This is a genomic window from Vicinamibacteria bacterium, from assembly GCA_035570235.1.
Lineage (GTDB): Bacteria > Acidobacteriota > Vicinamibacteria > Fen-336 > Fen-336 > DATMML01.
The window spans coordinates 114,881-200,415 of the sequence record DATMML010000042.1; the positions used below are offsets into that span (position 1 = coordinate 114,881).

Annotated in this window: 74 protein-coding genes and 2 tRNA genes (1 of these 76 cut by a window edge); 25 read left to right on the forward strand and 51 right to left on the reverse strand. The window is 69.9% G+C overall.

What is annotated here, in order from left to right; translation table 11 throughout:
- A protein-coding gene (locus VN461_07685; GenBank protein ID HXB54647.1) for a histidine kinase crosses the window boundary here: on the reverse strand, nucleotides 1–218 show its start. Its footprint begins 946 nt before the window's first position; the window shows 218 of its 1,164 coding nt (coding positions 1–218); its start codon is at nucleotides 216–218; the stop codon falls past the left edge of the window.
- Nucleotides 215–1,321, reverse strand: a complete 1,107-nt coding sequence (locus VN461_07690; protein ID HXB54648.1) for a universal stress protein — start codon at nucleotides 1,319–1,321, stop codon at nucleotides 215–217. The genes VN461_07685 and VN461_07690 overlap by 4 nt, the downstream gene beginning before the upstream one ends.
- A 178-nt stretch (nucleotides 1,322–1,499) precedes the next feature.
- Here VN461_07690 and VN461_07695 point away from each other — a divergent pair, with 178 nt between their 5' ends.
- Nucleotides 1,500–4,088: a protein kinase gene (locus VN461_07695; GenBank protein HXB54649.1), complete on the forward strand. Its 2,589-nt coding sequence runs from the start codon at nucleotides 1,500–1,502 to the stop codon at nucleotides 4,086–4,088.
- 142 nt (nucleotides 4,089–4,230) lie between these two features.
- Here VN461_07695 and VN461_07700 read toward each other — a convergent pair whose 3' ends face one another.
- Nucleotides 4,231–6,312, reverse strand: coding sequence for a RiPP maturation radical SAM C-methyltransferase (locus VN461_07700; protein ID HXB54650.1), 2,082 nt, complete (start codon nucleotides 6,310–6,312; stop codon nucleotides 4,231–4,233).
- A gap of 235 nt (nucleotides 6,313–6,547) precedes the next feature.
- Here VN461_07700 and VN461_07705 point away from each other — a divergent pair, with 235 nt between their 5' ends.
- The 3 genes from VN461_07705 to VN461_07715 are packed head-to-tail and all read left to right on the forward strand — an operon-like array spanning nucleotide 6,548 to nucleotide 11,933.
- Nucleotides 6,548–7,897 (forward strand): TolC family protein, encoded by a 1,350-nt coding sequence (locus tag VN461_07705; GenBank protein ID HXB54651.1) that lies wholly within the window; start codon nucleotides 6,548–6,550, stop codon nucleotides 7,895–7,897.
- Nucleotides 7,894–8,877, forward strand: a complete 984-nt coding sequence (locus tag VN461_07710) for an HlyD family efflux transporter periplasmic adaptor subunit (GenBank protein ID HXB54652.1) — start codon at nucleotides 7,894–7,896, stop codon at nucleotides 8,875–8,877. Before VN461_07705 ends, VN461_07710 begins: the two co-directional genes overlap by 4 nt.
- On the forward strand, nucleotides 8,874–11,933 hold the full coding sequence (locus tag VN461_07715) for an efflux RND transporter permease subunit (protein ID HXB54653.1): 3,060 nt from the start codon (nucleotides 8,874–8,876) through the stop codon (nucleotides 11,931–11,933). Before VN461_07710 ends, VN461_07715 begins: the two co-directional genes overlap by 4 nt.
- A 40-nt stretch (nucleotides 11,934–11,973) precedes the next feature.
- On the opposite strand, the gene VN461_07720 is transcribed toward VN461_07715, so the two are convergent.
- From VN461_07720 to radC, 4 genes are all read right to left on the reverse strand, one after another.
- Nucleotides 11,974–14,301: a sulfatase gene (locus VN461_07720; GenBank protein ID HXB54654.1), complete on the reverse strand. Its 2,328-nt coding sequence runs from the start codon at nucleotides 14,299–14,301 to the stop codon at nucleotides 11,974–11,976.
- The gene (gene metG / locus VN461_07725; GenBank protein HXB54655.1) at nucleotides 14,298–16,313 is read right to left on the reverse strand and encodes a methionine--tRNA ligase; all 2,016 of its coding nucleotides are present in this window, start codon (nucleotides 16,311–16,313) and stop codon (nucleotides 14,298–14,300) included. Before metG ends, VN461_07720 begins: the two co-directional genes overlap by 4 nt.
- Nucleotides 16,310–17,497 (reverse strand): nickel pincer cofactor biosynthesis protein LarC, encoded by a 1,188-nt coding sequence (larC, locus tag VN461_07730; GenBank protein ID HXB54656.1) that lies wholly within the window; start codon nucleotides 17,495–17,497, stop codon nucleotides 16,310–16,312. Before larC ends, metG begins: the two co-directional genes overlap by 4 nt.
- A gap of 63 nt (nucleotides 17,498–17,560) precedes the next feature.
- Nucleotides 17,561–18,262, reverse strand: a complete 702-nt coding sequence (gene radC, locus VN461_07735) for a DNA repair protein RadC (GenBank protein HXB54657.1) — start codon at nucleotides 18,260–18,262, stop codon at nucleotides 17,561–17,563.
- Between the two features lie 140 nt (nucleotides 18,263–18,402).
- On the opposite strand from radC, the gene VN461_07740 reads away from it, so the two are divergent.
- From VN461_07740 to VN461_07750, 3 genes are read left to right on the forward strand one after another with little or no spacing between them, the layout of a single operon-like run.
- Nucleotides 18,403–19,227 (forward strand): type II CAAX endopeptidase family protein, encoded by an 825-nt coding sequence (locus tag VN461_07740; protein HXB54658.1) that lies wholly within the window; start codon nucleotides 18,403–18,405, stop codon nucleotides 19,225–19,227.
- A complete protein-coding gene (locus VN461_07745; GenBank protein ID HXB54659.1) occupies nucleotides 19,224–20,663 on the forward strand; it encodes a S8 family serine peptidase in 1,440 nt (479 codons plus the stop codon). Before VN461_07740 ends, VN461_07745 begins: the two co-directional genes overlap by 4 nt.
- Nucleotides 20,664–20,681: 18 nt before the next feature.
- Nucleotides 20,682–21,329, forward strand: a complete 648-nt coding sequence (locus VN461_07750) for a hypothetical protein (protein HXB54660.1) — start codon at nucleotides 20,682–20,684, stop codon at nucleotides 21,327–21,329.
- A 4-nt stretch (nucleotides 21,330–21,333) separates the two neighbouring features.
- Here the strand turns inward: VN461_07750 and era are convergent, their stop codons facing one another.
- The 7 genes from era to VN461_07785 all read right to left on the reverse strand — a co-directional run bounded on the left by era (nucleotide 21,334) and on the right by VN461_07785 (nucleotide 28,563).
- Nucleotides 21,334–22,248 (reverse strand): GTPase Era, encoded by a 915-nt coding sequence (gene era / locus VN461_07755; protein ID HXB54661.1) that lies wholly within the window; start codon nucleotides 22,246–22,248, stop codon nucleotides 21,334–21,336.
- The gene (locus VN461_07760; protein ID HXB54662.1) at nucleotides 22,245–23,459 is read right to left on the reverse strand and encodes a hemolysin family protein; all 1,215 of its coding nucleotides are present in this window, start codon (nucleotides 23,457–23,459) and stop codon (nucleotides 22,245–22,247) included. Before VN461_07760 ends, era begins: the two co-directional genes overlap by 4 nt.
- Nucleotides 23,456–23,893: an rRNA maturation RNase YbeY gene (gene ybeY / locus VN461_07765; GenBank protein HXB54663.1), complete on the reverse strand. Its 438-nt coding sequence runs from the start codon at nucleotides 23,891–23,893 to the stop codon at nucleotides 23,456–23,458. Before ybeY ends, VN461_07760 begins: the two co-directional genes overlap by 4 nt.
- An 8-nt stretch (nucleotides 23,894–23,901) precedes the next feature.
- Nucleotides 23,902–24,858 carry a PhoH family protein gene (locus VN461_07770; protein HXB54664.1) on the reverse strand — a complete coding sequence of 319 codons (957 nt, stop codon included), beginning with the start codon at nucleotides 24,856–24,858 and terminating at the stop codon, nucleotides 23,902–23,904.
- 105 nt (nucleotides 24,859–24,963) lie between these two features.
- Nucleotides 24,964–26,772, reverse strand: a complete 1,809-nt coding sequence (gene aspS / locus VN461_07775; protein ID HXB54665.1) for an aspartate--tRNA ligase — start codon at nucleotides 26,770–26,772, stop codon at nucleotides 24,964–24,966.
- Nucleotides 26,765–28,018: a histidine--tRNA ligase gene (gene hisS, locus VN461_07780; protein ID HXB54666.1), complete on the reverse strand. Its 1,254-nt coding sequence runs from the start codon at nucleotides 28,016–28,018 to the stop codon at nucleotides 26,765–26,767. The genes aspS and hisS overlap by 8 nt, the downstream gene beginning before the upstream one ends.
- Nucleotides 28,015–28,563, reverse strand: a complete 549-nt coding sequence (locus VN461_07785; protein ID HXB54667.1) for a gamma carbonic anhydrase family protein — start codon at nucleotides 28,561–28,563, stop codon at nucleotides 28,015–28,017. Before VN461_07785 ends, hisS begins: the two co-directional genes overlap by 4 nt.
- Nucleotides 28,564–28,661: 98 nt before the next feature.
- Between VN461_07785 and VN461_07790 the strand changes: the two genes are divergently transcribed.
- Complete coding sequence (locus VN461_07790; protein HXB54668.1) at nucleotides 28,662–30,125, forward strand: hypothetical protein; 1,464 nt, start codon at nucleotides 28,662–28,664, stop codon at nucleotides 30,123–30,125.
- A 36-nt stretch (nucleotides 30,126–30,161) separates the two neighbouring features.
- On the opposite strand, the gene VN461_07795 is transcribed toward VN461_07790, so the two are convergent.
- Complete coding sequence (locus tag VN461_07795) at nucleotides 30,162–31,250, reverse strand: SGNH/GDSL hydrolase family protein (GenBank protein ID HXB54669.1); 1,089 nt, start codon at nucleotides 31,248–31,250, stop codon at nucleotides 30,162–30,164.
- Between the two features lie 105 nt (nucleotides 31,251–31,355).
- Here VN461_07795 and pruA point away from each other — a divergent pair, with 105 nt between their 5' ends.
- Nucleotides 31,356–33,020 carry an L-glutamate gamma-semialdehyde dehydrogenase gene (gene pruA / locus VN461_07800; protein ID HXB54670.1) on the forward strand — a complete coding sequence of 555 codons (1,665 nt, stop codon included), beginning with the start codon at nucleotides 31,356–31,358 and terminating at the stop codon, nucleotides 33,018–33,020.
- Here pruA and VN461_07805 read toward each other — a convergent pair.
- Nucleotides 33,004–34,410, reverse strand: a complete 1,407-nt coding sequence (locus tag VN461_07805) for a hypothetical protein (GenBank protein ID HXB54671.1) — start codon at nucleotides 34,408–34,410, stop codon at nucleotides 33,004–33,006. The two genes, pruA and VN461_07805, sit on opposite strands and share 17 nt — an antisense overlap.
- Nucleotides 34,411–34,413: 3 nt before the next feature.
- The gene (locus VN461_07810; protein HXB54672.1) at nucleotides 34,414–34,911 is read right to left on the reverse strand and encodes a YetF domain-containing protein; all 498 of its coding nucleotides are present in this window, start codon (nucleotides 34,909–34,911) and stop codon (nucleotides 34,414–34,416) included.
- 317 nt (nucleotides 34,912–35,228) lie between these two features.
- Here VN461_07810 and VN461_07815 point away from each other — a divergent pair, with 317 nt between their 5' ends.
- The gene (locus VN461_07815; GenBank protein HXB54673.1) at nucleotides 35,229–35,777 is read left to right on the forward strand and encodes a hypothetical protein; all 549 of its coding nucleotides are present in this window, start codon (nucleotides 35,229–35,231) and stop codon (nucleotides 35,775–35,777) included.
- Nucleotides 35,778–35,787: 10 nt separating this feature from the next.
- Here the strand turns inward: VN461_07815 and VN461_07820 are convergent, their stop codons facing one another.
- From VN461_07820 to VN461_07850, 7 genes are all read right to left on the reverse strand, one after another.
- Entirely contained in the window at nucleotides 35,788–37,008 is a 1,221-nt protein-coding gene (locus VN461_07820; protein HXB54674.1) for a TIGR00300 family protein, read from the reverse strand.
- A 135-nt stretch (nucleotides 37,009–37,143) separates the two neighbouring features.
- Nucleotides 37,144–37,698, reverse strand: a complete 555-nt coding sequence (dcd, locus tag VN461_07825; protein ID HXB54675.1) for a dCTP deaminase — start codon at nucleotides 37,696–37,698, stop codon at nucleotides 37,144–37,146.
- Between the two features lie 10 nt (nucleotides 37,699–37,708).
- Complete coding sequence (locus tag VN461_07830) at nucleotides 37,709–37,930, reverse strand: DUF2905 domain-containing protein (protein HXB54676.1); 222 nt, start codon at nucleotides 37,928–37,930, stop codon at nucleotides 37,709–37,711.
- A gap of 69 nt (nucleotides 37,931–37,999) precedes the next feature.
- Nucleotides 38,000–38,428 (reverse strand): nucleoside-diphosphate kinase, encoded by a 429-nt coding sequence (ndk, locus tag VN461_07835; protein HXB54677.1) that lies wholly within the window; start codon nucleotides 38,426–38,428, stop codon nucleotides 38,000–38,002.
- 11 nt (nucleotides 38,429–38,439) lie between these two features.
- Complete coding sequence (gene sucD, locus VN461_07840; GenBank protein ID HXB54678.1) at nucleotides 38,440–39,315, reverse strand: succinate--CoA ligase subunit alpha; 876 nt, start codon at nucleotides 39,313–39,315, stop codon at nucleotides 38,440–38,442.
- Complete coding sequence (gene sucC, locus VN461_07845; protein HXB54679.1) at nucleotides 39,312–40,487, reverse strand: ADP-forming succinate--CoA ligase subunit beta; 1,176 nt, start codon at nucleotides 40,485–40,487, stop codon at nucleotides 39,312–39,314. The genes sucD and sucC overlap by 4 nt, the downstream gene beginning before the upstream one ends.
- Nucleotides 40,488–40,625: 138 nt before the next feature.
- Nucleotides 40,626–41,345: an FKBP-type peptidyl-prolyl cis-trans isomerase gene (locus tag VN461_07850; protein HXB54680.1), complete on the reverse strand. Its 720-nt coding sequence runs from the start codon at nucleotides 41,343–41,345 to the stop codon at nucleotides 40,626–40,628.
- Between the two features lie 144 nt (nucleotides 41,346–41,489).
- On the opposite strand from VN461_07850, the gene VN461_07855 reads away from it, so the two are divergent.
- The 5 genes from VN461_07855 to VN461_07875 all read left to right on the forward strand — a co-directional run bounded on the left by VN461_07855 (nucleotide 41,490) and on the right by VN461_07875 (nucleotide 47,607).
- Nucleotides 41,490–42,866: a hypothetical protein gene (locus tag VN461_07855; protein HXB54681.1), complete on the forward strand. Its 1,377-nt coding sequence runs from the start codon at nucleotides 41,490–41,492 to the stop codon at nucleotides 42,864–42,866.
- A 149-nt stretch (nucleotides 42,867–43,015) separates the two neighbouring features.
- Complete coding sequence (locus VN461_07860; protein ID HXB54682.1) at nucleotides 43,016–43,732, forward strand: succinate dehydrogenase cytochrome b subunit; 717 nt, start codon at nucleotides 43,016–43,018, stop codon at nucleotides 43,730–43,732.
- A gap of 3 nt (nucleotides 43,733–43,735) precedes the next feature.
- Nucleotides 43,736–45,649 (forward strand): fumarate reductase/succinate dehydrogenase flavoprotein subunit, encoded by a 1,914-nt coding sequence (locus VN461_07865; GenBank protein HXB54683.1) that lies wholly within the window; start codon nucleotides 43,736–43,738, stop codon nucleotides 45,647–45,649.
- Nucleotides 45,650–45,774: 125 nt separating this feature from the next.
- On the forward strand, nucleotides 45,775–46,551 hold the full coding sequence (locus VN461_07870; GenBank protein ID HXB54684.1) for a succinate dehydrogenase/fumarate reductase iron-sulfur subunit: 777 nt from the start codon (nucleotides 45,775–45,777) through the stop codon (nucleotides 46,549–46,551).
- A gap of 12 nt (nucleotides 46,552–46,563) precedes the next feature.
- The gene (locus VN461_07875; GenBank protein ID HXB54685.1) at nucleotides 46,564–47,607 is read left to right on the forward strand and encodes a diguanylate cyclase; all 1,044 of its coding nucleotides are present in this window, start codon (nucleotides 46,564–46,566) and stop codon (nucleotides 47,605–47,607) included.
- A 23-nt stretch (nucleotides 47,608–47,630) separates the two neighbouring features.
- Here the strand turns inward: VN461_07875 and mdh are convergent, their stop codons facing one another.
- On the reverse strand, nucleotides 47,631–48,557 hold the full coding sequence (gene mdh, locus VN461_07880; protein HXB54686.1) for a malate dehydrogenase: 927 nt from the start codon (nucleotides 48,555–48,557) through the stop codon (nucleotides 47,631–47,633).
- 110 nt (nucleotides 48,558–48,667) lie between these two features.
- On the opposite strand from mdh, the gene icd reads away from it, so the two are divergent.
- Nucleotides 48,668–49,966, forward strand: a complete 1,299-nt coding sequence (gene icd, locus VN461_07885) for an NADP-dependent isocitrate dehydrogenase (protein ID HXB54687.1) — start codon at nucleotides 48,668–48,670, stop codon at nucleotides 49,964–49,966.
- A 16-nt stretch (nucleotides 49,967–49,982) separates the two neighbouring features.
- Here icd and hemG read toward each other — a convergent pair whose 3' ends face one another.
- The 13 genes from hemG to VN461_07950 form a co-directional block, all read right to left on the reverse strand.
- Nucleotides 49,983–51,371 carry a protoporphyrinogen oxidase gene (hemG, locus tag VN461_07890; GenBank protein HXB54688.1) on the reverse strand — a complete coding sequence of 463 codons (1,389 nt, stop codon included), beginning with the start codon at nucleotides 51,369–51,371 and terminating at the stop codon, nucleotides 49,983–49,985.
- The gene (gene hemH, locus VN461_07895) at nucleotides 51,368–52,378 is read right to left on the reverse strand and encodes a ferrochelatase (protein HXB54689.1); all 1,011 of its coding nucleotides are present in this window, start codon (nucleotides 52,376–52,378) and stop codon (nucleotides 51,368–51,370) included. The genes hemG and hemH overlap by 4 nt, the downstream gene beginning before the upstream one ends.
- Before the next feature lie 2 nt (nucleotides 52,379–52,380).
- On the reverse strand, nucleotides 52,381–53,820 hold the full coding sequence (gene hemN / locus VN461_07900) for an oxygen-independent coproporphyrinogen III oxidase (GenBank protein HXB54690.1): 1,440 nt from the start codon (nucleotides 53,818–53,820) through the stop codon (nucleotides 52,381–52,383).
- A complete protein-coding gene (gene hemE, locus VN461_07905) occupies nucleotides 53,817–54,965 on the reverse strand; it encodes a uroporphyrinogen decarboxylase (protein HXB54691.1) in 1,149 nt (382 codons plus the stop codon). Before hemE ends, hemN begins: the two co-directional genes overlap by 4 nt.
- Complete coding sequence (hemL, locus tag VN461_07910) at nucleotides 54,958–56,277, reverse strand: glutamate-1-semialdehyde 2,1-aminomutase (GenBank protein HXB54692.1); 1,320 nt, start codon at nucleotides 56,275–56,277, stop codon at nucleotides 54,958–54,960. Before hemL ends, hemE begins: the two co-directional genes overlap by 8 nt.
- A gap of 20 nt (nucleotides 56,278–56,297) precedes the next feature.
- Nucleotides 56,298–57,284, reverse strand: a complete 987-nt coding sequence (hemB, locus tag VN461_07915; protein HXB54693.1) for a porphobilinogen synthase — start codon at nucleotides 57,282–57,284, stop codon at nucleotides 56,298–56,300.
- Nucleotides 57,281–58,075, reverse strand: coding sequence for a uroporphyrinogen-III synthase (locus tag VN461_07920; GenBank protein ID HXB54694.1), 795 nt, complete (start codon nucleotides 58,073–58,075; stop codon nucleotides 57,281–57,283). Before VN461_07920 ends, hemB begins: the two co-directional genes overlap by 4 nt.
- Nucleotides 58,075–59,052, reverse strand: coding sequence for a hydroxymethylbilane synthase (gene hemC, locus VN461_07925; protein HXB54695.1), 978 nt, complete (start codon nucleotides 59,050–59,052; stop codon nucleotides 58,075–58,077). Before hemC ends, VN461_07920 begins: the two co-directional genes overlap by 1 nt.
- On the reverse strand, nucleotides 59,039–60,331 hold the full coding sequence (gene hemA, locus VN461_07930; GenBank protein ID HXB54696.1) for a glutamyl-tRNA reductase: 1,293 nt from the start codon (nucleotides 60,329–60,331) through the stop codon (nucleotides 59,039–59,041). The genes hemC and hemA overlap by 14 nt, the downstream gene beginning before the upstream one ends.
- Before the next feature lie 6 nt (nucleotides 60,332–60,337).
- The gene (gene ccsA / locus VN461_07935; GenBank protein HXB54697.1) at nucleotides 60,338–61,150 is read right to left on the reverse strand and encodes a cytochrome c biogenesis protein CcsA; all 813 of its coding nucleotides are present in this window, start codon (nucleotides 61,148–61,150) and stop codon (nucleotides 60,338–60,340) included.
- 157 nt (nucleotides 61,151–61,307) lie between these two features.
- The gene (locus VN461_07940) at nucleotides 61,308–61,850 is read right to left on the reverse strand and encodes a hypothetical protein (GenBank protein HXB54698.1); all 543 of its coding nucleotides are present in this window, start codon (nucleotides 61,848–61,850) and stop codon (nucleotides 61,308–61,310) included.
- A gap of 97 nt (nucleotides 61,851–61,947) precedes the next feature.
- The gene (gene serA / locus VN461_07945; protein HXB54699.1) at nucleotides 61,948–63,534 is read right to left on the reverse strand and encodes a phosphoglycerate dehydrogenase; all 1,587 of its coding nucleotides are present in this window, start codon (nucleotides 63,532–63,534) and stop codon (nucleotides 61,948–61,950) included.
- A gap of 377 nt (nucleotides 63,535–63,911) precedes the next feature.
- Entirely contained in the window at nucleotides 63,912–65,084 is a 1,173-nt protein-coding gene (locus tag VN461_07950; protein HXB54700.1) for a cysteine desulfurase family protein, read from the reverse strand.
- A gap of 129 nt (nucleotides 65,085–65,213) precedes the next feature.
- Between VN461_07950 and VN461_07955 the strand changes: the two genes are divergently transcribed.
- Nucleotides 65,214–65,648, forward strand: coding sequence for a hypothetical protein (locus VN461_07955; GenBank protein HXB54701.1), 435 nt, complete (start codon nucleotides 65,214–65,216; stop codon nucleotides 65,646–65,648).
- 1 nt (nucleotide 65,649) lies between these two features.
- Here VN461_07955 and VN461_07960 read toward each other — a convergent pair whose 3' ends face one another.
- From VN461_07960 to VN461_08000, 9 genes are read right to left on the reverse strand one after another with little or no spacing between them, the layout of a single operon-like run.
- Nucleotides 65,650–65,973, reverse strand: coding sequence for a hypothetical protein (locus VN461_07960; GenBank protein ID HXB54702.1), 324 nt, complete (start codon nucleotides 65,971–65,973; stop codon nucleotides 65,650–65,652).
- Complete coding sequence (locus tag VN461_07965) at nucleotides 65,970–67,190, reverse strand: pyridoxal phosphate-dependent aminotransferase (protein ID HXB54703.1); 1,221 nt, start codon at nucleotides 67,188–67,190, stop codon at nucleotides 65,970–65,972. Before VN461_07965 ends, VN461_07960 begins: the two co-directional genes overlap by 4 nt.
- Nucleotides 67,187–67,726 (reverse strand): pantetheine-phosphate adenylyltransferase, encoded by a 540-nt coding sequence (coaD, locus tag VN461_07970; protein HXB54704.1) that lies wholly within the window; start codon nucleotides 67,724–67,726, stop codon nucleotides 67,187–67,189. Before coaD ends, VN461_07965 begins: the two co-directional genes overlap by 4 nt.
- A complete protein-coding gene (rsmD, locus tag VN461_07975) occupies nucleotides 67,723–68,298 on the reverse strand; it encodes a 16S rRNA (guanine(966)-N(2))-methyltransferase RsmD (protein ID HXB54705.1) in 576 nt (191 codons plus the stop codon). Before rsmD ends, coaD begins: the two co-directional genes overlap by 4 nt.
- Nucleotides 68,299–68,353: 55 nt before the next feature.
- A complete protein-coding gene (gene recG / locus VN461_07980) occupies nucleotides 68,354–70,438 on the reverse strand; it encodes an ATP-dependent DNA helicase RecG (protein ID HXB54706.1) in 2,085 nt (694 codons plus the stop codon).
- Nucleotides 70,439–70,489: 51 nt separating this feature from the next.
- Nucleotides 70,490–71,092, reverse strand: a complete 603-nt coding sequence (locus VN461_07985) for a hypothetical protein (GenBank protein HXB54707.1) — start codon at nucleotides 71,090–71,092, stop codon at nucleotides 70,490–70,492.
- Nucleotides 71,093–71,135: 43 nt separating this feature from the next.
- On the reverse strand, nucleotides 71,136–72,665 hold the full coding sequence (locus VN461_07990) for a tetratricopeptide repeat protein (protein HXB54708.1): 1,530 nt from the start codon (nucleotides 72,663–72,665) through the stop codon (nucleotides 71,136–71,138).
- On the reverse strand, nucleotides 72,662–73,609 hold the full coding sequence (locus VN461_07995) for a GNAT family N-acetyltransferase (GenBank protein ID HXB54709.1): 948 nt from the start codon (nucleotides 73,607–73,609) through the stop codon (nucleotides 72,662–72,664). The genes VN461_07990 and VN461_07995 overlap by 4 nt, the downstream gene beginning before the upstream one ends.
- Nucleotides 73,587–73,988 (reverse strand): PilZ domain-containing protein, encoded by a 402-nt coding sequence (locus VN461_08000; GenBank protein ID HXB54710.1) that lies wholly within the window; start codon nucleotides 73,986–73,988, stop codon nucleotides 73,587–73,589. The genes VN461_07995 and VN461_08000 overlap by 23 nt, the downstream gene beginning before the upstream one ends.
- Nucleotides 73,989–74,332: 344 nt before the next feature.
- Here VN461_08000 and VN461_08005 point away from each other — a divergent pair, with 344 nt between their 5' ends.
- From VN461_08005 to VN461_08025, 5 genes are all read left to right on the forward strand, one after another.
- The gene (locus VN461_08005) at nucleotides 74,333–74,695 is read left to right on the forward strand and encodes a hypothetical protein (protein HXB54711.1); all 363 of its coding nucleotides are present in this window, start codon (nucleotides 74,333–74,335) and stop codon (nucleotides 74,693–74,695) included.
- Between the two features lie 64 nt (nucleotides 74,696–74,759).
- Entirely contained in the window at nucleotides 74,760–76,220 is a 1,461-nt protein-coding gene (locus VN461_08010; GenBank protein ID HXB54712.1) for a peptidoglycan recognition family protein, read from the forward strand.
- 4 nt (nucleotides 76,221–76,224) lie between these two features.
- Nucleotides 76,225–77,292 (forward strand): cell division protein FtsA, encoded by a 1,068-nt coding sequence (locus VN461_08015; GenBank protein HXB54713.1) that lies wholly within the window; start codon nucleotides 76,225–76,227, stop codon nucleotides 77,290–77,292.
- Nucleotides 77,293–77,343: 51 nt separating this feature from the next.
- Nucleotides 77,344–79,770, forward strand: a complete 2,427-nt coding sequence (locus VN461_08020) for a hypothetical protein (protein ID HXB54714.1) — start codon at nucleotides 77,344–77,346, stop codon at nucleotides 79,768–79,770.
- A 20-nt stretch (nucleotides 79,771–79,790) separates the two neighbouring features.
- Entirely contained in the window at nucleotides 79,791–80,831 is a 1,041-nt protein-coding gene (locus tag VN461_08025; GenBank protein ID HXB54715.1) for an AAA family ATPase, read from the forward strand.
- Between the two features lie 62 nt (nucleotides 80,832–80,893).
- Here the strand turns inward: VN461_08025 and VN461_08030 are convergent, their stop codons facing one another.
- Both VN461_08030 and VN461_08035 read right to left on the reverse strand, forming a co-directional pair.
- Nucleotides 80,894–82,759, reverse strand: a complete 1,866-nt coding sequence (locus tag VN461_08030; protein ID HXB54716.1) for a recombinase family protein — start codon at nucleotides 82,757–82,759, stop codon at nucleotides 80,894–80,896.
- Nucleotides 82,756–82,905 carry a hypothetical protein gene (locus VN461_08035; protein HXB54717.1) on the reverse strand — a complete coding sequence of 50 codons (150 nt, stop codon included), beginning with the start codon at nucleotides 82,903–82,905 and terminating at the stop codon, nucleotides 82,756–82,758. The genes VN461_08030 and VN461_08035 overlap by 4 nt, the downstream gene beginning before the upstream one ends.
- A gap of 331 nt (nucleotides 82,906–83,236) precedes the next feature.
- Here VN461_08035 and VN461_08040 point away from each other — a divergent pair, with 331 nt between their 5' ends.
- The 3 genes from VN461_08040 to VN461_08050 all read left to right on the forward strand — a co-directional run bounded on the left by VN461_08040 (nucleotide 83,237) and on the right by VN461_08050 (nucleotide 84,016).
- Nucleotides 83,237–83,806 carry a hypothetical protein gene (locus tag VN461_08040; GenBank protein HXB54718.1) on the forward strand — a complete coding sequence of 190 codons (570 nt, stop codon included), beginning with the start codon at nucleotides 83,237–83,239 and terminating at the stop codon, nucleotides 83,804–83,806.
- A gap of 26 nt (nucleotides 83,807–83,832) precedes the next feature.
- A tRNA-Arg gene (locus VN461_08045) sits at nucleotides 83,833–83,917 on the forward strand.
- A 15-nt stretch (nucleotides 83,918–83,932) separates the two neighbouring features.
- Nucleotides 83,933–84,016: transfer RNA gene (locus VN461_08050), tRNA-Ser, on the forward strand.
- A 169-nt stretch (nucleotides 84,017–84,185) separates the two neighbouring features.
- Here VN461_08050 and VN461_08055 read toward each other — a convergent pair.
- Nucleotides 84,186–84,410, reverse strand: a complete 225-nt coding sequence (locus VN461_08055) for a zinc-ribbon domain containing protein (protein HXB54719.1) — start codon at nucleotides 84,408–84,410, stop codon at nucleotides 84,186–84,188.
- Nucleotides 84,411–84,911: 501 nt separating this feature from the next.
- On the reverse strand, nucleotides 84,912–85,535 hold a 624-nt coding region (locus VN461_08060; GenBank protein ID HXB54720.1), incomplete at its 5' end, for a hypothetical protein.

Sequence of the window (85,535 nt, forward strand, 5' to 3'; positions counted from 1 at the left end):
ATGCACCGCCGGGGGATGACTTCCAGTCCCGCCAATTTCGCGATGGTGTCCTGGCGACCGTGCGGCTCAAAGTAGCCGACCACCACATCATGTCCCTGCGCCTTCAGCTGTTGAGCTTCCTCCAGCATCCTGAACGTCTTCCCCACTCCCGCGGCATACCCCAGGAAGACCTTGAGCCGGCCCTTCCTGATCGCCGCCAGCCCTTCCGCTTGGCTCATGAGTGGGGGAATATCCGGACGTCGATCCCGTCCGCTCCCAAGATCAGTCGCTCGACGGGGTTCGGTCGCAGGCGGCTCATCCAGCCGGCCTCCTGGCTATGGCCGACGAAGATCTGGGTGATGCCGTGCCTGGCTGCAAATTCCAGAATGGCCCGGATCGGATCCGCGGCCCGTAGGATCTCGACGTGGGCCTTGGCCTCGCGGGCACAAGCCAGATTCTGCTCCAGCACTTGGTCATCCGTGGGGCTGGATTGCTGCTGCTGGACGTAGATCACGTGGAGATCGCCATGGAACCGGTCCGCCTGCCGGCGTCCACGATGGATCATCACACTCGCGTTCGACCGCGGCGTGATGCAGACGAGAATGCGCTCGTGGGGCCCATAGGCTTGCTCGATTCCCTGGCGACGGAGGTAGTCCTCCAGCTGTTGATCGACGACCTCCGCGGCGAGGACAAGGGCGATCTCTCTCAACTGGGACAGCTGCCGCTCCGCTCGAGAAGGGTCCACAGCCGGGTCCCCCCCCTGTAGATAGCGGGTGACGCAATACTCCGGAGGGGCGTCCACCACCTCGATTTCGTCGGCCGTCCTCAGGAACGATTCCGGAACGGAGTCGGTCGCAGACTTCCCCCGAATGGCCTCTACCGCCGCCTGCCTCTCTTTGACGTACTGCAGGTTGATGGAGGTGATGACGGAGATGCCGGCCGACAGGAGCTCTTCGACGTCCTGCCACCGCTCAGAGTGCTTGCTGCCGGGGGGGTTCCGGTAGGCCAGGCCATCGATGAGGCAGACCTGGGGATGCCGGCGAAGCACGGCCGGGAGGTCGATGGCGGAGCTTCCCAGATCGGTACGGGGGGCAATGACTTCGAAGCCTTGCAGGAGATCTCTCACATCCGCCGGAGCCGAGGGCTGGGTGGCCGCGACCACGACGTCCTGGCCTCGCTTCTTGCGCCGCCGGCCCTCATCCAGCATCCGGAACGACTTTCCGACCCCCGAGGCGTATCCCAAGAAGACCTTCAGCTTCCCCCGCAGCCGGTGACGCTCTTCCGCCTCTACGCGCTTGAGAAATTGCTCCGGGCTGGGGCGGACATAGTCCCTGTCGGGCATGTCTCGGTAGCCTACCCTCTTTGGACCTCTCTCGGCCACCACCACCGGAACAGCCACCTGACGGCCACCCGACAGCCTTGACGCGGGAGGGAACGGTGGATAGTCTGAGCTGCAAAGTGGACGCCACGCGCACACGTTAAGGCAGAGCCCGCTCCGAACGACATCGGGGACTGAGCCCGTGAAACTCTCCCTCGGGACCACCCTCGGCCCGTACGAGATCGCCGGCCTGCTCGACACCGGCGGTATGGGCGAGGTCTACCGTGCGCGTGACCTGCGCCTGGGCCGTGATGTCGCGGTCAAGATCATCCGGGACGGGGCGAGTGCCCAGTCGGGCATGCTCGAGCGTTTTGAGCTCGAGGCCAAGTTGGCCGGGCGGCTCAACCACCCTAACATCCTCGCTATCCATGACGTAGGAACTCACGACGGTGCGCCGTATCTGGTCATGGAGCTGCTCGAAGGCGAGACCCTCGCGGCCTCCCTCGCCCGGGGGCCGATCCCGCCCCGCAAGGCTCTCGACCTCGCCCTCCAGATCGCGACCGGGCTGGCCGCGGCGCATGCCAAGGGTGTCATCCATCGCGACCTGAAGCCGTCCAACGTCTTCCTGACCAAGGATGGTCAGGTCAAGATCGTCGATTTCGGCCTGGCGGAGCCCCTGCTCTCCACGACTCCCCCCGACAGCTCGATGGCGACGACCTCCCCCGTCCTCGCGAGCCCGGAGCGCGTGATGGGAACCGCCTCCTACATGTCCCCCGAGCAGGTACGGGGTGAGGCCGCGGATCAACGCAGCGATATCTTCTCTTTCGGTGTCGTCCTCTACGAGATGCTGATGGGGCGGCGCGCCTTCCAGGCCCCCAGCGGCGTCGAGACGCTCAGCGCCATCCTGAACACCGAACCGCTGGGCCTGGGCGACGCCTCCGGAATCCTGCAGCCGGGCGTGGAGTCGCTGCTGCGCCACTGTCTCGAGAAGTCGCCGGACGCGCGTTTTCAGTCGGCCCGTGACCTGGCCTTTCACATTTCCTCCCTCGCGGAGGACCCGACGTCGGGCCGCCATCCCCTGATCCCGGGGAACCGGCGACGGCTGACGCCGGCCGCGCTCACCCGCGCCACCATGGCCGCCGCCCTCGTCCTCGCCGCCGCCGCCGCCTACTACGCGGGGGCGCGCGGGGGCCGAAATGCCATCCCTTCTTACCAGCCCCTGACCTTCCGCCGCGGGCTCGTTATCTCCGCCCGCTTCGGCCCCGACAGCCAGACCGTGGTCTACGGGGCGGCCTGGGACGGGCAGCCGGTTCGACTCTTCACCACCCGCCCCGGAAGCCCGGAGTCCACTCGCCTTGACCTCCCGGATTCCGACGTGCTTGCGGTCTCTCGTTCCGGCGAGATGGCTCTCTCCCTCGGCCGGCACTTCACGTTGGGGCTCGAGACGCGGGGCACCCTGGCCCGGGTGCCCCTCTCGGGGGCGGCGCCGCGGGAGATGCTTACGGACGTGGAGTCGGCGGACTGGGCCCCCGACGGCACTGGCCTGGCCGTGATTCATGTCGTGCAGGACCACTACCGCCTCGAGTTCCCGATCGGACGGATTCTCTACGAGACCGGCGGCTGGCTCAGTCACGTGCGCTTCTCGCCGGACGGCCGTGCGATCGCCTTCATCGAGCACTCCGTCCGCAGCGACGATCGGGGCGAGATCTCGGTGACCGACCCCGGGGGCCGCAGCCGACGCCTCCTGTCCGCGGGGTGGTCGAGCGCGAATGGCCTCGCCTGGCGGGAAGACGGCAAGGAGGTTTGGTTCACGGCCTCCGAGGTCGGGCCCCGCTCCGCGCTCTACGGCGTCGACCTCTCGGGGAGGCGACGGCTTCTCACGCGGGCCCCCGGACGCCTCAAGCTGGAGGACGTGCGGGGAGGCCACATCCTCCTGACCGAGGATCGCTTCCGTCTCCAACTCGCCCTGCGCGAAGCAAGGGGGGCGGAGCGTGATCTCTCCTGGCTCGACGGCGGCACCCTCACCGACCTCGCGGACGACGGGAGCGTGGTCGTGTTCAGCGAGCAGGGGGCGGGCGCGGGGGCGCCGTCCGGCTCCGTCTACCTGCGGCGGACAGAGGGCTCCCCTCCCGTCCGGCTTGGCGAAGGCTGGATCGGCGTGCTCTCCCCGGACGGGGCCTGGTGCGCCTCCGTCGTGCTCACGAGCCCACCCTCGCTCGTCTTGCTGCCAACGGGGCCGGGGGAACTACGGACCGTCGAACCGGGTGGCCTTGCCCATTTCGAGGCGTTGGCTTGGTTTCCCGACGGCCGGCGCCTCCTCATTGCGGGGGACGAGCCGGGGCGCGGAGTCAAGATCTACGTCCAGGAGGTGGGTCAGGGACGCCCGCGGCCGATCTCCCGCGAGGGGTTTCATTTCCCCTATGGCTCGCGCCCGATCGCACCGGACGGAAAGCGGATCGCGGCTCTCGACCCTGAGGGTCGCGTGGTGCTCTACCCCGTGGATGGAGGAGACCCGGAAGCGGTGCTGGGCCTCGACCCCGGGGACACCCCCCTACGCTGGGGAGCGGACGGGCGATCCCTCTACGTGACCCGCCGGGGCAGCCTGCCGGCCCGGATCTGGCGTGTCGACCTCGCCCGCGGATCGAAGGGGCTCACGGCAGAACTCTCGCCCTTCGACCGCGCGGGCGTCATGAACCTGATCGCGGCTCAGGTCACCCCCGACGGGCGCACCTTCGCCTACAGCTACTCCAGAACCCTCTCGGACCTTCTCCTCGTCGAAGGCCTGCCGTAGAGGGAGCCGGGATGGAGCGGCCCCGCTCCATCCCGGCGGCAACGCGGGCTCTAGCCGGGGCCGATGCAGGCGGCGGTCTTCTTCTTCTTCTTGGCCGGCTTCTTGGTGGTCTTCTTCTTGGCCGCCTTCTTCTTTTTTGCCATCAGTCCTTCCTTTCATCGATATAGGGGATACCCACGAGCTCTCCGATCCGCAGCTCGCCTTCGCCGTTGATCACGAAATGCGAGGGCGCCAAAGCGGAGGGACGGCGGCGCCCCCGGGTGAGGGGTCGACCCAGCGCGCGGACCACGGCGTGAAAACGCTCCACCACGGCCCGGGTGGGGGCATACTCGCCGAGGGGAACGGCCAAGGCGAGAAAACGCGTGCCCTCCCGGATCACAAGGCCGGCGTCCACGAGCCGTCCCAGGCGGTCCTCGATTTCCTCGACCGTCGCCGCCTCCCGACCCCGTCCACCGGTGGCGTCCGCCAGGCTGCGCAGGTCGACGGCGGCATCGCAAGCCAAATAAAGGAGCCGGTCGAGACCGCTCAGAACCGTGAGGGGCTGGCGGGCCGCTGGCCTCAGGTCCCACGCCAGCAGGCGTCCGCCCGCGTCCACGCTAAAGAGGTCGCTGTCTCCGCGACTGGACGTCCTTGCCCATGCGCGGAGCGCTCGGACGAGTGGGCGCACGTAGTCGTCCACGTTACGAGGCTCCCGGTAGGTAAAGCCGAAGAAATAGGCCAGGTTGGCGCGGGCCTCTCCGCTCAGGGCGGGGTAGAGGAAGTGGTAGGACGGAAGGGGCACCACCTCCTCGAGCCCCAGCCGCTCCGCCTCGAAGAAGTTCGGGCTGAAGCGGTCGAGGCGGAGGTCCGAGAAGCCGATCGGCGGAGCCAGGTGCGCGAGTTTCGGCACCAGGCGCGCCATGCGGGCGTACTCCGCGGGGTCTTCTCCGGGGAAGCCCCAGATGATGTTCCAGTGGGGCTCGACGCCCACCTCCTTGCACCATTTTAGGAGCTGGATGTTCTGGAGACCCGTCACCCCCTTGCGCATGATCTTGAGAACGGAGTCCGAGAAGCTCTCGATCCCGGGCTGGATCCGGCGCACCCCTGCCTGGCGCAGGAGCCGGACCTGGTCCTTCTTGAGGTTGGACTTGGTCTCGTAGAAGAGGTCGACGCCCAGACGCCGCTCGGCGAGGGCGGGGAGGAAATCCTTGAAATAGCCCATGTCCAGGATGTTGTCTGTCACTTGGATGTCACAGCCCGGATGTTCCGCGGCCAGCTGCGCGAGCTCATCGACGGCCCGGCGCGCGGACTTGCTCCGATAAGTCATGCTGGATCCGTTCAGACCGCAGAAGGTGCAGTGGCTCCTCTCGCCCCACCAGCAACCACGGGAGGTCTCGAAGAAGAGGCTCGCCTCCCACTCTCGGGGGTAGCGGCTGGCCCCGAACTGGTCGAAGAAGTCGCTGAAGTCGGGATAGGGCAGGTCGTCCAGGCGAGGAGTCGTGGGCGCGTTCGGGAACGTGCCCCGGCGGAACTCCTCCTCGACCCCCTCTCTGGTCCGAACCCCGGGCAGGCCGGAAAGGGGCCGGGAGGCGAGGGCGCGGCGCGCCAACTCCGGCAGGACGTACTCCCCCTCCCCCGAAACCACCGCGTCCAGGAAGGGAAACTGGCGCACGGCCTCTGCCCCCATGACGCCTTCGCAGTTGGCCCCGCCCATCACAACCATCGTCTCGGGGAGGGCCTGCTTGATGCGCCGGGCTAGAGCCAAGGAAGCCAGGTGTTGCTGAAAGGTGCTCGTGAAGCCCACCAGGGCCGGACGGTCGCGCACGATCTCGGCCAAGCAGGCCTCGAGGAAAGGCGCCACCGCTGCTCGAACGCGGCGGATGCGGCGGGCGCGGGCCGCGGTGACCGGCTTGGCGGAGCCCCGGTAGGTGACGGGATCCGGACGCCGCAGGACCTCCGCCACGTAGCGATCCTCATCCTCCGGGCACGAGGGGAAGAGCGCGCTCGAGAAGATCCACTCGCCGGCGAGCGTGATCAGCGGCGGCCGTCCCTCGGCCGCGATGTCGGAATAGAAAGCCTGGCCGATCCGCTCCGCGAAGTCGAGGGAGAAGTAACGGACGCGCGCGGCCATCCCCTGGGCCGCGAGGCTCGCTTTCAGAAGGCTGAGGGCAAGAGACGGCGAGAAGAGGGGGCCAAAGGGCATCGACACGAGCCACACGCTCCTCAACTCCGTCGCCCTGCTCATGGATTTGTTACATACGATTCTCGACAGGCGTTGCGGCGGTGTCAAGAAAAAATCCCGCCCCAGATCGCCCGCGCGGAGCATCCCAAGCCCCGGTGTTCGCTCATGGCCCTCGATCTTTTCCGGGCTATGATGGCGCCCGGTTCTCGTGCCCACCGTGATGCGACCGAGGGAGCGTCGTCCCGGAGAAGCGGGGTATCGTTGCCGGGTCTGGGATCGGCCCGGGATGGAGTGGCAGGTGCGCGATTTCAGGGCGGGCCGCGGGGAGCGGAGGTCAGGGCCGGGGCGAGCAACGTGGTGGTGCGGCGTCCTCGCGCTCGTTCTGCTCGGGGCGAGGGTAGGGGCCGCGGACGGCTTGACGCTGGAGGAGGCGCTCGCCCAGGCCCAAGCCGCCAATGCCCGGCTTCCGATCGCGGCCCGGGAGGTCGAGGTCTCCCGGCAGAAGGAACGGGAAGCCCGGGCCGAGCGCTGGCTCAAAGTGTCGCTGGAGGGGGACGTGATCTATGCGCCGCCCTCCAGCTATGACGCCACGGTGACGAACCTGGGCGAAGAGCGCTTCCAGGTCATCGGCCGGCAGCCCCTCTATGACGGAGGCGCGCGGCGGGCCGCGGTCCTGCGCGCCCAGGCCGGGACCAGCGCGGCCAGCGCCCGCCATCGCATGGCCGTGAAGGACGTGGATCTCGAGGTGCGGGGGCGCTTCGGCGAGTGTGCGCAGGCGGAGAGCGAGGTCGCCGCGCGGCGGGAGGGGATCGAACGTCTGCAGCGGTACCGCACCTGGCTGCGCAGCCGCCAGGTCTCGGGTCAGGGAGTGGCGGCCGATCTCCTGAAGACCGACGTTCGCCTGGCTTCCGAGGAGGCGGATCTGGCCGGGGCCGAACGCCGTCGTGACGGGGCCCGGCTGGAGCTGAACGACCTCATGGGGCGGGACCCCCAGACGGCGCTTGAGCTGGCCCCGCTTCCGGACCCGGCGCCACCTCTCGGCGCCGAGCCCGAGGCCTGGCGAAAGGCGCCGGAGCTCTTAGAGGCGGAGGCGAACCGCCGGTCGGCAGAGTCCGATCTCCACATCGCCCGCGCGGAGCGAAAGCCAGTGCTCTTCGCCAGCGCCGACGCCGGCCTCTGGGGGTCGGACACCTCCCATCTCCTTCCTCCCGATCTCAAGGCCGCCACCCCCGACGCCGGCTTCGGCGACCGCCTCCGCCGGGACGCCGGCTACTCCTTGAGCGTGACCCTCTCATGGCCGCTATGGGATCTCGGCGGTCGCCGTGCCCGCCTCGCCCAGGCCGAGCTCGCCTTGAGCCAGGCCAGTGGGCAGGAGGAAGTGCAACGGCGCCAGGCGCGGCTCCAGTGGGAACAGGCCCGCGTGGCCATCGCCGGGGCCTACCGGGAAATCCTGATCCTGTCCCGGGCCCTTCCCGACGCCCGGGACTCCTATCTCGAAGCGGAGAGCCGATACCGGGGTGGGGCCGCCTCCTCGCTCGAGGTGCTGGAGGCCCACACTGCGTCCGTGGACGCAGCGGTGCGTCTCTCCGAAGCCATGCTGCGCTACCGGATGGCGGAGGCCCTGGCCATCCGCTGGGGTACCCCATGAGGCGGTGGGCCCTCGCTCTGGCCTGGCTTGGCTTCACGACCGCCTGTCAGCGTACCCCCGCGACGGAGGCCGAGAAACCCGGCCCGGAGGGGGGCTCGGGGGCCACGCCCGTCCATGTGGTCGGGGTCGCCCGCGCCACGTTGCCGCACGTCGTCACCGGACCCGGGCGAACGCTGGCCCTGGTCCAGCAGAAGGTGCGGGCCCCCTTCACGGGGACGCTCCTCGAGCTTCTCGTAACCGACGGCGACCCCGTCCGCCGCGAACAGATCGTGGGCCGGATCGTCTCCCGCGAGAGCGAAGCCGCCCTCACCGGCGCACGCCAGATGAAGGCGGAGGCCCAAACCCCGAGAGAGAAGGAGGACGCCGAGCGCGCGCTGGCCCTGGCGGAGGCCAGGCTGGTGCGCGCGCCTCTCCTGGGCGCGGCGGAGGGCGTCGTCCTCTCCCACGCGGCCAGCGCCGGCGACCGGGTCTCCGAGGACCAGGAGATCCTCACCATCTCGGCCGCGGACTCCCTGGTCTTCCAGGCCGACATCACCCAGGCGGACCTGCCCCTCATTCACGCCGGCCAAGGGGCGGAGGTCGTGGTGCCCGGGCGCCCGCGGAGCCTGACCGGGCTCGTCCACGGCGTATTGGCCGCCGCCATCGCGAGCGACCTCACCGTGCCCGTGCGCATCGACCTCGTACCCCTCCCCCCGCGCCTCCCCGTGGGGCTCTTCGGGACCGCCCGCATCACCGTGGGCGAGCGACGCAACGTGCCCGTGGTTCCGCCCGCCGCGGTCCTGCGCGACGACGTCAGCGGGCTGTCGCGGATCGCGAGCGTGAGCCAGGAGGGGCGCGTGCATTGGATCGCGGTCACCACCGGCCTCGTGGATGGTGAGCGGGTGGAGATCCTCTCCCCCGAGCTGGGCGCGGAAGAGCGGGTGATCGTCTCCGGCCAGGTCGGCCTCCCGGAGGGCAGTCCCGTCGACGTCCAGCCATGACGCTTCTTCGGCGCAGCCACCAGCGGGCCACCGCCATCTTCCTGCTCGTGGCGATCCTGGCCGCGGCCGGCCTTTTTCTGGCCCTCGACCTCCCCTCCTCCATCTTCCCCTCCGTCACTTTCCCCCTCGTCAAGGTCATCGCGGATGTGGGAGAGGAACCCGCGGCCCGGATGATGCCCACGGTTACGCGCCGCCTCGAGGAGGCGATCCACCGCGTGGTGGGGGTGCGGCGCGTGCTCTCCACGACCTCGCGGGGCTCGACCGAGATCGCGGCCGAGTTCTTCTGGGGCACCGACATGCAGGTCGCGCTGCAGCGGGTGCAAGCCGAGGTGCAGCGGATCCGCCCCGATCTCCCCGCGGACGCGCGGATCGACGTGGAGTGGATGAACACCTCGGTCTTCCCGGTTCTCGGCTACGCCCTCACCTCCGACTCCCGTGCCGGGGCCGAGCTGTGGGATCTGGCCGAGTTTGGTCTCAAGCCCCGCCTGATCCGGATTCCCGGGGTCTCCCAGGTGCAGATCCAGGGCGGGCGCCGGCGCGAGTTCCAGGTCCGACTCGATGCGCAGGGCCTGGCCGGGCGCAAGCTATCCCCCGCGGACGTGGTGGATGCCATCCGAAAGAACAACCAGATCCAGTCCGCGGGACTCATCGAGCAAAACCATGAGCTTTACCTGTCCCTGGTGGACGGTCGCGCGCGGGGCCTGGCCACGCTCTCCCAGATTGCGATCCCCGTGCCCGGGGGCGGGGTCCCCGTCCGCCTCGGTGATCTCGGCTCCATAGCGGCCGGGGAGGCCGTCTCCTATATCCGCACCACGGCCAATGGGCGTCCGGCCGTACTCATCAACATCATCCAGCAACCCTCTGCGAACACCCTGACCATCGCCCAGGGGGTGGCCGACCTGGTGAAGGCCCACCCTGAGCTTCTGCCCCCCGACGTCCACTGGAGCACGTTCTACGACCAGGCCGAGTTCATCCAGAGCTCGGTCCACGGCGTTCGGGAGGCGATCCTCATCGGGGTGGCTCTGGCCGCCCTGGTGCTCTTCTTCTTCCTGCGCGACCTGCGGGTAACCCTGGTGGCGGTGGCCACCATCCCCCTCGCGGTGGCGCTGGTTCTCCTGGGGCTGGCCGTGTGCGGCCAGACCGTGAACCTCATGACCCTGGGTGGCATCGCGGCCGCCATCGGACTCGTGGCCGACGACGCCATCGTCGTGGTCGAGAACATCCACCGCCATCGCGAGACGGGCGCCTCTCCCGACCCCGCCCAATCGGGCACGGCCGAGATTCTGCCCCCCCTCATTGGCTCGAGCCTCTCCACCATCGTCGTCTTCCTTCCCTTCGCCCTCCTGGCCGGCGTGGCCGGAGCCTTCTTCCGTCCCTTGGCTCTGACCATGTCGCTGGCCCTGCTGGTCTCCTTCCTGTTGTCCGCCTTCGTGGTGCCGGTTGCGGCCCGGGTCCTCGAGCGTCGAGGCGGGCGGGAGCCGGTGCCCTCCACCCCCTCTCGCTTCGCCCGCCTCGTCCAGTTCCTCCTGCGCCACGCCTCCGTAGCGGCGGTCTTGGTTCTAGTGCTGCTGGCGGGGGGTGCTGTCCTCTACACCCGCATGGGAACCGACTTCCTGCCCGCGATGGACGAAGGCTCGATCATCCTCGATTACTGGACACCGCCCGGGACCGCGCTCACTGACACCGACGCCATGCTCAACGAAGCGGAGAAGATCATCCTCTCCATCCCCGACGTGGAGGGGTACTCCCGACGAACCGGGACCCAGCTCGGCTTCTTCATCACCGAGCCCAATCGCGGGGACTACATCATCCGCCTCAAGCCCAGATCCGGCCGCCGGGGCGTGGACGCCGTGACCGACGACCTGCGCCAGCGGATCCACGCCGCCGAGCCCGCTATCCGCACGGACTTCGGCCAGCTCCTGGAGGACAACATAGGAGATCTGACCGGCGGCGTTCCCCAGCCGATCGACATAAAGGTCTTCGGCGAGGACCAGGCCACCCTCCAGGAGAAGGCACGGCGCGTGGCCGAGATCGTTCGGGGAGTCCAGGGGGTGGAGGACGTGTTCGACGGGATTGTGATTGCCGGACCCGCCCTCCAGGTCCGGGCCCGCCCGCTGGAGTTGGCCCGTCACGGCCTCACCACGGAGGACCTGCACGAAGCCATCCAGCCCGCGCTGGTGGGGACGGTGGCGGGAGACCTGCTGATCGGAGAGCGCGTCTACGACATCCGCGTCTTCCAGCGTCCGGAGTCCGGTTTGCAGAGCCTGCGGGTCCGCTCGCCCTCCGGCGCGTTGCTCCCCCTGGAGACGCTCGCCTCTCTCGAGACCGGCCCTCCCGAAGCCGAGATCAGTAGAGACAGCCTCCGAACCTACGTGGGCGTGACGGCCCGGCTCTCGGGTCGCAGCCTGGGGAACACCGTGGATGAGATTCGCCGCAAGCTCCAAGCCAGCCTCCCCCTGCCCCCCGGCATGTCGATCGAGTTTGGGGGCCAGTACGAGCAGCAGCAGTCCTCGTTCAAGGGGCTCCTGGGCGTGCTGGTGGCGGGTCTGCTCCTGGTGGCCGTGATTCTGCTCTTCGAGTTTGGAGACTGGCGGGCGCCCCTCCTGACCTCGCTGATGTCGATCACCGTCCTCACCGGCGTCTTCGGGGCCCTGATGGCCACGGGCATGACGCTGAACATCTCCAGTTTCGTAGGGGCGATCATGATGGTGGGTATCGTGGGAGAGAACGCGATCTTCGTGATCCACGAGGCGCGCCAGGGCCTCCGGCGAGGAGACACGGTGCCCGAGGCGTGGGCGGCGGCCGCCCGGCACCGAGCACGACCGGTGGCGATGACGGTACTGGCCACGGGCTTCGCCCTCGCCCCCTTGGCCGTGGCCCTGGGCCAGGGGTCACAGCTGCAGCAGCCCCTGGCCATCGGGGTCATCGGCGGGTTCCTGCTCTCCGGCCCGATCGTTCTGCTCGTGCTCCCCGCGCTCTATTGCTGGCTGGATCCCCGGGGGCGTCTCGGGACTCCATCCGCGGCCGTGGGCGCGGACATCCCTCCGTCCGGCTAGCTCGCCCCCCTTGCCGGGGCGGGGTCCGGTCCCCTCCCCCCTATTTGCACTCCGCCACGACGTACCCGAGGCTGAGCAGGTTTTCGCACAGCTCCCGCGTGGGCTTCACGGCCACCGCTCCCGCCCCGCGCCGCTGACCGAGGCGGACGATCCAGTGCTGCAGCTCCTGGCGGTAGTAGGCGGCGCGCACGGGCTGCTGGGCCCCGATGTCGCGGGTCTCGCCCGCGTCCGCTCCCCGCTCGTACAGGGCCTCCTCCCCGGTGCGCGTGTCGTAGAGGAAGGCGAAGCGCGGATCGCGGATCGCGTAGCGTGGGCGGTCCCAGACGGAGCGGGAGAGGACGAGGGGTTTGCCGGGCGCCCCCTCCAGAACCGGGAGCAGGCTCTGGCCCTGGAAGGCTTGCTCGGATCCTCCCCCGCCGAGCACGCCGAAGACGTCGGCGATGGTGGGCGCGAGGTCGAGGAGGTCCACGAAGACAGGGATACGCCGCCCCCTTGGGCCGCGGCCCCCGGGGAAGCGCACGATGAGGGGCACATGGACGCTCTCGTCGTATACCTGCACGTTGTGGCCGATCCAGCCGTGCTCCTGGAGGCCCTCCCCGTGGTCCGCGGCCACGATCACCACCGTCCGCTCCCAGAGCCCTTCCGCCTCCAGCGCCTTCCGCAACGCTCCCACCTCCTGATCCGCGAAGGCCAGGTTGCCGTCGTAGAGCCGCACCAGGTGCTCTCGCTCCGCGGGGGTGAAAGCGCGCCGACCTTGATTGATGTCCGTGATCCAGCGGATGTCACGGCGGACTTGGGGGGGAATGGGGCCCTCGGGGCCGAACCGGGTGTCGAAAGGAGGCGGGGGGTCGTACGGGAAATGGGGCTCCCTAAAATGGAGGTAGGCGAAGAATCGGGAGTCCCGGTGGGCGGCCAGGAAGGGCGGCACCGCCCGTCGGAACACCTCCGCGCCACTGCCCAGATCCCGGAACACTTCGTGGAACTCGGAGAAGCCCCGGTCGAAGCCGAAGCCCGCCCCCGCCACGGCGTTGGCCACGAAAGCGGCGCTGAAGATTCCCCGGGCGGACAGCAGCTCGGCCAGGGTCAGCCGGTCCTGGGGCAAGCGGGCGGAGAAGGACACCTCGCTGTGATGCCGGTCCGGGTATTGCGACGTCCAGACCGAAGCCATGGCGCCCAGCGTGTAGGCGGCGGGGGTGAAGGCGTTCTCGAAGACGGTCCCTTCGGACGCGATGCGGTCGATCTCGGGCGTGGTGGGTCGGGCGTAGCCGTAGGCCCCGAACTCGCGGGCCCGCGCGGCATCCAGGATCACGAGGAGGACATTGCAGCCGGCCAGCGACCGGCGGAGGGACTCGGCCCCGCCCCCCTCTTCGCTCGAGGGGGGGGCCTTCGCCAGCAGCGAGTCCGCTTGGCCTCGGCCGAGCACGCGCGGCGCACGCCACACTCCCCAGGCGAACCGCTCGGCGGGGGCGGGTCCGACCTGCAACCCGAGGCGCACGATGTCCCCCGGGGCCCCGGGGAGACCCAGTACGACCTCCCGGGCCCTCGGTTCGCGGGCCGAGATCACCCGGCTCCAGATCACCCTCTCCCTCCCCCCTTGTTCCTGGTCCTCGAAGGTGACCTTGAAGGAGGCCGCCCCCGCGGCCGCCCGCGCCCCCGGGTGCAGGTCGGGGGTGAACCGCAGTTCCGCCGCCGGGGGCAAGCGGATGGCGAAGCGGACCAGGCTCGGGCCGACGAGGGTCAAGGAGGGCGCGCCCTGGACGAGGGTGACGGAGAAGGGCCGCGGGGCATCACGGCCGAGCAGGTCCTCGAGCGTCGGGTCGCCGGCCCGGCCCACGGTCAGGCTGTAGAAAGCGGCGGCAAGCTGCCGCCGGTCGGCGTTTCTGGGGTCGGCGGCGGAAGGGGATCCGGTGGCGGCGAACAGGAAGCCCAGGCGGTTCTCACCGATGCGCTGGGCCTCCGCGGGCAGGGCAACCCGATAGCGGTAGCGCTCGTCGTTCAGGATCAGGCGCCCCACCGGCTTTCCGTTCAGCCGGACCTCCGCGCTCTGCGCCTTCAGTCCCCGGTAAGGGGCGAGGTCCAGAATGGCCTCCCGGGGGAACGCCTCCCGCCATTGGAAAGCAATCTCGGCCTCCCCCTTGGCCCAGAGGAACGTCTCTCCCCCGCCTCCCGCCTCCCGGTAGAAGCCCTCCGCTTCCTGCGGCCCCGCCCCCGGCGTTCCGAAGAGCAGCACCTCTCGGGCCGACCAGCGCTCGGCCACCCCCGTACGCTCGGCCAGATCGTAGGCCACCCGCTTGGGGCTGAAGGGACAGCCGATGAGGAAGGCGAGGAGGGGCGCGGCCAGGGCCGCGCGCGAAAAGCGGCGGATCACTTCACCTTGGTCCCGGGGGCCACGTCGGCGTCGAACGTGCAGAGCACGGCCCGGCCGTCCAGGGAGGCGGCCAGGACCATGCCGTTGGACTCGACGCCCATCAGCCGGGCCGGCTTCAGGTTAGTGACCAGGACCACCTTCTTGCCCACGAGCGCCGCCGGCTCGTAGCTCTCCGCGATGCCCGCCACCACCTGACGGGTCTCGCCCCCGAGATCCACTTGGAGTCTCACGAGCTTCTTCGAGCCCGCGATTCTCTCCGCTTCCTTGACCTCGGCCGCGCGCAGCTCGACCTTGGCGAAGTCGGTGATATCGATCTTGTCTCCCGGGAGGGGGAGGTTGGGGTCGGGCGGGGGGGTCACGGACACGGTCTCCTCCTTGTTCGTCTTCTTGTCGAGGCGTGGGAAAAGGGGCTCGATGGGGCCGAGCGGGGAGCCCGCGGCGAGCAGACCCCAGGAGGCCAGGTCCTCTGGCCCGGGCTGCCGATCGAGGCCCAGCATGCGGAAAATCCGGCCCGCCGCGCGGGGGATGACGGGAGATGCGCAGACGGCGACCACGCGGATGGCCTCCAGGAGGCGGTAGAGGAAGGCCTCGAGGTCGCGGCGGCGGGACGGATCCTTGGCCATCTCCCAGGGAGACTGCTGGACTATCGCCTGGTTGAGCTGCGACACCCAGCTCCAGACTTCGGACAGTGCCCCCGCGAAGTCGAGTGCTTCGTAGCCGTCCAGGACCTTCCTTCGTAGTCCGGGCGTGGCCGCGTCGAGGGGGGGATCATCCTCGAAGAGCTCCCCTATTCCCTGGGCGAGCGCGACCCGGGGTTCCCCGGGGATCGGATGGCGATTGACCGGCTTCGCGGGTACTCGGCCCCCGCAATACCGCTCGACCATGGTCAGGGCCCGCGAGACCAGGTTCCCGAGGTCGTTGGCCAGATCCGCGTTGTACCGGCTCAGGAAGGCCGCGTCCGTGAAGTCCCAGTCCTGGCCGAACGAGCCCTCGCGCAGCAGGAAATAGCGCACCGGGTCGGGGCCGTTCTGGTCCACCAGGGCCTCGGGGTCGATGACGTTGCCCGTCGTCTTGCTGAGCTTCCTCCCGTTCTTGGTCAAAAAGCCGTGGGCGAAGATCCGGTTGGGCGGGGGGAGGCCGGCCGCATGAAGCATGGCCGGCCAGTACAGGCAGTGGAAGCGGATGATCTCTTTCCCCACCAGGTGGAAGCGCTCGCCTTTGCCCTCCCAGTACCTTACGTAGTTCTCCCGCCGCGCGGGCTCCTCCTCCCCGAAGCCCAGGGCGGTGATGTAGTTGGCCAGGGCATCCATCCAGACGTAGAAGACGTGGCCGGGCTCGTCGGGCACCGGGATTCCCCACTTCACCCGCGCGCGGCTGATGCTGACGTCCTGGAGTCCCTGCCGGATGACGGAGAGCACCTCGTTGCGCCGGCCCGCGGGATCGATGTGCAGGCGCGGTTTCTCGCCCTCGATCATCTGCTGGAGCCAGCCCTCATAGGCGGAGAGCCGGAAGAACCAGTTCTCCTCCTCCGTCCATTCGCAGGGTAGCTCGTGGATCGGACAGACGTTTCCCGGCTGCTTCAGCTCGTCCTCGGTCTTGAAGTCCTCGCAGCGGGGGCAGTACCAGCCCGCGTACTTGCCCTTATAGACGGCGTCGCGACCGTCGGGGCCCTTCGCCTTGCGGAGCGCGGCCCACAGTTTGAGGAAGCCCCGCTTGTGAATGGAGTCGGTGGTTCGGATGAAGTCGTCGTATTCGATGTCCAGGCGCTTCCAGAGGGCCTTGAACCGCCCGGCGATGATGTTGCAATAGTCCTGGGTGGGCAGCCCCTTCTCGCGGGCGATGCGCTCGATGTTCTGGCCGTGCTCGTCGGTCCCGGTGAGAAAGAACGCGTCGAGATCGCGGAGGCGGCGGGCCCTGGTGACGGCGTCGGCTGCGATCGTCGTATAGGCGTGGCCCACGTGGGGCACGTCGTTGACGTAGTAGATCGGGGTAGTCACGTAGTACGAGCTCATGAAGACCTCGGGCTCCCGCCCCGGTAGGCGGCCAAGGCCGCCGCCCAGACCTCCTTCAGGGGCACCTCCCCCGCCCGGGCCGCCCGCTGGCAGTCCTCGAACTCGGGCTGGGCGTTGTAGACCCTCCCCCCGCGGCGACCCACCTTGACGCCGATCGCTCCGTAGGGCGTGCTCACGGACACGACCTCACGGTCGAGTACCGTCCGCTCCCAGGCCTGGCGGCGTACGCCCAAAGTGGTCGTCTCCGCGAAGAGGATCTCCTCCAGGGCCTCCCGCCGCTCGGGATCGGCGAGGACGGTCACGAGGATACCCGGGCGGCCCTTCTTCATCTGGATGGGCGTGAAGTAGACATCCAGGGCTCCCCCGCCCAGGAGCCGCTCCCCCAGCGGGCCCAAGAGCTGGGGCGACATGTCGTCGATCTCCGTCTCCAGCACCAGGACGAGGTCCGCCGTCGCCCCCGCTCCCTCCTCCCCCACCAGGAGCCGCAGGACATTGGGCCGCCCGGGGGTCTCGCGGGACCCGGCGCCGTGGCCGATCCCCGAGGGCCTCATGAGGGGCAGAGGTCCGTAGGCGCTCGCGTAGTCCGTGACGAGGAGGGCGCCGGTGGGCGTGAGCAGCTCCCCCTCTCCCGCCCCGTAGACAGGAACGCCTTTGAGGAGGTGAGCGGTGGCGGGGGGCGGGACGGGAAAGGTGCCGTGGGACATCGTGACCGAGCCCGTGCCCACATTCAGGGGCGAGGACAGGTAGCGGTCGGCCCGCAGCCAGGCCAGGCCGACGACCCCGCCCACGATGTCCACGATCGAGTCGATGGCGCCTATCTCGTGAAAGTGGACCTTTTCGGGCTCCGTACCGTGGACGGTCGCTTCCGCCGTGGCCAGCCGGCGAAAGAGGCCGGCCGCGCGCTCCTTCACCGCCCCTTCGAGGTCACTCCGCTCGATGAGACCAAGAATCTCCCGCAGGCCGCGATGGCCGGATCCCGCCGGCGCCTCAACGCGCACCTCCACCTTGGTGGCATGCAGCCCCGCGCGGTGGACGCGGTGCGCCTCGACCCCATAGCCCGCGAGGGGGACCCGGGCCAGCTCGGCGCGCAGCCGATCCAAGGGCAGCCCCAGGTCCACGAGCGCTCCCAGCAACATGTCACCGGAGGCCCCGGATGCACAATCGAAGTAGACGATTCGGCTCATCTCCTCCCGCGCCTCCGTCCGCGGACCGCGTCCCCCCGGCTCACCCTCTTCACGCCGCCGCCCTCACAGCGCTCCTCTTTCCTTCAAGCTCACGAAGCGGCCCGCTCCCAGGACCAAGTGGTCGAGAACCTCTATTCCCATGAGCTCGCCTGCCGCGCTCAGGCGGCGGGTCAGGGCCACATCCTCGGTCGACGGCTCGGGGTCGCCCGAGGGATGGTTGTGGAAAAGGATGAGCGCCGCGGCCCGCGCCAAAATCGCCTCCTGGAAGACCTCGCGGGGGTGGACCAGGCTGGAGGTGAGGCACCCTACCGAGATCACGGCCTCCCGCTTCAGCTTGTGGCGCACGTCCAGGGCCAGGAGCCCGAAGGTCTCCACGGGGCGGGTGCCATAGCGCGGCAGCAGGTAGCGCGCCGAATCCTCTGGCGTGCGGAACGCCGGCCCCGGCGAGCGACCGTCGCTGGCGAGGCGAGCCCCCAGCTCGAAGGCGGCGAGCACGCGGGCCGCCTTGGCCCGGCCCAGGCCGCGCGCTCGCTCCAGCTCCCCCAGCGAGCGTGAGGCCAGCTCATGAAGTCCCGCCCCCAGGACGCCGTCCGCAAGGTCGAGGGCGGAGGCCCCCCGCGACCCCGTGCTGACCAGAAGGGCCAGGAGCTCCCGGCTCGACAGGGCCGAGGCGCCGTGGCGCGCTAGCCGTTCCCGCGGACGTTCTTCCGGGGGCAGGTCCTTCAGCCGCCGCGGGCCCGACTCCGTATCCGCCCCCTCGCTCATCGCCGTCCTTCCCTGCCCCGAGGCCCGGAAAGCGTCCCCCCTCGGTGTCGCATTCTCGCCCAGGCCCAAAAGGTCGATGTTAGGCCGCCCCTCTCCCCCATTCAAGCAGAGACCGGCGCTTCGGAGATAATGCCAGCCTCATGGGCGCACCCAGGTCCGATCGCTCCCCCGACGCGCTTCCCGGCCTCTGGGCTCTGGCCGTGGCCGTCGCGGGGACGGTCGCCATGTGGAAAGGGATGGTTTACGGGCGAGGTCTGGGCCTCGACCTCCGTCAAACGCTCCTCGTTGGCGAGCTGCTTCTCGTGGGCCCGGGGCTCTTGGCCTTGGCCTTAGCCCGCCTGCCCCTCGTCGCCTCTCTCCACCTGAACCCCGGGGGTCGCCGGACGACGCTTCTCGCCGTTGCCGGCGGGGGCGTTTTCTGGGGCACGAGCTACGGCCTGCTCGAGCTGCAGAACGCCTTCTGGCCTCCCGCCCCCGGCTACCTTGAAGGCTTCCGGCGACTGCTCGAGGCCCTCCGGCCCACGGGACCCCTCGATTGGGCCTTCTCCCTGGCCGCGATTGCGGTAGCCCCCGCCGTGGCCGAGGAGGTGCTGAGCCGCGGCATCGTCCTCCCTTCCCTCCGCGGGCCCCTCGGGGATGGCGGCGCGGTGGCGGCCTCCGCGGTGGTCTTCGGCCTCATGCACCTCGATCCCTACCGCCTCCCCTTCACCGTCATGATGGGCCTCGCCTTGGGCACCCTGCGCGTGCGGACCGGCTCGCTCGTCCCCGGGATCCTCGCCCACGCCACCCTCAATGCCCTGACCTTCACCGCCGCCCCCTTTCTGGACGACGCGGCCCAGGCGGTCCCCGACCCGCGCCCGCTCCTGGGCGCGGCCGTGCTCCTCGTGGGGGGCGCCCTCTCCGTACTCTTGATTACCCGCTTTCCGTTGACTCCGACCCAGCCCCCGCCTAAACTCTCGCCATGAAGAGATCGGCTCGCGTGATTCTCCTCGTCTGCCTCGGGTGCTGGCCCGCCCTGTGGCCGCTACGGGCGGGCGAGCCCGGCCGGGTGATGGTGGCCACGGAGGCGGGGACCCGCAGCATCGCCCCCCACGCGGCCGCCCACCGCGCGGGGACCTTTGTCCCGGGCGAGCTCATCGTGCAGTTTCGCGAGGGCACCGACGACGGGGTGGTAGAGCGGACGCTGCGCGACGCGGGGGGGGCGCGGGCCCGGCGGGCCTTCCGGGGGCAACGCTACCTGGTGAACGTGGATCCCAGCCTGAGCTTGTCCCGAGCCATGGAGACCCTGCGCGCGCGGGCGGAGGTCGACTACGTGGAGCGCAACGCGGTGATCCGCAAGGCCCAGGCGTCCACCTTCACCCCCAACGATCCGCGCTTCCCCATCCAATGGAACTTCAAGATGATCGGGGCCGAGCGCATGTGGGCCATCCAGAAGGGGAGCCCGTCGGTCGCGGTCGCGGTCGTGGACACCGGGATCGCCTTCGAGGACTATAACGATCCCGTCACCGGCCAGGTCTTCCGGAAAGCCCCCGATTGGTCCTGCCGAGGGGCGGCGGGGTGCAACGACACCGTCTTCCTGCAAGGCCACGACTTCATCAACAACGACGACCACGCCAACGACGACGACCAGGACTCTCACGGCACCCACGTGGCCTCAACGATCGCGGAGAGCACCAACAACGCCTTCAGCTTCACCGGCCTCGCCTTCGGCTGCGCCCTCATGCCCGTCAAGGTGCTGGACGAGACCGGCAGCGGCACCGTTTTCTCGGTGGCGAACGGGATCGACTACGCGGCGAACTTCAGCCAAAACGGCACGAACCCGGTCAAGGTCATCAACATGAGCCTGGGCAGCCCCGACTCCAGCACGACCATCCAGCGCTCGGTGGATGCGGCCTTCGCCAAGGGGATCGTGATCGTGGCCGCGGCCGGCAACGAGAGCAAGGGCTCCATCGACTATCCGGCCGCCCTCCCCAACGTTATTGCCGTGGGGGCGCTCGACGCCCGCAAACAGACGGCTTTCTACTCCAACTTTGGCCCCCAGCTCAGCGTGGTCGCCCCCGGCGGCGACTGCGACCGCAACGACTCCGGCAACGCCTTCGGCGCGGACTGCGTCTGGCAGCAAGGGATGAATCCGGACGAGGTGGCCCTCGGCCACTACGACCAGTTCCTGAGCCTGGGCCTGGCGGGGACGAGCCAGGCCACCCCCCACGTATCGGCCCTGGCCGCCCTCCTCATCTCGCAAGGAATCACCGATCCCTCGGCCGTGCGGGCCGCCATCGAGCAGACGGCGGAGCGGCTGGGCGGCGCGAGCCCGGGCGGCCGCAACGACACTTACGGAAACGGTCTCATTCGGCCCGACGCCGCCCTGGCGGGTCTCGGCTTCAACCAGGGCCCCAACTAGGGCGGGAGCGGAAGACCAATGACACTCGAGCGAGCGATCGTGGCCGTGGCGTCCTTCGGCCTCCTCTCCGCCATTGCGGCGCCGGCCCGCGCCCAGGGGCTCGCGTTGGACGGGCAGGTCGGCTACTACAGCCTGAGCAGCGCCAGCAAGTCGGCGAACGCGGTCTTCGGCTCCGCGGGGGGAGCCACCTACGGGGGCAGCCTCAGTTACGCCTTCGATAGCGGCTTCTACCTGGAAGGGGGAGCCCGCTACTTCAGCAAGACCGGGCAGCGGGTCTTCCTGGCCAGCCCGAGCGGACCCGTCTTCCCCCTCGGCTTCCCCTTGAAGATGCGGCTGGTGCCCATCTTCTTCAACGTCGGCTTCCGCTTCGGGGGGCGGGGCCCCATTGTTCCCTACGTGGCGGTGGGGGGCAGCGTCACCTCCTTCCACGAGGAGAGCACGGTCGCGGGAATCACCGACTCGCAGGACTCGACCAAGGGGGGCGGCCAGGTGCTGGCCGGTCTCGAGTTCGGCAAGGGCCACCTTCGCTTGGCGGGGGAAGCCGGCTACGCCTTCGTGCCCAACACGGTGGGCATCGCGGGGGTATCCAAGGTCTACGGCGAGAAGGACCTCGGCGGCTTCTCCGTGGTGGGCAAGCTCATCTTGGGCTTCTCCAGCCGGAGGTGACCGCCTAGTCCTCGCCGCCTTTCTCGCGCAGGCCCATCTCCTCGAGGGTGGCCGCGTCCTCGCGCCAGCCCTCCTGGACCTTCACGAACAGCCCCAGGAAGACCCGGGTTCCCAGGAACGCTTCGATCTGGAGGCGGGCCTCCGTCCCCACCGCTTTCAGCATGGCCCCCCCCCGCCCGATGAGGATCCCCTTCTGGCCCTCCCGCTCCACCAGGATTTGGGCCTGGATGCGGACGAGCCCCTCCTCCTCCTGGAAGGACTCCAGGAGCACCCCCGTGGAGTAGGGGATCTCCTCGCGCGTGTGGTGGAGGATCCGCTCCCGGATCATCTCCGCCACGAAGAAGCGCTCGGGCTGGTCGGTGAGGAAGTCCTCGGGGTAGAGCCGCTCTCCTTCGGGGAGGTGGTCGAGCAGCAGCCCGGTGAGGCGCTCCACGTTGTCCCCCGTGCGCGCGGAGATCGGCACCACCGCCGCGAAGTCCAGGAGGCCGCGGTAGGCCTCGATGACGGGCAGGATCCGCGCCTTGGCCACGGTGTCGATCTTGTTGATGCCGAGGAACACGGGGCGGCCGGCCTTCTTCAGCAGATCCCGGACGTAGCGATCCCCGGGGCCATAGGGCTCCCCCACCTCCACCAACCAGAGGGCCACGTCCCCTTGACCCAGGCTCCGCACCGCCGTGCTCACCATGCGCCGGTTCATTTGGTGCATGGGCTTGTGGATGCCGGGGGTGTCGAAGAGAACGATCTGGCCGCCCGGCCGGTTGACCACGGCCAGGATACGGTTGCGCGTGGTCTGGGGCTTGTCGGAGACGATGGCGACCTTCTGACCGACCAGGAGGTTCACGAGGGTGGACTTGCCCACGTTGGGGCGCCCCAGCACGGTCACGAAGCCCGAGCGGAAGGAGGGACCCGCCTCGCTCACGCGGGGACCGGCGCCGGCATGCGCCGGAAGCGGACGCGGTTGACGCGCTTCTTCTCCGCGTCCACGACTTCCAGCACGAAGCCTCGAAACTCCGCCTGTTCCCCCGCGCGGGGGATGCGCCCGAAGACGTTGGCCACGAGGCCGCCCACGGTGCCGATGTCCTCTTCCTCGGCCAGCGGCGTCTCCAGCGCCTGCTCCAGCCGGCTCAGGCTCACCCGTCCCGCTACCAGCACCGAGCCGTCCGGCTCCACCGTGATGGGGTCGGTCTCCACGTCGAACCGATCCTTGATCTCCCCCACCAGCTCCTCGACGATGTCCTCCACCGAGACCAGCCCGGCCGTGCCTCCGTACTCGTCGATGACCACCGCGAAGGTCGTGCGCTGGGCCTGCATCTCCTTGAGCAACTCCGCGATCCGCTTGGTCTCGGGAACGAGGAACACGGGGCGGGCCAGCGAGCGCAGGGACTCCCCGGGGTCCCCCTCGTGGTCCATGAGGTCGCGGACCTCGGCCACCCCCACGATGTCGTCCAGGTTCTCGCCGTAGACGAGGATGCGGCTGTACTTGGTCTCCCGCATGACCCGCCGGAGGTCGGCCACCGTCCCCCCCGCCGCCACCGCCACCATGTCCGGCCGGGGGGTCATCACGTCCCGCACCTGGGTTTCCGAGAAGCGGGCCAGGGAGTCGGCGAGCCGGCCTTCGTCCGGGTCGAGCACGGGCGGGGGTGGGACCTCGGGCACCCCCGTTCCCCCCGCCGCCTCGCCCTCGGAGTCGGGGAGGGCCCGCTTGCGCAGCGCGGCCACTAGCGGAGAGAGGGCCTGGGCGTACAGATGGAAGGCGGGCAAGAGGAGGAGCAGGGAGCGCTCGGGGTTGCGGCGGACGAGGGCGTAGGGGACGCTCAGGCGGAAGACGAGCAAGTAGGCCACCATGGCGGCGAAGGCCACCAGCATCGCCCAATGCGCGAGGTGCTCGAGGAAGAGGGAGGTGATGACCACCGTCATCCCCACATGCGCGGTGTAGGTGCCCATGTGGATGGGCATGAGCAGGGTGGGCGGGTCGTCCAAATACCGGTTGGCCAGCTCGGCCCGTGTGTTGTGAAGGGCCACGTGGGCCAAGCGGCGCCGCTTGAGCAGGTAGAAAGCGGCCTCCACCGAGGCCAGGGCGAGGGAGGCCAGGGATAGGAGGACGAGCAGGAAGACGTCGAGCCAGATCACGCCGAGCCCACCAGCCGCCGCCGCAAGCGCTCCTCCAGCCGGTCCATGGTTCCGTCGTCGGTCTCGTGGTCGTAGCCGAGCAGATGCAGGAAGCCGTGGAGGGCGAGGATGTCGAGCTCCTGGGCCAGACGGCGCCCCTCCCCGCGCGCGTTCCGCTCCGCCGTCTTCACGCTGATCACGATGTCACCCAGGCCCTCGCGTCCCCCCGACCCCGTGAAGGAGAGCACGTCCGTGGGCCGGTCGCGACGGCGGTATTCTCGGTTCAGCCGCCGCAGGGTGCCGTCCCCGGCCAGGACCAGGGTCACCTCCCCGGAGACGCGCAGGACGGCCGCGGCCCCCACCAGGACGCGCCGCAAGCGCCCCGCGTCCACCCGGCGCCGCCGCTGCCGGTCAATGAGAACGACACCCAGGGACGACCTCCCCCCGCGGGCCATGCCCTTCCCTACTTGGAGGGGGCCTGGGCCGCCCCGTAAGCCTCGTAGGCCCTGATGATCGCCTGCACCAGCTTGTGGCGCACCACGTCCTTCTCGTCGAAGTACGAGAATGCGATCCCCTTCACGCCCGAGAGCACGGAGATGGCCTCGATGAGCCCGGACACCTTCCCGGGGGGAAGGTCGATTTGGGTGATGTCCCCGGTGACCACCACCTTGGATCCGTAGCCGATGCGGGTGAGCACCATCTTCATCTGCTCGCTGGTGGTGTTCTGGGCCTCGTCGATGATGACGAAGGCGTCGTTCAGCGTGCGCCCGCGCATGAAGGCGATGGGGGCGACCTCGATGGCGTTGCGTTCGAGGAGACGCGACACCCGCTCGTAGTCCAAGAGGTCGTAGAGGGCGTCGTAGAGCGGCCTCAGGTAGGGATCCACCTTCTCTTGGAGGTCGCCGGGGAGGAAGCCCAGCTTCTCCCCCGCCTCCACCGCGGGCCGGGCCAGGACGATGCGGTCCACCGACTTGTTGAGCAGGTTGGCGACGCCCTGGGCCACGGCCAGGTAGGTCTTGCCCGTGCCCGCGGGTCCGATGCCGAAGACCATGTCGTGCTGATCGATCTGCTCGAGGTAGACCCGCTGGTTCAGGCTTCGCGGCACCACCACCTTCTTGCCGCCCCGCACCGCCGCTTTCATCAGGTAGTCGCGCAGGCGGGTGGCCCCGTCCCGGGTGAGGAGCTCGGCGGCGAGGCGCACGTCCCCCGTGGAGACGGCGTAGCCGTCCTTCATGAGCGCGGCCAGCTGCAGGAAGACTTGGCCCACGATCTCCGCCCCCCCCTCGTCTCCCTCCACCAGGAGCTCGCTGCCCTGGCTCTTGATCCTCACCTTGAGGGTGTCCTCCAGGAAGCGCAGGTTCTCGTCGTGGGTACCGAAGAGTGCCTCCACGCCCCGCTCGGGGACGGCAATCGTCTTCATGGCCGGCTCAGCAACAGGGCTGGGAATGCTGCGCAGGGGCGGGACGTTTGGGAGCGTCGGTCGGCATGGCGGAGAGTCTATCACAAGGCGGGAGGCGCTCCCCGGTCACGATGGCCTCTTCACGAGCAGGATGCCCAGCTCCTTCAGCTGCTCGTCGGACACCGTGGAGGGGGAACCGCTCATGAGGTCGGCCGCGCTGGCCGTCTTGGGGAAGGCGATCACGTCGCGGATGGAGGACTCCCCGCACAAGATCATCACCATGCGGTCGAGGCCGAGCGCGATGCCCCCGTGGGGGGGGGTGCCGTACTGGAGCGCCTCCAAGAAGAATCCGAAGCGCTCGCGGGCCTCCTCGTCGGAGAGGGAGAGGCTCTTGAAGACCTTGGCCTGGAGCGCGGAATCATGGATGCGGAGGCTGCCCCCCCCGACCTCGGTCCCGTTCAGCACGAGGTCGTAGGCCTGGGCCTGCACCGCCCCCGGGTCGCTATCGAGGAGGGGCACGTCCTCCTCCCGGGGAGCGGTGAAGGGATGGTGCGCACTCACGTAGCGTCGCGCCGAAGCGTCCCAGGTGAAGAGGGGGAAGTGGGTCACCCAGAGGAAGCGATGGGCCTTCTCGTCCACGAGCTTCAGTTCGCGGCCCATCTCCAGGCGCAGGATACCGAGAGCCATGGCCAGGGGGCCGGGAGCGTCCACGCCCACGAGCACGGTGTCGTCTCTGCCCGCGCCCGCCCTCTCCAGCAGCCGGCGGGCCACGGCCTCGCTCGCCCCCTTCTTGCCCAGGTTCGCCACCGCCTCCTCCGTGGCCTTGAGGGTAAAGAGGTTTCGGCGGGCGGCGTGGGCGTCGCCCACGATCCGCCCCAGCCACACCTCCTCGTTGATCTTGCGAAGCCGGGTGCCGGAGACGCCGCCCGCGGCCGGGAGCACGAGCGCGCGGGCGCGCGCGCCGTCCTCGAGGAGACGGGGAAAGGTGTCGAGCCCGAGGGTCCGCATCTCCTCGGTCACGTCGTGGATGGGCATGTCGAAGCGGAGGTCGGGCTTGTCGGAGCCGTAGCGCTCCATGGCCTCCGCGTAGGGCAGGCGGGGGAACGGGCGGGGCACCTCCACCCCGATCAGGCGGAAGACGCGCTGGAAGAGCGGCTCGATGAGCTCGAAGACCGTCTCCATGCGCGGGAACGACATCTCGATGTCCACCTGCGTGAACTCGGGCTGGCGGTCGGCCCGGAGGTCCTCGTCCCGAAAGCAGCGCACGATCTGAAAGTAGCGATCCACCCCGGAGACCATCAGGATCTGCTTGAAGATCTGGGGAGACTGGGGGAGGGCGTAGAAATGGCCGTGGTGGACGCGGGAGGGGACGAGGTAGTCCCGTGCCCCCTCCGGCGTGGACTTGGTCAGGAAGGGGGTCTCGATCTCGTAGAAGCCCTCCTCGTCGAGGTGGCGCCGGATCTCCATGGCCGCGCGGTGGCGCAGGCGGAGGTTCGCCTGCAGGCGGGGGCGCCGGAGGTCCAAGTATCGGTACTTGAGCCGGGTGTCCTCGTGGGTCGGGATCTCGTCCTCGATGGGGAAGGGGGGAGTGCGGGCCTCGGAGAGGACGCGGAGCTCGCGGGCCAGCACCTCCACTCCCCCGGTCGGGATCTTGGGGTTCACGGTCTCCTGGGTTCGGGCCGCCACCTCCCCCCGCACCGCTAGCACGTACTCGCCGCGCACCCGGTCCGCGGCCGCGTGGGCCTCCTTCGACACCTCGGGGCGGGCCACCACCTGGCAGATGCCCTCCCGGTCCCGGAGGTCGATGAAGACGACACCCCCCAGGTCCCGGCGGGTGGCCGCCCAGCCCAGCAGGGTCACCGTCTGCCCCACCTGGGCCCCGCGGAGCGACCCGCAGTAGTGGCTGCGGGCTAGGTCGCCCAGGGTCTCAGCCATGGATCCTCTCCGTCAGATGCTCGGCCACCCGGGACTCGGTCACATCCTCCTGGGCGGACCCCTTCATGTCCCGCACCGACCACACGCCCTTCCGCCGCTCGTCCTCGCCCCGGATGGCCACGTAGCGGGCCCCCAGCTTGTCGGCCATCTTGAGGCGGGCCTTGAAGCTCCGGCCTTCGGGGTCCACCAGCACGCGCAGGCCGGCCCCGCGCAGGGTGCGCTGCAGCCGCAGGGTCTCGTCGAAGGCAGCGTCTTCAAGCGGTATCAGGAACACGTCGCAGCGGGTTTCTCCCTCCGGGACGGGCAGGATCAGCACCAGGCGCTCCATGCCCAGGGCAAAGCCGATGCCGGAGATGTCGGGGCCGCCCAGCGCCCCCACCAAACCATCGTAGCGCCCGCCCCCGAGCACGCTGTTTTGGGCCCCCAGGGCGCCGCTCGTGACTTCGAAGGTGGTGCGGGTGTAGTAGTCGAGGCCACGCACCAGGCGGTGGTTGAGCCGGTAGGGAATCCCGAGCAGCTCGAGCTCGCGGAGGACTTCCGCGAAGTGGTCCCGGCACTCCACGCACAGGTGATCCGCGATCCGGGGCAGCGCTTCGATCACCGGCTGGTCCTCCGGAACCTTGCAGTCCAGCACGCGCAGGGGGTTGGTCTCCGTCCGCCGCTGACAGTCGGGGCAGAGGCGGGAGACCTGGGGGCGGAGGGCCGCGCGCAGGGTCTCCACGTAGGCCGGCCGGCATTTGGCATCCCCCACCGAGTTCAGCACCAGCTCGTAGCTTTGGAGGCCGCAGGCCTCCAGGTAACCGAGCGCCATCTCCACCACTTCCGCGTCGATTGCGGGACGGGTCAGGCCCAGGGCCTCCACGTCCACCTGGTGGAACTGCCGGTAGCGGCCCTTTTGCGGCCGCTCCCGCCGGAACATGGGGCCGAGGGCGTAGACCTTGAGGGCGGGATCGGTGTTCATGAGGTTGTTCTCGATCACCGAGCGCACGATCCCGGCCGTGGCCTCCGGGCGGAGGGTGAGGGACGCCCCATGGTCGTCGAAGGTGTACATTTCCTTGCCCACGATGTCGGTCTCGGTCCCGATGCCGCGGGCAAACAGCTCCGTCTCCTCGAAGATGGGGGTCCTGATCTCACGGTAGCCGTAGCGGCCGAAGAGGGTGCGTGCCGCGCCCTCGATCCGCTGCCAGACCGCAACCTCGTCGGGCAGGATGTCCCGCGTCCCCTTGATGGCCCGGATGACGGTCAAGGAGCCTCCCCCGTCGGCGGGCGCCCGGGGGCCGCCGCCTCCTGGAGGTAGGTCTCCTTGTACTCGATGTAGTTGTCCGCGGAGCGGCGCAGGCTCTCCCGCTCCCCGGCGGTGAGGTCGCGCCGGATCCGGGCGGGCAAGCCCATGACCAGCTGGCGGGGCGGGATCTTCATCCGCTCCGGGACCAGGGTGCCCGCGGCGATGATGCACTCCTCCCCCACTTCGGCGTCGTTCAGTATCGTGGCCCCCATGCCGATGAGGCAGCGGGGACCGATCGTGCAGCCGTGCAGGGTGACGGAGTGGCCCACCGTCACATGGTCGCCGATCAGGGTGGGATGGTCGGCCCGGAAGACGTGCACCACGCAGTTGTCCTGGACGTTCGTGCCCACTCCGATGCGGATCAGGTTCACGTCCCCCCGGATCACGGCGTTCATCCAGACGCTGGCGTGATCGCCGAGCTCCACCTGGCCGATCACCTGCGCGGAGACGTCCACGTACACGCGCTCCCCCAACCTCGGCCAAACGCCCCGATAAGCACGGATCATCCTCGGCCCCGCAAAAGCGGCAGTCTAGCAGACGGCCGCGGGGGGCGGCAATGCGCGGGCGCTGGGCGACGGCGGCGGACCGGGCTTAAGATCAAGGCATGGGTCGCGGGACGCCGGTCCCCCGACGCGCGTTCCTGGGCACGCTCTTGCGCGCGGGCGTGGCTCTGCCCGCGGTGGGGCGGTTGGGCTGGCCCCTGCCCCGGGCGGCCGCGACAAAGTACCTGACCGCCCTCCGCCCTCCGGGGCCCGACCCCGCCCGGCGCTGGCGCGGCGACTCCTCGCTCGCCGCCGCCCTGCGGGCCGGGGAGCCTCTGCCCCGCCCCGAATTCCACCGCACCGAGGCGGAAGCGCCTCTGGGCCCGGGCCTGGCCGGGCGGTTTGCCGACCTGAAGCGCCACTTCATCTTCGAGTACTACCCGTGGTACGGGGGACCCCCGACCTACCTTCACTGGGACTACCTGGACCGCCATCCCCCGCTCGACCTCGCTTCCCACTACGTCCCCCGCCTGGGGCCCTACGATGTGGGCTCGCGGGCCGTGGTCGAGCAGCAGGCGCGTTGGATCAACGAGGCGGGGGTGGGCGCGATCGCCCTCTCCTGGTGGGGCCGCGGCAGCTACGAGGATAGGGCCGTGCCTCTGATCATGGATGTCATGGGGGATCACGACATCAAGGTCACCTTCGCCCTCGAGTCCTACACCGAGGAGCGCGGGCGCCGTTTCGCCGACGACATCCTCTACCTGCTGGGCGAGTACGGGGAGAAGCGGGGCTGGGATGCCTTCCTCCTCCCTCGGAACGAGGACGGATCGGAGGGGCCCGTCTTCAAGGGCTTCCGCTGCATCCTTCCCCCCACCAGCACGGACTGCCACGGGCTCACGAGCCCGGTCCCCGACTACACGCCGGACGCGGTCTGGCGCGAGCAGACCGACCGCCTCCGCAACACTCTCAAGGGCGACTTCCCCCACCTCACGCTCCTCGCGGACTCCCTGGAGTTCAAGCGCACCCCCGACTCCGGCTTCGACGGGATCGGCATCTACGACAACTTCATCGGTCCCGAGAAGTACGCCGGCTACGCGGGGGGCGCGTCGCAGGCCGGGCTCATCTTCTCGTTCAACGTGAACCCCGGCTACGACCAGATCGAACCGCGCGTCGTGGAGGCGGGCTCTTGCTACGCCCCCCGGCCGTTCGCCCCCGCCAGCGACGGGCTCGACTGGTCCCGGGCCGAGGACCGCGAGCGGGCGGCCGGGCTCGCGGAGGAGAGGATCCGGGCCTCCTTTGACGCCACCCTTGCCGTGCAGACCGACCCCGCCCTCACCAATGCCCGGCGGGGCGTGCTCTTCGTCTACATCAACTCCTTCAACGAGTGGCACGAGGGCCACGCGCTCGAGCCCATGATGGATGCCGCCGACCTCTTGCCCGAGGAGCGCGCGCTCGGCTATCACAACCCCGCCCGGGGCGGCTACCGCCTGGACGCTCTGGCGGAGCGGATGCGCTCGCTGACCCGGCCCCCCGCGAGCCGCCCCCGGACCCCCGGGTTGCTCCGGCCGGGGGGGCCCCCGCCCTAGGCGCGCCCGCGGGGCCGGCCTCGGGTTCCCCTCCCATCAGTAGCCGCGCACGGAGGGGAAGTCTGTCTTCCGGTAACCCGTACAGCGGCCCCGCAGAAGATCGGGCGCGCACGGCCAGCCCGTCCCGCAGATCGCCTCCGCGATCGCGTGGGCGGCCACGCCGTGGCCCATCGGGTTCGGGTGCACGACGTCCACGCGCAGGTCCCAGACGTCGTAGGCCTCATAGCAGTCGAGGAGATCGACGACGGCCAGCCCGGAGGCCCGGGCGGCGGCGGCCACGACCCGGTGGAGGTCCCGGTGGGGATAAGCGGGAAAGCGGTTGCCGAAGACGGGGAAGATGGCGACGAGGCCGGGGATGCCTCCCCCGCTCTTGAGGATGGCGGCCAGGGTGGAGAATCGGTCCTCCAGCGCCTTGCCCTGCTCGCTCACCGCCTGCTCGTAGAGGGGGCCGCGCAGGGGGTTCCGCGCATGGACGTAGCTCCGCCTGGCCTCCAGCTCGGCCAGCCGGTACTCCAGCCAGGAAAAGAACCGTGAGCGCTCGAGCAGCAGCTCGAGGGTCCGCCCGGGAAGGGTGCGGGTCCGGTTCGAACGGTCCAAGGTGAGGCCGTACTCGTAGGAGAAGATCCCCTCCAGGTCGTTCAAGCAGAAAGCGACGAGCACGAGGTCGGGCGAGAAGCGGAGCGCCTTCACGCGCAGCGTCTCGATCTCCTGGTCCAGGTTGTAGCCGGGCACGCCGAAATTCAGGACCTCCACCCGCCCCCCCCCGTCCAGCAAGTGCTCGAGGCGCCGGGGGAAGGCGTCGGCCTCCGACACCCAGTAGCCGAAGGCGATGGAATCCCCGAGCACGGCGATGCGGCGGACCCCCGGGGCCTTGGCCTCGCTCACTTCCGGGTTGCGCATGCCGGAGGCGTTGATCCGGTATTCCACCTCCGACTGCACGGTCGAGCCCGGCTTGAGCTCGAACTGCAGGCGCGGATCGGGGCTGCGCCGGACGGTGCCGCGGTTGATCTGGACGGTGCCTACGGAGACGCCCACGAGTCGGAAGCCCACTTCCAAGGCGAGAAGGGTGGTGAGGAGGCTCCCCGCGGCGAGGCCCAGGGAGGGCAGGAGGCGGCGGGAGGCCATGTCGCCCGAGTATAGAGCGGCAGGGGCCGATTGACCGCCCCGCCCGCCATCGGCTATCGTGCCGAGAAGGTCGGCCAAGCGGCTTTCTCTTTTTTCGGCAAGGAAATGCAAGTGTCCAACACGCCCTCGAACCCCCACCCTCCCGCCTTCAGCGGTATCCGGCGCGTGCCCCCGCCTGCGAACGAGCCCGTGAGGGCCTACGCCCCCGGCTCGCCCGAAAAGCGCGAGCTGAAGGCTCGGCTCAAGTCCATGGCCGAGGAACGGCTCGAGATTCCCCTTGTCATCGGGGGCAAGGAGGTGCGCAGCGGCGACAAGGCGCAGGCGGTGATGCCCCACAACCACCGCCACGTGCTGGCCGATTGGCACCGAGCCTCACGCGAGCACGTGCTTCAGGCCGTCGAAGCCGCCCGCCTGGCGCGGCAGGACTGGGGGAGCTGGGCCTGGGAGGACCGGGCGGCCGTTTTCCTGAGAGCGGCCGAGCTCTTGGCCACCTCCGCGCGGGCCACCGTCAACGCCGCCACCATGCTCGGCCAGTCCAAGACCGTCTTCCAAGCCGAGATCGACGCCGCCTGCGAGCTCACCGACTTCTGGCGCTTCAACCCCCACTACGCCCAGGAGCTCTACGCCGAGCAACCCCTCTCCGACCACGCCATGTGGAACCAGCTCGACTACCGGCCGCTCGAGGGGTTCGTCTACGCCATCACCCCCTTCAACTTCACGGCCATCGGCGGCAACCTTCCCACCTCCCCCGCCCTGATGGGGAACACCGTGGTCTGGAAGCCGGCCTCCTCGGCCATCCCCAGCGCTTACGCCGTCCTCCGCGTGCTGGAGGAGGCAGGTCTGCCCCCGGGGGTCATCAACTTCGTGCCCGGTGACGCGGTCATGATCTCCGACACCGTGCTCTCCCATCGCGACCTGGCGGGGGTGCATTTCACGGGCAGCACCGACGTCTTCAACCGCATGTGGAAGACGATCGGGGCCAACATGGCCGGCTACCGCTCCTACCCGCGCATCGTGGGCGAGACGGGCGGCAAGGACTTCATCGTGGCCCACGCCTCCGCCGATCCGGCGGCCCTGGCCGTGGCCATCGCGCGGGGAGGCTTCGAATACCAGGGCCAGAAATGCTCCGCGGCCAGCCGCGTCTACGTGCCGAAGTCGATCTGGAAGGACGTCCGCGACCGCACCGCCGCCATCATGGCGGACATCCGGATGGGAGACGTGGCGGACTTCCGGAACTTCATGGGCGCCGTCATCGACCGCCGGGCCTTCGACAAGATCGGGGAGTACCTCGGGGACGCCCGCGGGAACGCGCGCATCGTCGCCGGCGGGGGCGCGAACCCCGAGACCGGCTACTTCATCGAACCCACGCTGGTGGAGACCAGCGATCCGGCCTACCGGCTGCTGCGCGAGGAGATCTTTGGCCCCGTGGTCACCGCCCTCCCCTACGACGACGAGAAGTGGGAGGACACGCTGCGGATCGTGGACGAGACCTCTCCTTACGCGCTGACGGGGGCGGTCTTCGCCCGTGACCGCTCGGCCATCCGCGCGGCCTCGGTCACTCTGCGCAACGCGGCCGGAAACTTCTACGTCAACGACAAGCCCACGGGGGCGGTGGTGGGCCAGCAACCCTTCGGGGGGGCGCGGGGCTCGGGCACCAACGACAAGGCCGGTTCCAAGCTCAACCTGATGCGCTGGGTGAGCGCGCGGGTGATCAAGGAGACCTTCAACCCGCCCCGCGACTACCGCTACCCGTTCATGGCCGAGGAGTAGGACCCCGCGTGATCGCCCGCCGGAGGCCGGCCAGGGGGGCGTCGTCGTCGAAGTCGACCTTTCCCGCGTGCACCACCAGGCCCAGCCGCTTCCAGAGGCCGGCCAGGTCGAGGGCCGCCGGTCGCGGTCCCAGGCGAGCGTAGAGCTCGCGGAGCACGGAGCCCCCCACCGCCCCATCGGCCGCGTCCAGCGTGCGCCCCAGGCTCCAGCGGGTGGAGATGCTGCCCCCCCCCGCCAAGACCGCCTTGAGCGCGTCGTCCAGGCTCCGCTCGCCGTGGGTGCGCTCGCGAATCGCCACATCCGCGAAGAGGCAGAAGAGGGCGCCCCCCCAATAGGTCCGGCCCCAGGTGTGCGTGCGGTCCAGTCCGCGGTCCCCCTCCGCGGGCAGGCCGTTGGGCATCCCCTCCACGAAGCCCCTCCACACCTCCTCCGCGGCCAGCGTGCCCATCCGGGCCCGGGCGATCGGCTCCACGTAGGTGGCGATCCCCTCCTCGAGCCAGCGGTGGGCGTAGTCCAGGTTGGGCAGGGCCAGGTGGACCATCTCGTGGGTGAGCATCCAGTCGCGTTCCAGGTCCCTCTCCCCCGCTCCCTTCCCTACCCGCACCCGGATGGAGGCCCCCCCGTTCCCCATGGTGAGGCCGCCGCCGATCCCCCCCCGGCCCCCGGCGAGCACGAGCACGAGGACACGGGGGACGGGGAGGCGCCCGTAGAAGGAGGCCACCGCGCGAGCCGCGCTCCCCACCCAGCCCAGGAGGGCGGCCCCGGAAACGGAGAGCTCGCCGGGAGAGACCGCCACCAGCACCGTGCCGCCGGGCACCTCGATCTGGTCCGTCTGCAAGGGGCCGAAAGCAGCGGAGGGGGGGCTCTCCAGATCCTCGCCCCCGAGCTCGTAGGTGTCGAGGGAGCCCGCGGACGGAAAGACTCCGGTCACGAAGGCGACGCCCTCGGGGGTGCGGACGCGAAAGCGGCAGCGTAGCCGCGCGGCGTCCCCCGCGGGGACAAGGAGCCAAGAGGAGGGCGGAGAGACAAACACCCCCCGGTACTCCAGGGCGGAGTCGGCGCTCCGCTCCTCGCGGGCGGCCTCCGCGAGCAGGAAGCGGTAGCGAACGTGGCACGCACCGGAGGCACACGCGCGGGGGTGGAACACCTCCCCCCGCTCGGGAACGGCCCGCCACGCGCCGTCCTCCTCGGCCTCCACCTCCCGAAGGAAGCCGCCAAGACCCGCACCGAGCGCGAGGTCCTCCCCCCTGCGGGAGGGCAGACGAGCCTCGATCTGCAGCTCTCGGGCCCCTTCCCCGACCCGCACCTCGTAATCGCAAACGGGGAGGGGCGCGGGCGGCAGCGCGGAAAAGGCCCCCGCGACGGCCGCCACCGCGACGCCCATCCGCAAGATCTAAGCCTCGGCCCTCTCCACCTTCTCGGGGGTGTTGATGACGGAGATGGTCCCGTCCACCTCCAGGACCGCCAGTCGGCAGTCATGGATGCAGGGACACCCGCTCTCCCGGAGGGCTTGGAGCACGTCCTCGTGGGTGAGGCGCTCCGCGGCCAGGGCCTCCTCGTGGAGCTCGCCCTTATAGATGAGGATGCGGGCCCGGCCCCGGATCAGCCGCTCGATCCGGCGGCTCTTGGCGGCCAGGCGTCCGAGCAGGAAGTTGACGATGAGGAGCACGCCGGCCGCGGTCAGGCCCCCTACGAGGGAGGTGTCGGGGCCGACCATGGCATTCTGGACCGCGTTGGCGATGAGCAGGATCAGGGCGAAGTCGAAGGGGGCAAGCTGACCCACCTCGCGCTTCCCGGCCAGTCGGAAGCCGACCAGGATGAAGAGGTAGACCACGAGGGTCCGGAGCACAATCATTCCCATCTGGTCGGGGGAGGCGAGCAAGGAATCCATGAGAGCCCTTATTGTAGTCTCCGCCGCGCTCCCCGGGCTACCGGGGCGGGGGCAAAAACCCTAACCGCTGGCGCACCTCCCTGGACCGACCACAAGGGGTTGACGGCAAGCGGGCCCTCCGGTTATAAAGTCATGGGTTGAGTTTGGCCCTAGGGAGGGTGTGATCAAGACTTCGCTCGCCGTTTCCGGTGCCCGCCCCTCCCGAAGGTCCGGCCGCAACGCCCCCGCCTCTTCACTCCTGTCTCACGGCTCTCCCGCCCGCGGCACGGACTGCCTGTCCGCCGAGGCGGGCGTGGGAAGATCCGGGAGGACCGACGATGCTGCGTAAGACGACGATGCTGATCATAGGGGTCTCACTCGCCCTTCCGGGCGTTCAGTGCGGAGGCTCCAGCCCCACCGCCCCGCCCGTCATCCAACCCACTCCAACCCCCGCCCCGGCACCCACACCGACCCCCGCCCCCGCCCCGACGCCTCCCCCCGGCTGCGTGCCCAACGGCGATTGTCCGGGCAATATGACCCCGGTGGCGCGGGCCATCCTGAGGCCCTACGCCCTCCTGGACCCGGGTGGGGGTCTCGTCTACCCCCCTCCCGGCCATGATCACGGTATCGTCACCCCCAACGTCCTGCTTAACTACACGATCCGCCTCGACGTGACGGGAAAAGACAAGGACGGCTACGAGACGAACGGGATCGGGGGCACCGGCGACGGGATCATCTGGTATTACTCCGACGCCAGCCTGATCGAGGAGGGCATCCAGTCGAACTGGCAGCGGAAGCTAAAGGCCTTGAAGCCGGGGCAACTCCGGGTGTTCGTGGTCTTCGACGGGATCGGCTCCAACGACCTGCTCATAACGCTCGGGCCGTAGGTGCCCCTTTTCAAGGCTGGTCGGAGGGGGAAGAGAGCTCGGCTTCCAGCCGCTCGAGAAAGAAGCCGACATCGGTGACGAGCCCGATGGCCTGCATGGTGCCGCGGTTCGAGAGCTTGACGGGGACGGACTCCGTCATGTCCACGCAGACCGTCCGCACCCGGGCCGGGAGCAGGTTGCCCACGGCGATGGAGTGGAGGGCGGAGGCCAGCATGAGGCACACGCCCGCCCCCTTGAGCGCATCCACATAGGCCTTCTGGGCCGCGATCATGTCCGTGATCGTGTCCTTGAGGGGCCCATCGTCCCGGATCGAGCCCGCCAGCACGAAGGGGATCCCCCGCTTGACCGCTTCGTACATGACCCCGGAGGTGACAAGGCCCGACTCCACGGCCGGACGTATCCCCCCTGCCCGGTTCACGGAGTTGATGGCGAAGAGGTGGTTGCGGCTGCCCCCGTCCACCGCCCGTCCGCTCATCTGGCAGACCCCGAGGCTCGTCTTCAGGATCGACTTCTCCACGTCGTGCACGGCGAAGGCGTTGCCGGTGAGGAGCACGTCCACCCAGCCGTCGCGCAGGAGGCGGGCCAGGGACACGTCGCCCCCGGAATGCACGATGGCCGGGCCCGCCACCACCACGATCCTCTCCCCCGCCTGACGCGCCCTCCGCATCTCGCGCGCGCTGCCCGCGATGGCGATGCCCTTGTTGACCTCGGCTGAGATGTCGTTGGACATGAAGCCGAACACGGAGTAGTCGCGGCTGCGCTCGGGGGGACGCACCCTTATTCCGGCCCCGCGCAGGGCCACCGGCTCTCCCTTCCTGACCTGGCCCTGCTTCACGCAGTGGGGGGCGCCCGCCCGCAGCACGAGGGCGCAATCCATCTTCTGGTCGCGGGCGGCCTCCCACCGGCCCCCGATGCGCACGAAGGTGTCGAAGTTGGTGGTGGAGTAGAACTCGTCGGGCAGGATCCCGTCCGCCTCCGCGGGCGCGAAGCGGGCGTCGCCGGTCAAGGTGGAGAAGCCCAGGTAGGCGAGCGCCTCCAGGATGCGGTCGAGGGAATGGGGATCCCTGGCTTTCACGGCCAGGCTGGCCGACGAGGGATCCGCGTTGGTCTTGCCCACCCGGAAGGACAGGACCTCGAACTCCCCCCCCTCCTCCACGATCCGGTTGAACGCCTTGCGGAGGACGTCGGAGTCGATGAGGTGCCCTTCCATCGTGACCGTCTCTTCAACCACGAGAACACCTCCCCGAAGGCCCGCCGCGGAAGGTCCCTTGGCCGCGCCAGAGGGGCTCTCCCGGCCGACCTGGCCGCCCCCCTGAGGGGAGCAGCCCCGGAGGACAGAACGGGGGGAAAACGCGCCTCGGCATGGTCAGAGCTTGGGCAGGGTCAGCGTCTTCTGGGCCTGGTATTTTCCCTTCCTGTCCGCGTAGGAGGTCTCGCAAACCTCGTCGCTCTCGAAGAAGAGCACCTGGGCGATCCCCTCCCCGGCGTAGATCCGGGCCGGCAGGGGCGTGGTGTTCGAGACCTCCAGGGTCACAATGCCTTCCCACTCCGGTTCGAAGGGCGTGACGTTGACGATGATGCCGCAGCGCGCGTAGGTGGACTTGCCCACGCAAATCGTGATCACGTTGCGGGGGATCCGGAAGTACTCCACCGTACGGGCGAGGGCGAAGGAGTTGGGGGGGATGATGCAGACCTCGCCCCGGAAGTCGACGAAGGAACGGGGATCGAAGTTCTTGGGGTCCACGATCGTGGAGTTGATGTTGGTGAAGATCTTGAACTCGTCGGCGATCCGCACGTCGTATCCGTAGGACGAGAGGCCGTAGGAGACGACCCCTTCCCGGACCTGCTTCTCCGAGAAGGGCTCGATCATCTGGTGCTCGCGGGCCATCCGGCGGATCCACCGGTCGGACTTGACCGTCATGACTTCCCTCCTATCGCCGGAAGAGCGAGAACAGCAGGGTGAGGAGAAGGCTCAGCAGGATCGAGGTCGCGAGGGGGAAGTAGAAGGTGAAGTTGCCCCGCCGGACCACGACGTCGCCGGGCAGCCGCACTCCGGCGGGGACCCGGCCCACCAGCAGGAGAATGACCCCCAGGCCGGCGAGCACCGCTCCCGCCGCGATGAGCCACCTCCCGAACTCCGTGAGATCCCTCACGCCACGATCATACCGTGGCGGGCGCGGGTTTTTGGTCAGCGCGCGGCCGCCCCGCGGGCGGTGGCCACCCTAGTCCCCGCCCTCGGGCAGCTCAATGCCGGGGAAGAAGTAGCCCATCTCCAGGCGCGCGCTCTCCGGCCCGTCCGAGCCGTGGATGCAGTTCGCCTCGATGGAGGAGGCGAAATCCCGGCGGATGGTGCCCGGCCGCGCCTGGGCCGGATCGGTAGCGCCCATGATCTCCCGCAGATGCGCGATCGCGCCCTCCCGCTCCAGGACCAGGGTCACGCAGGGGCCGGAGGACATGAAGCCGCAGAGGCTCCCGAAGAAGGGACGCTCGCGGTGCACATGGTAGAAGCCCTCCGCCTCCGCGCGCGTGAGGTACCGGAGGCGCAGGGCGACCATGCGGAAGCCGGCCTTCTCGAGCCGGGCCAGGATCTCCCCCGCCTGCCCCGCCTTCACCGCATCCGGCTTGATCATGGAAAACGTGCGTTCTTTCAAAGCCGGCGCTCCTACCTCTTCCTCAGGACCCGGGCCACCGCAGTCCCGATCTCCGCGGGTGACTTGATCACGTGGATCCCCGCCGTCTTCATGGCCCTCATCTTCTCGGCCGCGGTCCCCTTGCCCCCGGCGATGATGGCCCCCGCGTGGCCCATGCGTCGCCCGGGGGGCGCGGTCTGCCCGGCGATGAAGCCCACGACCGGCTTCCGCACGTGCTTCTTGACGAAAGCCGCGGCCTCCTCCTCGGCGCTCCCCCCGATCTCGCCGATCATGACGATGGCGCGGGTGGCACGGTCCCGGTTGAACAGCTCGAGGGCATCGAGGTGGCTAGTGCCGATGATGGGGTCGCCCCCGATGCCGATGCAGGTGGATTGGCCGATGCCGAGGGCGGTGAGCTGGTTGACCGCCTCGTAGGTCAAGGTCCCGCTACGGCTCACCACCCCCACCGACCCGCCCTTGTGGATGTGGCCGGGCATGATGCCGACCTTGCACTTCTCCGCGGGGGAGATGATGCCGGGGCAGTTGGGGCCGATCAGGCGCGTGGGGCGCCCGACCAGGAAGGCCGCCGCTCTCACCATGTCCAGGGTGGGGATGCCCTCGGTGATGCAGACGACAAGCGCGATCCCCGCGTCCGCGGCCTCCATGATGGCGTCCGCGGCACCGGGGGGGGGCACGAAGATGATGGAAACGTTGGCCCCCGTCTTGCGCACCGCCTCCTCCACGCCGTCGAAGAGGGGGAAGCCTTCCACCGTGGTCCCCCCCTTCCCGGGGGTGACCCCCCCGACCACGGTCGTGCCGTATTCGCGGCAACCCACGGCATGGAAGGTCCCGTGCTTCCCCATGCCCTGCACGAGGAGGCGGGTGTCCCGACCCACGAGGACGCTCATGACGCCCCCGCGGCCGCGGCCACGACCTTGTTCGCGGCCTGCTTCATCTCGTCGGCGGTGGCAAAGTTGAGTCCCGACGTGCGAAGCATCTCCTTTCCGATCTCCTCGTTGTTGCCTTTCATGCGGATCACCACCGGCACCTTGACCTTCAGGTCGCGCACGGCCGTGATTACCCCTTCCGCCAGCACGTCGCAGCGGAGGATGCCGCCGAAGATGTTGATGAGGACCGCTTTCACCTCCCGGTCCGCGAGCAGGATCCGGAAGGCGTTGCGGATCTGCTCCGCGTTCGCTCCTCCCCCCACGTCCAGAAAGTTGGCGGGCGCCCCCCCCGCGAGCTTGATGATGTCCATGGTGGCCATGGCCAAGCCCGCTCCGTTGACCATGCAGCCCACGTTGCCCCCCTCCAGCTTGATGTAGTTCAGACCGTACTTGGAGGCGTCCACTTCGAGGGGGTCCTCCTCGTCGAAGTCGCGCAGCTCCCGGAGCTCGGGATGGCGATAGAGGGCGTTGTCGTCGAAGCTGAGCTTGGCATCCAGGGCCAGAAAGTCACCGGCCTTCGTCATCAGGAAGGGGTTGATCTCCAGGAGCGAGGCGTCCACGGCCTCGAAGGCCCGGAAGAGCGACTGCATGAAAGCGACGGCCTTGGCCAGGAGGGGGCCGGGAAGGCCCAGGCCGAAGGCCAGCTTGCGGGCCTGGAAGGCCTGGAAGCCCACCGCGGGGTCCACGGTCTCTCTGAGGATGGCTTTCTTGTCCCGGGCCGCGACCTCCTCGATCTCCATCCCGCCCGTGGCGGAAGCCATGAACACGGTCCGCGCCCAACCGCGGTCCACGAGCAGGGCGAGGTACATCTCGCGGGAGCCGGCGAGGTCTATTCCCTGCTCGACGAGGAGGCGCCGGACCACACGACCCTCGAGACCGGTCTGGACCGTCCGCAGGGTCATGCCCAGCATGGCTTTCGCCAGCGCCTCGCACTCGTCCGCCGACCGGGCGAGCTTCACCCCCCCCGCCTGGCCCCGCCCGCCCGCGTGGATCTGGGCCTTGACCACGACCGGGAAGCCCAGGCCCTTGGCCACCTCCACCGCCTCGTCGGCGGTGTAGGCCACGCCGCTGCGGGGTGTGGGCACCCCGAAGGAGGCGAGGACCGCCTTGGCCTGATACTCGTGGATCTTCATTTCGTGAGGACCTCCAGAGTCTCTTGGAGGGGAACCGCTCGCGGTGCGGATGATAGTCAGGGGGCCGGCAGGGAGTCAATCCGCTGCGGGTCTAGACTTTGGGGGCCCTTCCCCGGGGGCGCCGCGCTCCTGAAGAGCTCACTTCCGGATGGCCAGAAGCTCCACCTCGAAGACGAGGGTGGCCCCGCCGGGGATGACGGGCGGGTGCCCCTGATCGCCGTAGGCTATCTCCGAGGGGCAGACCAGCCGCGCCTTCTCCCCCACCTTCATGCGCTGCACACCCTCTCCCCAGCACGGGATCACACCATTGAGGGGGAAGTCGATCGGCTGCCCCCTCGCGATCGAGCTGTCGAAGACGGTGCCGTCGATGAGCGTGCCCTGGTAGTGCACCTGGACCGTGTCCTTCCCGCTCGGGCTCGGGCCCTTGCCCGGAGTCAGGGTGCGGTAGACCAGTCCGGAGTTGGTCTTGACCGCCCCCGGCTCGTGGGCGGCCGCGTCGCGGAAGGACTCGCCTTTGGCCTTCTCCGCCGTCGCCCCCAGCGCGGCCCGGGCGTGGGCCAGCGCTTCGATCTTGGGGCCGTAAACCTCTAGCGGGACCTCGGACTTCCCCCCGGCAGACGTGTCGTTCAGGCCCTTCTTCAGGATCTCAACCTCAGCCGGGGTGAGCTTGAGGGGGGCCACGAAACGACCGCCCAAGTTGGCCCCCAGAGCGTAGATCGTCTTTTCGTCCTCCGTCTTCAGCACGGAGGAGCCCGCGGGGGAAGGACTCGCTTGGGGTGCCTCGGCCTGGCAACCCCAAAGGGCGGCGACGAGGGCTGCGGTCACGGCCAGCCCGGGAGCGGCATGCTTTAGGTTCATCCTGGTCACGGTATCCTCCGGCGCGGCCCCGGAGGCCGAGCGAAGTAAAGAAGTTAGCCCGCCATCCTATACGCCCCCGACGGGAGAGGCAAACCCACGCGGGAGCGGGCCCCACGGTACAATCGCGCGGAGGAGGGCGTCGCCTTGACAGGTGGGGGCGGGCGGGGCGAGGCTCCGGGGAACCGCGCGTGGCCCTTCCTGGCCGGTCTCTTGGCCGGAGGGGCGGGCGCCATTCTGGCCTACTCCCTCGCCCCCCGGCGTGGTCTCGACCCCCGGCTTATCCGGGCCTTGCCCGATGATCCCCGCGTCCCCCCCGTGGTGGTGTTGCCCGGCATTCTGGGCAGCCAACTCCATCACCCGGACGGGACGCAGGCCTGGCTCAACGTCGGCAACGCCCTTGGCCACCACGCGCTGAGCCTCCCCTTCCGGCTCCCCCTCTCCGCGAGCCGCGACGACCTCGTGCCGGGGGGCCTGCTGGGCGCGGACACCGTGCTCCCTCGGGTCTTCGGCTTCACGGAGTACGCCGACCTCGTGGACGTGCTCGAAGAGTCCGGCTTTCGGCCGGCCAGCCGCCGCGGCCTCGCCTTCCATATCTTCTCTTACGACTGGCGGCGGGACCTGGTGGAGTCGGCCCGGGCGCTCCACGAGAGCCTGGAGGCCCTGGCCGAGGAGCGCGGCGGGGACGAGGCCAGCTTCAACATCATCGGGCACAGCATGGGCGGGCTGGTGGCCCGCTACTACCTGCGCTATGGCACCGCGGAGCCGGAAGGGCCCGTGACGTGGGCGGGGGCCCGCCGCATTCGCAACCTGGTCCTGGTCGCGGTCCCCAACGCGGGGAGCATCCCCTCCCTCGACGCCATCCTGAACGGCAACCGGGTGGGCCTCTCCTACACCACCCTCGCCGCCTCCGTGATCGCGCGCATGCCCTCCATCTACCAGCTCCTCCCCCCCGCCGGCGCCCCGGCCCTCCTGGACCATCGTGGCCATCCCCTGGACGTGGACCTCCACGACGTCGCGGTGTGGGAACGGTTTGGCTGGGGGCCTTTCGGCGCGCCGCCCCCGCGACGCCGGGGGGACAGACTGGAGGCCGACCCCGATCCGGAAGCCCACCGGGCCTTCCTGGCCGTCGCCCTCGCCCGCGCCGGTGCCGTCCACCGAGCCCTGTCCCGTCCGCCCGAGGCTCCCTGCCCGACCCGGGTGTTGCTCCTCGGCGGCGACTGCTTGCCCACCCTGGCCCGGGCGATGGTTCTGGAGCCACGGGGGACGCCGCCCCGCTTCGAGCCCGCCACCCACCGAGAGGCGGACCTCATGTTCGAGGCGGGCGACGGGCGGGTGACCCGCGCCAGCGTCCTGGCTGCGCAGCTTCCGGGGGCCGAGGAGGCGGAGACGGGCAGCGGCCTGGCCGAGGTCTCGCACGCCATCTTCGGGAGCGCCGAGCATCACGGCATTTACCGCGAGCCCACCTTCCAGAGCATTCTCCTCCGGCTGCTCCTTCGCCCGGCTCGCGAGAAGGTTCGGTGACGCGGGGGGGCGACGTGCCCGAGGATGCGAGGTTCGAGACCGAGCTGAGAGCGGCGGTGGAGGCCCGGCGGCGACGGGAGCAGAAGTATCGCGCGCTCCCACCCTGAGCGGTTGTTGCGCGCTCGGTGCGGCCCGGCTAGAATCGCGCCGTGAACACCCCGGCGATGCAGTATCTTGCATCGGCCTCCCCAGGGGCAGACGGGCAGCGGACGGCGACCTTCCTCGCTTCCACGATCGGCCGGAAAGTGGTGATGGCCGGGAGCGGCCTCGTGCTCTTCGGCTTCGTGGTCGGGCACATGGTGGGCAACCTCCAGGTGTACCTGGGAGCGGAGGCCCTCAACGCCTACGCCGTCTTCCTCCGGGAGTTCCTGCACGGGGCCGGGATCTGGATCGCCCGCACGGGGCTCCTGGCCGCGGTGGCGCTCCACATCTGGGCCGCGACCTCCTTGACCCTCGACAACCGGGCGGCGCGGCCGGTGGGCTACCGGAAGACCCGCCACCGGGAGTCCACCTACGCCTCCCGGACCATGGTCTGGAGCGGTCCCATCCTGCTCCTCTTCATCGTCTACCACCTGATGCACTTTACCTTCGGCAACCTGCATCCGGACTTCCGCGCGGGCGACGTCTACCACAACTTCGTGGTGGGCTTTCAAGCGTGGCCGGTCTCCTTGTTCTACGCGCTGGCCATGCTGGCCCTGGGCCTGCACATGTACCATGGCGTCTGGAGCATGCTGCAGACCTTGGGCCTCAGCCACCCGCGCTTCAACGCCCTGCGCCACTCGTTCTCCACCCTGATCACGGTGGTGGTGGTGGCGGGCAACCTCTCCTTCCCCCTGGCCGTGCTGAGCGGCCTCCTCCACGAGTAGGCCTTGGAGCTGCGCTCGAACATCCCCTCCGGGCCCATCGAAAGGAAGTGGGAGAACCACCGCTTCGAGATGAAGCTCGTGAACCCGGCCAACAAGCGCAAGTACCGGGTGATCGTGGTGGGCTCCGGCCTGGCCGGGGCCTCCGCCACCGCTTCCCTGGCCGAGCTCGGCTACAACGTGGAGTGTTTCTGCTACCAGGACAGCCCCCGCCGCGCCCACTCCATCGCCGCCCAGGGGGGGATCAACGCGGCCAAGAACTACCAGAACGACGGGGACAGCGTCTACCGGCTCTTTTACGACACCGTCAAGGGCGGCGACTTCCGCTCCCGGGAGGCCAACGTCTACCGCCTGGCCGAGCTCAGCGCCAACATCATCGACCAGTGCGTGGCCCAGGGGGTGCCCTTCGCCCGCGAGTACGGGGGCACCCTCGCCAACCGCTCCTTCGGAGGGGCGCAGGTCTCGCGCACGTTCTACGCCCGCGGCCAGACCGGCCAGCAGCTCCTGCTCGGCGCCTACCAGGCCCTGGAGCGCCAGATCGGGCTGGGCAAGGTGACCATGTTCCCCCGCCACGAGATGCTGGAGCTCCTGGTCGTGGACGGGCGGGCGCGGGGCGTCGCGGTGCGGGACATGGTCACGGGGCGGATCGATTCCCACCTGGGGGACGCGGTGGTGCTGGCCACGGGGGGCTACGGCAACGTCTTTCACCTCGCCACCTACGCCAAGGGCTGCAACGCCACCGCGATCTGGCGCGCCTACAAGAGGGGGGCCGCTTTCGCCAATCCCTGCTACACCCAGATCCACCCCACCTGCATCCCCGTCAGCGGCGAGCACCAGTCCAAGCTGACCCTGATGAGCGAGTCGCTGCGCAACGACGGCCGCATCTGGGTCCCCCTCAAGAAGGGGGACAAGCGCCCCCCGAACCAGATCCTGGAGGAGGAGCGCGACTACTACCTGGAGCGCAAGTACCCGAGCTACGGGAACCTGGCCCCCCGCGACATCGCGTCCCGCGCGGCCAAGCAGGTCTGCGACGAGGGGCGGGGGGTGGGGGAGACCGGCTACGGGGTGTACCTGGACTTCGCGGAGGCGATCAAGCGGCTGGGGGAGGACGGGATCCGCGAGAAGTACGGGAACCTCTTCGAAATGTACGAGCGGATCACCGCCGAGGACCCCTACCGGGTGCCCATGCGCATCTACCCCGCCTCCCACTACACCATGGGCGGGCTCTGGGTGGACTACAACCTGATGAGCACCATCCCCGGCCTGCACGTGGTCGGCGAGGCCAACTTCTCCGACCACGGGGCCAACCGGCTGGGAGCGAGCGCGCTCATGCAGGGTCTGGCCGACGGCTATTTCATCATCCCCTACACGATCGGCCACTACCTGGCCAGCACCAAGCCGGAGCGGGTCGCCCCCGACCACTCCGCGGTCAAGGCGGCGGAGGCGGCGGTCGGAGAGCGAACGAAGAAGCTCCTGGCCATCAAAGGCAAGCGCACGGTCACCTCCTTCCACCGCGAGCTGGGCCAGCTCATGTGGGAGTACTGCGGGATGGCCCGCACGGAGAAGGGCCTCGAGACCGCGCTCCAAAGGATCCCCGCCCTGCGCGAGGAGTTCTGGCGGAACGTAAACGTCCTCGGAGAGGACAAGGAACTGAACCAGTCCCTGGAGGTGGCGGGCCGGGTGGCCGATTTTCTGGAGCTGGGCGAGCTCATGTGCCTGGACGCCCTGGAGCGCGCCGAGTCCTGCGGCGGGCACTTTCGCGAGGAATTCCAGACCGAGGAAGGGGAGGCCCTGCGCAACGACGAGAAGTTCTGCCACGTGGCGGCCTGGGATTACGCAGGAGAAGGCCAGAGGCCCACCCTGCGCAAGGAGCCCTTGAAGTTCGAGTACGTCCACCTCAGCCAGAGAAGCTACAAATGAAGGGCGCGGGGAGCGGCCCGGCCCCCGAACCGGCCTCCGCCAAGCGCCCGCGCCCGGGGGGGCGGCCCGGGGGGCCCAAGCCATCCCCGCTTGTCTGCGGCCGCTGTCCGCGCCGGGAGTAGAGGTTGCACCTCCACCTTCACGTATGGCGGCAGAAGGGCCCGGAGGCCGAGGGCGGCTTCGTCACCTACGAGGCTCCCGGAATCAGCCCCGATATGTCCTTCCTGGAGATGCTCGACGTCGTCAACGAGCGGCTCATCGACGCAGGCCAAGAGCCCATTGCCTTCGACCATGACTGCCGGGAAGGCATCTGCGGGACCTGCGGGGTCGTGATCAACGGCGTTCCCCACGGCCCGCGGCCGGCCACCACCGCCTGCCAGCTCCACATGCGTAGTTTTCAGGACGGGGACACCCTGACCATCGAGCCCTGGCGGGCGGCCGCCTTCCCCGTGATCAAGGACCTGGTGGTCGACCGCAGCGCGCTCGACCGCGTCATCCAGGCGGGGGGCTACATCTCCGTGCCCGCGGGCAGCGCCCCCGACGGAAACGACATCCCCGTGCCCAAGGCAGCCGCCGACTTGGCCATGGACGCCGCCGCCTGCATCGGCTGCGGCGCCTGCGTGGCCGCTTGCCCCAACGCCTCCGCCATGCTCTTCACGGCGGCCAAGGTGTCGCACCTCGGCCTGCTCCCCCAGGGCCAGCCCGAGCGTTACGCGCGCGCGCGCAAGATGGTGGCGGCCATGGACGAGGCCGGATTCGGTGCCTGCACGAACCACGGAGAATGCGAGGCCGCCTGCCCGAAGCAGATCCGCGTGGAGTTCATCGCGCGCCTCAACCGGGACTTCATCCTGGGCTGCCTCAAGGCGCGGGAGGAGACCCGGAGCCACGGGGGGGCCGGCTAAAGGACTTCCGCTTTGGACCTCGAGCTAAAGCTGGGCATCGCCCGCAAGACCGAGCTCCTGGCCGCTCTCCCCGAGCCGGTGCTGCGCGGCCTGCTCGAGGAGAGCCGCGAAGTCGTCCTCGATCCCCATGAGATCCTCTTCGCGGAAGGAACCCCGGGCCGGACCATGTACCTGATCCTGGAGGGCGAGCTCGAGGTCTACAAAGGGGACCGGCGCCTCGCGCTCGGCGGACCCGGGCACTACTTCGGGGAGATGGCCCTGATCGACGGCAAGGCGCGGGCGGCCAGCCTGCGCGCCACCACCCGGACCCTCCTCCTGGAGGTGAGCGCGGAGCAGTTCCAGGAGAAGATCGCCACCAATCCGGCCGCCCTCCTCATCTTGAGCCGCACCATCTCCGAGCGCTCGCGCAACGACCTCTCGGCCCTGGACTTGAAGTTTCACGAGCTCGAGAGCTACGCGGCCGCGGTGCAGCAGGCGAACCACGAGCTGGCCGTGATGCGGCAGGAGCTGGAGGAGAGCAACCGCTTGCTCCAGCACCTCTCCACCATCGACACCCTAACCGGCCTCGCCAACCGGCGGCGCTTCGACGAGGCGATCGGGAGGGAGTGGCGACGGGCCATGCGCGACCGCACCCCCCTCTCCCTGATCTTCTGCGACATCGACTTCTTCAAGGGCTATAACGACACCTACGGCCATCCCGCCGGAGACGAGAGCCTGCGCCGGGTGGCGCGCTGCGTGGGGGAGATGTTCAGCCGGCCCGCCGACCTGCCCGCGCGCTTCGGAGGGGAGGAGTTCGTGGTGCTCCTGGCCAACACCGACGCCCCGGGCGCGGTCCATCTCGCGGAGCGGCTGCGGGCCAGCGTGGAGGCCCTGCGCCTGCCCCACTCCTCCTCGCCCATCGGGCCCCACCTGACCATCAGCCTGGGGGTGGCGGCCACCGTGCCCCCCCTGCGCTCGCTCCCCGCGGACTTGATCGCGGTGGCCGACCGCGCGCTCTACCAGGCCAAGCGGGAGGGCCGGAACTGCGTCCGCACCGCGCCCCGCCCGGAGTCCTAAGGGAGCGGAAGCGTCGCCGCGGTCTAGAGCTTCAGGACGTCCACGAGTTCCTTGACCGCGTCCGCGGAGCGGTGGAGCGCCGCCCGTTCGGCCTCCGTGAGCTTGATCTCCCAGATCTTCTCCACCCCCCGTGCCCCGAGCTGGGCGGGGACACCGACGTAGAGGCCCTTGATCCCGAACTCCCCCTCCAGGTAGCAGCAGCAGGGCAGCACCTGGTGCTTGTCCTTGAGCACCGCGGCCACCATTTGCGCGGTCGCGGAGGAGGGCGCGTAGTAGGCGGATCCGGTCTTCAGGAGGGAGACGATCTCCGCCCCCCCCGCGGCGGTGCGCTTCACGATGGCCTCCACCCGCTCGGGCGGCAGCAGCTCGGTGATGGGGATGCCGGAGACGGTGGAATAGCGGGGCAGGGGCACCATTGTGTCGCCGTGGCCGCCCAGGACGAAGGCATGGGTGTTCTCGACCGAGACCCCCAGCTCCTGGGCCATGAATGTGCGCATGCGGGCGCTGTCCAGCACCCCCGCCATCCCGAAGACCCGGTGCTTGGGGAGGCCGGAGACCTTGTACGCCACCTGGCACATGGCGTCCAGGGGGTTCGAGACCACGATCAGGATGGCTTGCGGCGAGTGCCGGAGGACGCTCTCCGTGCACTCGCGGACGATCTTGTAGTTGGTGTTGAGCAGGTCGTCCCGGCTCATGCCCGGCTTGCGGGCGATGCCGGCCGTGATCACCACCACGTCGGAGCCGGCGGTGTCCTTGTAGTCGTTGGTGCCCACGACCCGGGCGTCGGACCCTTCCACGGGAGTGGCCTCCTGGATGTCGAGGCCCTTCCCCTGGGGCATCCCTTCGATGATGTCGATGAGGACCACGTCCGCCAGCTCCCGGTCCGCGATGCGCTGGGCCAGGGTGGCGCCCACGTTTCCGCCGCCGACCACGGTGACCTTCCTGTTCATGTCAGAGGCTCCTTCCCAGCGCGATTCTACCCTCCGCCCCGCCCGCCGCACCAGAGACGGCATGCGGCCCAAGAGGCGCTCCGCTAGAATGGACCGGCCAAGGAGGCGCGATGCCCTACAAGCTGGTGACGGTGCCGGACGCGGGGGAGAGGATCGCCTTTCGGGAGGGCCGGCTGCAGGTGCCCCACCAGCCCATCGTGCCCTTCATCGAGGGGGACGGCACCGGCCCCGATATCTGGCGGGCCAGCGTGCGGGTCTTCGACGCCGCGGTAGCCAAGGCCTACGCGGGGAAACGCAGGATCCAGTGGATGGAGGTCTTTGCGGGCGAGAAGAGCCAGGAGCGGTTCCAAAGCTGGCTGCCGGACGAGACGGTGGAGGCTTTCCGCGAGTTCCTGATCGGGATCAAGGGCCCCCTCACCACCCCCGTGGGGGGCGGCTTCCGCTCCCTGAACGTGGCTCTGCGGCAGCTGCTCGACCTCTACGTCTGCCTGCGGCCGGTGCGCTGGTTCAAGGGCGTGCCCTCCCCGGTCAAGCATCCCGAGAAGGTGGACATGGTCATCTTCCGGGAGAACACGGAGGATATCTACGCGGGCATCGAGTTCGAGAGCGGGTCAAAGGAGGCCCAGAAGGTCCTGGCCTTCCTGGAGGAGACGTTCCCCCTCCTGTATAAGAAGATCCGCTTCCCCGCCACCACCGCCCTCGGGATCAAGCCCGTCTCCCGGGAGGGGACGGAGCGGCTGGTGAAGGCGGCCGTGCGCTACGCCATCGCCAACCGCCGGAAGAGCGTCACCCTCGTCCACAAGGGCAACATCATGAAGTTTACGGAGGGCGGCTTCCGAAGCTGGGGCTACGCCACCGCCGAGGAGACCTTCCCCCAGGAGACGTGGAGCTGGGAGCGCACCGCCCGTGTCAAGGAGGAGCAGGGAGCGGCAGCGGCGGCGGCCGCGGAGAAGGCGGCCGCGGGCCGGGTCATCATCAAAGACGCCATCGCCGACATCACCCTCCAGCAGGTCCTGACCCGCCCCGACGAGTTCGACGTCATCGCCACCCCGAACTTGAACGGCGACTACCTCTCCGACGCCCTGGCCGCTCAGGTGGGCGGAATCGGCATCGCCCCCGGCGGCAACATCAACTACGAATCCGGTCACGCCGTCTTCGAAGCCACCCACGGCACCGCCCCCAAGTACGCGAACCAGGACAAGGTGAACCCCGGCTCGGTCATCCTCTCCGGGGAGATGATGCTCCGCTATATGGGCTGGACGGAGGCCGCGGACCGCATCGTGCGGGGGATGGACGGGGCCATCGGCAACCGCGCCGTCACTTACGACTTCGCCCGCCTCATGGAGGGCGCGCGCGAGGTCTCCTGCAGCGGCTTCGCGGACGCGGTCATCGCCCACATGGGGACCTGACCGCTCCCCGGGACCCCTAGTCCGGGGAGAGGCGGCTCAGGATGCGCCCGGCGAGGGGCCCCGCCTCCGCCACGCAGGAATTGATGGCCACGCCCCGGTAGGCGCAGCCCGCCAGGTAGACTCCGGGATAACGCTCGAGCCGCGCCTCCGCCCGCGCCAGCCGGTCCAAATGACCCACGGTGTACTGGGGGATCCCGCGCGGGTGCCGGTATATCCGGACGAAGACGGGATCGGCGTCGAGGCCCATGGTGGTCTTGAGGTCCTTCCGCACGAGGGAGAGGAGGGCGGCGTCGTCGAGGGCGAGCACCTCCTCGTCGTGGGCGCCCCCGATCATGGCCCGCAGGAGAACGCGACCGGAGGGGGCGCGCCCGGGGTAGATGCTGGAGTCCCAGAGGACGCCCAGGATCCGCGGGCCTTCTCCTCGGGGGATCAGGAAGCCGAAGCCGTCCAAGGCGCGCGGCAGGCTCGACTCCAGGTAGCCCAGGCAAGCCACGGCCAGGGGAGCGCTCGGGATCCCGCGGAGGAGGGAAGCGAGCTCCTTGTCCAGCCCCTCGACGATGCGGGCGCTCTCCCCCGCGCCCCCCGTGAGGACCACCGCGTCCGCGGCCACCCTCCCGCCCCCGTCCAGTGCGAGCTCGTATCCGCCGCCTGCGGGCGTGAGGCCGCTCACGAGGACGCCGGTCTGGAGCGCGCCCCCCCGGGCGCGGGCGAGGGCCCGCACCAGGGTTTCCGTCCCTTCCCGAAAGGAGGTGAGGCGCCCGCGGGGAGCGCCCCCGGGCTCCCTTCTCTTGCCTTTCCCCTTCTTCCACATCTTGGCGAGAAGGGCACGGAGGAGACCGCCGTGGTCGGTCTCCATCTGCCACAGGGCCGGAAAGCAGGCCTTGAGAGAGAGACGCCGCGAGTCGCCCCCGAACACTCCCGACACCATGGGGTCGACCAAGACCTCCGCCGCCTGCCGCCCGAGGCGCCGGGAGGCAAAGGCATGGATCGTCTCATCGCCATCCGGTCGCGGTCGGGCCAGGGGCTCGAGGGCCAGGCGCAGCTTTCCCGACCACGACAAAAGGTCGCTCGCGAGGAACGCTCCCGGACCGGGGGGCAGGGGATGGAGCCGGCCCTTCCGGAAGATGTAGCGCCTCCGGGCGCGGTCGTGGCTCGGGAGAAGCTCGCCCTCCAGGCCCAGTTCCCGGACAAGGTCCAACGTCTCGGGCACGCTGTCCAGGAAGCCGTTCGGTCCCGCCTCCAAGAGATACCCGCCCGCTATCTCGCTCCGGATGTTCCCTCCCGTCCGGGGGGAACGCTCCAGCACGAGTCCCTCCACGCCGCGGGCGCGGCCGCCCTTCTTGTCGAGGGCCTGGGCCAGAGCCAGGCCGGCCACGCCGCCCCCCACGATCGCCACCCGTTTCACGGATGCTCCTCGAGGTGCCGCTCCACGAGGCGGGCCAGGGCCTCGATGAAGAGGGGGTGGGTGCCCAGGGGCTCGCTGCGGCGATAGTCCGTGATTCCCGCCCGCCGGGCCCGGTCCGCGAAGAGGATGTCGATCTCGTAGAGGGTCTCGATGTGGTCGGAGACGAAGGAGAGAGGGACGACCAGGACCTCCCGGACGCCCTCCTCCCCCAAGAGGTCCAGGATCTGGTCCGTGCCGGGGCCGATCCACTTGACGGGCCCGGTCCGGGACTGGTAGCCGAGGAGGTGCCGGTTGCCGAGGGCGAGGCGCGCGAGGACCCCTTCCCGGGTGGCCTCCGTTTCGCGCACGTAGGGGTCCCCGGCCGCGACGAGCTTTTGGGGCAGGCCGTGGGCGCTGAAGAGGAGCACCACCCCCTCCCGCCTCTCGGCGGGGAAACCCAGGAGCGCCCGACGCACGGTGTCCGCGAGCGCGTCGAGGTAGGTCGGATCCGTGGCGTAGGAGGCGATGCCGGTCACCCGGAAGCGGCCCTCCCAACCCGGCCGGGAGAGCCATCGCTGGAGCTCCCGCTCCGACGAGCCCGTGGTCGCCCTCGAGTAGTGAGGATAGAGGGTGAGGGTCACGACCCTAAGGATCCCCTCCCCGGCCAGGGCCAAGAGCGCCTCCTCCGTCGTGGGGTGCCAGTAGCGCATGGCGATGACCGTCCGGAATCGCGCGCCCCCGCGGCCGAGGCGGGCCTCCAGGGCTTCGGCCTGGGCGCGGGTGAAGCGGAGCTGGGGCGAGCCCCCCCCGATGAGCGCGTAGTTCCGCCGCACGAAGGGGCCGCGGGCCTTGGCGATGAGGCGGGCCAGGAGGGGCTGGAGGGATCTCCCCAGGGGAAGTTCGATGATGTCGCGGTCCGAGAAGAGGTTGACGAGGAAGGGCTCGACGGAGGGGAGGTCCGGCGGTCCTCCCAGGTTGAAGAGCAGGACGCCGACCGGCCGCGCCGAACCCTCCGCGGCCGGGCCCATCCTCAGATGGTCCGGGAGAAGACGGGCTTGTCAAGGGTCCGCGCCCGCAAGTAGCGGTCGAAGACCATGCAGAGGTTGCGGACAAAGAGCCGCCCCTTGGGGGTCACGAGCAGGCCCTCCCCCCCCACCTCCAGGAAGCCGTGGGCCACCGGGCCCGCCCGAAGCTCCGCGAGCTCGGGGGCGAAGTAGCGGTCGAAGTCGATGCCGAAGCGGGCCTCCACCCGGGCCCGCTCCAGGTGAAAGTTGCACATGAGCTCCGTGATCACGTGGGCGCGGAGCTCATCGTCGGCGTCCAAGAGGTAGCCGCGCTCGATCGGAAACCGCCCTGCCTCGAGGGCCGCGTAGTAGACGCTGAGCTTCTTGGTGTTCTGGGCGAAGGCCGCACCCACGCGACCGATGGCGGAGACGCCCAAACCGACCATGTCCGCGGCCGGTCGCGTCGTGTACCCCATGAAGTTCCGGTGCAGCCGTCTCTGCTCGGCCGCCCGCGCCAGCTCGTCCTCGGCGAGCGCGAAGTGATCCATGCCGATCTGCCGGTAGCCGGCGGCCAGGAAGCGCTCCATGGCCTCGAGAAAGAGCTCGATCTTCAGCTCCCGCGAGGGCAGGTCCTCGGGGCGGATCCGCTTCTGGTTGCCCCGGATCCAGGGCACGTGGGCGTAGGAGTAGACGGCCACCCGGTCCGGGCGCAGGGCGACCACCGCCTCCACCGAGCGACCGAAGGAGGCTCGGGTCTGGAAGGGGAGACCGTAGATGAGGTCGACGTTGATGGAGGCGTAGCCGAGCGAGCGGGCCACCTCGAACAGGGCGCGGGTCTCGAGCTCGCTCTGGATGCGGTTGATGGCCTGCTGCACCTCGGGCGTGAAGTCCTGCACGCCCAGGGAGAGCCGGTTGAAGCCCAACTCGCGGAGCCGCTCGATCTGCTCCCGGCTGGTGACCCGGGGATCCACCTCGATCGCGACCTCCGCCCCCGGCTGTACGTCGAAGTGACGCGTCACGGCCTCGTGGAGGGCCGTCATCTGGGGCACCGAGAGGTAGGTCGGCGTTCCGCCCCCCCAGTGGTACTGCACGACCCGCCGGCGCCCCTTGAGCCGCGCGGCCAGCATCTCGATCTCGCGCTTCAAGTAGCCGAGGTAGTGGGCGGCCACCTCGCGCCGGCGGGTGATGATGACCATGCACCCGCAGAAGGAGCAGCGCTCCTCGCAGAAGGGCAGGTGGAGATAGAGGGAGAGGGGCTCCTCGGCCTTCTCCGCGGCCGCGTCGAGCTGCCGTCGGTAGGCGGCTTCGTCGAAGGAGCCTGCGAACTCCACCGCCGTGGGGTAGGAGGTGTAGCGCGGGCCGGGTCGATCGTACTCGCGCAGAAGGTCCGCGGTCACCGGGACCCCCATGGGGTCGGAGCCGGAAATCCGACCCCGCTCGTCGGGTGAGGTCTTGCCCATCGTCATGGCGCGCTCCTCGTGGAAAGCTCGCGCACCGCGTCCACGAGCACCTGCGCGTGGTCGGCCGGGGTCACGGGCAGGATCCCGTGGCCAAGGTTGAAGACATGCCCGGGGGAGGAACCGGGGCGCTCGCCCTCCCCGGAACCCTCCTCTTTTGAGCGGGCCTCGCGCAGGATCGCGGCCGTGCGGGCGCGGATCAGGGCGGGGGGGCCGAGCAGCACCGCGGGATCGAGGTTTCCCTGGAGGGCGATGCCGGGGCCGAGCCTCCGGCGGGCGGCGTCGAGCCCGATGCGCCAGTCGAGGCCGAGCACGTCGGCCCCTACCTCCGCGCAGCTCTCGAGGAACCCGCCCGTTTCACCCCCGTAGTAGAGGCGGGGCGGGGGCCCGCCCTCCGGGGCCGGCCCGAGAGAAGCCACCGCCTCAAACACCCGGCGCGCGTAGGGAAGGGCGAAGGTTCGGAAGTCCGCGGGGCTCAGGATCCCGGCCCAGGTATCGAAGAGCATCGCCGCCTGGGCGCCCGCTTTGACTTGCTCCCCCAGGTAGGAGGCGACCACCGCCGCGCACTTCTCGAGCAGGAGGTGGGCGGTCGCGGGGTCGGAGAAGAGGAGGCCCTTCCAGGCGGCGAAGGACTTGGACCCGCCCCCTTCCACGAGATAAGCGGCCATGGTGAAGGGAGCCCCCGCGAAGCCGATGAGGGGCACCGCCCCCCCGAGCTCGCGCCGGATGAGCCGCACGGCGTCCAGGACAAAGGGGGTGGCCTCCTTGGCGTCGGGGGTGCGGAGCGCCACCACGTCCGCGCGCCCCTTGACCACCCCCAGGATCACGGGGGCGGGCCGGAACTCCACGGGGACGCCCATCCCGGGCAGCGGGATCAGGATGTCCGAGAACAAGATGGCGGCGTCGACGCCCAGGCGCCGCACGGGCTGAAGCGTCAGCTCGCAGGCCAGCTCGGGCGTGCGGCAGGAAGTCAGGAAGTCGTGCTTCGCGCGCAGGGCCTGGTACTCGGGGAGGTAGCGCCCCGCCTGGCGCATGATCCACACCGGGGTGCGCTCCACCGCCTCCCGCCGGCAGGCGCGGAGGAAGAGGGGCGCTCGCGAGGGGGTCGAGCCCGGGCGCGCGGGGGAGGGAGCGGGGACGGTGGCCTCAGGCAAAGGCCACCTCGAGGGAGGCGAGGGCGGCGGCCACGGTTTCCTTTACCTCGGCCTCGCTGTGGGCGGCGGAGAGGAAGTTGGCCTCGAACTGCGAGGGGGCGAGGTAGTGGCCACGGTCGAGCATGGCGTGGAAGAAGCGCCCGTAACGCGCGGTATCCGATCGCGCCGCCACCGACCAGTCCGTCACTTCCTCCGAGTTAAAGAAGAGCGTCCACATCGAGCCCACGCGGGCCAGCCGGCAGGCCCAGCCCCGCTCCGTGATGGCGGCCGCGAGCCCGGCCTCCAGCGCAGCTCCCCGCTCCTCGAGGCGGTGGTAGAGGTGGGGGTCGGCCTCGATCGCACGGAGGGTGGCCAGGCCCGCGCTCATGGCCAGCGGATTCCCGGAGAGGGTGCCCGCCTGGTAGACGGGGCCGGCGGGGGCGATGAGCTCCATGAGGTCGCGGCGTCCGCCGTAGGCGCCCACGGGCAGCCCCCCGCCGATGATCTTGCCCAGGGTGGTGAGGTCGGGGCGCACGCCATAGCGGGCCTGGGCGCCCCCCGGCCCGACGCGGAAGCCGGTCATCACCTCGTCAAAGATGAGGATCGACCCCTGGTCCGTGCACAGCTCGCGCAGCCCCTCCAGGAAACCCGGACGCGGCGCCACCACCCCCATGTTCCCCACCACCGGCTCCACGATGACGGCCGCCACCGCTCCCGGATGCTCCCGGAACCGCCGGTCGACGCTCCCGAGGTCGTTGAAGACCGCGGTCAGGGTGTCGCGGGCGGTGGCCTCCGTGACCCCGGGGCTGTCCGGGGACCCGAAGGTCGCCGCCCCCGAGCCGGCCTTGATGAGGAAGGAGTCCCCATGACCGTGGTAGCAGCCCTCGAACTTGACGAGCTTGGGGCGCCCGGTGGCGCCGCGGGCCAGGCGCAGGGCGGACAGGGTGGCCTCGGTGCCGGAGTTGACCATGCGCACCATTTCCAGGGAGGGGACGAGATGGCGGAGCGTCTCCGCCATCTCCACCTCCAGCCGCGTGGGAGCTCCGAAGGAGGTCCCAAGGCCCGCCTGCGCGCGGATCGCCCCCACCACCGCGGGGTGGGAGTGGCCGAGGATCAGGGGTCCCCAGGAGCCCAGGTGGTCGATGAAGACGTTTCCGTCCTCGTCCCATACCCGCGCGCCCTCGGCCCGGGCGATGAAGAGGGGCGTGCCCCCCACCGCGCGGAAGGCGCGGACCGGAGAGTTGACGCCGCCGGGGAGCAGGGTCCGGGCCCGCGCGAAGAGGGCCCCGCTCTCGCGCGTCTTAGGCGGGGTCGCAACCGTGATCGGGCTCATGGCAATCCGGCCGGCGCCCCTCAGGCGAGGAGCCGCGCCGCCTCCTTGGCAAAATAGGTCAGGATGATGTCCGCCCCCGCCCGGCGGATGGAGATGAGCGCCTCCATCGCGACCCGGGTTTCGTCCAACCAGCCGTTCCGCGCCGCCGCCTTGATCATGGCGTACTCGCCGGAGACGTTGTAGGCGGCGAGGGGAACCTGGAAGCGCTCCTTCACGCGGTAGACCACGTCCAGGTAGGCGAGAGCGGGCTTCACCATGACGATGTCCGCCCCCTCCGCGAGATCGGCCGCCACCTCCCGCATCGCCTCGTCCGTGTTGGCGGGGTCCATCTGGTAGCCGCGGCGGTCGCCGAAGGCGGGGGCGGAGCCGGCCGCCTCCCGGAAGGGCCCGTAGAAGCCGGAGGCGTACTTCGCGGCGTAGGAGACGATCACCACGTCCGCGCGGCCGGCCTGATCCAGGGCGCCCCGGAGGGCGCCCACCCGTCCGTCCATCATGTCCGAAGGCGCGACCACGTCCGCCCCCGCCGCCGCATAGGCCAGGGCCGCCTTGGCCAGGAGGGGGAGGGTGCGGTCGTTGTCCACGTCCAGCCGCCCGTCCGGCCCGGGGGCGAGGGGCCCGCAGTGGCCATGGTCTGTGTACTCGCAGAGGCACACGTCCGCCCAGAGCGAGAGTTCCTTCAGCTCGCGCCGGAGGGCCCTCAGGGCGCGGGGCACCGGCCCGTCCTCGGCCGAGGCACCGCTGCCCTCGGCGTCCTTCTTCTCGGGCAGTCCGAAGAGGATCACCCCCGGAACCCCGAGGGAGGCCAGTTCCCGGCACTCCTCGAGGAGCCGGTCCACGCTCATCTGGTAGCAGCCGGGCATGGCCGCGATCTCCCGGCGCACGCCCTCCCCCCCGCACACGAAGAGGGGGGCCACCAGGTTGTCCGGGGAGAGGCGGGTCTCGCGGACCAGGCGCCTCAGGGTCTCGTTCCGCCGGAGGCGCCGCGGACGATGGATGGGATAGCTCATGGGGCGACTCCTTGCTGAGGGGAGAGAAGAAGCACGAGCGCCTGGGCGAGGTTTCGGGCCGAACGCTCCGCCGCTTCCAGGTCGGGGGGCGCACCCAACGACTTGAGGGCGGCGGAGGTGGTGGGCCCGATGCTGGCGATCCGCGTGCGCCCCGAGAGGTGTGCGAGGTCGGCCCCGCCGAGGATCGCGGCCAGATTGGTGGCGCTCGAGGGGGAGAGGAAGCAAACGGCGGCGATGCGTCCCTCGTCCAGGAGCCGGGAGAACTCCGCGACCGGGGCGGGCGGGGCGGACCCGGTCTGGTAGGCGACGGGGTCGACGACGCGCGCGCCCCCCGCCGTGAGCGCCTCGCGAAGCTCGGGTCGAGCGAGGTCGGAGCGGGGCCAGAGGACGCGGAGCGGCCTCCCCTCCGCCGCGGCGAGGAGGGCCGCCGCGAGCGCCCGGGCCCCTGCCTCCGCCGGCTGGAGGTCCGCGAGGAGGCCGCAACCGAAGAGGGCGGCGGCCGTGGCCGGCCCCACGACAGCCAGCCGCGGCCTCCGAGCGGCCGCCGCCCACGCCCGCGGCCACCCCGGTCGACGGCAGAGGGCCTCCACCGCGTGGGCGCTGGTGAAGGCGAGCCAATCGAATCCCGAAAGCTCCTGAAGCGCCTCCTCGAGGGGACGCCCGTCGGACGGGGGCTGGATGGAGATCGTGGGCAGGAAGAAGACCTCGAGGCCCCCCGCCTTGAGCCAGCCCGAGAGGGAGGCCTCCGGCCCCTCCTCCCGGGTGACCACGACCATGGGCCGGGCGGACATCAGGCCTCGAACCCGGCGGGGCCCGCGTGCAGGGCCCGCACCCGGGCCAGGATGGGGGCGGCGCCCTGCCGAAGGAGCCGCTCCCCCAAGGCCTCGCCCAGGGCCCGCGCCTCCGCCTCCCCGCCGACATCGCGGGCCTCGCTGTCCCGCACGACTTCGCCCCCCTCCACATCCGCCACCAGTCCTCGGAGGGTGAGGCGGCGTCCGGCCAGGGTGCCCAGGGCGCCCACCGGAACCTGGCAGCCTCCTTCGAGGCGGGCGAGCAGGGCCCGCTCGGCGGCGGTGGCCAGGCGCGTGGGCTCGTGATCGAGGGGGGCCAGGAGACCGGCCACCTCCGGCTCCCCGGCCCGGATCTGCACGGCGATCGCGCCCTGGCCCGCCGCGGGCAGGAGAGCCTCCGGCTCGAACACCTCGGCGATCCTCCCCTCCAAGCCCAGCCGCAGGAGCCCCGCTCGGGCCAGGACGATCGCGTCGCACTCGCCGCGCTCCAGCTTCTCGAGGCGGGTGGGGACATTCCCGCGCAGGTCGATGACCCTGAGATCCGCCCGCAGAGCCAGGAGCTGGGCCCGGCGCCGCAGCGAGGAGGTGCCGATCCGCGCTCCTTCCGGCAGGGCCTGGAGGCTTGGGGCGACCTTGGAGAGGAGGGCATCACGGGGATCCTCCCGCACGAGCACCGCTCCCAGCTCGAGCCCCTCTGCAATCCCGGTGGGAAGGTCTTTGAGGCTGTGGACGGCGACGTCGATCGTTCCCCTCCGGAGGGCGTCCTCGATCTCCCGGGTGAAGGCGCCCCGTCCCCCGATCGCGGCCAGGGCCGCCTCCGGCCGCTTGTCCCCCAGGGTGCGCACGATGACCCGCTCCACGCCCAGCCCGGCGTGGCCGGCCCTCAAGCGGGCGACCACGTGGTCGGCCTGCCAAAGCGCGAGACGACTGCCCCGCGTTCCCACCCGCAGCGTATCGCGGGCGCTAGGTCCCGCCATCCATCTCCTTTTCTCCGCGGCCCTCGCCGCCTAGGGCAAAGAGGTCCTGCAGGGCGCGGAGGCGCGAGAGGCCCGCCTCCGACGCCAGGTCCAGGGCCTTGAGACGCGTGGTGGGCAGATGGAGCAGCCGGTTGACGAGGGACCGGGTGAGCCGATCCACCTGCTCCTGCTCGTGGGGCGCGAACTGCCGGAGGCTCTTGCCCACCTCCTCCGCCCGGAGCCTCTCGAAATGGTCCCTGAGCTCGCGCAGGAGGGGTGTCGCCTCCAAGCCGCGGAACCAGGCCAGGAACCGATCGCACTCCTCCTCCACGATGGCCTCCACGCGCGCCACCTCGCGCTGGCGCCGGGCCAGGTTCTGGTCCGCGATCGCGCGCAGGGCGTCGATCGAGTAGAGGAACACGTTTTCCTGCCGGGTCCCCAGGGGGTCCACGTTCCGGGGAACCCCCAGGTCGACCAGCACCAGGGGCCGGTGCGGCCGCTGCCCCATGGCCCGCCCGACCGCCTCGGCGGTGATCAAGTGACCGGGGGCCCGGGTGGCGCACACCACCACGTCCGCCTGGGGCAGAAGCTCCCCGATCTCCGAGAGCGGGAAAGACGCTCCCTCCACCTCGCGCGCCAGCGCGTCCGCCCGGGCTTTCGTCCGGTTGGCGATCCAGAGCGCGGCCGGCCGCTTCTCTGCAAAGTGTCGGGCGACCAGACCGCCGGTCTCCCCCGCCCCCAAAACCAGCACGCGCCCGCGGCGCAGATCGCCGAAGACCTTCATGGCCAGGCCGACGGCGGCGGACGCCACCGACACCACCCCCGCCGAGATCCCGGTTTCGGCGCGGGCCCTCTTCCCGGCGTGGACGGCGGTGGTGAGGAGACGATCGAGGAGCACTCCTCCCCTGCCCTCCTCCCGGGCCAGGGCGTGGGCATCTTTCACCTGCCCCAGGATCTGCATCTCGCCCAGCACCATCGAGTCCAGGCCGGCGGCGACCCGGAAAAGGTGCCGCGCCGCTTCCCCCTCGCCGTGGGCGTAGCGGTGGGGCGACGGCGAGAGGAGGTCGGCGCCTTTGATCCGCGAGACAAGGGTGCGCAGCCGCTCCTCGGCCGCGAGGGGGTCGGTGGTGAAGGCGTACAGCTCGGTCCGGTTGCAGGTGGAGAGGACCATGACCTGGTCGAGCCCTTCGCCCCGCGCCTGGCGCAGGAGCGCCCGGACCTCCTCGGGCCCGAAGGCCAGCGCCTCCCGCACCTCGACCGGCGCCGTTCGATGATTCATGCCGAGCAGGAAGAGTTGCATGGAGCCTCAGGCGAAGACGTGGAAGGCGGAGAGCCGGGCGGCGAGGAAGGAGAAGACCAGGAGGGCGAAGCCCACGAGGGAGACCGCAATCGTGCGGCGGCCCGTCCAGTGGAGGCCGTGGTGGAGAAGGAGGACGACGAGGTAGACCGTCCAGACCGCGACCGTGAGAAGGAACTTGGGGTCCTTGGCGAAGCCGGGGAACTCCGACGCCGCCCAGAGCGCCCCGAAAATGACGGTCGCGGTGAGGAAGACGAGGCCGAAGGCCACCGCCCCCAGGCTCATGCGAGCCAGGACCTCGAGGGGGGGGAGGCGCTCGTAGACGAGGCCGAAGCGGCTCTTCTTGAGCTCGTGGTAAAGAAGCAGGAAGAGGAGGCCGTAGACCGCGGACGCCGCGAAGGCGGTGTAGCCGAGCACCGCGGTGACGGTGTGGAGGGCGAAGAGCGGGCTCCGCAGGACGGAAGGGAAGCTTCCGGTCGAGATGAAGGCGGATGAGAAGGTCTGGAAGAGGAACGAGAACGAGATGAGGAACATCCCCGTCTTGCGCACCTTGCTCCGCCACTCCACGAAGAGGTAGACGAGGGCGAGGGCGAAGGCCACCGTGGTCATGACCTCCGCGGTGGAGGCGAGGGGGACGTGTTCGTAGAGGGCGGTGCGGAGGCCGATGAACAGGGCGTGCAGGCCCAAGATGCTCTCCATGAGGACCCGGGCCGCACGGGCCGCGAAGGGGTCCTCCCGAAAGAAGTCAACCGCGTAGGCCACGACGGCCAGCGCGTAGAGCATGGGCAGCATCGTGTTCAACAGCTTTATGGTCGCGTCCACGGCGCGCTCCCTTTTCGGCCCCCTTCCGCTCGCGAAGGCGAGGCCGTCGGCGTCCGCGAGCGCGGGGGAGAGATCGCGGGGGACCGCGGTCCGCCCCGACGGAGGCGGGCGCCGAGCTAGAACGGTTGAGGTACGGGCGACGGATGAGCCCGAGGGCTCAGGCGGGGGGCGGGCGCGCGAAGAGCGGGACGAGGAAGCGGGGCGCGAGGGGACCCACCCCGGCCTCGAGGAGCGTGAAGGGAGATCCTTGCGGCGTGAACAGGCGGGCGCGCCGCTCCGCCCAGCGGGCCCAGAGGAGGCCCGCGGCGAGGGCGAGGGGCCCGGCGGAAGCCGGCAACACGAACAGGAGGGGAGGGGGGACGGGACCCTCCATCCGAGCCCCCGGCGCGGAGGCGGGAGCCGTCTGGTGGATGAGGAGCACCAGGGTCCAGAGGGCGAGGGCCTTCCGACCCCAGAAGAGGGGCACGCCCCTCCGGCGCAGAGCCAGGAGGGTCAAGAGAAGGAGCGCGCCCACGCCCCAGCGGAAGGCCACGCCCCACTCCAGCAAGCGCCCCTGGGAGATCCGAAGCCAAAGGAGCCAACCGTGAAGGGCGGAGAGAGGAAGAACGAGGGCGGCGGCCGCGAGCGAGAACAGGGGGCGGCCTTGGAGCCCGAAACCCCCGGAGTGGGCCGTGAGGCGGACCGGGCGCGACCCCGTCATGCCTTGGACCTTACACCTTAGACGGGCGGGGCGCAAGGTTCGGCGGGTCCCGGGACGCGCGGTCGGTTCTCTCCGCATCCCGGAAGGGGAGGCCCCATCAGCCGAGCTTTAGAAAGCGGGCCTCCCGGATCCCCGCCAGCTGCGGCAGCTCCGCGAGGACCTCGGCCGAGACCTCGCTGTCAACTTCGATCAGCATGACCGCGCGCCCGCTGCCCGGCTTGCGGCCCAGCCCCATGCGCGCAATATTGATCTTGCGCTTGCCCAGGAGCGTCCCCACCTCCCCCACCACGCCGGGGGTGTCCTCGTTCTTCACGAGCAGGATGTTCCCCTGGGGGATCGTGTCCACCTCCACCCCGTCCACGTCCACCAGCCGCAGGTGGTTCCGGCCAAAGACCGTGCCCGCCACCGAGAGGTCCTCCTCGCTGGTCTTCAGTCGGAGGGCGATGAGGTTGGCGAAAGCCATGTTCGCGGAGGAGGTGGACTCCAGGATCTCGACTCCCCGGTCTTTGGCGAGGGCGAGGGCGTTGACGAGGGTGACCCCTTCCGCCAGCGTCGGACGCAGGACGCCGTTGACGGCCGCGGAGAGAATGGGCTTGGCATCGAACTCCCGCAGGTCGCCGTAGAGGCCGAGCTCGATCCGCTCCAGCGAGCCCCGGCAGACCTGGCCCAGGAAGAGACCGAGCCGCTCCGCCAGCTCCATGGCCGGCCGCACCTGATCGTAGAGATCCCCGGAAAGGGAGAAGAAGTTCACCGCCTGCTGGATCACGCCTCCCTTGAGGTAGTCGCGGACCTGGATCGCGATGTCGGTGCCCACCCGCTCCTGGGCCTCCCGGGTGGCGGCCCCGATGTGGGGCGTGGCCACCACCCGCGGGTGCTGGGCCAGCCGCCAGTCCTGGGGCGGTTCCTGGCCGTGGACGTCGAGGGCCGCCCCCCCCACCCGCCCGCTCTCCAGCGCGGAGAGGAGCGCCTCCTCGTCGATGAGCTCGCCCCGGGCCGCGTTTACGATGCGGAGGCCGGGCTTGGCCCCCGCCAACTCCTTCTTGCCGAGCAGATGGTGCGTCTCCCGGGTCAGGGTGGTGTGCAGGGTGAGGAAATCAGAGCTCTGCAGGAGCTCGTCCAGGCTTCTGAGCTTGACGTGGGCCTGCTCCGCCACCGACGGGGAGACGAAGGGGTCATGGGCCGCGACTTCCATCCCCAGGGCGCGGCAGCGGGCCGCCACCTCGCGTCCGATCCGGCCCAACCCCACCACCCCGATGCGCTTGCCGCTGAGCTCCACCCCCGCGAAGCTCTTCCGGTCCCACTTGCCGGCCTTCATGGAGGCGTCCGCCTGGGGGATGTTGCGGGCCAGGGCGAGGAGGAGGGCCATGGCGAGCTCGGCGGTGGAGATGAGATTCCCCCCGGGCGAGTTCATGACGATGACCCCCCGCCGGGTGGCTGCCGCTAGGTCCACGTTGTCGACCCCCACCCCCGGACGGCCGATCACCTTGAGGCTCGTCGCCGCCTCCAGGACCTCGCGCGTCACCTGGCTGCCGCTACGAATGAGCAGAGCCTCGTAAGGGGGGATCCGCTGGGCGAGCTCCGCGGGAGGAAGCGCCTTCATCACGTCGACCGTCCACCCCTCGGCGCGGAGGATCTCGAGGCCGCGGTCGGTGATGCCCTCCAAGACCAGAATCTTGTAGCTCAAACCAAAGACCTCAAAGAAGAGAGCGAGCCGCCGCGTCTGCCGCCCGGCCGCTCGTAGTTTAATCTGTTAGCGGCTCCTGGGCGGCTCGTCCGTCGCGCGGGAGCAGCGCTCTCCCCTACTCCCCGAGGGCGCGGAGAGCGCGAAGAGCCCCCGTCGCAGGCCGGGTACGGGCCCCTTCCGGGCCTCCGATCCTTCCACAGAAACTGTGGAAAACCCTGTGGAAACTCCGCGTAAGGGCCAGTCTAATTCACTGTCACACAACTTCTTGGAGCGATCTGCACTCTGTGACAGCAGCATGACGAAGGCACGCGATTTGCGTAATTGGAGTTTCGAACGACGTGGTGTCGAGCGGAGGGGCCGGACGCCCTCTTGCGTCCTCAGCCAAAAGCGGGTGTGGCCCGTGAGCGGGCCCCGTCCACCGCTTCCCCGAGGGCACCGACCACGTAATCGATTTCTGTGTCCGTGGTGAAGCGCCCCAGTCCGAAGCGCAGGGCGGTATAGACCCGTTCGTCGGGGAGGCCGAGGGCCCGCAGGACATGAGATCCCTTCCCCCCCGCCTCCGAGCACGCCGCTCCCGACGAGATCGCGAGGCGACCTTGGAGAGAGAGGATGAGGGTCTCCGCTTCGGCGCGGGCAATGGAGACGTTCAGGTTTCCGGGAAGACGCGGCTCGGCTGCCCCGTTGAGCTCCACTCCATCCAGGCGGGCGCGCAAGGCGGAAAGGAGACGATCCCGCAGGGCGCGCACTCGCTCCGCCTCGCCCGAGGCCAGAGCCTCCCCGGCCAGCCGGGCGGCGGCGCCAAAGCCGACCAGGCCGGGCACATTCAGGGTCCCCGCGCGGAGGCCCTTCTCCTGCCCGCCCCCCTCGATCTGGGCCTGGAGCCGCACGCGCGGCCTCCCCTTGCGGACGTAGAGCGCGCCCACGCCCTTGGGGCCGCACATCTTGTGGGCGGAGAGGCTCATGAGGTCCACCCTCCAGGCCCCAACGTCCACGGGGACGTGCCCGAGGGCCTGCACGGCGTCGGAGTGGAAGAGGATTCCCCGCTCGCGGCAGACCTCGCCCACCTCGGCCACGGGCTGGAGGGTTCCGATCTCGTTGTTCGCGGCCATGAGCGAGACGAGAACGGTGTCGCTGCGCAGGGCGGCCAGGACCGCCGCCACCTCCACCACCCCCTCCCGCCCCACCTCGACGCGGGTAATGGCAAAACCCTCCCGCTCCAGGCTGCGGCAGGGCTCGAGCACCGCCGCATGCTCGATCACGCTGGTCACGATGTGGCCTCCGCCCGCGGCCCGAGCCCCCATCGCCCCCTTGAGCGCCAGGTTGTCCGCCTCCGTTGCTCCGGAGGTGAAGACGATCTCGTCGGGGGAGGCGCCCACGAGCGCCGCCAACTCGGCGCGCGCCTCCTCGACGGCCCGGTGCGCTTCCTGGCCGAAGGCATGGGCGCGTCCGGAGGGATTGCCAAAGCGCTCGGTGAAGAAGGGCAGCATGGCCGCGAGCACCGCGGGGTCGAGAGGCGTCGTGGCGTGGTAGTCGAGGTAGGTCGGCCTCATCGAAGCATGATAGCGGAGAAACACCCGAACGCGCCAAGTCCAGCAAGCGGACGACCTTTGGGCCTGTACGCGCCGTCACAACCCTCCCTGGCGCGGAGTCGTATAATCCAGCGAGAGGGAGAAACGACAATGCGGAAGAGCGCGGCGTTCGCGATCCTGGCGGTGGCGATGGCGGGAGCGGCCTGGGCGCAGGAGGCCAAGGACGAGGAAGAGGCCCGTTCGGAGCCCGTGCGCCGGATCCGGGTCCTGCAGAACCCCTACGACATCTCATCCTTCTATCGCTCCGACCCGAGCGCAAACTACTTCGGATACCAGGGCCCGAGCCTCGACTACCGCGGGCCCTACTCCGTGGCCGGCTTCTACCGCTCGCAGCAGTCTCCCACCTACCCCCCCGCGGCAGGCCCCTACGCCTATGGGCGGTTCTGGAACAGCGGATACGGGCGGGGCGGAGTGGTCGTGGGCTTCCGCCGCCGGATCGGCCAGAACGGCGACCTCTTCCTGCTCGCCCCCACGTTCCTAGCCCCCGTGGGGCCGCTGGCGGGCGCGTTCTTCGAGGGGCGTTAGCTCAGCCGTCGAGCCCCAGGACCTGCCGCACCGTCCGGCCCACCTCGCGCAGGAAGCGATCCGCGTAGCTCGTGAGGGGGCCGACGGTCTCGTCCCGCTCCATCCTCTCCACGCGGCCCATGGGATAGAAGACGGTCGTCAGCCCGATCACGCTCTCTTCCTGGCGGGCCAGCTGCCGCATCCAATCGTCGAAGGCCACGAGATCGAGGCCCCGGACCACCACCCCCGCCGGCTGGAGGGAGAGGAGCAGTCCCCACACCCTCTCCTTGGGGCTGTGGAGGTAGAGGATTACGGGCGCGCCTTCGGATAGATCCAGCCCCGTCATTCGGCGGGCGGCGCCTCTCCCCGGCGCTCCGCCAGGAAGGCGGTGATCCTCTTGGCCCCTTCCCGCAGGTCCTCCAGAGAGCGGGCGAACGAGATCCGGATGTAACCGGGGGCGCCGAAGCCCTCCCCGGGAACGACGGCCACGCCCTTCTCCTCCAGCAGCCGGCGCGCCAGCTCGAGGCTGGTCGGCATCTCGGGGGTCAGGTAGCGCGCCAGGTTCGGAAAGAGATAGAAGCCTCCCTCGGGCTCCACGCAGGTCACGCGGGGGAGGGCGGCGATGGCGGGGTGGAGAAAGTCGCGGCGGCGCCGATACTCCGCGACCAGGCCCTGCACGAACTTCTGGGGACCGGTGAGGGCCTCGATCGCGCCCACCTGGGCGAAGGTGGTGGGGCTCTGGGTGCTGTGGGAGGCCAGGGCCGCGCAGGCGTCCACCAGGGCCTTTGGCCCCAGGACCCAGCCGATCCTCCAGCCCGTCATGCAGTAGGTCTTGGACGTGGTACCGATGATCACCAGGCGATCCCCCACCGAGTCGCGCAGGGTCTGCAGCGCGGAGGGATCGGGACGGTCGAAAACGAGCTGGGAGTAGGTGTCGTCGTAGAGGAGCGTGAATTTCCGCCGCTGCGCCATGTCTCCGATCACCAAGAGCTCGTCGGGATCGATGAGCATGCCGGTGGGGTTCCCGGGGCTGTTCAGCACCACCGCCTTGGTGCGGGGTCCGGTGGCCTTGCTGATCATGCGGGCCGAGATCTTGAAACCGTCCTTCTCCTGGGCGGGGACGAAGATCGGGCGCGCCCCCGCTAGGCGCGCGGCTTCCGCGAAAGTGGGCCAGTAGGGCGAGGGAATGACGACTTCGTCCCCCTTGTCGAAGAGGCATTGGCCGGCGAGGTAGAGGGCCTGCTTTCCGCCCACCGTGATAGCGACCTCTTCGGGGGCGAAGGAGAGCCGGAAGTCCTTCTTGTAGCGGCTGGCCACGGCCGCGCGCAGCTCGGGCAGGCCGGCCGAGGGAGCGTACTTGGTCTTTCCCGCCTCCAGGGCGGCGACGGCCGCGGCCAAGATGTGGGGAGGAGTGGGCTGGTCGGGCTCCCCCACGCTGAAATCGAAGACCCACACCCCCTTGGCCTTCATGGCCGCGGCCAGCTGGGACACCGCCACCGTGGGGGAGGTGTGCAGCTTGAGCACGCGCGCGGAGAGGTCGGTCGCGGACCCGGTGCCGGTCATCGGACCCGCCGGCGCCGGCGCCGGCTCTGGGGGGCGACGGAGGCCAGGCCTTGCTTCTCCCCCAGCCGGCGCTCCACCACCGGCGGCACCAGCTCCCGCACCGAGCCCCCGAGCTGGAAGACCTCCTTCACCAAGCGGGAGGAGACGTAGGAATAGCCCTCGGCGGCCATGATGAAGATGGTCTCGATGCCCGGGTTCAAGCGGCGATTCATGAGCGCGAGCTGGAACTCGAACTCGAAGTCCGAGATCGCGCGCAGCCCCCGCACGATGACGGAGGCCCCCGCCTTCATCGCGTAGTCCACGAGGAGCCCGGAGAAAGTGTCCACCCGGACCCGGGGATTGCCGCGGTAGGCCTCGCGGATGATCTCCACCCGCTCCTCAACGCTGAAGAGGGGCCGCTTGTCGGCGTTGTTCAGGATCGCGATCACCAGCTCGTCGAAGACGGAGAGGGCGCGGGCCACGATGTCGATGTGGCCGTTGGTGATGGGATCGAAAGAGCCCGGGAAAACAGCCAGCGATTTCGGCTTGCGGTTCACGGCTCCCCCCCCGGTGCCCGCTCGCGGTAGAAGCTCAGACGCTGATCGCCTACCCGGACCAAGCGGGTCCGGACGAGGCCCCCTATTGTCTCCGGGAGGGCGCGCTTTTTGAAATGCTCGGCCACCGCCACCCCCTCCGCGGCCAGCAGGCCCGCGGAGGCGAGCCCCTCCAGAAGCGGCTCGTAAAGCTCGCTCGCGTAGGGCGGGTCCAGATAGACGATGTCGAAGCGCGCGCCCTGGGCGGCGAGGCCGGCCAGGCAGAGCCGGGCCTCTTGACGGAAGACCAGGACCTCGCCCCCCGCCCCCTTAAGGGCGCGCGCGTTCTCGCGAATGGCCGCCACCGCGGCCGGGTCCCCGTCCACGAGGACCACCCGCGCCGCCCCCCGCGACAGCGCCTCCAGGCCAATGCCGCCGCTGCCCGCGAAGAGGTCCAAGAAGCGGCAACCGGGCAGGGCGGGGGCGAGGATGTCGAAGAGCGTCTGCCGGACCCGGGCGCCCGTGGGGCGGGTGAGGAGGCCCTTTGGCGCGGCGAGCCGGCGGCCCTTCTCGCGGCCCGCGATGATCCTGGGCACGCCGGATACGATACCGCCGGAGGGGGACGGCGTCCACGGTTCCTGGCCGCGCGCCCTACCCGACCTGGGCGAGCCCGAACCGCCGCTCCCAACCGCCCTGCTCGAGGAAGGCTCGGAGGGGGCCTTCCGGGGAGGCCTCTTCGAGGCAGCGGAAGGCCTCGACCCGGGCTCGCTCCAAAAGGTCGCGGTCCCGCAGCAGGCGGCCCACGCGGAACGCGGGCAACCCCGACTGGCGGGTGCCGAAGAAATCCCCGGGCCCGCGGATCTCCAGGTCCTTCTCCGCGATCAAGAACCCGTCCGTGGTCGCAACCATCACCTCCAGGCGGGCGCGCGCCACCTCGGAGAGGCGTCCGTGGGAGAGGAGCACGCAGGTGGAGGGGCCTCCCCCTCGGCCCACCCGGCCCCGGAGCTGGTGCAGCTGGGCGAGGCCGAAGCGCTCGGCGTGCTCGACCACCATCACGGTGGCGTTGGCCACGTCCACCCCGACCTCGATCACGGTAGTGGCCACCAGGACCTGGATCTCTCCGCGGCCGAAGGCGGCCATCACGGCTTCTTTCTCCCCGCTCTTGAGCCGCCCGTGGAGCAGCCCCACCCGCGCTGCGGGCAAGGCCGCCCGCCACTCCGCGGTCATCTCCACCGCCGCCCGCACGTCCTCGAGCTTCTCGGACTCCTCCACCAGGGGGTAGACCACGTAGGCCTGGCGCCCGGCCGTGATCTCGCCCCTCACCAGGTCCAGCACCGCCCGGCGCTCCGAGGCCGGGCGGTGCAGGGTGCGGACGGGCGTGCGCCCGGGAGGCTTCTCGTCCACCACCGACACGTCCAGGTCGCCATAGGCGGTGAGGGCGAGGGTGCGGGGGATGGGGGTGGCGGTCATGACCAAGACGTCCAGGGCGTAGCCCTTGCGCATCAGGTCCTCGCGCTGCAGGACGCCAAAACGGTGCTGCTCGTCGATGACGGCGAGCCCCAGGGCGCGGAAGACAACGCCCTCCTGGATGAGGGCGTGCGTGCCCACCGCGATCTGCGTCTCCCCCGAGGAGAGCCGGGCGAGGACGGCGGTTCGCTCCTTGCGCGTGAGGGCGGAGGTCAAGAGCTCCACGCGGTAGGGGCTCTTGGTGAGCAGGCGGCGGAAGGTCAGGAAGTGCTGCTCGGCCAGGATCTCGGTGGGGGCCATGAACGCGGCCTGGTGGTCGTTCTCGAGGGCCACCACCATGGCGAGCAGGGCCACCATGGTCTTGCCCGAGCCGACGTCGCCCTGGATCAGCCGATTCATGGGATGGAGGGACCGCATGTCGTCCGCGATCTCCTTTAGCACGCGCTTCTGGGCCGCGGTGAGGTGGAAAGGGAGAATGCGCTTGACCACCTCCCGCGTGCGGTCCGTGATCTGGAAGGAGATGCCCTTGCGGGCCCCCCGGAGCCCCTTCCTCCTCCGGGCCAGGCCGAGCTGGAAGAGAAAGAACTCTTCGAGGATGAGCCGGAGGTGGGCCGGGCTGCGTGAGTGGTTCAAGGCCTCCAGGCTCGCCTCCGGCCCCGGACGGTGGACGCCGCGCAGGGCTTCGGCCCGCCCGGCCACCCCCAAGCGCTCCCGCACCTCCCCCGGCAGGGGGTCCTCGAGGTCGTCCGGGATCTGCTCGGCCAGGTGGGTCAGGATCCGGCGCAGCACCTTCCCGGAGAGCGGCCCCCGCTTCTCATAGATGGGAACGATGCGGCCGGTGTGGACCCCGGGAGCGTCGTCGGCGGCCACCACCTCGTACTCGGGGGAGGACATGAGCAGGCCGCGCCCCCGTGCATCTCGTTCCACCCCCCCGAAGAGGAAGACCCGCTGACCGCGGGGGAGCACGTCCTTGAGGAAGGGCTGGTTGAACCAGAGGACCTTGAGGCGGCCACTTCTGTCCTCGACCCGCACCTCGTAGAGGGTCATGCGCCGGGCCCGGCGAAGGCCGGCCACGGTGATGGTGCCCGCAATCGCGACCTTCATCCCCGGCCGCAGATCGGCGATGCGGGCGAAGCTCCGCCGATCCTCGTAGCGGAGGGGGAGGTGGTAGAGCAGGTCCTCGAGCGTGAGCACCCCGCCCTGGGCGAGCGCGGTCGCGCGCTGGGGCCCCACCCCCTTCACGTACAGGACGGCCGTCCCCAGGTCCATGTTCGCCCGCCCGATCATCCCACGGGGGGGGCGAAGGCGGGGTCCAAAGCCTCAGAACTCGAACACCGCCTGGCCGGGCTGGAGCCGAACCCGCTTGAGCGCGTAGGGCAGGCGGAAGGGGGACTGGATGTCGAACCCCTGCGGGTTCTCGGGGGTGCGGGTAGCGGAGGAGATGATCTGGGCGAGGAAGGAAACGGGGATCGGGAAGGCCCCCAGGCGCACCTCCTCGAACTGCAGGCTGGCGAAACCGTCCTTGCTGGGGAGACGCCCCTTGAGCGCGGCCGGCACCGTGCCGCTCAAGAGGGCCAAGGGGTTGAAGAGGCCCTGGGTGGGCGGTCTCCCCTGCACACGGTCCAGGTCCACCAGAGCCCGGGCGACTAGCCTCTCCGCCTCGAAGTGGACCTCCAGGTTGGAAACGCCGGGCGGCATCTTGACCACCAGGTTCAGGTACGAATTCAGCTGGGCCTCCGTCACCAGGACGCTCTGGTAAGGCGCGAGCCCGCCGGCCTTGAACCGCCGGTCGAGCTCCTCGAGCTGCCGGGCGAGCGCGTCCGCGTCGGCCCAGGAGAGCCCGGGCCGGGACGGAGCCGGCCGCGAGGGTTCCGCGTTCTGGGGGGAGAGAAGAAGGAAGAGACAAAGGCTCGCGAGCGTCATCGCTACCCCGGATTATAGGCGGCCCGGACCGGACCCGCGTCCCTCAAGGGGTCTCCAGGAGCCGCCGGGCGGCCGCGCTGTCGGGAAGGGCCTGGAGGACGCGGCGGGCCTCGGCCCGCGCTTCCGCCCCCCGCCCCAGCTTCATCAGCACGCCCGCCAGTTCGAGCCGCACCGTCGCGTCGTCGCGGCACCAGAGGGCCATGCGCAGCTCGCCCGCGGCTTTGTCGAGCTCGCTCTCGCTAAAGAGACGCGCGAGGAGCAGGTGGGCGCGGGCGCTGTAGGGATCGAGATAGGCCGCCCGGGTCAGCTCGGCCAGGGCACCCTCCCGCTCCCCGGCCTCCGCCAGCTTCTCCCCCCGGGCCGCGTAGGTGGCCGCCATCTCCGCGCCGCTGCGGCCCTCGCCCTCTCCGACCAGCGGGCGCTCGGAGGTGAGGATCCGCTCGAAGCGGCGGCTCGGGTCGGGGGCGGCCAAGGGCTCGTAGGACGGGCTCAGGGCGACCGCCATCCGCCACTCCTCGACCGCCTCCGCCTCGTGGTCGGCCTTGCGCAGGGCCCAGGAGAGCACCAGGTGGGCGGCGGCGTCGCCCGTCTCGCGGCGCGTCAGCCCGCGCAGCCAGAACGCGGCCGCCGCCGGCTCCCCCTCCAGGAACAGGGCCCAGGCCAAGTTGAAGGAGAGGTCGGGAAAGGCGAGGCCCTTCTCCAGGGCCTGCCGGAAGACCGCGGACGCGCGCGGGCTGGGCGCGCCCAGGCGGAGGAGGGCCACGCCCTGGTTGGAGAGGGCGGCCGCACTCGCCTCCTCGGCGACGAGGCCCTGGTAGAGGTCGGCCGCCTCCCGGTAGCGCCCCAGGTGCAAGAGAGCGGCGCCGCGGAGGAATCGTGCCGTGCGCGCGAGGGGCGATGTCGGGGCCACCCGCGCCAGGGTTTCCGCGGCCGCCGCGTCGTCGCGGGTTTCGATCTCCAGACGGCCGAGGGTGAGCCGGGCCTCGTCGTAGCCGGGGGCGAGGGCCAGCGCGCGCTTGACCCGCCTGAGGCGCAGGGCAGGGTCGGAAGCGGCCAGCCCCTGCGCGTAGGACCGGAAGGCTTCAAAGGGGACGCCCGCCCGCAGGGCAAGGAACTCTTCGCGGTTGCGGGAGGGCCGGGTGGGGCCAGAGAGGGCGATGTCCCAGGCCAGGCCCTGGATGAGGGCGGGCAGGGTCTCGAGGGGGCCCGAGGCCATCAGGGGCGCGCTCAGGGTCGCCCGCTCCACGTCCAAAAGCCGCAGGGCCAAGCGGACCACTCCCCCCTCGAGCTGGCAGGTGCCCACCACCAGGCGGGAAGCGCCCAGGGCCTCGGCCACACGGATGCTGGTGGCGCGGGTCAGGGTCAAGGGCGGGATCCCGAGCGCCTCCTGGGCGCGCAACCGGTCGGCGCGGTCCACGGCGGGGACGGCCAGCAGCCCGAGGGCGCGGGGGAGGACATCCGCCACCGCTTGGGCGACCCAGGCGGCGTCGGGCGTGCTCGGACCCTCCGGGGGCACGACCACCACCGCGCCGGACGCCGAGGAAGCGAGGGCCAGCGCGAGCAGTAAGTTCAAGCGGGCAGGTCGATCCGGGCGGGGGGCCGCACCCATGCGTGGGCCGCGAACTGCTTGCGGAGCTGGAAGCCGAGGGTGGTGTAGAGGCGGTGGGCGCGCACGTTGTCCACCGTCACGGAGAGGCTGGCCGTGGAAAGGCCCTGGGACCGAAAGGCGGCGAGCGCGCTCTTCACGAGCACGGTGCCCAGCCCCCGGGCCTGGGCCTCCGGCACGACCGAGACCTGGCAGACGTGCCCGTTGGTGTGGGAAAGGTGGCTGGCCAGGAGGACGCCGATGGGGCCCCGCGGTCCCTCGGCCAGAAAGGAGGCCTCGGGGTCGAAGCGTCCGCAGCCCGCCCGCAGCACCAGCGTCTCCACGAAGCCGCGGCAGAGGGGGGCCGTGGCGTAGGTGAGGTTGAGGGCCGCATCCAGGCTTCCCTGGTGGCTGCGGTGGATGATCTCGGCGGCCACGGGAAGGTCGTCCCGCCGTACTCCCCTCAGGTCAAAGTCGTGGGAGGGGGGCGGTCCCACATCGCGCAGGTCGCGGACCAGGTAGTGCCGAGCCCGGCTCCGGAAGCCGGCGGAAGCGAAACGGCCGTTGGCTCCGGGGGCGGTGGAGAAGAGGGTCTGGCATTCCACTCGGTCGTTGCCCGGCTGGGCCTTGGCCTCGGCGAGGACCCGGTCGAGCAGCCCCTCCTCGAGGCCCTGGCCGCGGAACGGCTCCGCGGCGAAGAGCGACCCCACGATGGCCCGTCCCCCGTCCACCATGTAGTAGCAGTAGGCGACCGCCCGCGGGCCGTCGTGCAGGACCTGTCCGGTCAGGGCCCGACGCTCGAGCCCGCTGGCGACGGCCGAGGAGACGTCCGAGAAGTCCCAGAGGAGTTCCCCGCCCCAGTGCTCGGTCTCTTCCTCCAGGAGCGGCCGGAGCTCCCGCGCCGAGACCTCATGGAGCGGGCGAGTGCGCACTGCGCCTCCGTCGCCTCTCTGCCTCCAGGAAGCCTCGCAGCCGCATTGCCGCCGCCGCGGGCATGCCCAGGAATCGGAGGCCGGCCAGGAATCCCGGGGCCTGCTCGGTCAGGGACGCCCCGTCCACGCACGCCTCCGCTACCTGGACCTTGACCGCGAAGGGGGCGGCGTCGATCCGGAGGCTGAGGTCGAGGACGGTCCCGGGCTCCAGGAGAGCGTCGCAGCGGACAAGACAACCGCTGAGGCTCAGGTCGATGACCGTCACCGGACGCGAGGAGCGGCCGGAGAGGGAGGCCTCGAGCTCGATGGAGAGCCGCGGCGACCGCCGCCGCATCCCCTCCTTGGCCTTCGCGCTGAACACCGGCCGGCCCTGGGTCATCTCGTAGCGCCTTCCATTCTAGGTCCGTGCGCGGCGGCCCTCAAGGCACTCTCGAACGCTCGACCCGAGCGCGACCCCGGGCACCGGTGGCGACCGAGCAGCGGATGCCCCCGGCGGCTCAGGTCCGAGTCGGCGTCCGCTCGTAGTAGCATAGCATCCGGACTCGCCCCCGACGGGAGTTCCCGCTAGTAGGCCGGACGCGAAGAGGGTGGAGCGGCGAGAACCCCAAAGACGTCTGGGCGGACCGTGAACGATGCCCGAGGACGCGGACACGATTGATCACCACGGGGCCCGCTGACGCCACGCCCACGCCCGCCGGGCGGTCGCAAGGGATCTCCTGGAGCGTGGGTTTTTTTGCCTTGAGCGGTGTCGCGGAGATCGCTCTCGGCTTGTGGGAAGCGCCCCGGCCGCTGGCTTTCTGGCCCGTCTGGGAGGCCCTCGGGCGCGGCCTGCTCTATTTCCTGCTGGCCGCGGGCCTCTGGCGGCGGTTGGCTCTCTGCCGCTCGATCGCCATGGTCTATTGCCTCGCGACGCTTGTGACTTACGGGGTGGTGCTCTGTCTCGCCCTCATTCGGGCGCCCGTCACCTTTCCAGCTTCGGTCGTGGTGGAGAGCCTGTTCCAGGTCCCCTCCTGCGCGATCCTCTTCCCCTACCTGCGGTCCCCCCGCGCCTCTCTTCTCTTCCCGAGACCGCTTTTCAGACCTTGACGTGACTTGTTCCGCCCCGCCCTCCGGCCTATAATCCGTGGCCTCAGAACCGTTTGGGGGGACTGTGGCCGGCACTGGGGTCGGGGTCAGGACGCGCGGGAACACGAGGCGGCCCGACCTCGCGGCCGCTAAGCGGCACCTCCCTGCCGTCGGCAAAGACTTCGTCCTCGACCTGGAGGAGAAGAGCCGCGCCATCCGCGATCCGGTCGAGAAGCTCCGCTACATCCGCGGCTCCCTCGCCCGTTACCAGGAGACCGACCGCCGGTTGCAAGCGGTCCGTTTTTCGCCTCTCCGCCGGCTGCTTTACCGGCTGTCTCCGCTCCACGGCATGCGCCACCTCCTGACCAACAATCCCTGGGGGGCGACGCCGGAGCCGGGCCCCCGACCCGTGCGGCGGAGCAAGGCCCCGGCCCTGGCTACCGCCCTCCTGGCCACGATCGCCGGGGTGAGCGCCACCGGTTATCACTTTTCGCGCCCGGCCGCGGCGGCGCCTGCGCTTCCGCCCGCCCCCGCCCTCCTCCCCGTGGCGGAGACCCTGCCCGCTCTGCCCGCGGGCGTGAGCCCGGCCGCCATCTGGATGGTGGAGAAGGGCGAGGGCTGGGAGCAGTACAGCAACGGCCTGCGCATCGACACCACCTTCGCGGTGGGGGGCGAGCCGCGGCGCTTCCGGGTCTTCGACCAGGCGAGCGGCATGCAAGAGACCGTTCAGACCACACCCGTGGGTATCCTGTTCCACACTTCGGAGAGCGACATTTGGCCGCTCGACGAGGCCCACAACGAGAGCCTGCGCACGAGCAGCCACGGCCTCCTCAAGTACTTGCAGCGGAACCGGGTCTACCACTACCTCATCGACCGCTTCGGCCGGGTGTTCCGGGTGGTGGAGGAAACGGACAAGGCCAACCACGCGGGCATGGCGGTCTGGAGCCAGGGGGACCGCCTCTTCCTCAGCCTGAACAACGCTTTCCTGGGAATATGCTTCGAGACCCGATGGGAAGGTGGACGGGCCCTGCCCATCACCCAAGCCCAGCTGGCGGCCGGGCGCAATCTCACTGACTACCTGCGCGGCCGCTGGTCCGTCGCCCCCGACATGTGCGTGGGCCACGGCCTGGCCAGCGTCAACCCGAAGAAGCACCTCATCGGTCACCACCTGGACTGGGCCCGGGGCTTCCCGTTCGAGGCCTTCGGCTTGCCTAACCAGTACCTCCGGCCCGCACCCAGCGTGGCCGTCTTCGGTTTCCAGTACGACGAGCAGTTCTTGGGCGTGATGGGCGAGCCTTGGGCGGGGGTTCGCGAGGCGGAGCAGACCCTCCTCGCGGAGGCCGCCACCAGGGGCAATACCGTGGAAGAACTCCGGCGGGAGAGACAGGACCTCTTCGACCGCTGGCTGGCGGAGCAGACCAAGGACCAGGAGGCGAGTTCCGCCCCGGTCGGACCCGGGGCCCAGAGCCCACCCGGCGAGGGCCGGCGTCCCGCCCGAGCGACGCCGGCGCGGGGACGCGCCACCATTCATGGAAGCGGAGGTTAAGAGCATGGCCGAGAACAAGGACCACCTGTGGAAGGTAGCGACGGAGGCGGCCCCGGAGCGGATCGAGGATCTGGTCAAGCCAGGCGCCAACCCGGTGGGGCTCGACGTGGGGACGAGCAAGGTGGTGGTGTCCCGCCGGCAAGCGCGGGAGGTCCAGTCCGCCTCCCAACTCAACGCCTTCTTGCCCGTGGCCTACACCCCGTTCACCGAGCGCACCCTCCAGCAGCAGAGCGACATCCACTACTTCCGGGACGGGGATGAGCTCGTGATCTACGGCACCGCCACCGAGCGCTTCGCGAACATGTTCAACGCCGAGGGCCGCCGGCCCATGGCCGACGGCTTGCTGAACCCCCGCGAGAAGCAGGCCATGCCGGTGCTGGAGGCCATCCTGGAGAGTCTGGTCCCCAAGGCGCGGACCGCGGGCGAGATCCTCGCCTTCTCGGTCCCCGCCCCCATCCCGGGCAAGGAGGCCGAGCTCACTTATCACGAGGCCACCCTCCGCCGCTATTTCCAGTCCCACGGCTATCGGGCCGTCCCCATCAACGAAGGCTTGGCCGTGATCTTCTCCGAGCTGGAAGACCAGAGCTTCACGGGGATCGGGATCTCCTGCGGGGGCGGGATGTGCAATGCCACCCTCGCTTACTTGTCGATCCCCTCCATCATGTTCAGCATCGCGAAGGGCGGGGACTTCATCGATCGGGCGGCGGGTTCGGTGGTGGACGAGCACGCCACCCGGGTCAAGGTGACGAAGGAGGAGAGCCTGGATCTGTCCCGTCCCCCCCGCGACAAGCTGGACAAGGCTCTCCACATCTACTACGAGGATCTGATGGAGACCCTGGTGGACGGCCTGCGCCGGGCCATCTCCCGGGCCGAGAAACTGCCCAAGACGGAGAGGCCGTTGCCCATCGTGCTCTCGGGAGGGACCGCGAAGCCGCGGGGTTTCAAGGAGCTCTTCGAGCGGACCCTCAAATCCCGGTCCCTTCCCATACAGGTCTCGGAGGTGCGCATGGCCTCCGATCCCCTGACCGCCACCGCCCGCGGGGCCTTGATTGCCGCCATGTACGAGAAGTGACGAGGGCGCCCCGGGGTTCGCCCGGGGCGGCCTGCCTCTAGAGTGACGGCCATGGGACGACGCGCCCCCCTCCTGGCCGGCTTGGTCCTGTTGCTCGCCGCGTCCCCGGCCTTCGCCGTCCGGGAGTGGTACGACTATTACCTCGAGGCGCGAGACCACCTCATTCCCGCCGGCCACTATCCGGAAGCCCTGAAGGCGCTGGAGGAGGCGCTGCGGCTCAAGCCCTCCTCGGTCCTGAACGAGCAGACCTACGGCCTGCAGTTCGTGGACTACCTGCCCCACTACTACATGGGTGTCTGCTACCTGCGAATGCGGGACTTCAAGACTTCCCTCGAGCATTTCAACCAGGAGGAGAGCCGGGGCGCCATCAAGAGAGTCGAGGCTTACAAGGACCTGCTGAAGCTTCGGGCCGAGGCCAGCAACGGCCAGGCCGAGGACATGGCCCGCCAAGCCCGGCAGGAGGCGGAACGGCTGCTCCGGGAGAGCGCGGAGCTGGCCAAAAAGCGCAGCCCCGAAGACGCCCTGGCCCGCCTCATCCAGGCCGAGCTCCTGGCCAAGAACCTGGACCCGGACCTCCAGCGCCGCGTCACGGAGGCACGGGAGAGGATCCGGGCCGATCAAAAGGAAGTCGCGGATGCGGCGGCCCGCGCCCGTCAGATCGAGCAGGGCCTGGCCGACGGGACCCGCCTGCTCTCGGAGGGCAAGGCGGGGGAGGCCCAGCTGGCCTTCGAAGCCGTGCTCCGCCTCGATGCCCGAAGCGGCCCCGCCCTCGAAGGCAAGAGAGTGGCCCAGGAGAAGATTCTCGCTTCCACCACGCGGGAGAAGCGGGCCCAGTCCTTCCGCGAGGGCAAGGCCTTGTTCGAAGGGGGCCAGTACGAGCCGGCCCTCGGCCCCTTGACGGACGCCGCCGCCGATCCCGGCAACCCCGACGCTCGTGACCTGCTCGACCGGGCCCAGAAGATCGTGGCCGGGATGCAGCGGCAGAAGGAGCTCAAGGTCGAGATCGACCGCCTCTTTGCCAAGGCCGAGCGCTTGTTGGCCGGGGGCAAATTCCCCGAGGCCGGAGTCGCCTTCGAGGACGTGCTGCGCCTCGACCCCGGCAACGTGAGGGCCAAGGAGCGGATGGGTCTGGCCGAGCGGCGGACGGGAGAGGCCCTCTTCGCGAAATGGCTCCCCAACGAGCCCCCCCGCTTGAGCTTCATCGAGCCGCGCCGCGCGCGCGACACCATCGAGGGGCCCACCGTGGCTCTGGTCGGGATCGCGAACGACGACCGGGGCATCGCCAAAGTGGAATTCCGGGTGGGGGGCAAGCTGGTGGCGGAGCAGACTCCGAGCCCCCCCCTGGACTCGGGAGAGACCCCGCGCACCCTGACCTTCCGGGAGGAGTTGCCCCTCGAGCCGGGGGCCAACGAGATCGCGGTCACCGCCATCGACAACACCGGGCTCACCTCCACCCCCGAGATCTTCCACTTCACGAGGCGCCTCCGGTTCTACGAGACAGCCCTCTTCCTCCCCTCCGCCCTTGGGGCGGCGGTGGGCATGATCGGGCTGGGCTGGGGCGCGCAGCGGGTGCGACGACGGCGGGCCGTGCGCCGGCGGTTCAACCCCTACATCGCGGGGGCTCCCGTCCTTGACGAGGACATGTTCTTCGGCCGGCAGAAGCTCATGGCCCGCATGCTCAACGTCCTCCATCACAACAGCCTGATGGTCACGGGCGAGCGTAGGATCGGAAAGACCACCTTCCTCTACCACCTCAAGAAGACCCTGGCCGAGGACGAGGGGACCGACTACCGCTTCTTCCCCGTCCTCACCGACCTCCAGGGCGTGCCGGAGACGGCGTTCTTCCACGCCCTGATGGCGGACGTGGTCGAGGGCCTCGAACTGTCACCCGCCACCCTCTCCGCGATCCGCTACCGCCCCTCCGCCGAGGGCTACGAGGGCCGCGACTTCAGCCACGACCTGCAGCGGGTGCTCGAAGAGCTCAAGACCCGCACGCCCCGGAAGATCAAGCTGGCCCTGCTCATCGACGAGGTGGACGTGCTCAACGAGTACTCCGAACGCGTCAACCAGCGCCTGCGCGGCATTTTCATGAAGACCTTCTCCGAGAACCTGGTCGCGGTCATGTGCGGGGTGGGGATCAAGCGAACCTGGAACAGCGAGGTCAGCCCCTGGTACAACTTCTTCGACGAGATCGAGCTCAAGGCCTTCTCCCGCGAGGAGGCGGAGGCCTTGATCCGCACCCCCGTGGCCGGCATCTTCAGCTTCCGGGGAGAAGCGGTGGAGAGGATCCTCGAGCTCTCCCAGCTCCGGCCCTACCTCATCCAGAAGTTCTGCGTCCACGCCGTCAACCGCATCCTCGAGGAGAGGCGAACCACGATCACGGGGGCCGACGTCGAGGCGGTCCGGGAGACCGTGCACTTCGAAGGCGGGAGCGACACCCCGGAGGGCCTGGCCCTGGAGCAGACGGCCTCCGCCTGAAGTAGACTAGGGACCCTCGCATGCGCAACCCGTTCATCGCCGGGAGCTGGGTCCGGGGGGACAACTTCTTCGGGCGCTCCGGCATCCTGCGCGAGATCCTGGAGGGCGAGCGCCACTCCCTGTGGATCTTGGGGGCGCGGCGGCTGGGCAAGACCAGCCTCCTGAAGGAGCTCGAGCACCGCGTCCAGCAGAGCTCCCAGTCCCCCTTCGTTCCCCTCTACTGGGACCTCCAGGGCAGCGGCGACGCCCGCGGCCTGGCCGAGACCTTCCTGGGCAGCGTCGAGGACAGCGAGGCCTTCCGTCGGGCCACCGACATCTCGGTCGAGGACCTGGAGAGCCTGCCCGCGAGCGAGATGGTGACCACCCTCGTGCGGCGGACGGTTCGCAGCGGCTGGCGACTGCTGCTGCTGGTGGACGAGGCGGAGGAGCTCCTGACCGTGGCCCGCGTCGACGCGGGCGTGATCCCCCGCCTGCGCCGCATCTTCCAGAAGGGGGCGGAGGTGCGGACGGTGCTCACCTCCACCCGGAGGCTGGCCCGCATCGACGAGCGGACCGACTTCGCCACCTCCCCCTTCCTGCAGGGCTTCGTCCCGCCCCTGTACCTCACCCCCCTCGCCCCCGAAGAGAGCCGGTCGCTTCTGGCCCGGGGGAACTTCCGGGGCGACGAGGTGGAGGTGATCATGGAGCGCACCGGGAACCATCCCTTCCTGGTCCAGCTCATTGCCAGCCGGCTTTTCGAAAGCCGCGACCTCGCGGGAACCCTGGACCAGGTGGCGTCGGACGAGATGGTCTCGAACTTCTTCTCCGTGGACTTCCAGACCCTGGAGGAGGGCGAGCGGGCCATCCTCGAGGAGGTGTCCCGGGAGGGCCGGCGCTCGCGCCGGGAGCTGGCCCAGGCCCTCGGCAAGGGCGAGGAGAGCGTGGAGCCGCAGATCTACGGCCTGCTCATGTTGGGCTACCTGGCCACGGAGGGGAAGGAGTACCGGGTCGGCAACTGGTTCTTCGACCGTTGGCTGCGCCGGGTGGCCGCTACCCGCGCCAGCGAAGCGAGGCCGGTGTAGGAGGGCGGTCGAAGTCGCCGACCACGGGCGGCGCGATGCGCTGGGAAAGATGCTGGCCGGGGTCAACAAGGTCTACGAGCACGGCGGGAAGGAGTACCACCTGCAGGTCGAGGACCTGGGGGTGGAGCAGGCCTGCTTCGAGGTCCGGGTCTACGACAAGGGAACCGTGCTCTGGCGCAAGCGCGTCCCCTACACCGAGGTGCTCCAAAAAGCCCTCCCCAAGCAGGAACAGGAGGAGGAGCTTCTCTCCCTGATGGAAAAGGCGCTCCACACCGTGCAGGCCGCGATCGCCAAGGGGGTTTTGCCTGTGGGACGAGACCGTCCAGGAGGCTAGGCAGGACGGGCGCCTCCCACCGGAGGTGCTCGGGCAGGTCGCCGGGGCCGGCCCCGCGGAGGAAGTCGGGCGGCGGGGTGTGCATGATCAGCGGTCCGACGAGCTTGCGCAAGACGAGCCGCGCGATCTTCGGCTCCGCCCGCAGCGCGGCCTTCCACTCCGTCGTCCGGCGCTCCAATGCCGCGCGGAGACGCTCGCGGCTGGGCCGCTCCGGGCGCGGCTCGCGGAGCCTCACCTCGATGCGCGCGATCGCGGCCTCGCGCTCCCTGATCTTCGGCGCGGCGGTGCTCTCCTGCACCCCGGCAGCGACGAGCTCGACCAACCGATCGACCTCGGCGCGCAGACGGTCCCGCTCCGTCTCCAAGTGCGCGGTCGGGTCGGGCGCGTCGTCCACGAGCGTCAGTAGCTCTGCGATGTAGCGCGTGCCGAGGATCTCGTCCTCGATAATCGACAGGACCAAGTCGTCGGCCTCGCGGATCGGCAGCACGATCGAGTTGCTGCATAGGCCCGGCTTGTGCCGCCGAGTGGCGCATACGTACACGCCGCCGGGGGCGCCCCACGCTCGGGCCTCGAAGTTACGGCCGCACGTCGGGCAGATCAGCATGCCGCCGGAGAGCAGGTACTTGCCGTGCGCCTTGTCGGGGGCCCGGCCGTCCTTCCTGGCGAGCGTGGCCTCGTGGCGGGTCCGCCGCTCGTCGAGCAAAGCGTCGACGCGTCCCGCTAGCTCCTCGTCCACGATCCCCCACTCGGGTCTCGAGAGACGGATCCACTCTGCCTCGGGCCGCGGCACCTGCCCCTTCTCCCGCGCCGATTGCTTGCCGAGCTCGCGGCCGTACTTGACGGCCGTGCGGCCGTACACGATCACGCCCCGGTAGAGCGGACGCATCAGGATGGCGCGCACGGTCCCCGGCGACCAGCCGTGCGGGCTGCCACGGCGAGCGCGGGGCGCGAGGATGCCGGCTTGATTCAGTGTGTGCGCGATCGCCCTGGGATTCTCGCCCGCGGCGAAGCGCCCGTAGATGTCGCGCACGACTGCGGCCTCCGCCTTGTTGATCAGCCGCTCGACGTGACCGTCTGGCATTCGCTCGTTGTCGTAGCCGAACACGTCGCCCCCCACCACGTGACCCAGTTCAGCCTTCCGACGCATCGCGTCGCGCACGCGCTTGCGGGCCTTCTCCCGCTCCTCCTGATCGAAGCGCGCCCGGAGGAACGCCATCGTCTCGCCCACGAAGCTGTCCAGGTCCACCGGCTGGCCCGTGGAGTAATCCCAGACGCTGATCCCCAGGTCGGCGAGAGTGTGAAGCGCCTCCATGGTGTGCCGGGCGTTGCGGCCGAAGCGGTCCAGGTCGTAGAAGACGACCGCATTGAAGGCCCCGGCCGCCGCGTCCCGCATCAGGCGGCGAAACTCCGGGCGCTTGAGCCAGAGCGCCCCACTGACGCCGTCGTCCTGGTAAACGTGACCCTCGTGGAGTGTCCAACCCTGCTTGGCAATGAAGGCGCGGGCACCGTGGACCTGCCGCTCCACGGACCGGGCCTCCTCGGCGACTCCGTCCTGGGCGTTGCTCTTGCGTGCATAAATTGCCGCTGCGCTCATCGCTCCTCCTCCTCCCTGTGGTCCGCAAACAGAACAGCTCTATCCACGTCGCCGCTCGCTTCGAGCGCAGCCGCGTCCTCGTCGTTTTCGGGCTCGTAAACGAGAGCCGGCCTGCCGTCGACCGTCGTATGGGTATGAATCTTCATTGTCCACGATCATCGACTGGCTCCGGGCAAGTCTCAACAGGAAACTGTTGCGCCACACGGCGGTCACCACGGAAATTCCCTGTACCGGCAGTGGCTTAGGCGACAGCGTGTATACGCCCGCAGGAGCGACGCGCCGCGGCCGGCTGGGCAGGGGGCTGGGCCGGCCCCGGGGCGGGGCAGCTCCGGGCGGGAGGGGGGGGGGCTGGCTTGGCCGCCGGGGGCGGGTAGCGTTTCCCCGGGGGGGGGGTGCCCAGGGGCGAGGGCGACCTCCCCCCTTGACACTGTGGTGACTTCTCGGTTAGTCTCTGTGGCTACAGTGGAGGTGGCGAGAATGCCGAAAGACGAGTGTGGGAAAGAGGTCACAAACAGGATGAAGATGCCGCCCACAACTGAGGCTGATGCATTCCTCCATGGGCTGTACCACGAGCTCCAGGACCAGATCAGGAAGTACTACGAGTTGACCGCCAACCTTCTCGCCCTAGAAGCGCGCGTTGAACTTACCGAAAAGCAGCTTTGTCTCACGCGTGACCACTTGGCGATGGTCGTGGCGAGAACCGAAGGAGCCGCGCCCATGGATTGGAAGACGATGTTGGATCGCGTCCGCTTCGTGGGGTGGCGCTTGGCCGAGGCGTGCGTAGCAGTGGTGCGTGAGCATAAAAAGCTCACCCCCGACGAACTCTTGACCGCGTTGAACATCGGGACCTTCCGATTTCGGACAAACACCCCCTTCCGGGAGATTCATGCGGCTCTATTGCGCCAACACAGCGTGAAGCGTGAAGGTGACTACTGGATTTGGCTTGGTCCTGCTGAGCAGGAGGACCAGTTGCGGCTGAAGCTTCTTAAGAAGCCACAACCGGATGCGGGGGAGGTCAAGGGTAACGTGAAAAACGAAGGGCGGTAACCGATGCTAACGATCACCGCCCTGGTGGGAGAGTCGCACAAATGGCAGGTGCAACCGACTTCTAATCGGCAGCCTGGACAGGGCTTGTGGGTTCGATTCCCTCCTCTCCCGCCGTTTACGACCGATGGGGACGTGGCGAAATTGGAAAACGCAGTCAGCTTGAAACTGACCGGCGAAATCGCCTTGGGGGTTCGAATCCCCCCGTCCCCACCTACTTTCGGATGCCATCTTTAGGCATCATCACAACGCAGTCAAGTCAAATCCCTCCTGACCTGCCAAAGACTACAGTGTCATTCCAAGCATAAGTCGCTTGCCTTCAGGCACATTAGTGGCCTCCCGCCTGAAACAAGGCCCTAGGCCACAGTGGCCATCAGGAACGCTAGTGGTCCCCGAACCCAGCACGCAGGCCGGCTCGCGCCAAGCGCAGGGCCGCTCGTGCCCGCCGCCGGCGGCGACACCGCAGGCACCGCTCGGGCAGAGTCCACGGCCGGCCGTCGGCGTCTCGCTGGCTCCGGTACCACGCGGCCTCGCGGGCGGAGAGCACGAACGCGCGGCGGCAGGCCACGCACTCCCGCTGAAGACTGGGGTCCTGCACGGCGTCCATATCACGGTCCTCCGCTTAAGCTGGCCGCGTGCCGGCGACGCGTATCCCCGCGCGCCGCCGGCTTGTGGGGCACGGCCCGCTCCCACGGGCGTCCTCACTCCGGTACGTGGCGCGTCGGCGGGGCCGGAGCAAGGTTCAAGGCGTCGCGCCGCCACCCTTGGAGGTCCCCCGCCGAAGACTCTCTATCTGCCGTCGCCGCTGTCCGGCTTCGGGTAAAGCCCGGCCTCGATGGTGCTGATGTCCCTGTCGCTCGACGGGGCCGGGTACCCCGCAGTCACACTCTCGGACCACGGCGGCATCACGCTGCCGTCGGCCGGCGTCGTGCCCGTGGCTTGCGCGGCCCCGGTTCGCGCGGCCCCGTGCTGCGCGTGGCCGGGGTGGATTGCGGGCGCGTGCGTCGTGCCGCTCCTCGTCGTCCCGGTCGCGCCGGCTACTCCAGCCTTAGCAGCAGCGTGCGCCGCGTGCCCGGGGTGGACCTTGTCGTCTGCCATGTGCTCGCTCCTAGCGGCCGGTCGGCGTGATGCCGGCCGCCTGCTGCACCAACGGGTCATGCTTCATGGACGGAAACTCGGCGAGGATTTCGTTTTGCGCTGTTTTGACGGCGCCATCGAAGGCATCGCGGACGACGGCGAGCGCCTTCATCTCCGCGGCGGCTTCGGGGTCTGCAGCGCGAGCTCTCTCGATCATGGTTACGCGTACCCGCTCGGGGTCGATTAACGGCACGAGCTTCGGGGGCTCGTCCCGTCTCTCATGGTCGAGCGTCAGCGGGGCGTCCTCAAACGCCGCAATCACCTCTGGGTCAGTGGCCGAGAAGTACAGAAGCAGCCGCGTAGTTGCGTCGAGCTTCCGCACCTGGTCCCGGACCTCGCGCGCCCGGAGCTCGTACGCGATCCGCTCGGCGACGTCGGTCGGGGGCTTTATCGCCGCGATCCCGAGCACCCGCTCCCACAGCGTGCGAATCTGGTCCGAGATCTTGTCGGGGTTCGCGGCCTCCCAGTCGGCCAGCTGTTGCAATGCCCGACGGGCGATGGGTTCGGCCGCATTACGCCGCCCCTGCGCGCTCAAGTTGGGGTCGACCTTGTTTTGGTCGAGGGCGGTCTTGCAAGCGGTGGAGATCCCGAGCAG

Excerpts from the sequence above, each read along its gene's own strand:
- hemL (HXB54692.1), bottom strand. The coding sequence starts at position 56,277 with ATGAGCCCGATCACGGTTGCGACCCCGCCTAAGACGCGCGAGAGCGGG.
- ybeY (HXB54663.1), bottom strand. The coding sequence starts at position 23,893 with ATGGCCCGCGGGGGGAGGTCGTCCCTGGGTGTCGTTCTCATTGACCGG.
- radC (HXB54657.1), bottom strand. The coding sequence starts at position 18,262 with ATGAGCGAGGGGGCGGATACGGAGTCGGGCCCGCGGCGGCTGAAGGAC.
- VN461_07940 (HXB54698.1), bottom strand. The coding sequence starts at position 61,850 with ATGACGGGGTCGCGCCCGGTCCGCCTCACGGCCCACTCCGGGGGTTTC.
- VN461_07770 (HXB54664.1), bottom strand. The coding sequence starts at position 24,858 with ATGAAGACGATTGCCGTCCCCGAGCGGGGCGTGGAGGCACTCTTCGGT.
- hemN (HXB54690.1), bottom strand. The coding sequence starts at position 53,820 with ATGACGATGGGCAAGACCTCACCCGACGAGCGGGGTCGGATTTCCGGC.
- VN461_07785 (HXB54667.1), bottom strand. The coding sequence starts at position 28,563 with ATGATCCGTGCTTATCGGGGCGTTTGGCCGAGGTTGGGGGAGCGCGTG.
- aspS (HXB54665.1), bottom strand. The coding sequence starts at position 26,772 with ATGGCTGAGACCCTGGGCGACCTAGCCCGCAGCCACTACTGCGGGTCG.
- VN461_07740 (HXB54658.1), top strand. The coding sequence starts at position 18,403 with ATGGGCGCACCCAGGTCCGATCGCTCCCCCGACGCGCTTCCCGGCCTC.
- VN461_07790 (HXB54668.1), top strand. The coding sequence starts at position 28,662 with ATGGGTCGCGGGACGCCGGTCCCCCGACGCGCGTTCCTGGGCACGCTC.
- VN461_07715 (HXB54653.1), top strand. The coding sequence starts at position 8,874 with ATGACGCTTCTTCGGCGCAGCCACCAGCGGGCCACCGCCATCTTCCTG.
- VN461_07810 (HXB54672.1), bottom strand. The coding sequence starts at position 34,911 with ATGGATTCCTTGCTCGCCTCCCCCGACCAGATGGGAATGATTGTGCTC.
- VN461_07960 (HXB54702.1), bottom strand. The coding sequence starts at position 65,973 with ATGACGGGGCTGGATCTATCCGAAGGCGCGCCCGTAATCCTCTACCTC.
- dcd (HXB54675.1), bottom strand. The coding sequence starts at position 37,698 with ATGACGGTCAAGTCCGACCGGTGGATCCGCCGGATGGCCCGCGAGCAC.
- VN461_08030 (HXB54716.1), bottom strand. The coding sequence starts at position 82,759 with ATGAGCGCAGCGGCAATTTATGCACGCAAGAGCAACGCCCAGGACGGA.
- mdh (HXB54686.1), bottom strand. The coding sequence starts at position 48,557 with ATGAACAGGAAGGTCACCGTGGTCGGCGGCGGAAACGTGGGCGCCACC.
- VN461_08015 (HXB54713.1), top strand. The coding sequence starts at position 76,225 with ATGGCCGAGAACAAGGACCACCTGTGGAAGGTAGCGACGGAGGCGGCC.
- VN461_08040 (HXB54718.1), top strand. The coding sequence starts at position 83,237 with ATGCCGAAAGACGAGTGTGGGAAAGAGGTCACAAACAGGATGAAGATG.
- metG (HXB54655.1), bottom strand. The coding sequence starts at position 16,313 with ATGAGCTCGTACTACGTGACTACCCCGATCTACTACGTCAACGACGTG.
- VN461_07690 (HXB54648.1), bottom strand. The coding sequence starts at position 1,321 with ATGCCCGACAGGGACTATGTCCGCCCCAGCCCGGAGCAATTTCTCAAG.
- VN461_07815 (HXB54673.1), top strand. The coding sequence starts at position 35,229 with ATGCTGCGTAAGACGACGATGCTGATCATAGGGGTCTCACTCGCCCTT.
- VN461_07950 (HXB54700.1), bottom strand. The coding sequence starts at position 65,084 with ATGAGGCCGACCTACCTCGACTACCACGCCACGACGCCTCTCGACCCC.
- icd (HXB54687.1), top strand. The coding sequence starts at position 48,668 with ATGCCCTACAAGCTGGTGACGGTGCCGGACGCGGGGGAGAGGATCGCC.
- sucD (HXB54678.1), bottom strand. The coding sequence starts at position 39,315 with ATGAGCGTCCTCGTGGGTCGGGACACCCGCCTCCTCGTGCAGGGCATG.
- VN461_07920 (HXB54694.1), bottom strand. The coding sequence starts at position 58,075 with ATGTCCGCCCGGCCCATGGTCGTGGTCACCCGGGAGGAGGGGCCGGAG.
- VN461_08020 (HXB54714.1), top strand. The coding sequence starts at position 77,344 with ATGGGACGACGCGCCCCCCTCCTGGCCGGCTTGGTCCTGTTGCTCGCC.
- hemA (HXB54696.1), bottom strand. The coding sequence starts at position 60,331 with ATGCAACTCTTCCTGCTCGGCATGAATCATCGAACGGCGCCGGTCGAG.
- VN461_07795 (HXB54669.1), bottom strand. The coding sequence starts at position 31,250 with ATGGCCTCCCGCCGCCTCCTGCCCTCCCTGGGCCTCGCCGCGGGGAGC.
- VN461_08000 (HXB54710.1), bottom strand. The coding sequence starts at position 73,988 with ATGACCCAGGGCCGGCCGGTGTTCAGCGCGAAGGCCAAGGAGGGGATG.
- VN461_08055 (HXB54719.1), bottom strand. The coding sequence starts at position 84,410 with ATGGACGCCGTGCAGGACCCCAGTCTTCAGCGGGAGTGCGTGGCCTGC.
- VN461_08035 (HXB54717.1), bottom strand. The coding sequence starts at position 82,905 with ATGAAGATTCATACCCATACGACGGTCGACGGCAGGCCGGCTCTCGTT.
- VN461_07955 (HXB54701.1), top strand. The coding sequence starts at position 65,214 with ATGCGGAAGAGCGCGGCGTTCGCGATCCTGGCGGTGGCGATGGCGGGA.
- VN461_07985 (HXB54707.1), bottom strand. The coding sequence starts at position 71,092 with ATGACGCTCGCGAGCCTTTGTCTCTTCCTTCTTCTCTCCCCCCAGAAC.
- VN461_08025 (HXB54715.1), top strand. The coding sequence starts at position 79,791 with ATGCGCAACCCGTTCATCGCCGGGAGCTGGGTCCGGGGGGACAACTTC.
- VN461_07700 (HXB54650.1), bottom strand. The coding sequence starts at position 6,312 with ATGAGCAGGGCGACGGAGTTGAGGAGCGTGTGGCTCGTGTCGATGCCC.
- hemB (HXB54693.1), bottom strand. The coding sequence starts at position 57,284 with ATGAGCTATCCCATCCATCGTCCGCGGCGCCTCCGGCGGAACGAGACC.
- pruA (HXB54670.1), top strand. The coding sequence starts at position 31,356 with ATGCAAGTGTCCAACACGCCCTCGAACCCCCACCCTCCCGCCTTCAGC.
- hemC (HXB54695.1), bottom strand. The coding sequence starts at position 59,052 with ATGGCGGGACCTAGCGCCCGCGATACGCTGCGGGTGGGAACGCGGGGC.
- hemH (HXB54689.1), bottom strand. The coding sequence starts at position 52,378 with ATGGGCCCGGCCGCGGAGGGTTCGGCGCGGCCGGTCGGCGTCCTGCTC.
- larC (HXB54656.1), bottom strand. The coding sequence starts at position 17,497 with ATGAGCCGAATCGTCTACTTCGATTGTGCATCCGGGGCCTCCGGTGAC.
- VN461_07850 (HXB54680.1), bottom strand. The coding sequence starts at position 41,345 with ATGAACCTAAAGCATGCCGCTCCCGGGCTGGCCGTGACCGCAGCCCTC.
- recG (HXB54706.1), bottom strand. The coding sequence starts at position 70,438 with ATGGACCTGGGGACGGCCGTCCTGTACGTGAAGGGGGTGGGGCCCCAG.
- VN461_07965 (HXB54703.1), bottom strand. The coding sequence starts at position 67,190 with ATGACCGGCACCGGGTCCGCGACCGACCTCTCCGCGCGCGTGCTCAAG.
- sucC (HXB54679.1), bottom strand. The coding sequence starts at position 40,487 with ATGAAGATCCACGAGTATCAGGCCAAGGCGGTCCTCGCCTCCTTCGGG.
- VN461_07745 (HXB54659.1), top strand. The coding sequence starts at position 19,224 with ATGAAGAGATCGGCTCGCGTGATTCTCCTCGTCTGCCTCGGGTGCTGG.
- VN461_07710 (HXB54652.1), top strand. The coding sequence starts at position 7,894 with ATGAGGCGGTGGGCCCTCGCTCTGGCCTGGCTTGGCTTCACGACCGCC.
- VN461_07750 (HXB54660.1), top strand. The coding sequence starts at position 20,682 with ATGACACTCGAGCGAGCGATCGTGGCCGTGGCGTCCTTCGGCCTCCTC.